Raw genomic sequence first — 99,196 nt, 5'->3', positions numbered from 1 at the left:
GTTTCTATCTCCTGGTTTTTTGAAAGTTTATAGTATAAGTCAAAAGACATAAATATCCTTTTATATATTATAATAAATTCGCGTGATTAGCAACGGTTAATTGGGGGTATAAAGGGGGAAAATTCACATGTTACGGGGATAGTTTTCCACTTTGTCCACATGTGTATAACCATGAAATGGTGGATAAAACTCCATAAGTTTACATAACATTGGAAATAGTGGAAAAAGAGCTATGGGGATTGTGTATAAGTGTATCCACACTGAAAAAGATGTAAAATAAAGGTCTTTTTGAGTATGTTGTGTAAAAAACAGTCGAAAAATGGGGATAAAAACACAGGAAAAATTAGAGTTATCCACAAGTTATCCACAAAAAGTGGATAACTTTACGTTAACCATAACTTTCCACATAGATGTGTGGGTTAATCCACAATTGGCTGAAATGCTGATATTTCTTGAGATTTTTAATATTTTGGCTTGACGAACAGGGTCATTATGAATATAATTGAAATGATGTTCTAGGAAAATATTACGAATACGCTATAATAGATAAAGGAGGTGCTTTACCTATGAAAATGACATTTCAGCCAAAGAAAAGATCCAGAGCTAAAGTTCATGGATTCAGAGCTCGTATGAGCACAAAAGGTGGCCGTAAAGTATTAGCTGCCAGAAGATTAAAAGGAAGAAAACAGTTATCAGCCTAAAGATATAAGACCGCAGTTGATGTGGTCTTTTCTTCTATAATGAAAAAAGGAGGATTCGATGAAATATTCAGAGTCCTTAAAGAAAAACAGAGATTTTCAACAGGTTTACAAGCGTGGAACATCAAAAGCAAATCGGTATCTGGTGATGTACGTGCTGCCTAATCAGCACATGATGAATCGTCTGGGAATATCAGTAAGTAAAAAAGTAGGGAATAGTGTGGTTCGCCACAGACTCACCAGGCTGATCAGAGAAAGCTATCGTTTAAATGAAGAAAAATTTGACAGAAATCTTGATATTGTAGTGATCGCCCGTAATTCTGCAAAGGACAGAAGCTATCAGGAGATTGAGAGTGCCTTTATGAATCTGGCACAGAAGCATGCAATTGCAGGAGGAACGGATGAAGAAACTTCTTATTAAAATGATACGACTCTATCAGATCTATATTTCACCGATGAAGAGAACAAAGTGTCCTTATATTCCCACATGTTCTCAATATGGTTTGGAAGCAATCGAAAAATATGGTGCGCTTAAGGGAGGATTACTTGCAGTATGGAGAATATTACGCTGTAATCCTTTTTCTCATGGAGGATATGATCCCGTACCATAAGTGTAAATGGAGCATGAGCCGTCCGTCGTGACGGTTTACTTCATAAGATTATCCAGGAGGAACTAGAAAATTGGAAAGTATGATTTTGGCTACTAAGAGTGGTACCCCGATCATTGGTCAGATTGCAGTTGTAATGGGATGGATCATGAATGCAATCTACAAGGTTCTGGAAGCCGTAGGAATTCAGAATCTTGGCCTTTGTATTATTATTTTCAGTATTCTGATCTACCTTTGTATGACTCCTCTGCAGATCAAACAGCAGAAATTCTCCAAGCTGAGTGCGATCATGCAGCCTGAGATCCAGAAGATCCAGAAAAAATACCAGGGTAAAAAAGATCAGGATTCCATGATGAAGATGCAGGAAGAAACACAGGCAGTTTACCAGAAATATGGTGTATCTGCGACAGGAAGCTGTGTTCAGCTGGCAATCCAGATGCCGATCCTGTTTACTCTGTATCAGGTAATCCAGAACATTCCGGCTTATGTTGGAAGTGTTTACAATGTATTTAACGGTGTCTGCACAAAAATCCTTGCAGTAGACGGATTTACAGATATCATCAACAACTTTATCACAGACAACAAGATGACACGAGTAAGACAGGTAACTGAGAATGCAGATTCTATCGTAGATTTCCTGTATGCGCTGTCTCCGTCTCAGTGGGAATCCTTACAGAATATCAGCCAGTTCTCCGGATTTTCAGATCAGATCAGCAAGACTGCTTCTGAAATCCAGAAAATGCAGACATTTGGTGTGCTGAACATTGCTGACCAGCCACTGAGTTATATCAAAACGGGATCCCTGATCCTTATCATTGCAGCTCTTGCAATTCCGCTTCTTTCCTGGGCTACACAGATGCTCAACCTGAAGCTTATGCCACAGGCAGCGACGCAGAATGGCAATAATGATAACAATGCCATGGCAAGTTCCATGAAGACGATGAACACAGTAATGCCGCTTATGTCAGCATTTTTCTGTTTCACCTTCCCGGTAGGTCTTGGTATTTACTGGATCGCAAGTTCCGTAGTAAGAAGTATCCAGCAGCTGCTGATCAACCGTCATCTGAACAAGATGAATATCGATGACCTTGTTAATGAAAATATGAAAAAGATGGAAGCCAAGAGAGCAAAAGAAGGACTTCCGCCGCAGAAGATTACAAATCAGGCTCATCAGAGTGCCCGAAACATCAATAAGATTGAAAAAGGCATGAGTGGTACTGATGAAGCAAATCGTGCAAAAAAAGTAGAAGAAGCTTACAAGAATGCATCTCATGCAAAAGCCGGAAGTATCACAGCCAAGGCAAATCTTGTAAGAGATTTCGAAGAACGTAATAAGAAGAAATAAGGAAAGGAAGGTCGGGTTTTTACTATGGATGAATATATGCAGTTTTCAGCCAAAACAAAGAACGAGGCAATTACAAAGGCATGTATTGAACTGGGTGTATCCAGTGATCAGCTTGATATTCAGGTAGTCAGCGAAGGAAGTTCCGGATTTTTTGGAATCGGAAGTAAACCGGCAATTATCAAAGCTCGTAAAGTATATGATAATTCTGAAGAAAAAGAAATCGAAAAAATCGTTGATTCTGTTAAAATTAATGCTTTTAAAGAAGATACCGTAAAAGAAACACAGAAATCTGCACCGAAATCCGTTTCCAGACAGAACGATGTGAAACCGGAGACTAAGACAGAAACCGCAAAAGCATCAAAAGAAGAAAAACAGCCGAGACCTGCAAAAGAAAAACCTGCAAAAGAGAAACCGGTAAAAGAACAGAAAGAAAGACCGGCGAAAGAAAAACAGGTAAAAGCATCAAAACCGATCGAAATCATTACAGATCCGGAAGAAATCAAAGATATTGAAGAGAGAGCACTTGTATTCCTTCGCGATGTATTTGGTTCCATGGATCTTGGAGAAGTTCAGATCACTTCAAAATACAATACAACAGACGGTTGTCTGGAAGTTGATTTTGAAGGAGAAGATATGGGCATCCTTATCGGTAAGAGAGGACAGACACTGGATTCTCTCCAGTATCTGACAAGCCTTGTTGTAAATAAAGGCAAATCCGATTATATCCGTGTCAAACTTGATACAGAGGATTACAGAAGACGTCGTAAAGAGACTCTGGAAAACCTTGCAAGAGGAATTGCCTACAAGGTGAAAAAGACCAGAAAACCTGTTGTACTTGAGCCGATGAATCCATATGAAAGAAGAATCATCCACTCTGCACTGCAGGGAAATAAATTTGTTGAAACAGTCAGTGAAGGTGAGGAACCTTACCGTCATGTAGTTGTTAAATTAAAAAGATATTAATATATGAATCTAAAAAAGATGTTATTCTAGGTGAAAGCGTGAATAACACGTCTTGACGTGTGTGCTTACCTGGGGTAACATCTTTTTTTAGATAGAATACCAGGGTGAAAAGTTCTAAATCCACATGAGCTTGCGTAGCACGGAACAATCCGTAGGTATTCTAAATATTAGAATAATATCTGCGCCAGCAGATATATCCTTAGGAGGAAATATGGACGCAACAATTGCAGCAATTTCTACAGCAATGAGTGCTTCAGGTATTGGTATTGTCCGTATCAGTGGCGAAAATGCTATGGATGTGATCGCGAAGATCTATCGTTCCAAAAACGGAAAAAAAGATATTCGTACAGTCGTCAGCCATACCATTCATTATGGATTTATCTATGATGGAGAAGAAGTTGTAGATGAAGTACTGGTTATGATCATGAGAGGACCTCACACATATACGGGTGAGGACACCGTAGAAATAGATTGTCATGGCGGTGTATATGCCATGAAACGCGTTCTGGAAACTGTTCTAAAAAATGGTGCGGTGATCGCAGAACCGGGAGAGTTTACAAAAAGAGCATTTCTGAACGGAAGGCTGGACCTGTCTCAGGCAGAGGCAGTTATGGATGTCATTCAGGCAAAGAATTCCATGGCACTCAAAAGTTCTGTCGAACAGTTAAAGGGTTCTGTACAGCGGGCTGTTAAAGAAATTCGTGCAAGACTGCTTCACCAGATTGCATATATAGAAACGGCACTGGATGATCCGGAACATTTTGACCTCACAGACTATCCACAGGAACTGCAGAAAATTGTGGAAAAAGAGAGTGAAAATATTAGTGAACTGTTGAAAACAGCGGACGATGGAAGAATGATACAGGAAGGAATCAAGACGGTTATCCTTGGAAAACCAAATGCAGGAAAGTCATCTCTTCTGAATTTTCTGGTTGGAGAAGACCGGGCAATCGTTACAGAAATTGCCGGAACGACAAGAGATATTCTGGAGGAATATATTTCTCTGAACGGGATCACGCTTCGCGTGATCGATACCGCCGGAATCCGTGAAACGGAAGATGTTGTCGAAAAGATCGGAGTCGGTAAGGCAAAACAAATGGCGGAAAACGCAGATCTGATCCTTTATGTTGTGGATTCTTCACTGCCGCTGGATGATAATGACCGCGAGATCATGGAATTACTTTCCGGACGGAAGAGTATCGTAATTTACAATAAAACAGATCTTGAGGCGGCTGTTGATATTGAAGAATTAAAGGAAAAAACAGGAAGCCCGGTCATTCCGGTATCTGTTGTGGAAGAAACCGGAATCAGTCAGCTGGAGGATGAGATCAAGAGGATGTTTTTCCATGGAGAGCTTTCCTTTAACGATGAGGTATATATTACAAATGCCCGTCATAAGGCCGCACTTGAAGAATCAAAGGAAAGCCTGAAGCTTGTAATGGACAGTATTGCTATGGGAATGTCCGAGGACTTCTTTTCCATTGACCTGATGAATGCGTACGAGAGTCTTGGACGCATCGTGGGTGAATCTGTGGGAGAAGACCTTGTAAACGAGATTTTCAGCAAATTCTGCGTTGGTAAATAAGAAGGGAAGATAAATAATGGAGACAAAAACACTGGAAAAAACCTGTGATATTGTTGTAGTAGGAGCGGGACATGCAGGCTGTGAAGCATCACTTGCCTGTGCACGTCTGGGGCTGGATACAGTAATGTTTACGGTAAGCGTAGACAGTATTGCCTTAATGCCATGTAACCCGAATGTCGGCGGCAGCTCCAAGGGACATCTGGTAAAAGAACTGGATGCGCTTGGCGGAGAGATGGGAAAAAATATCGACAAAACTTTTATTCAGTCAAAGATGCTGAACAGTTCCAAGGGACCGGCAGTTCATTCACTGAGAGCACAGGCAGACAAACAGGCCTACAGCACAGAGATGAGAAAGACTTTGGAAAATCAGGAGAATCTGACCATTAAACAGGGAGAAGTCACAAAGCTTCTCGTGGAAGAAGGCAAAATTACAGGAGTGCAGCTTTATTCAGGTGCAGTTTATCACTGCCAGGCAGTTGTACTCTGTACAGGAACGTACCTGAAAGCAAGATGTATCTACGGTGATGTCAGCAATTATACCGGACCAAATGGACTGCAGGCGGCCAATTATCTGACAGATTCACTCAAAGAGCTTGGAATCGAGATGTTCCGCTTCAAGACAGGAACACCGGCACGAATTGCCGGAAATACGATCAATTATTCCAAAATGGAAGAGCAGTTTGGCGATGAAAGAGTAGTTCCATTCTCATTTTCAACGGATCCGGAGTCTGTACAGATCCAGCAGAAGTCCTGCTGGCTGACTTATACAAACGAAAAAACGCATGAGATCATCCGTAATAATCTGGACCGTTCGCCATTGTATTCCGGTATGATTGAAGGTACCGGACCGAGATACTGTCCATCTATCGAGGACAAGGTCGTTCGTTTTGCGGATAAAAAACGTCATCAGGTATTTATTGAACCAGAAGGACTTTATACGAACGAAATGTATATTGGAGGCATGTCCAGTTCTCTTCCGGAAGATGTACAGGATGAAATGTACCATTCTGTTCCGGGACTGGAACATGCAAAGATTGTTAAGAACGCCTATGCAATTGAGTATGACTGCATCAATCCACGGCAGCTGTATCCGACGCTGGAATTCAAAAAGATCAAAGGCCTGTTCAGTGGCGGACAGTTTAACGGAAGCTCCGGATATGAAGAAGCAGCAGCACAGGGGCTGATTGCCGGAATCAATGCAGCTATGGAGGTAAAAGGCCGGGAACAGCTGGTTCTGGACCGTTCCGAAGCTTATATTGGAGTACTGATCGATGACCTGGTTACAAAAGAAAACCATGAACCGTATCGAATGATGACAAGCCGTGCAGAATATCGTCTTCTGCTGAGACAGGATAATGCAGATCTTCGTCTCCGTAAAAAAGGATATCAGGTTGGTCTGATCGATGAAGAAACATATCAGGCAGTTCTTCGAAAAGAAGAGGCAATTCAGAAAGAAATCGAGCGTACCGAACATGCAACGATCGGCGGAACACCGGAGGTCCAGAAATTGCTGGAAGAAAAAGGAAGTACACTTCTGAAATCCGGAACAACGATTGCAGAACTGATCCGTAGACCGGAACTGAACTATGAAGATCTGGCACCAATTGACAAAGAAAGACCGGAGCTTCCATGGGATGTGAAGCAGCAGGTAGAGATCAATCTGAAATATGAGGGATATATCAAGAGACAGCTGAAGCAGGTAGAGCAGTTCAAAAAACTGGAAGCAAAGAAAATTCCGGAAGACCTGGATTATGAAAAGGTTGGCAGTCTTCGTATCGAAGCAAGGCAGAAACTGGAAGAATACCGTCCAATCTCTATCGGACAGGCATCTCGTATTTCAGGCGTATCTCCTGCGGATATCTCTGTACTGCTGGTTTATCTTGAACAATACAGAAGAAATTCAAATTCCTGAGAATAGGAGGATATAATATTGTCTTATGATCTGAAAGTACTGGAGCAAGGGTGTGAAGAACTCGGAATTGCTCTGAATGATACACAGAAACAGCAGTTTATTGCTTTTTATGAATATCTGGCAGAAAAAAACAAGGTCATGAACCTGACTGGTATTACCGAGTTTCAGGAAGTGCTGGTAAAGCATTTCCTGGACAGTCTTGCCTGTGTGAAGGCAGTAGATATGACAAAAGTCAGCAAAATTATGGATATCGGAACAGGAGCCGGATTTCCGGGAGTACCACTTAAGATTGCGTTTCCGCATCTGGAAGCCTGTCTTCTTGACTCATTGAAGAAGAGAGTTAATTTTCTCGAAGAAACCTTTGCTCTTCTGAAACTGGAAAATATTACTGCAATTCATGGCAGGGCAGAAGAATTTGCCAAAAATAAAGCATACCGTGAGCAGTATGATCTGTGCGTATCCCGCGCGGTTTCCAATCTGGCTACGTTGTCTGAGTACTGTCTTCCATATGTAAAAGTGGGCGGAAATTTTATTTCTTACAAGTCTGGCACGGTTCAGGAAGAACTGCAGCAGGCAGAAAAAGCAGTTAAGATCCTCGGCGGCAAGATTCAGGATGTGGTTTATTTTAATCTTCCGGATTCTGAAATCCAGCGTTCTCTCGTTGTAATCGAGAAAATGAAACCAACACCGGGCCGCTATCCGCGTAAGGCAGGAACACCTCTGAAAGAGCCTCTTTCATAAACAGAAACTGTTTTTAGAAAAACTATTTCAAAAATACGTTTTATTTTCACAAAATCATCACAGATTTATCCAATTTTTATCACAACTTCCTCATAGAATATTTTCAGAGCAGACGTTAAAGTCGGCTCATTATGGAAGATGCTTCCAGGTACCCCCTATCTCTGTTTCACCTGGAGGCATCTTTTATTTTGTAAATATTTGCAGAATACAATATTCTGTTTAAAGAAAAAGGAGGAGAGACTTGTGATTGAAGTAAACAATCTGGTCAAACGCTATGGAGACCATACGGCAGTTGACCACCTTTCTTTTAAAATCGAGAAAGGCAAAATCTACGGCTTTCTGGGGCCAAACGGAGCTGGTAAATCTACGACTATGAATATGATTACTGGTTATATAGCATCTACGGAGGGAACGGTAACCATTGATGGTCATGACATACTGGATGAACCGGAGCAGGCAAAAAAATGCATCGGCTATCTGCCGGAGATGCCGCCTCTTTATTTCGACATGACAGTAGGCGAATATATGAATTTCGTTGCTGATCTCAAAAAAATCCCAAAAGATCAAAAAAAATCCATGGTAGAAGAAGTCATGGAAATGGTAAAGATTACCGATATGAAAAACCGTCTGATCAAGAATCTGTCCAAAGGTTACAGACAGAGAGTTGGACTTGCACAGGCAATTCTTGGTTATCCGGAAGTAATCATCCTGGATGAGCCAACCGTAGGTCTTGACCCGAAACAGATCATTGAGATCCGTGATCTGATCAAGAGCCTTAAGAAGAAACATACGGTTATTTTAAGTTCGCATATTCTGTCAGAAGTCAGTGCTGTCTGCGATTATGTATTGATCATTTCTCATGGAAAACTGGTTGCCAGTGATACACCGGAAAACCTTGGAAAACTTGCAGAAGGTTCCAATACCTTAAATCTGCTTGTGAAAGGTGATAAAGATCATATTCGCATTGCACTTGGACAGATTGATGGTGTGAAAGATATCACTGTCGCATCTGCGAAGGAAGAACATGCATGGAATGTAACACTTTCTACGAAAGAGGATATGGATATCCGCGAAGAAGTGTTCTTCAGGATGGCAGATGCACACTGCCCGATTCTGGAAATGAAGTCTAAGAAAGTATCTCTGGAGGAAATCTTCCTTGAACTGACTGAAGATGATAAGAAGAAAAAGAACGAAAAAGAGACAGACAAAAAGGAGGGGGAAAATAAATGATCGCAGTATATAAAAGGGAGCTGAGAAGTTACCTTACTTCTATGATCGGTTACCTGTTCATATTTTTTATCCTGTTTCTGACAGGTATTTATTTTTCGGCATATCAGCTTGGTGCAGCATATCCTCGTTTTGAGTACACATTAAGTGCACTGACCTTTGTATTTCTGATCAGTGTGCCGATTCTTACAATGCGAGTTCTTGCAGAAGAACGTAAACAGAAAACAGATCAGCTGCTTCTTACAGCACCGGTGTCTATTGAAAAAATTGTTTTTGGTAAATATTTTGCACTGGTTACGATCTTTGCGATTCCGATGCTGATTATGTGTCTGTATCCACTGCTCATGACAAAATTCGGAACAGTATCTCTGGGAGCAGCATACACTGCGATCCTTGGATTTTTCCTTCTGGGATGTGCAAATCTTGCAATTGGTGTGTTTATTTCCTCATTGACAGAAAGTCAGGTAATTGCGGCAGTACTGACATTTGTTATTCTGTTTGCTTTTTATATGATGAATGGAATTTCCTCTTTCTTCTCAGAAGGAGCACTTTCTACCTGTGTTACATTTGGACTTCTGATTCTGGCAGCAGCGATCATAATCTATACAATGATCAAAAACTTCCTGATCTCAGCAGTCATCTGTGTAGTTGGGGAGATCGCACTTGTCATTGTTTATGTTGTAAATTCCAGCTTTTTCTCAGGTGGAATCCAGAAAATTCTGGATATCTTCAACCTGAGCAGCCATTTTGACAATTTTGCAAATGCAATCTTTGATGTCAAAGGCATTTTGTATTTCCTGTCTGTGATTGCAGTCTGCCTGTTTCTGACTGTACAGTCGATTGCCAAGAGACGTTGGAATTAAGGAGGTGGGAGACAATGAAATTTACGGAAAAACTGAAAGCAAAGAAAGCAGATAAGATTGAAAATCCGGCAAAAGAGACAGCCAAAAAAGAAAAGAAACCTTTAAAACAGAAAATAAAGGATTCCATGAATAAAAAATACATCAAGAACGGTTCTTACAGCGTTGTGATCAGTGCAGTATTTATCGTAATCGTTCTTGTAGTCAATATGATCGTTGGTTCCCTTCCATCCAAATATACAGAAGTGGATGTCAGTGCTCAGAAACTTTACAGTATCACTGATGATACAAAGAACTTCCTGAAAAAACTGGATAAAGATGTAACGATTTATCAGGTCGTACAGAGCGGCTCTGAAGATGAAACGATTAAAAAGTTACTTGAGAAATATGAAGAAGGATCAGATCATATTAAAGTAGAACAGAAAGATCCTGTTGTAAATCCGAAATTTACGTCAGAATATACCAGTGATGATGTTGCTGCAAACAGTCTGATCGTGGTATGTGGTGACAGAAGCAAAGTTGTAAATTACAGCAGTATTTATGAATCTTCGATTGATTATAATACGTATCAGTCCACAACGACAGGATTCGATGGAGAAGGACAGATCGACAGTGCTATTTCCTATGTAACTTCCGAAGACCTTCCGGTTCTTTATACACTGGATGGACATGGTGAAAAAGACCTGGATTCTACTCTTCAGGAAGATATCCAGAAAGCAAATATTGATATTAAATCTCTGAACCTGATCACAGAAGAAAGTGTCCCGGATGATGCTGCGTGCCTGCTAATCAACGCACCAACTTCCGATATTTCCGAATCTGAGAAAGATGCGATCATTGATTATCTTGAAAATGGCGGAAAAGCTATGATCTTCTCTGATTATACAGAAGAATCCATGGATAATTTTGATGCGGTTCTCAAGAACTATGGAGTAGAGAGAACAGAGGGTGTTGTAATTGAAGGCGATTCACAGCATTATGCGCAGATGCCTTATTATCTGGTACCGACAGTCAACAGCACCGATGCAGTCTCTGATTTTGCATCCAAAGGTTATTATGTTCTGATGCCTTATGCACAGGGAATCAAGAAGACAGATGATGTCAGAGATACCGTTACGATCAACAGTCTTCTGACAACTTCTGACAGTGCTTATTCCAAAGTGGATGTCAATAGTGGAACGATTGAAAAAACCGATGATGATATTGATGGTCCGTTTGATCTTGGTGTAAGTATTACAGAAACATTGGATGATGACAAAGAGACACAGATCGTTTATTATACTTCTTCAAATCTGATGGACAGCCAGATCAACCAGATGGTATCCGGTGGAAATGAACAGATGATCATGAGTTCTCTGAGCTGGATGTGCAGCTCGGATGAGACATCAACAATTTCTGTTCCATCTAAAAACCTGCAGATTTCCTATCTGACACTGACTGCTTATGATGTAAGCTTCTGGAAGATCATGGTAATGGGAATCATCCCGGTAGTCTTCCTGGTAATGGGATTTATGGTATGGCTGAAAAGGAGAAAGGCATAAATGAAGAAAAAAACAGTCAAACTGGTTTCGGCAGTAGTCGTATTGGGAGTGCTGTGTGCAGCGTATGAAGGCGTAAACTTTTATGTTACCTCACAGGAAGAGAAAGAAACTGAAGAGAATGACACAAGCGTAGATTTGGTAAGTCTGGAGGCAGATGATATAACAGCAGTTTCATTTACCGCAGACCAGAATGAAGTAGAATTTGATAAAAAAGATGATAGCTGGACAGAAAAATCTGATGCGAATTTTCCGGTGAATCAGGACACGGTTGACAGTGCAGTCAAGGGAGTTGCATCCCTGACTGCTGACCAGGAGATTTCCGATGTGGAAGATATGAGTCAGTATGATCTGGATTCTCCACAGAATACGATTACGCTGACAACTGCAGATGGTGATACGACTCTTGAAGTCGGTATGGAATCTTCAAATAATCAGTATTATGTGAAGAAAGCAGATGACGATAATAATGTTTATCTGGTATCCAGTACATCAATAGAGCCATTTATGGGAACTTTATATGATTTCGCAGAGAGTGGAACATTCCCGTCCGTAACATCAGCTACGATCACAGATGTTAAAGTAGATAAAGAGAATAGTTATGAGCTTACACAGGATGCAGACAATCTGTTCTGGAATGTGTCTGATGGTAAAACTACAGAGAAGGCAGATACTACAAAAGCAGGAACTGTAACATCTGCAGTCGGATCTCTGGCATACGATAAATTTGTAGATTATAACTGCACCGACGATTCCAAGTATGGATTTGACGATCCGTATGCAGTTATCACTGTGAAGTATACCGAGGATGAACAGGAAACACAGAAGGTAGAGAAGACGCTTACCATTTATGTGGGAGATGAGACCGGCGATGACCGTTATGTGAAAGTAGATGACAGCAAAGAAGTTTACACGATCACGAAAGATTCTCTGACAGATATCCTCGACAGTACAATGTCTGATTTCTACAACCTGACAGTAAGCTATGTATCGGTTAATGATCTGGATTCCCTGGAAGTACAGAGCGCAGACGGAGATCATACAATAAACATTGTAACGGAAACCGTAAAGGCAGAAGATGAAGATACCACAGATACAGACTCCTCTGATGAAAGTTCTTCTGATGATGAGGAAGAGACTACTACAACAACTTACAAGTTAGATGGCGAAGACCTCGATGAATCCACATTCACGACTTTCTACAATAAACTCATCAACATGACCGCACAGGAACGTCTTACTGAGGAGTATACTCCAGAAGGAGATCCGGCATATATCTTTATCTTTAAAGATAAAGACGGAAAGGAAACTACGGTGAAGTATTATGAATATGATACAAACTTCTATGCGGCGGTAGTTGAGGATAAAGTTTATCTGGTGAACAAGATGAATGTAAAAGATCTGGATGAAGCTTATCAGAAGATGGTGAATCCGGATACGGAAGATGCCGAAGAAAGTACATCCGATACAGTTACAGAAGAAAATTAAATTTATACGAACCTGCCCCGCGAGTTGCTCGCGGGGTATTTTTTTGTTTGTTAGTGGTAAAAAAATCTTCCTGGTGATAAAATAGAGTCGATTTTATAATAAGCGAGGAATCAGAGATGTTATATTTTGTAAATGATTATTCAGAAGGGGCACACGAAAAAGTCCTTCAGCACCTGATCGATACCAATATGGAGCAGCTTCCTGGATATGGAACCGACCATTACTGTGAAGAAGCAAAAGAAAAGATCAAGAAGGCATGTGGCTGTGAGGACGCAGAAGTCTTTTTACTGACAGGCGGCACGCAGACCAATCAGATTGTCATTGATACGATGTTACAGCCGTATGAGGGCGTTGTAGCGGCTCAGACGGGACATGTCAGTACACATGAAGCCGGTGCGATTGAATTTACCGGTCATAAAGTCCTGACACTTCCGGAAAAGAATGGCAAGATCCGTGTGGCGGATCTTAAGAATCTGGTTGAGACTTTTTACGGAGATGAGAATCATGAGCATATGGTATTTCCGGGATTGGTTTATATTTCCCATCCAACAGAGTATGGAACCCTGTATACAAAGAAAGAACTGACAGAAATTTCAGCAGTGTGCAGAGAATATAAGCTTCCGCTTTTTATGGATGGGGCCAGACTGATCTATGGACTGGTCAGCAAAGAAACAGATGTGACTTTACAGGACATTGCGAAACTCTGTGATGTATTTTATATCGGAGGAACCAAGGCGGGTGCTTTATGCGGAGAAGCTGTTGTGTTTACCGGAGACAGTATGCCAAAGCATTTTCTTACAAGAGTCAAACAGCATGGAGCCCTGCTTGCAAAAGGCAGACTTACGGGGGTGCAGTTTGATGCGCTTTTTACAGATGATCTTTATCTTGAAATTGGTAAAAATGCTATCGAAACAGCCGCCGTTCTTAAAGAGGGCCTGAAAGAAAAAGGATATACATTTTACATAGATTCACCTACTAATCAGCAGTTTGTAGTTCTGGAGAACCGTAAGATGGAAGAATTAAAAAAAGATGTCCAGTTCAGCTTCTGGGAGAAGAAGGATGATACACATACGGTAGTCCGATTTGCAACCAGCTGGGCAACCAGAATGGAAGATGTAGAGAAACTTCTTTCTCTGTTATAGATTGTAAAAAGACCTTTTTTATCGTATAATATAGATATTCAGGTGATGGAAAAAGGGAGGTAGAACATGAAGAAACACAGCAAACGTCTGCTGACTGCAGCAGCACTGGTTATGACAACAACTGCCACTATTCATATTATAAATAAAGTGATCGCAGCATCCGCCTGTCTGAAGGAAATGCTGGACACTGATGTAAGAAACTATTATCATTGGCGCTTTGGTGATATTTATTATACAAAAAAGGGCAAAGGAAGCCCGATCCTTTTGATCCATGATATGCTTCCGGGTGGTTCCGGATATGAGTGGGGTAAGATCGAGGATGATCTTGCACTGGAACATACGGTCTATAACCTGGATCTTCCGGGATGCGGACGTTCTGAGAAGTCAGGAATAACTTATACAAACTTTGTTTATGTACAGGCTATCTGCGATTTTATTAAAAATGTGATCGGAAAGAAGACAGATGTTATCGTGAACGGATATGCAGTATCTTTTGTTGTGATGGCATGTCACAATGAAAAAGATCTGTTCAACAAGATTATGATGGTAAATCCGGTCAGTCTTTCAAGTCTGAAACAGATGCCTGGAAAGAAAGAAAAACTTCTCCGCAGATGTCTGGAAATTCCGGTGTTTGGAACATTGGTTTATCACATGGTCGTATCAAGAGATGCTGTTAATAACGAATTCATTGAGAATTATGCATTTGATCCGTTCCATCCGGACAGAGACCTGCAGGATGCATATTATGAGGCAGCGCACAGAGGCGGCTGTTATGCAAAGAATGTTTATGCAAATAAAGCATCTAAATATATGAATATTGATATTACCCGTGGACTGAAAGAAATCGATAACAGTCTTTATATTGTTGAAGGTGAAGCTGAGAACAATGGAGAAGCGATCGTAGAAGCATATAAGAACGTCAATCCGTCTGTTGAAGCTGTAACACTTAAAGAAACTAAGCATTTTCCACATGTGGAAGTGCCGGAACAGTTTCTGGAGCAGGTTGGAATCTTCTTCTGACAGAGTTGACTGTTCGACTTGAAAAAAAGATAAAAGAAAGAACTCATGCTTATGTTGATTTTCACAGTAAAATGTGATGAATAACACAAGAGCAGGAGTTCTTTTTTTCTGGAGAAGTGAGGGTACATTTCCCTACTTCTGTCGTTTATATTTCGAAAGAGCCAGAATGACAGAAACAAATGCCAGAGCAAACATAACTTCGATTCCCAGAGATTTCCAGATATCTGTGGCAATATTGCCGGAAACGCTATGATATCTGGCGAGCGTTTCATTGATGTCCTCATACCAGTAGACTGGAAGAAACTGTGCTATTTTAAGTACTTTTTTATCCATAACACTCATTGGTACAAAAACACCGGACAAAAAGCACATGCCAAGAGAAATAATATTGGAAAGTCCATTGAGCATGTTGCTGTTTTTTACAAAAAGTCCGAGCAGATAAGACAGAGACAGCGAGACCATCATCATCACAAAGGTATTCAGGAGATAATAGGTCAGAACACCGGAAGCCAGGAGATCTTTTTGATACATGACAATTGCACCTGTGACGGCGATCAGCCATAAACCGACTCCGATCGTAAACATGGCAAGCAGTCCTTCAAGGTTCTGCCGGCGAATGGAAACGGATGAAGCCTGCATACGTTTCTGGATATCTTCTTTCTGAAAAGCAAGAAGAATATAGCCCATGGAATAGCACAGAACAGCCAGAAACAGATAGGGAACATAACGGAAATAATAGGTATATGCCGGTGTTTCGGAAGTGGTTTCGGTGTCCTGATACATGGAAACCCTGGAGGAAGGCTGTTCCAGAGCGGCTTTTGCAGCTTCTTTCTGAGAAAAACCAGAAGCAATGTATGTGCGCACATTATTCAGCCATGCATTGATCTGCTGGTCTACATAAAATGAAGTATAGGATCCGGGAATCTTTGTGACGGAAATCGGGCTATCCTGTACAATGCAAGTTTTATAGAAATCTTTTGGAATCTGTACAATATATTCTGCATTTCTGTAAAAAAGCTCTTCCTGCATAACAGAAGGATCACTGGAAATCTCAGAAACATTATGGATTGTTTTGAGATAGTCTGTTAAAGCATGAGAAAGAGTACTCTGATCATTATCTGCAACGGCAATATCCACTCGCGCTTTTTCAAAATCTTCCAGATGCTCTTTGCTGGCAGCTGCCTGAAGAGCCATGGCAACGGAGAAAAAAATAACCAGATATATGATCACCAGACCGATATTCTTTTTTAATATTTTCATATAGCCTTTAAATACTGTCATAGCGATTCCTCCTGATCAGTAAAAATGAAGCCATAACAAAAGCAGCGCTCATAACTGCAAGTGTGACAAGATTGCGGTAATAGCGAGCTGTATCATTGTAAACATTGATACAGTAAAATGCATCTGAAATCAGGGCAGCAGGATTGATGCGGTTGATGATCGGAGCATGTTTTTCTACGAGATCTTTCATGTTACTGTTCATGAGTCCTGCAAGAAAACTGCAGACCATGGAAATCGCAAGGATAACAGCAACTTTTATACCTTCACTCAGTTTGCCGAGACTTCCGACAAACAGCCCCACAGAAACACCGATCAGGCTTCCGAACAGTGAAATGATAAGCATTTTTCCTATTTGTCCCTGAAAATCCAGTTTCAGCATGATACTGAGATAAATGAGTAAAATAATTACATCGGTATATCCGAGCAGAAAGGAAGTAATCTGCTCGGATAAAATCAGTTTGAGTTTATGGGTGGGAGTAACACAACGTCTTGTCGCCAGAGCTGTTAAATTGGCCTGTAACGTGATCGCGGCGCCAAAGCCGATAAAACATCCATACAGGCACGCCATGGCGATCAGAGCGTAAAAAAACTGCGAATTACCATCGATCGTTTTTCCACCCAGGGAAAGTTCCTGTACAAGATCGCGGGTATCTGTCATCTGTGAAAGTCCTTCCAGAATTCCGGAAGGATGTTTTTTCAGGATATTCTGTATCGTGTGCAGGTTGTTATTGTAACTTTCCAGAACAGACTGAAGGATACTTTCCGGAATGCCATGTGTATTAACTGTCAGAGACGGAGTCATTTCATTGTAATAGATACCAGAGATTTCCTTGTTTTTTAAAGCAGTAAGCGCTGCAGATTCATCCATCTCCTGAATGTTCAGAAGATCTGAATTACTTTTTTTAACCTGGTCTATGTAAAAGCTGAACAGTGGATTAGGGCTGGTTTCCTGCACCATAGCTACCTGAACGGTCTCAAAATCTGCATCATTCAGGTTTCCAAATGCAAAAAAGAAGAAGGTACCAAGAATCAGAGGAAAAACAAGCGGCCAGAAGGTCATATTAAAGTTACGTAATTTAACCAGAAGATTATACTTTATTAAATGCAGCATAAAAAATCCTTTCTGTGAATTTATGCATATTTATGTATAAATATACACAAATATTAATCACGAAGTTGTTTTCCTGTAATCTCCAGAAAGACATCATTCAGAGTTGGAAGTTCGGAAAAGACTCTTCCAAAAGTAATGTCCTGACTCTGAAGGTAGTTCAGAAGACGAATCAGATTATGCTGAGCACCTGTGCAGCGGAGAGAGAGAATCTGATTTTCATAATGCACATCAAAAACATGAGAAAGATTCCTGATATCCTGAAGGTGTTTTTCTTCGAGAAGAATTGCTTCCACTGTGATCGTTTCGCCTGTTTTGATCATTTTCTTCAGTTCCTCAGTGGTTCCGGATGCAATTACCCGTCCGTGGTCCATAATTGCGATGCGGGTACAGATCTGTTCTACTTCCTCCATGTAGTGGGAAGTATAAATGATAGTGGAACCCTGTTCGTTCAGTTTCTGGATACCTTCGAGAATTTTATTACGGCTTTGCGGATCAACTGCAACGGTAGGCTCATCCATAATGATCAGACGAGGCTTGTGAGCGATACCGCAAGCAATATTCAGCCGTCGCAGCAGACCGCCAGAAAGTTTCCCGGGGCGGGTTTTACAGTAATCTTCGAGCCCGACAAACTGAATTGCCTCATTGACCAGTTCTTTGCGACGTTTTTTATCAGAAACATATAAACCGCAGAAATAATCGATATTTTCATATACTGTCAATTCGTCAAAAACAGCGACATTCTGCAAAACAATGCCAATCTGCTGTTTGACCTGATAACTCTCAGGGGTCATAGGCTGGCCAAAGACTTCGATCGTTCCTTTGTCATATTTTAAAAGAGAGAGGAGACAGTTGATCGCGGTTGTTTTTCCGGAACCGTTAGGGCCAAGCAGACCAAAAATCTCTCCTTCATGAATATCGAGATTCAGATGATTCAGAGCAACCAGATCACCATATCTTTTTACCAGATTTTCTATATGAATCATAATAACTCCTTCCATACAAAAAGTTTAAATCATGAGTATCTGACAGGGGCAGATATGCATAAATACCGGAAGCAGACAAGTGTTTCTTCCTGACTATACTATAAGATAAATTGTGTGAAATACCAAGTGCAGGATGTCACAGAAAAAGGATGACATTTGTCACTGAACGGAGTGAACAGTAACCATTTGTCACGGAATGGAGACAAAAATGGAGAGGTGACATTTGTCACTTTGAATATACTGGAATGTGTTATATTATAAATATGTAAAAGAAAAACATAATAAAAGACAGGCAATGAAAGAGAATAAATTCTTTACAGAAACCTTTAGAATGGAGGAATATGGGATATTTTCAGGATATGGGACTACTGTTTATATATAGTCTGATAGTCCTTTTGTGGAAAGAACCTGACAGGACGCTGATTTTTGCGATTCTCTGGGCGGTAATCCTGATTTGCGGAATCTATTTCATACATGGAAAAAGTACAAAAGTTTTGGTTTGTACAGTATTTGCTTTAATGGCACTTGTAGTGCCAGAAATAGAAATGTTTTATCCGATTCTGATATATGCACTGATAAAAGAAATAAACTGGCAGATGGGACTGGCCATAAGTATGGCAGGGGTAATTCTGCTGGGGAAATATGGGGATATGCACATAGAAATAATGGCAAAATATGTGGTTGGATGTCTGCTTGCGGCTATATTGGAAAAGAAAACTTATAAGTACGATAAAATGGACATTGAATTACGAAAAACTGTGGATTCAGGAGAAGAAAAAGCACTTCTTTTGTCAGAAAAAAATAAGGCGCTGGCAGAAAAACAGAATTCCGAAATTTATGCAGCAACGCTTCGTGAAAGAAATCGAATTGCAAGAGAAATCCATGATAATGTGGGACATGTGCTGTCTAGAACGATTCTGCTAACCGGGGCCGCCAGAGCCATAAATAAGGATCAGAATCTGGATAGTCTTTTAAAAGGGCTGGATAATTCACTTAATTCTGCCATGGATAGTATCCGCTCAAGTGTGCATGATCTTCATGATGATGCAGTGAATCTTCAAGAAACAATAAAGGGGATTATAACGGACATAAAGATAGAAAATGTAGAATTTGAATACGATATGTCCGAAATAATACCCAGAGAAATAAAATATTGTTTTATCAGCATTGTAAAAGAAGCTATATCGAATGCTATGAAATATAGTTCTGCGACACAGATTAAAATTATTATGAGAGAGCATCCGGCAATATATCAGCTATGCATTGAAGATAATGGAAAAGGCTGCGCAGATTATGACAAAAATACAACAGGAATCGGATTGAAAAATATGCAGGAACGTGTAAATACATTGAATGGAAATCTCCAGATCAATGGCGAAAAAGGATTCCGTATTTTTGTTGTGATTCCGAAACAAAATAGAGCAGAATAGCAGAAAAAATGAGGATTTACAGGAAATGAAAATAGTGATAGTAGATGATGACTGCCTGGTTACAGCGGCTTTGAAAACAATCCTTGAAGTGAATGAAGACGTACAGGTGCTGGCAACAGGGTCCGATGGCAGAGATGCGGTATGCCTGTATGCAGAATATAAGCCAGATGTCTTGTTAATGGATATTCGAATGAAGAATATGAATGGACTCGAGGCTTCAGCTGAAATATTAAAAGCAGACGCAAAGGCTAATATATTGCTTCTTACAACGTTCCTTGATGATGAATATATTGTGAAAGCGTTACGCCTGGGAGCAAAAGGGTATCTGCTGAAACAGGATTATGCAAGCATTTTGCCGGCATTGAGAGCAGTGTATTCCGGGCAAACTGTATTTGGACAGGAAATTGTGTCTAAAATACCGGATTTGATTCAAAAGAAGGAAAATTTTGATTATAGTGTCTGTGAAATTAATGAAAAAGAAAAGGAAATCATCCGTCTGGTTGCAAATGGATACAGCAATAAGGAAATTGCTGCGGAAATGTACCTGGGAGAAGGGACAGTGAGAAATTATCTGAGCGCAATTCTGGATAAATTGCAGCTCCGTGACCGTACACAAGTAGCTGTTTTTTACTATAAGCATCGTTGAAAAAATAAAAATGTAGAAATATACTATGCATAATTATAAGCAAAATATACATATTGGAGATGTGAAAAGTATAAAAAGTAAAAGAAGAGCCGTGGACGGGGAGGATGAAGTGCAGGAGATATGTGAAGTAGTAGAGGAAAATGGGATTCCTATGAAAATTGTTTTGTGAAGATGTGGATAAGTGTTGTGAAATCGGCGAATGTAAAAGACATATGTACGCGTGATGAAAACATTACTACGTGCGAGACAAAACCATTGCTGAAATAATAGAAAACAGATGAAATTTATAAAAAATGTCAGATAATGATACAACCATTCGCCGCTGTAACCATTGACATCTGTATAAACAGCAATAAAAAGATATCCTGCCATCAACTTCCGGCAGGAGTTCGCAGAAGTACTTGGTGATGTTCTGACTGCGTAATCCATAATAATCACATTGTTTGAACGAAGTGAGTTTGTGATTATTATGGATGCATCTAGCAGGCAGGTTATCACCTAGAACGTCCGAACGACGAAGCCCGTTGATGGCAGGATATCTTTAATATTGCGTAAAATACACGAGTTTCTGCTTGCTTTACGCGCATTCAGATAGCAGTGCAGCTACGAGAACACGCCCAGATTCCTACTCGCCCCGCGCGTTTGTTAGCAGCCATTCGCGCAAACTCGCTAACGCTCAGACAGAGCGCTCGGTGGCAGCAACTAGCGCAGTTCTCGTGACGGAATCAGAGCTGAGTTCTACGTATCAGCACTGCTACTGGATGCGCTGAGAATCACTATATCGGAAAAATGATTTCACAACATTATATCGTGTGCGACGATGATACCTGATTATCCAACTATTATCATACTATCTATATGTGGCTTGTACATTTATGCAAGGATACTTGATGACGGATATGGCTATACTTATGCTACATAAGAATGTTTCACGTGAAACATCAGTAAAACAATTGTACTACATAATATTGCGTTTCCTATACGGAAATGTTGAAGGAATGCTTCTTTCACGCAGCTCAATAGCAACAACAGATTCCAGAACACGCCCAGATTCCTACTCGCCCCGTGCGTTTGTTAGCAGCCATTCGCGCAAACTCGCTAACGCTCAGACAGAGCGCTCGGTGGCAGCAACTAGCACAGTCCTCGTAACGGAATCTAAGCTAGGTTCTGGATATCTGTTCTGCTATGTGACTGCTGAGAATTGGAACATTACAATTCGCCTTAACTTTATTGCCATATGTGGAATAATCCTTCTGATATCCATAGTATTCTTATGAAAGTATTTCAAACAATAATATGAATTTGTGAATTGTATGATCTATAACTTAATGTTTCACGTGAAACATCGGACAGCGACGGCTCGATTCCTTTAACGAATCAGTTGCCATCCAGCCGTCGTGAACTGCCATAGATACCTGTATAAACAGCAATAAAAAGATATCCTGCCATCAACTTCCTGCAGGAGTTCGTAGAAGTACTTGGTGATGTTCTGACTGCGCAATCCATAATAATCACACTGCTTGAGCGAAGTGAGTTTGCGATTATTATGGATGCATCTAGCAGGCAGGTTATCACCTAGAACTTCCGAACGACGAAGCCCGTTGATGGCAGGATATCTTTAATATTGTGTAAAATACATGAGTCCTTCTATTATCTCTGCCTATTTCACTCGCATCCAGATAGCAGTGCAGCTATGAGAACACGCATAGATTTCTACTCGTCCCGTGCGTTTGTTAGCAGCCATTTGCGCAAACTCGCTAACGCTCAGACAGAGCGCTCGGTGGCAGCAACTAGCACAGTCCTTGTAACGGAATCTAAGCTGGGTTCTGGATATCTGTTCTGCTATGTGACTGCTGAGAATTGGAACATTACAATTCGCCTTAACTTTATTGCCATATGTGGAATAATCCTTCTGATATCCATAGTATTTTTAAAAAGTATCCCCAACAATAATATGAATTTGTGAATTGTATGATCTATAACTTAATGTTTCACGTGAAACATTGAACAGCGACGGCTCGATTCCTTTGGCGAATCAGTTGCCATCCATACGTCATGAACTACCTTAGAAACCTGTATAAACAGCAATAAAAAGATATCCTGCCATCAACTTCTTGCAGGAGTTCACAGAAGTACTTGGTGATGTTCTGACTGCGTAATCATAATAATCACACTGCTTGAGCGAAGCGAGTTTGTGATTATTATGGATGTATCTAGCAGACAGGTTATCACCTAGAACTTCCGAACGACGAAGCCTGTTGATGACAGGATATCTTTAATATTGCGTAAAATACACGAGTCCTTCTATTATCTCTGCTTATTTCACTCGCATCCGGATAGCAGTGCAGCTACGAGAACACGCCCAGATTCCTACTCGTCCCGTGCGTTTGTTAGCAGCCATTCGCGCAAACTTGCTAACGCTCAGACAGAGCACTCGGTGGCAGCAACTAGCGCAGTCCGCGTGACGGAATCAGAGCTGAGTTCTACGTATCAGCACTGCTACTGGATGCGCTGAGAATCACTATATCAGGTGCAATGATTCCACAAGATTACCGTGTGCAACCATTGCACCTGATGATCTAACTATTATCATACTATTTATATCCAGCTTACGCATTTATGCAAGGAACTTGATGATGGAAAGAACTATACTTGTACTACTACATGAGAATGTTTCACGTGAAACATCTGTAAAAGCAATACGAGTTATTATAAATATAACTATATAATTCCTGCGAATCTGGGAGTATAAAACCGTTTCCGTTTGGTGAATAATGAAAACATATGAATTATACTGCATTTCCTGGACAGCGGCGGTCATTATATATATTCTATAATTATCCTGATCACCGCCGCTATCTACCTTAGATACCTGTATAAACAGCAATAAAAAGATATTCTGCCATCAACTTCCTGCAGGAGTTCGCAGAAGTACTTGGTGATGTTCTGACTGCGTAATCCATAATAATCACACTGCTTGAGCGAAGCGAGTTTGTGATTATTATGGATGCATCTAGCAGGCAGGTTATCACCTAGAACTTCCGAACGACGAAGCCCGTTGATGGCAGGATATCTTTATTGTTGCATGAAATACACGAGTCCTCTAATTCCCTTGTAAAATATAAACAATAATTTTTCGAAAACTTTCTTGAATTTTAATGTTTCACGTGAAACATTTTGTGGAACAATACTATTAAAAGTGCTATAATAACAACAGTATGCTATACTTTCAAATAAACATGTATAGTCTTGATATTTGATATCCCGAAGGGAGGATGAATCTTGGGAAGAGTAATAGCAGTAGCAAACCAGAAGGGCGGCGTTGGTAAATCAACCACCGCAATTAATCTTTCTGCTTGTCTTGCTGAAAAAGGGAAGAAAGTACTTGCGATAGATATTGATCCACAGGGGAATACGACAAGTGGACTTGGAGTAGATAAAAATAATGTTGAGAATACATTATATGAATTACTTCTTGGCGAAGCAGAAGCAAAAGATACTATTGTTAAAGATGTAGTTGAGAACGTAGACCTGATTCCATCTAACGTGAATTTATCTGGCGCTGAGATTGAATTAATTGGTGTCGATGAAAAAGAATACATCATGAAGAAAATCATAGATAAGGTACGCAGAAAATATGATTATATTATTATGGACTGCCCGCCATCTTTAAATATGCTTACGATTAATGCTTTAACAGCGGCCAATTCCGTATTGGTGCCAATTCAGTGTGAGTATTATGCTTTGGAAGGATTATCTCAGTTAATACATACAATTGAACTTGTAAAGGAACGTCTGAATAAGAAACTCGTAATGGAAGGTGTCGTATTTACTATGTATGATGCAAGAACGAATCTTTCTTTACAGGTAGTTGAAAATGTTAAAGACAACCTTCAACAGAATATTTATAAAACGATTATTCCGAGAAATGTAAGACTGGCAGAGGCACCAAGCTACGGTCAGCCAATTACATTGTATGATACGAGATCGGCAGGTGCAGAGGCATATCGACTTCTTGCTGAAGAAGTAATTAACAGGGAGGGTGAATGATGGCTGGAAAGAAGTCAGGACTTGGAAGAGGTCTGGACGCATTGTTCCCGGAAAAAACAGTGCAGAGTAAACCTAAGACAGTGAAAACTGTAAAAGAAGAAAAAAAGGTTGCAGTAGATACTAAGAAATCCAGTCAGCAGGAAACCAGTAACGGCGAGAGAATGATGAAAATTTCCATGATCGAGCCAAACAGGGAACAGCCTCGTAAGAAATTTGATGAGGATGCTTTACAGGAATTATCAGAGTCCATTAAACAGTATGGAATTTTGCAACCATTGCTTGTGTCCGATAAGAAGGACTACTATGAAATCGTTGCAGGAGAAAGACGCTGGAGAGCTGCCAAGATGGCAGGACTTAAGGAAGTTCCGGTTGTTGTCAAAGAATTTTCAACACAGGAGATCGTAGAAATTTCTCTTATTGAAAATATACAGAGAGAAGATCTGAATCCGGTTGAAGAAGCAATGGCATATAAACGTCTGATTGATGAATTTCATTTAAAACAGGATGAGATAGCTGAACGTGTTTCAAAGAGCCGTACTGCAGTAACAAACTCGATGAGACTTTTGAAACTCGATTCCCGTGTACAGCAGATGATGGTAGATGAAATGATATCCGCCGGACATGCCAGAGCAATTCTTGCTATTTCCGATCCCGAGCAGCAATACAATGCAGCAATGAAAGTTTTTGATGAAAAGCTTAGCGTTCGTGAAACGGAAAAACTGGTAAAAAGTATTTTAACACCAACAAAGAAGAAGCCGGTTGTTTCAAATCCAACAGAAGATGCGATTTATGAGAGCCTTGAAGAAAAAATGAAAGGTATTACAGGAACCCGCGTATTTATTCACAGAAAGAAAAATAACAAAGGCAAAATAGAAATAGAGTATTATTCCAGAGATGATTTAGACAGAATTATTGATCTGTTTGAATCTATTGGTTAAAAGGGGTATGATATGAGTACGATTTTTGATAGTATAGGTATCGATCCTGGGATTATCATTATTGCTTTGCTGGCTATAGTTGTGATATTAATTGGAGTAATGATCAGTAATGGCATGCGTCTGACTCGTTTGGAACGAAAGTATAAGATGTTTATGAAGGGGAGCGATGCACAGTCCCTGGAAAAAACTTTTGTACGCAAATTTGCACAGATTGACAGACTGTATGAAGCAAAAGAAGATCATGAACATGCAATTAAAACACTGGAACAGCATTTTAAAGTTATTTTCAGCAAATATGGCGTAGAAAAATACGATGCATTTGATGATGTGGGTGGCAAACTCAGTTTTGCGCTGGCGTTGCTGGATAAAGATAATTCAGGTATCATTTTAAATGCAGTACACAGCAGAGACAATTGTTTCCTGTATCTGAAAGAAATTGTAAAAGGTGAATCTTATGTAATGCTCAGCCAGGAGGAAGTAGAAGCACTTCGAAAAGCTGTGAATTTTGAACTGGGTGAGATGAGTGAAGATGAAAAGAATTTAGAAAAATAAAGAAGACAGAAAAATAACTGTCAGGAGGAGAAAACATGTTAGACATCAAATTTGTGAGAGAAAATCCGGAAATCGTTAAACAGAATATCAGAAACAAATTCCAGGACAATAAACTGGAACTGGTTGATAAGGTTATTGAACTGGACAAAGAAAACAGAGAGATCAAACAGGAAGTTGAAGCTCTGAGAGCAGAAAGAAATAAAACTTCCAAACAGATCGGTGCGCTGATGGCACAGGGAAAACGTGATGAAGCAGAAGAAGTTAAGAAACAGGTTGCTGCATCCGGTGCACGTATTGATGAACTTTCTGCAAGAGAAAAAGAAGTAGAAGAAGAACTTCTTAAAAATATGATGGTTATCCCGAACATCATTGATCCGTCTGTACCGATTGGTAAAGACGACAGTGAAAATGTTGAAATTGAAAAATTCGGTGAACCAGTAGTTCCGGATTTTGAAGTTCCATATCATACAGATATTATGGAAAGCTTTGACGGAATTGATCTGGACAGTGCAAGACGTGTTGCAGGTAATGGTTTTTACTATCTGATGGGAGATATTGCAAGACTTCATTCTGCAGTTATTGCATATGCCCGTGACTTCATGATCAATAGAGGCTTTACTTATTGTGTACCGCCTTTCATGATCCGCAGCAATGTTGTAACAGGTGTTATGAGCTTCGCAGAAATGGATGCTATGATGTACAAGATCGAAGGCGAAGATCTGTATCTGATCGGTACCAGTGAGCATTCTATGATCGGTAAATTCATCGACCAGATCGTTCCGGAAGAAGAACTTCCAAAAACTCTGACAAGCTATTCTCCATGCTTCCGTAAAGAAAAAGGAGCTCATGGTCTGGAGGAGAGAGGTGTTTACCGTATCCATCAGTTCGAAAAGCAGGAAATGATCGTTGTCTGCAAACCAGAAGAGAGCCCGATGTGGTTTGATAAACTGTGGCAGAACACTGTAGATCTGTTCCGCTCCCTGGATATTCCGGTACGTACTCTGGAATGCTGCTCCGGTGACCTGGCAGACCTTAAAGTTAAATCTCTGGACGTAGAAGCATGGTCCCCAAGACAGAAGAAATACTTTGAAGTAGGAAGCTGCTCCAACCTGGGAGATGCGCAGGCACGTCGTCTGAGAATTCGTGTAAATGGTAAGGATGGTAAGAAATATCTTGCGCATACATTAAATAACACTGTAGTAGCACCTCCGAGAATGCTGATCGCGTTCCTGGAAAATAACCTGAATGCTGATGGATCTGTTAGTATTCCGGAAGCTCTGCAGCCATACATGGGCGGCATGAAGAGAATTGAGAAAAAGACCCGCGCATAAGGGCATGGAGGTGTACTTTTGCACAGCTTTTTAAAAGCAGTCGGTTTTTCTAAAGTGACCAAACGGGAAGAAATGAAAGAAATCATTCTGGATGTTATCAAAAATTACGATGAAAAAAACGTAGTGGAAGATCATCCAGATGGTGTCTTTGCTCAGTTTTCCCGGTTTTATGGAAATGACTGCGGTATTACTGTATGTGGTCAGTATGATGATGACAACAGATTTCATGTGGAATATTATTATCCTTTTTTTAGAGGAACTGGAATTACAACTCAGGAACAGGTAACAGTAGAAAGGCATGCGGATAAGGATGCCTTTTCTGCAGCCTGTGATGATCTGAGAATAGGAATCACGCTGATTTTTTATCTTCAAAATGTAGCTGAATATATGAAAGAAAGCAAAAAGCAGTTAACAGGTAATCAGCCGTTGACATTATCCGGACTTGCGGGGGAGGGTAAAATCCTTTTTCCAGTACTGAAGGATAAGGAAGCAGTCAAAGTTGAACAGGAAAGCAGTAAAAACCGAAGTTCAATGATCGCAGCTGCAAGAAATGGTGATGAAGAGGCTATGGAAAATCTTACCATGGAAGAAATGGACACGTATTCTATGATTTCTAACAGAATCGTTCATGAAGACATTTTGTCTATTGTAGATTCATATTTTATGCCATATGGAATTCAGTGTGACCAGTATAGTATTTTAGGTGAGATTATAGAATATCGTACTGTACAGAATAATATTACAGATGAAGAACTTGTTCAGATGACAGTTGAATGTAATAATATTCAATTTGATATCTGTATCAATCGAGCGGATCTGCTGGGAGATCCGGCAGTTGGCCGAAGGTTTAAAGGTACGATCTGGCTTCAGGGTCAGTTGCATTTTTAGAATAGAGGAAAATATACGTGCTGAAGAATATAGACTTTAATAAAAACAGGCAGAGATGGAAAAATTATTTCTGCCTATTTATTTCGTTTCTGTTTCTGATCTTTTTTTATGTAAACCGAACAACTATATTGGAAAATGATCCGGAATTCAGTTCGAAATTTAAAATAGCCAGCATTGTGCTGGGCTGGATAGTTGGCGTTGTTCTTATTTTTGTCAGACTGGATTTTGGAAAGAAGTGGAACAGAGTAATAAATATTCTGTATATCCTGTTTGCACCGTGCTACATTTTTTTTAATATGGAAATTGCTGTATTTAATGAAACATACAGCTTTAGAGAACAACATTTATCACTGTTATTATTTAACTTCCTGTTGATTGGTATTCTGGAACTTATATTTATAGTTATTACAAATCGGGTGCGTCTTGGAACTGATATTTGGGCGTTTATCTGTGTAATGTTTAATATAGTAAATTATTTTGTTTATGAGTTTCGAGGAACACCGGTCATGGCATCGGATATTGCAACCGTAGGTACTGCACTGGAAGTTGCAGACGGTTATAAGATACAATTTAATTTCTATACAACAGTTGCACTGGTAATGCTGTTTGATTTTATAATGCTTGGCCGCGTGATAAAATGTGAACCTGTTTTCAAAAAAGTTTCTCATCGTTTGTGTGGAATCGCTGTAATGGCTATTGTGAGTGTAACTGGTTTTTCACAGCTTGTTATGACAGACATGGTAAGCAACAGAGGATTGTATCTGAGTCTTTTTAATCCAATGAGAAGTTATCAGCAATATGGCAGTATCGCCTGTTTCACAAGAAGCATCAAGCTTTCTGTACCAGAGAAACCAAATGGATACAGTCTGAAAAAAGTAGAAGAGATTACTTCAAAATATACTTCTGATACCGTAGATCCAAATAAGAAACGACCAAATGTAATTGCTGTTATTAATGAGGCCTTTTCGGATCCGCAGGTTCTTGGAGATATTGAGACAAATGAAGATTACATGCCATTTATTCATGATCTGATGAAAAATGGAAACTGTGTGAGTGGAACAACTTATGCATCAATCGTAGGCGGTCAGACTGCAAATACGGAATATGAATTTCTGACAGGAAATTCTATGGCATTTCTTCCAAAAGGAACGGTTGCATTTCAGTTATATCTGAGGCATGCAATGCCATCGTTGGTAACTGAACTGAAGAGTGAAGGATACACAGGAAATTCAGCAACCCATCTTCAGAAGGCGAGAAACTATAACCGAGACAAGGCATATCCGCTGCTTGGATTTGATAAGTTTTATGATTATACAAATATGATAGTCCCGTTTGTAAAAATGAGAAATAATGCGACGGACCAGTGTACCTACGATAATATCACACATGATTATGAACAGCAGAGAAAATTGACAGACGCACCGTATTTCGGTTATACAATGACGATTCAGAACCATAGTTCTTATGATGTACCATTTGATAATTTCGATGATAAACGAATTGTAGTAGAGAATGCAGATGCAACGGATCTGGGATATTACCTCAGTCTTATCAAATATTCAGATGAGATGTTTGAAAATCTGATCAATTATTATAAAAATACAGATGAACCGACAGTAATCTTTCTGACAGGAGATCACCAGCCGAGAATTCATGATGAATCGATGGATTCTATCACAAATGGAGAGTGGCGTAATTGGAATGATGAGGAAATGATGCGGCGATATGAGGTTCCATTCCTTATCTGGGCTAATTATGATATTGATAAGAAGACTGTAGAGAAGACAAGTATGAATTATCTTCAGACCATCCTTATGGAGACGATAGATGGAGAACTGACCGGCTTCCAGAAGTTCCAGCAGGATCTACAGAAAGAGATTCCGGTACTGACCAGTAATGGATATTGGGGAGCAGATGGAAAATTTTACAGTGTGGATGATAAGAACTCACCATATTATGATCTGATTCAGGAATATGCAATGCTGCAGTATAATGACATGACGGATTATAAAAACCGGGTAGAAGATTTCTTTGAATTGAAACAATAACAGAATAATGAGAGCAAAAAGCAATCAGGATGTTAAGTCCTGGTTGCTTTTTTCTTGATCTGCGCCAACGATAAGGTGGGTTTTGTTATATTTTGTGACACGATATTTGCATAGATAACTTTTTATATATGGTGTACTATAATACTATAAGTAATATCGAAACTATTAAGATGAGAAGTCAAGGGAGGAATTTTAACTATGGATCTTTCAACTTTAGTAAAAATGTCAAATACATACGGCAGCAATCCGGCTTACGTCCTGGCAGGTGGCGGCAATACTTCTGTCAAAGACGATACAACCCTGTATGTTAAAGGTTCCGGTACACAGCTTGCTACGATCAAAGCAGAAGAATTTGTCAAAATGGACAGAGCCCGTCTGAATGAGATTATGAAAACAGAATACCCTGCAGACGATGTGAAACGTGAATCTGCATATCTTGCGGATGTTATGGCAGCAGTAACCGATGATGACAAGACGAAACGCCCAAGTGTAGAGGCTTTGCTTCATAATTTATTTGCTTATACTTATGTACTGCATGTTCATCCGACTCTTGTTAATGGTCTGACCTGCGGAAAGGGTGCGCAGACACTTTGTGAACAGCTTCTTGGCAAAGATGTACTCTGGATCGATATCTGCAAACCGGGATATACGCTGGCACGTATCTGCTATGAAAAAATGAATGCGTATAAAGCAGAATTTGGAAAAGATGTGCAGGTACTTCTACTTCAGAATCATGGAATTTTTGTTGCAGCAAATACTGTAGAAGAGATAGGTGTTTTATTTGATGGAGTTATCAGCAAATTAGAGAAACAGGTAAAAAGAACGGCTGACGTAAGTGATGCAGTTACACCTGAAAAAGAACAGACTGCAAAGAGACTTTCCGAGTTACTGGGACATGCTGTAGAAGTTGTTCCGGCTGCAGAAATGAATAATTTTGTGAAAGATAAAACAACTGCAGCACCGCTTTTGAAACCATTTACTCCGGATCACATTGTATACTGCGGACCATACCCATTATTTGTAGAAAATGTTGAACAGGCAAAAGATGTACTGGATGCATTTATGAAAGAGCATGACAAAGAACCAAGACTGATCCTGGTACAGGGCGTGGGCGCATTTATCATGGAAGATGACAAGGCAAAAGCTGCAAAAGCACAGCTTCTGGTAAAGGATGCGATCAAACTTGCTGTATATGCCGAAAGTTTTGGCGGTGCATTACAGATGACAGATGATATTACATACTTTATTACTCATTGGGAAGCGGAAGCATATCGTAGTAAGAAATAAAGATACAGGTGTATCCTTCATTCTTGAATTGTGGTAATATATTGTCTATAAAACAGCAGGAGGTAATATTTCATGGTAAAAATAATTTCAGACAGTACCTGCGACCTTTCGCCAGAGCTGGTGAACAGATATGATATTGATATTTTGCCGCTTCATATTCTTCTTGGCGAGAAGGAATATAAGGATGGCAAAAATATAACTCCGGATGAAATCTTTGCATGGTCAGATGCACATAAGACAACACCCAAAACTTCGGCACCATCTCTGGTGGATGCGATAAAAATATTGAAACCTTATGTTGAAGAAAAAAGGGAAGTTATCTGTTTTTCAATATCATCAAGTATGTCAACTTCCGGAAATGTTATGCGTCTTGCTGCTGATGAGCTGGAAGCCTCCGATCTTGTGACGGTTATTGATTCTGCAAATCTTTCAACAGGTATTGGGCTTCAAGTCGTGGAGGCAGCAGTAATGGCACAGGCAGGAAAAAGTGCTGCAGAAATTACGGCTGCGCTAGAGGAAGTGAGGCCAAAAGTGCGTGCAAGCTTTGTGGTAGACACTTTGGTGTATTTGTATCGTGGAGGTCGCTGTAATGCGGTTGCGGCTATGGCAGGAAGTGTATTGAAGCTGCATCCAAAGATCGTAGTAGAAAACGGTGCAATGGATGCAGCTAAGAAGTATCGCGGCAAATTACATTCTGTAGTCATGTCTTATGTCAGAGATATGGAGGCAGACCTTAAAAATGCACGACCGGAGCGAGTGTTTATTACACATTCCGGCTGTGACCGTAAGATTGTGGAAGATGTGCAGGCTTATCTGCAGAGTCTTGGAATTTTTCAGGAAATTCTTGAGACGCGCGCCGGTGGTGTGGTTTCAAGCCATTGTGGGCCGGGAACTCTGGGAGTACTGTTTATTGCGAAATAAGAAAAGCGGATAAACTTTACGAATAAAACAGAAAACTTAAAGCTATTTAAGACTTTTTAAGTAAGAAAGTCGCAGCAAAAACTCTGTCGTGGAATCATTCAGAAAATTTATAAATTATACTAAATAGACCCCGACGGTCTGGAAAAACCAGATCATCGAGGTCTTTTCAGTAATTTCCAGTGTTTCAGTTTATAGCCGTAATCCTTTAATATCTTTAATACGTGATAAGATTGTATTGCAGCTGCAGCTGATGACACCAGGCAGGGCGTCAATGACATTGTGCAGGAAGTGTTCCATTTCATCACTCGATGAGGCAACGGCATGTACATGCAGTTTGTCTCTTCCTGTGACGCGGTAAATCTGCGTAACTGTATCATTTTTATATAATATATCTGTCACCTGTGACAGGGAGTCTGGTTTTGTTTCAATTTCAAAATAGCATGATACAGCACCACTGATTTTTTGAGGGTTAATTATAGTTGTATATTCTTCAATTACCCCCTTTTTCTCCAATGCCTGAATCCGGACTTTTACTGCCACCCTGGAAATACCGGTTTCTTTACCGATATCAGAGTAAGAGATACGTGCATTTTCTATAAGCAACTGGATAATCTTCTGATCCAGTTCATCTAAACCGTCCAGGTACATAAATACCCCTCCTGTAAAATAATATCCTGTGGATAGTAGTTTTCCTGGATATCATATCATTCATATTACCCAAAGTAAACGATGACTTGACTTATTAATTGTAACCACATATAATTGCTTCGTAACGTAACTTTATACTTACACTTCGTATATATAAGGTCTGATGAAGGGAAGGATAAGTGAAATTATGAAACTCGTGGAGGAATATAAGAATGTCAAAAGATGAATACCTGATTACAGATGCGCCTCTTAAAGCTTTGACGGTTTTTGCAATGCCAATGATTTTAGGCAGCTTTTTTCAGCAAATATATAATATGGCCGACTCCATCATCGTCGGTCAGTTTGTGGGTTCTTCCGCGCTTGCAGCTGTCGGTGCATGTGCAGCGTTGACTAATGTTTTCATTTGTGTGGCGCTGGGGGCCGGTGTCGGTGCAGGTGTACTCGTGAGCCGCTATTTTGGTGCCAGGGAGTATGGAAAAATGAAAACCATCGTGTCAACGTCTCTGCTTAGCTTTTTAGTTCTAAGCATAGTCCTTGGCGTTTTTGGCTTTTGTTTTTCTCGCTCGATGATGAGTACGCTACAAACTCCTGCCGATATACTGGATGACGCAGTGCTGTATTTGCGGGTCTATTTTGTGGGCTTTCCGTTTTTGTTTATGTATAACATTCTTTCAACGATGTTTAATTCTATAGGAGAATCCAAAATTCCACTGGGACTTCTGATTTTTTCATCAATCTTAAATATCTTCATGGATCTTTGGATGGTAGCCGGACTTGATCTCGGTGTGTTTGGTGCAGCGCTTGCGACCTTGATCGCACAGGGAATTTCTGCGGTGTTCTCACTTTTGCTTTTCCTTAGTCGGATGCGGCGATATAAAAGTTACTTTGACTGGTTTGACAGGCAGGAGTTACATTCCATGTTTCAGATTGCTGTGCCTTCAGTTCTTCAGCAGTCTACAGTATCTATCGGTATGATGATCGTACAGGCAGTTGTAAATCCTTTCGGTACACAGGCACTCGCGGGGTATGCGGCGACAATGCGGGTAGAGAATGTTTTTTCTCTGATTTTTGTATCTATCGGCAATGCGGTTTCGCCATATGTATCCCAGAATCTTGGCGCAAACAAACCCCAGCGTATCAAAAAAGGCTACCGCGCTGCATTAGTGCTGGATGTGTGTTTTGCAGCCATTGCCTTCATTGTGATTGAAACACTCCACACGCAAATTTCCTCGCTGTTTCTTGGTAAAGACGGAACAGACCTGGCCTACCAGGTATCTGGGGATTATATGAGATGGCTTGGCTACTTCTTCATCTTTATGGGAATCAAAATGGCAACTGATGGAGTCCTTCGTGGTCTTGGAATCATGCGCCCGTTCCTCATTGCAAATATGGTGAACCTGGCGATTCGTCTTTCCGTTGCTTTGATTTTTGCACCGCGTTTTGGCATTGCATTTGTCTGGCTTGCTGTACCAGCTGGCTGGTTTGCGAACTTTTTAATATCCTATGTGGCGCTCAGAAGGTCATGGCCAACTGAGGAATAGATGTGCAAGAGATAAAAAAGATTTTCTAAAGCAGATGCAGAAGGCCAAAAACGCCGGAATGAATGGACATATTGTCAAATCGCGGGATATAAATAAGCTGAGTGAGATTTTGAGGAAGATTTTTATATAATTCACATATGGGACAGTAAATAGCGCTTGCTATTTATTGTCTCTTTTATTATAATTTAATGTGCGTGACAAGGCTGTTATGTGTTATTATGTACAAAAATGGGAGAGAAAAAATGTGGCAGTTCATTCTAGGGAGTGCAGGGTTTCTCCTGTATTTTATTTATGATATAAACAGCATTAAAAAGAAAAATACATTTTTCCAAAAATTTTTCGCATGGGGGACGGTTCTGGTGGCTTTATCGCTCGTCATGGAGCTCTGGCTCTCGTGGGGGCAGTGCCAGCACAGAATCGGAAGAATAATTGGATTTGGAACAGGAGCCTTGTGTTTCCTTGCACTTCTTATATATACCTTGTTTTTTGCCCTTCCCTTTGAAGAAACTTACTGTGAAGAAAACAAATTACGTGCGGCATATACAGAGGGTGTGTACGGTCTGTGCCGTCATCCCGGAGTTTTATGGTTCGCAGGAGCATATCTTTGCATGTGGGGAATGTTTGGCGGATGGAGACAGGGAATCTATTTTCTGCTTATGATTTTTTGGAACTATCTGTATATCATTTTTCAGGATCTGTGGACTTTTCCACAGACATTTTTTAATTACAGGGAATATCAGAAAACAACCCCGTTTTTAATGCCGAATAGAGATAGCATAAAGAAATGCTTATATAGTATCAGAAAACAATGATCGATCTGGAGCGGACAGACTATGAATTTAGAAGAAAAATTAAAAAAACAACAGTATAAAGAAATATGGCAGCAGTACTGTGGATTCCTGGATCTGTCGATGAATGGATACATGAAGATTCAGCGTCGGTTGATGGAGGAACAGGTTAAGCTGTGGAGCAACTGTGGTCTGGGACAGTCTATTTTGAAGGGAAAACATCCTCAAAATCTGGATGAATTCAGAAAAATGGTACCGCTGACAACCTACGATGATTACGCGGATATTCTGCTTGCCAAGCAGCCGGATATGCTTCCGGGAAATCCGGTCATCTGGATCCAGACAACCTGGGAAGGTGGAAAGCACCCGATCAAGGTGGCACCGTATACTCGAAGCATGCTGGACACCTATCGGAATAATGTTACAGCATGTCTGATCTTATCGACCAGCAAAGAAAAAGGATCTTTTGATGTAGCAGCTACAGACAAATTCCTGTATGCGCTGGCACCACTTCCTTTTGCAACAGGACTCTTTCCGTTGGCTCTGGGCGAGGAGATTGGAATCGAATTCCTGCCCGCAGTAAAAGAAGCCGTAAATATGAGTTTCAGCGAAAGAAACAAATTAGGATTTAAGATGGCGATGAAGAAAGATCTTGGCTTTTTCTTTGGACTTGGAAGCGTAGCTTATGCAGTAAGCTTGAGTCTTTCTTCGCTAACAAACGGCGGTGGAGGCGGCGGAGTAAAACTGTCAAGCCTTATGCAATGCAAGCCACATATGATATTACGTCTGCTGCAGGCAAAGCGTCGCTGCAAAAAAGAAAACCGCGCAATGCTTCCAAAAGATCTTTTCCATCTAAAAGGATTCATGGTAGCCGGTACAGATAACCTCTGCTACAAAGACGACCTCGAAGAACTCTGGGGAATCCGTCCGATGGAATTATTTGCCGGTACAGAACCGTCCATTATGGGAACAGAGACCTGGACAAGAAAAGGAATGTATTTCTTTCCGGATACAGCGTTTTATGAATTTATCACCGAGAAGGATATGATGCGAAATTACGAAGATCCTTCTTACATCCCGCCGACTTATCTGATGGATGAAGTTCGGCCGGGAGAAAAATACGAACTCGTATTTACTATTCTCAAAGGTGGCGCGTTTGCCCGCTACCGCTGTGGTGATATGTATCGCTGCGTCGGTCTGGAGAACCGTGAAGATGAGACAAGGATCCCGCGCTTTGAATATGTGGACCGAGTGCCGTGGATTATCGATATTGCAGGATTTACAAGGATTTCGGAAAACGGAATCCGCAGCGTGATCGCTCTTTCAAAGCTGCCGATCATAAATTGGGTTGCAACAAAAGAATATAATGAACAGAATCGTCCATATCTGCATATGTATGTGGAACTGGAACGTGATGCACTGCTCAACACTGCGATGAGCACAAATATTTTGAAAGATCTTTTGAGTACATATTTCAAATATATTGATCAGGATTACAGGGATTTGAAAAAGATTCTTGGAATGGATCCTCTGCAGGTGACGATCTTTACTTGTGGGACATTTGAAGCCTATGAGAAAAAGACCGGTAAGAAGATACATCAGATGAGCCCTTCACATTATGAATTGAAGGAACTGCTTGATATACAGGAAAGTCTGAACAGAGTGAGATAAGCTTTAAATAAGAATGAAAACGAGAGTGGAGTAAGGGGATTTTATGGGAACCTACGGATATATATCAATCATAGCCATGCTGTGTTATGGATTTATGCTGTTGATGTTTTTGACAGCAAAGAGAAATAAAATAATAAACAGTTTCCTGGTGGTGCTGACGGGCCTGCTATTCTGGACTGGAGGTTCTGCTTTTATGCGAGCACAGCTTTGGCCTGGATGTGAATTCTGGTATCAGGTTTCCCTGTTGGGAATTTTGCTGCTGCCATATGCGTACTACCGTTTTATACTCGCCTTTGGCGGTGAAAAGAGCGGTATTGCGGGAAGAATATACTTTGTGGTCATGCTGACCTGCTTCTGGCTGAATGCACAATTTGGAGTTTTCCTTGAAGCTCCCAAAATGGTAGAAAAAAACGGAGCTGCAGCTTTTGTATATGAGATCAAGCCTGCAATCATCGTATTTTTTATACCATCGGCAATTTTCTTGATCCATCTTCTTACAGTCATTGTACGGATCTGTAAAAACAATCCGACTATGAAAGTCCAGTATGAACCGGTTATGCTGGGAGTCCTTGCATTGTTCTTAGGAAATGCATTTCTTGGAATTCCGTTCTTCAGCGGATTTCCGATTGATATCTTAAGTGGTGTAGTAAATGTATTTTTACTGTTCTACGCACTGATCCGAAGACGCTTGTTCCGCCTGCAGATGCTGGCATCCCCTTCCCTGTGTTATGGTGTTGGATTCCTGTTTTCCATTCTTGTTTTCTTAAATATTGTTCCATCCCTGCAAAATCTATTTCATATGCGGCCGGATAAGAACACCCAGATTTACACTCTTGTTTTTTCAATCGTCTTTCTGATCATCTATGCACTCTTTACTTATCTGTGGAAGCTTTTGATCCGCTGCGTGTTTGTCAGAGAAGAAAACCATCAGGCTGAGAAGATCAGAGAATTTAATTCAGCAATCTCCAAAACTCTGGATCTTCAGGAAATCCTGGATAAAACGATCCATGTTATGAAAGATTTGATGGATGTTGGAAATATCTATATCTGTATGCAGGACGCACCTGGCGAGCCATATCGTGGGGTTGCAAGTGACCAGCCTTTAAGTGATCTGGCGTTTGCCTTTGAAGAAGAAAATCCAATGGTCCAGTGGCTGAAAGACCACGAAGAACCGATTATTTACCGTGATTTCCGCTACTCTGTAGAGTACAAGTCCATGTGGGAAGAGGAAAAACATCAGCTGGATAAAAACCATACACGTTACTGTGCCGGATTAAAAGATGGTGATAATCTGGCGGGAGTGATTCTGATCACATCATCTTCTTCAAAAAAGAGACTGGCATACGATGAAGTAGAGATAATCTCAAACATCACATCAGTGGCATCTATTGCTATCAAAAATGCAAAGCTGTATGAGAACGCCCGTCTTGAGGCAAGAACCGATGAGCTGACAGGTTTATTAAATCGAAAATATTTTTATGAAGTTCTCAATGAAGAATTCGAGAAAAACAGAGATGCTTCGCTGGCACTGTCCATTATCAATGTAGATGATTTTAAATTATACAATCAGCTGTATGGTATAAAAGAAGGCGACATATGCTTGCAGCGCATTGCAGACATCATCAATAGCAGCGTAGGAGAAAGTGGATATACTGCCCGCTATGGCGCAAAAGAATTTGCTGTTCTGCTTCCAGGCTACGACCTTTTCTCTGCCAGAAATCTGGTGGAATCCATTGCAAAACAGATATATGTTATGAATAACCGCAGAACCGACATGAAGCTCAAGCCGATCACAGTCAGTGCGGGAATCAGTGCAGCACCGTATGCGGCAAAGAATGTCAAAGAACTGCTGGAAAATGTTGATCTTGCGGTGTACCACGTAAAACACAGCGGGAAGAATGGAATTCAGGTCTTTGATACCATGTTCCGCAACAATAATAAAGATGCTCACGCAAAAACACATGCACATATTTACAAAGAATATGAATCAACCATCTACGCATTGACCGCAGCTATTGATGCAAAAGATCATTATACCTTCAGCCATTCCACAAATGTTGCCTATTATGCAACAGCACTTGCAAGAACACTTGGAATGAACGAAGATATGATAGAGATCATCCATCAGGCAGCACTTTTGCATGACATCGGTAAAATTGGTATTCCAGAAAGTGTATTAAATAAGGCCGGATCATTGACAGATGAAGAATACGAGATGATCAAAGGCCATGTAGAAGCTTCCATCGACATTATCCGACATCTTCCGTCACTGGATTATGTTATCCCGGCGGTCATCGGTCATCATGAACGCTATGACGGGAAAGGATATCCGCGCCGTATTGCAGGCGAAGATATACCGCTGACGGCACGTATCCTGTGTGTGGCAGATTCATTCGATGCCATGACATCCATACGATGCTATAAGAAAGCCTTCCCTGTAAAAGTAGCTCGGGAGAAGCTGATTCAGGATGCAGGCAAACAATTTGATCCAGAGCTTGTTCGCAAGTTTGTAGAATGCCTGGATAACGGAACGATCAATCTTGTAAAAGAAGAAGAGGCATGACAACAGGGAGAAACCGACTGATGCAGATCATCGCAGGACAGATCAAAGATTTCTTCAGATAAGCTTTTTAAGGAAAATAGATATTCAATTTTATTGAACTGAAGAATAGTTCAGGGCCCATTGCATTCTTCAGTCGACGGTGTGAAGTACAACACTGTAATTCACAGACAACAATAGCATCAATTGATTCGTTTTGTGTGGCGCTCAGAAGGTCATGGCCGACTGAGAAATAGATGTGTAAGAGATAAAAAAATAACTCTCTTACTTTCTTAGCTGCATATGTTTTAAAACTGCCGCCGATCTGGGTATACTTTGTAATGACTCTGGACGAATTTGAAAAAATGCCTGTGGTATTAATTCACTATGTCAGAGGCAAATGGCTCACAAACATTACCAGAGATTTTGATTAATAAAAACACCTTCAGGCTATAATAGCTTGAAGGTGTCATGACAGACAAGTTTTATTTAACTACTGCAACTCCCGCAATATTGATTTTCCAATCGTGTCTTGTGGCATCTGTACACTAAAATTTTCTGCAACAGATGCACCGATCACCGCAAATGTATCCTGGTTCTCAATAGCTCCTGTTTCTTTCATTTTCTTTGAATATGCAATAAATGGTACATATTCTCTTGTATGATCCGTTCCGGTATAAGTTGGGTCATTTCCATGATCCGCAGTCAGGATCAGAAGATCATCTTCTCGCAACTCATTCATCAGAGTTCCAAGTCCTCTGTCGAACTTCTCAATTTCACGTCCGTATCCTTCCGGATTTCTTCTATGCCCCCACAAAGCGTCAAAATCCACCAGATTCACAAAGCAGAGACCATGAAAATCTTTTTTACAGATATCAATCGTCTGTTGCATGCCATGCACAGAACTGTCTGAATGGTAAGTCTGTGTAATTCCCTCACCACAGAAAATATCATTGATCTTTCCAACACCAATCACATCAAGACCTGCATCCTTCAATGCATTTAAGGCTGTTCTTCCAGTCGGTTTCAACGCATAGTCATGGCGGTTGCTGGTTCTCTTAAACGTACCCTTTTTCTTTCCGACATACGGTCTCGCAATGACTCTGCCAACTCGCCACTCATCTTTCATGGTCAGTTCCCTGGCAATCTCACAGCAGCGATACAGGTTTGCAAGATCAAATGTCTCTTCATTTCCACAGATCTGCATTACTGAATCCGCAGAGGTATAGACAATCATCGCTCCTGTATTGATTTCTTCCTCGCCAAGTTCCTCGATGATTTCTGTTCCACTGGCACTCTTATTGCCAATCACACGCTTGCTTTATAATTTATTTCATTTATTTTTGGTCATTATGTATGATTTATGTGTCTTGCTTTATTATTTATTTATTCGCAATCCTTTCGTTTGTCTAATTTTCACAAATTAAGTTTTGCAATTACCACATAACGCTGATATAATATACAAAAAACAATGTGCGTTTAACTTACTCATGGAGGACTTATCATGAACAAACACAAACGATACAACGTTGGAATCCTTATTGGGGGCGTATATACTTATTTTCCCAAAGAACATATCAGTGGTATTGCTACTGCAGCAAAAGAACTCGATATAAATGTCTGTTTTTTCCTTGGTACGCAGACCCAAGATTTCTTCGAAGATATGCTCGGCGGAACTCACAAAGATTCTTTTGATTATCAGTTCAATACCATCCACGATTACAGTCTTATGGGAGGTCTTGATGGACTGATCATCAATTATGGAACTCTGGGACTGCAGTTAAAAAATGAGACTGCTGAGAAATTTGCCCGCAAATTCAATTCCATTCCTACCGTGTTCCTTACGGAGATCGTCCATGCGCATAACTGCCATTCTCTGATCTGTGACAACAGACAGGGCATCCAGCTGGTCATGGAGCATCTGACCCAGGAACACAATTGTCAGAAAATACTTTTTGTAGCCGGTCCTGCACAGAATACAGATGCTAATGAACGTAAAAATACTTATCTTGAAATGATGGCGAAATATCATCTTCCGGTCAATCCCAAGATGATCGCACAGGGTGATTATTCAGAATTTGTAGATAAACAGATTGAAAAACTCCTCGATGATAATCCAGATGCCCAGGCTATTGTCTTCGCCAACGACGAAATGGCATTTGCCGGTTATCGTGTTTGTGAAAAACGTGGTCTCAAAGTAGGAAAAGATATCCTGATCACCGGTTTTGATGACTGTGAGCGTGCATCTGGTATGGAACCACCTCTTACAACCATTCAGCAGGATGGAGTCCTCATGGGCCGAATGGCTGTATACGACCTTGTTGATAAATTGGACGGCAAAAATGTCCTGTCCCGAAGAGTTCCTGTTTCTCTGTGTGTCAGAGAATCCTGCGGCTGTCAGGAACAGCTTCCGGAAATTCAAAATACTCCAGTGAGTCTTACCGAACAGATACACAAGCTGAACCGTACGATTACCAATATGAAGCTTGAGCTGATCAGTTTTCAACGTAGATCCTGGTTTATTTCGTCACTTGCCCGAAGTCTGAATGACTGCATGGAGGATGAATACGCTTTTCTTCTGGAAGCAATGGAAAACATGCGGGAATTGCGCACAAAATGCACCTACCTCTTTCTCCTGGATGAACCAATCGTATATCATCAGAATGAGAAATGGATTTGTCCGCAAAATCTGCGACTTGCTGCCTATTACCGGAATGAAGAAGTGGATGCATTTCATTTCTATGACCGCCAGCCTGTAACAGACCAAAAAGGTATCTGTCAGTTGATGAGCGATGATGAACGACATCAGTTTATGATATTTCTGCTCTTCTCAGGAGAAAAACAATATGGTCTGCTCGCATGCGATATACAACAGGAAGAATTTCCATTTTTCTATGTGATCAGCCTGCAGATCGGTCTTTCTTTGCATTATCTGGAAATCAGTAAAGCAGAAGCCCGGCGCCGACAGGAAATGTCCAGAGATCTGGAGCTCGTACGTGAGCGAAACCGGGTACTTGGATTTATTTCCAAATATGATGAACTGACTGGTCTTCTGAATCTGAGAGGTTTCACAGAACAGACAAAAAAATTCTGCAGCAGCGAAATAAATCAACGGGCCTACATTATCTGTGGAGATTTGGACCATCTGAAAGAGATCAATGACACCTGGGGACATCCGGCCGGCAACTTTGCACTGCAAAGCGTTGCAAGAATCCTCGGAGGCTGTCTGCGCAGTCAGGACACACTTGCACGTGTCGGTGGTGATGAATTCCTGATTCTTTTAAATTGTGAAGAAGAAAATTTCCAGGATATTTTCCGTAAACGAATTAAAGATGCCTGCACGGTTTTTAATGCTGAATCCGATAAACCATTCCTTGTGGAAATCTCTCTTGGAATTGCAGAATTCCGTCCTAAACCGGATACCGACACACAGGAAATCATCGCTCTTGCCGATAAGGAGCTTTATGAAGCCAAGAAGCATCGACGAAAATCCGTTCGCAGACCTGAATCTTAATTTATTACAAAGAGAAGTCCACGACCTTCATTTGTCATGGACTTCTCTCCAGTTATCCAGGACTTTTTTCTCGTTACCCAGGAATTAAGGTCTTGTTTTTTAAAGAAATATATAGTACAATTTCTGGTATGTCCTGTTAGTTTAATGGATAGAACAAGTGCCTCCTAAGAGAAAGCCGAGGCATTCCCCAAAGGGAAAAAATGAAAAACAACTTTCAGTTCGAATCTATTCTGAAAAATGCTAAGGGTGACAACAAAGCATTCCCCAAATTGGGGAGCGTTCTAATGTTACCAAATCGAAAAAATCTGTAGATTGACAACTCAAAAAAGAGTTGATAATCTTATATATGGCCGAAGGGAAAAATCCCAGAAACCCAGTAAAATCAAGGGTTTGCGGCATGTGTCGTCATAGCTCAGCTGGATAGAGCACTCGCCTCCTAAGCGAGGGGTCGGAGGTTCAAATCCTCTTGGCGACGGGCTTCAAAGCGTTCGAAAATGTTAGCTGGATTAGCTGACAACGAACGCTTTATTTATTTTCTAATCACGTTCGTGACACTAAATTCCATTCAAAATGATCAATTTCCAGCTAACGCAATCCGATTTTTGTTAGCTGACAGCTAATCAAAATCACCGGTTTGCAAACATGGGTTTTAGGAAGTCCAGCTAACATTTGGGTTTCGCTCTGTTGTCACCCCTTATTTGGGGATGTAAATCAGAGAAAAGGCGGGAAAAGAAACAATCTCTCCCAAACCTGCAAACATAAATTAGCTGAAACAGTATTCAATTCTATTAGCTACAGCTAATGGTCAAACAGCAATGTCTGTTTGGAACTTTACTATCTATAAAAGTTCCAGGCAGGCATTTTTTAGTTCCTGAATCCTGGAGGAAAGGAGTCAAGATGGCTGAGCCAAACAGACAATCAGGAGAAAACGAAGAAAGAATCATAGAAATTGAGATTGAGCGTCTTCGACCGTTCAAAGAGCATCCGTTTCAGGTGAAAGATGATAAGGAAATGTTTCTTCTGCAGGAAAGCATTGAGAAGTATGGAATCTTAAATCCGCTGATCGTCAGACCGGTACCGGATGGCTACTATGAGATCATATCCGGTCACAGAAGAAAACATGCTGCGGAGAAACTGGGATACCGTAAAGTACCAGTGATTATCCGGGTATTAAGTGAAGATGATTCCATTTTAAGCATGGTGGATTCCAATCTTCACAGAGAACGGATCAGCTACAGTGAAAAAGCTTTTGCTTACAAATTAAAGAATGACGTATTGAAAAGAAAAAGTGGTCGAAAAAAGAGCCAAGTTGACCACAAAACACCAAGAAAAAGAGCAATAGAGATCATCAGCGAGGATTGTGGTGATAGCCCAAAACAAGTGCAGCGTTATATCTCACTGACAAAACTGATACCGGAAATGCTGCAGAAACTGGATGATGAGATTATTTCTTTTTGTCCGGCTGTAGAGATAGCTGCATTAAATGAAACAGAACAAAAGGAACTGCTTGTAGCAATGGAATATGCACAGGCGATTCCATCACTCTCACAGGCCCAGAGGATCCGGCAACTGAGTAAAGAAAAGCAGTTGTCACTGGAAAAGATGGAAGAAATTATGTGCGAAGTGAAAAAAGGTGAGATCACAAGAGTGGCATTCACAAACGAGCAGTTACACAAGTATTTTCCAAATTCCTATACACCGGCAATGATGAAACGGGAAATACTGGCACTGCTGAAATTATGGAAAAAAGAATCATGGGAAAGTTAAAGGAGGAAGAAATTATGTGTAAAATTATATCCGTAGTAAACCAGAAAGGCGGAGTCGGAAAGACCACCACAACCGTAAATGTAGGCATAGGACTGGCAAGAGAAGGTAAGAAAGTGTTGCTAATCGACGCGGATCCACAGGGAAGTTTAACTGCAAGTCTTGGATATGAGGAACCGGATGATCTTCGCATCACACTGGCAACGATCATGATGGATGTCATCAATGAAGAAGAAATCTCTCTGGAAGATGGTATCTTACATCACCAGGAAAATGTAGATCTTCTTCCGGCAAATATTGAGCTTTCTGCCCTGGAAGTAACGATGGGAAATGTTATGAGCAGGGAAATGATCATGAAGGAATATATCGATGCGATAAGATCCCGATACGATTATATCCTGATTGACTGTATGCCAAGTCTTGGTATGATGACAATCAATGCACTGGTCTCTTCCGATTCTGTGCTGATACCTGTACAGGCTGCATATCTGCCTGTTAAAGGACTTCAACAGCTGATTAAGACAATTCTTACAGTAAAGAAGAGACTGAACCGGAAACTGGCGATTGAGGGCATTCTCTTGACTATGGTAGATTTCAGAACCAATTACGCAAGGGACATTGCATCGAGAGTACATACAACCTACGGAAGCCAGATTGAAGTATTTGAAAATGTGATCCCGATGTCCGTAAAAGCTGCTGAGACAAGTGCAGAGGGAAAAAGTATTTACATGCACTGTCCGAAAGGAAAAGTTGCCGAGGCATATATGAAATTGACACAGGAGGTTTTGAAGAATGAAAAATAGAAGTGGCGAAAAGATTAAACTGGCAAGTATTGATGAACTGCTTGGTGTGGTAAATGAAGAGTCAGCAATGGAAATTGAAATTAGTAAGATCCATCCGTTTAAGAATCATCCGTTCAAGGTGCTGGATGATGAGAAGATGCAGGACCTGGTTGAAAGCGTAAAGATCAATGGAGTACTGACACCGGTACTACTTCGCATGGATGAAAATGAAGAATATGAAATGGTATCCGGTCACAGAAGAATGCATGCAGCACAGCTGGCAGGACTTACGACTATTCCGGCAATCGTAAGAGAATTATCGGATGATGATGCCATTGTGGCGATGGTGGACGCTAACATTCAGCGAGAGGAACTGTTGCCGAGTGAGAAAGCTTTTGCTTATAAGATGAAACTTGAGGCAATGAAAAGACAGGGTGTCAGAACAGATTTAACTTGTGTACAAAATGAACACAAGTTAGGTAAAAAGTCACGAGAATTATTGGGTGAGCAAGTTGGAATAAGCAGTGTGCAGGTGACTCGTTACATTAGACTGACAGAGTTGATACCAGAACTTCTTGATCTGGTAGATAACAAAAAGCTTCAGTTCACGGTTGCTGTCGATATCTCCTACATCGATAAGGAAGTACAGGAATGGATTTACGAATATATCAGCGACACTGGATTTATCAAGCCCAAACAGATTGCAGCACTTAGAAATCAACTGAATAATGGACCAATTAATCAGATTCAGATGTTATCGATTTTCAATAACTGTGTGATGGCAAAGAAAGTATCCCGGTCTCTCACTTTCTCAGAAAAGAAACTAACAAAGTACTTTCCGGATGATTATACAGCCAAAGATATGGAGCAGGTGATTGAATCATTATTAGAAAAATGGATGCAGGAACAGTCCTGTTAAGGATAGAAAAAGCTAAGAAAACAAAGTCAAAGAAGTTTAAAAAGAGGACTTCTTAGCAGAAAATGAAAGGAGGAAATTATGGAGAAAAAAATGACATTTAATTATTTTTACGGTACCGAAGCTGATCAGTTCAGCTTCTACCGCATACCAAAAGTATTATTTACAGACAGTTATTTTAAAGATTTATCGAGCGATGCTAAAATTTTATATGGACTGATGTTGGATCGAATGTCTCTTTCCATCAAGAATCAGTGGTTTGACGACAAAAACAGAGCATATATCTACTTTTCCATCGAAGATATCATGGAATTACTGAACTGTGGCAGAAATAAAGCCATTAAATCCATGAGAGAACTGGATGACGAAACAGGAATTGGTCTGATTGAGAAACGCAGACAGGGATTTGGAAAGGTGAACGTTATCTACGTGAAAACCTTTATGCCTGAGAAAACAGATGAGAAAAAATTTGGAGAGGAATTAAAGAAGTTTAAAAAACAAACTTCTGTGGAAAATGAGGAATCTACAGAAGTTTACAATTCAAACTTCATGAAGTCCCAAAATCAAACTTCTAGAAGTCCCGAAAACAAACTTCAAGAAGTTTACATTTCAAACCCTAATAATACTAATCTTAGTGATACTGAAATGAATGATAATAAATCTAATCATATCATATCTGTGGATGAGAAAAGATTTGATAGCGATAATCACTCTGAGGATTATCAGGCTTATGAAAACCTTGTCAAAGAGACCATTGATTATGAATCACTGGAAGTAACCCATCATGACGATATGCGACAGGTAGATGAAATCGTGAATCTGATCGTAGAGACTGTGATGTGTAAAAATGACAAAATCCTGATTGCCAGCAACTGGTATCCGGCATCACTGGTGAAGAAAAAATTTCTGATGCTGACCTATTCACATATCGAGTATGTCTTACACTGTATGAGTGGTAACACCACAAAGGTGAAGAACATCAAGAAATATTTATTAGCAGCCCTGTTTAATGCACCGTCAACGATGAACGGGTATTATCAGGCAGAGGTGAACCATGATATGCCAGGACTGGTAAGATAGGAGGTGCACATGTTTATTTTAAAACTTGCTGGAAAGATATTATTACTGCCGGTATGGCTGATCCTTTTTGTGATCGGTCTGGCAGTGAAGATGGCAGTACAGACTTATGCGGTTGTAAGGGGAATCCTTGGTTTTATATTCACCTTGTTGATTATAGCAACTGCATACTGTTACCATGACTGGGTACAGGTTGCATTCCTGTTTGCGCTGAGTGTTATTCTGTATCTGATCCTGTTTGCAGGAGTGTTCGTAGATACTGTACTGGACATGACAAGAGAACATATTATTGATTTTATTATATCGTGAGGAGGATATGAAAATGAGCGAAAACAATGATTATATTCAGTTACCACCACTTAAAAAAGACACACCGTCCGACGTGGTAGCATTTATGTGGGAGTACATGAAAGTACCGGAGGATTCAAGAGAAAAAGTTAAGAATCTGCTTAAAGATGCAAATGAACATAGCGTAAAATTAAGTCATCAGGCACCAACACTGTATGATGTTGTCCCAAAAGAAGAAATTACTGAATTTGAAGAGCTTATGCGCAAAACCATAGCTGACATTGTATCAGAAGCCAGTAGCGTTGCCTGTTGGGTGTATGTGCAGAAATATGTGAAACAGAAAACTCTTGATGAAATGCTGCAAGAATTGCCAGGAGCAGGCCAGTTTATCATTGTCATGGATACCTGGTTCGAAAAACTGATGGCGGAATAATGGATGCTATGATAGAATAAAGAAAACGATTTGAAGTGCAAATCGGAAGTTGCAAAAGAGAATAATGAGAATTACTTAACTGATGAGGAACAGCACAAAATCATAATTAAGGATTATGATATGTTGTTTGAATACAGAGAATAGCAAAAAACGGAGGAAAAATCATGAAAAAACGCACTCTTACTGTACTAGTTGTTGTGTTAGTATGCACATTCTTGACGGCGTGTAGTAAAGAAATAGACACTGTGACGGAATCTGTAAACGAAAAGGAAAGTAATGTAATAAAGAACCCTACAGTTTTAGAAGATACAATAGAAATTGTTTTTCCAGAACAGTTTGAAGGATTGTCTGGGTATGATGAAGAAGCACTAGTTGACTATCTTAAAGAAAACAGTGACGGAAATTATCAGAAAATCGAATGTATTGACGGACAAGTTAATATGGTTGCTACTCAGGAAGAAATTGAGTATTGGAAAGGATATGTTGAAAAACATATAGATGATCAAAAGGCAGTATTAACAGGTATCAATCAGAAGTATGATATGTGTTGTAATGATTCATATAACACTATTAATATGTACTATGATCAAGAGCTTTCATTTAAAAAAGCTTTTTCATGCGTTGGAAAAACAGCTATATATTGTGCCATGTATCAGATATTAGATGGCAATCCTGATTATTCAATTTATCTAAATATTTATAATGTCGATACAGGGAAATTAGTAGTTGGCGGAAATCTAATGAATGAAGAAGTTTCATATACAGATGAGGACTGGGAAAAAACTTTCTAGAGAAAAGAAAAATTTTATGCTTTGCAATAAGATGGATTTCTATTAGAATGACAATCTGGTATGATATATTACTCTGACAGGCTATAACTTCCAGTTTACAGAATCAAGAAAATTGAAATTTGAGGAGGAGATTGTTGTAACAAGATAATTTTTATAGGCAGAAAAAATTAGGAGAAGTGAGGAATATGCAGAAAAGAGACTTAATCCAAGCGAATGCTTCATTAGAAAATCTACGACAGAACTTGGACATGAAGGATTTTGCAAAAGAAATATTACTTGAGGAGAATTATAATAAATTTATAAGATCATACAAATTTACATTTTGGTTTCAATTAATCGGTGTATTAGCTGGATTTATAGTGCCATCAGTTGTTCTTCTTGTTATTTTTAAAGAATTTATTTACTGTGCTTTTGGTGCAACTATAGGAATTTTTTGGATGTGTGTATGGATGCTGCTAAGTATGGTAATTCCCCCGACAAGGATATATCGAAAATTTGCAAAGTGGTATAGGAAAAGCGATGTGTCTATACGCGACTTGGATGAGATATTTTATTGAAGGGGACAGAAAAATAGATGGAGATGAAAAAGGAATCTAATATATTGACTGAGGAAGAACCCAAATACATAATATCGCTAAAGAAGAGATATAGAATTCTTGTCGAATTAAGAAAACCGGTATTTGTGGAGGAGGAATTCTGTAATGAGATTTTTTGAAAATACCCGTAAGCCACAAGGCTTCGGCGGAAAATTGATGACGAAGATGATGAACAGCGGTCACGCCAAATTATCGCAATGGGGATTCTCAAATATCTCCGCAAAGTCTGATGCTGAAGTTCTGGACGTTGGCTGTGGCGGCGGAGCAAATATTGCGGTCTGGCTTGATAGATGTAGAAATGGCCACGTGACAGGAATGGATTATTCTGAGGTTAGTGTGGCAGAATCTCAAAAATTGAACGCCCTCGCCATTAAACAAGGGAAATGTAATGTAGTTCAAGGAGATGTATCTGCTGTACCCTTTTCTGACGCGACTTTTGATTATGTTTCTGCCTTCGAAACAGTTTACTTTTGGCCAGGATTAGTAAAATGCTTTTCCGAGGTCAACCGTGTGCTGAAAAGCGAAGGCATATTCCTGATTTGTAACGAGAGTGACGGAACGAATGCCGCAGATGAAAAATGGACAAAGATGATCAATGGTATGAAGATTTACACATCTAAACAACTTGTTGCCGCTTTGAAAGAAGCGGGTTTTACAGAGATCAAAACGTATTCAAATGCAAAAAATCATTGGATAAGTATTGTTGCAACGAAATAGCCAAATTCCAGTTTGGAGAATTGAGAAAACCGGGATTTGTGTGTGGAGGTGATGGTTGTGAAGAAAAAAGTAACAATAGCGTTTGTCATCATTGGCATTCTTGCTATAAGTACAATGATTATATTTTCAACATATAAGTCTTCGGAAGCCTATCGAAAAGCAAAAGCAAAGACACAGTGGGAGTGTTCTGTGGTCTGTGCGGAAAAGTCAACGCCTGATTCCTATGTAATTACATATTCTGACGCAAAAATTTTGTCTAATACAGGCGTGTTGACAGTCCAGAACAGAAACGATTTTGACATTACTGTACATCTGCTCTGTGAAGGAAAACAGGAACTTGTATCTGACAGTATTCCTGCTGGCGGTTGCTATTCTTTTCAGAATGTTACAGATAAAGAATACACGGTAGGTATTCATGCTGAGGTTGATGAAAATACGGATATAAAAGCATTTGTATATGATGGAAAAGACACTGAACCATATACAAGATAAATGGTTTCTAATTGCAAGATAAATTCAAGTTTGCAGAGCTGACAGTTTATGATTATATCAAAGTAAGATAATTACAATCAATAACGCCGGTGCGGGATTTTGATATCCAGTACCGGCGTTATTGATTCCACAGGGGCTTGGGGGTGTAGCCACCAAATATACTATTCGTTTTCTGCTTCGGCAAGTTTGTTAAGGATCCACTCCCTATTGATAACTATTTCATCATCATCGCGGAGATCCTTGAAATCATTGCAGTGTGAAGAAGCAAATTCATACATATTGTCAATGTCAACTGCACCAGTAATCTCACCCTTATTAATGATTACAAGAATATTTGTTCCGTCGTCGTCGACAGCAAAGCGCAGTTCATCAAATTCTATATCGGGATCATTTTTGAGAATAGAATCTGTCGCAAGTAATTTAACAAGTTCCATTACCCTGTCATCTTTACCTGCATCAAAGATCTGGATCTTTTCAACGAGCTGATTTGCTGATGTCACAATCCGGTATAAGTACTTTTCGGTACGATAATCAGCCAAAGTATTTTTTTCATAAAATATTTCATATGTCTTCTTTACTTCTGATTCAGGAACCAGATAAATCATGACAAGATCTTCCATCTGGTGATAGAGTGTGGAGTAGTTTAAACGAAAGGTCTCTCCACAGCTCGGGCAGGTATAAAGGAAAATAGATTGATTAAGTACCTTCTCTTTCATTTCAGGATCCAGTGCAGTATTAATACTGTCCCAGAGTTCAAAATCCCCCTCATGATGGCAGGAAGGACAAGTTACCTTTTCTATATGATGTCTTGACATAAATGTTCCTCCTTTCAGTGAGATAAATCTATAGTTTTCTTATTGTAGAATGCGCTTATCCTTTATTATTTTGCCAGGAAATTACTCTGAATCTCCATCGGCATATGATAAGCCTGGCCTCGTTTTGTCAGGCTGTATAGTTTAAAGCTCATGAGTTCCGGAGTTGCATTCAGAGAACTGCAGAGTCCGAAATAATCCAGGTCTTCGTTCTGAACCATATCTTCGATCTCCTCATCATCAATCAGAAGATCGGCAGCAAACAGATTGGCCTGGTATTCTGTATTATCCGTCATATTATAGAGTGTATCATCTTGCATTGGAGCCATTTTCAGCTGGGAACGATGCAGGATGATATGTCCTAATTCATGAGCGGCAACAATCATCTTTTCTTCTTCTGAAAGGAAACTACTGATCATGACATAGATCGTCTTGCAGCTCATAAAACAATATCCTTTCAGTGTCTTATATCTGGAAGTTTCCCCGACAACAATGTTCATCTGATCCATGATCTCAAATGGATCTCGGGTTCCATATTTCTTGATTAATTTCTTTGTTTCTGTATATATGTAAGTGTTTCTCAAATAAATCACCTCAAAAGTAAAAAATAAAAGGGCAGAAATATCCTTGTAACTATAAGGTAACAGATTAGGTGTACAATAATCCCGCCTTCTATTATTTTTCCTCTTGGTTTTTCAGATATTTTTTCGGTGTAAATTTCTTTGCACGTCTTTTGGAATCCAGATAAAGGCTCTGGATCTCATCCATAAAAGCTATTTTATCTTCGTCTGTCAGTGATCCACCGGCAAACATAGCTGCAGCCTGTTCCAGAATCTGCTGAGCCTGTCTGGCACCACGGTTACCAAACTGTTCGGATGCTTCTGTGATAAAAGCTTCATTCTCACTCATGAGATAAGAAACGTCACACTGTAATGCATCTGCCAGTTTCTGATACAGAACATTTTGTTTTGGAAAACGTCCTTCTACTTCCCAGGATCGAATGGTCCTATATGAAACACCAACCATACTGGCCAGTTCCTGCTGACTCATCTTTTTTTCTTTTCTTAATGATCTTACTTTTTCACCGAATGTCATAAACATACCTCTTTCTAAGCCTTGTCTTATAAGTTTCATTAGCCGCTTCAAGGCAAAACGGGAAATGTGTCTCCTAAAAAATAAAAATTAATCTTGACAAAGGGAAATATCTCTCCTATAATGTGAATCACAGATAAGGGAAACATCTTTCCTATAAGATACACAATATTTCCTCTTTTGTCAATGGATATGTGAAATGAATTTCCTGTAATTCAATGAAAACAGGAAGAATAGACAATCATTGATAGTCAAAATGGGATACATGTTACAAAAAGAGGAAAGACGTATGGGAGGTGACAATGTGAGTCAGGATCAGACTTCTATTATCTGTATTGATCTAAAGTCCTTTTATGCTTCTGTGGAATGCGTAGAACGTGGGCTGGATCCATTTAAAGCAAACCTGGTGGTTGCAGATCCGACCAGATCAAAGTCAACAATCTGCCTGGCAATCACACCGGCTATGAAATCTCTTGGCATCAAGAACCGGTGCCGGATCCATGAGATACCGGATTGTGTGAAGTACATCACAGCCATGCCAAGGATGCAGCTGTATATGGATTATTCCGCAAAGATCTATGGAATCTATCTGCGGTACGTCTCAAAAGAAGATATCCATGTGTACAGTGTCGATGAGTGTTTTATTGATGTGACAAACTATCTGCAGCTTTATCATCTCACTGCAAAAGAAATGGCGGTAAAGCTTATGCAGGAGGTTATGGAGGAAACAGGTATCACTGCAACCGCTGGTGTGGGAACCAATCTGTATCTTGCTAAGATCGCAATGGATATTGTAGCAAAGCATGTGGATGACCATATTGGAATCCTGGATGAATTCTCTTACAGAGAGCAGCTATGGGATCATAAACCATTAAGTGACTTCTGGAGGATTGGATCCCGGACTGAAAAAAAACTAGCCGGTTATGGAATCCATACAATGGGCGATATTGCAATGGCTTCTTTAAGATCCGAAGACTGGCTGTATAAGATGTTTGGGATTGATGCAGAGCTGTTGATCGATCATGCATGGGGATATGAAACATGCCGGATGAGTGACATCAAGAACTATCATTCGGAAGAGCACAGCCTATCGAATGGCCAGGTGCTGATGCGAAATTATTCTTTTGACGAAGCACTTGTGATCGTAAGGGAAATGACAGACAATCTGGTCCTGGATCTGTTTGAAAAAGGACTGGTAACAAATTCTCTCACCTTATGGATCGCCTATGACCACAGGTATGAGCATGAGGCATCCAAAGGAACCGTAAAACTCGAAAGAGAAAGTAACAGTTCCAAAAAGATCATAGATGCAGTGGAAGATTTATATCGCAGGATTGCAGACAGATATACCGGAATCCGAAGAATCGAGGTGTGTGCGAACAGGGTTGCTCCTGAAAGTTATGTGCAGTACAGCCTGTTTGATGATCCCAAACAGACCGATAAGGAACGGCATTTACAGGAAGCAGTATTGAATGTAAAGCAGCGTTATGGAAAGAATGCGATCATGCGGGGCTCCAACCTGCTGGAGTGTTCTACTTATAGAGAACGCAACGAGCAAATAGGTGGTCACCGTGCTTAGAGGAGGTGCAAAAAGTGCTGGCAAGTGCATATCAACCGTATTTATATTTACCAAGACCGGTTTCCAGGAGACATCCCATGGATGTAGGACGCAGAGCAAAACAGTTTGCTCCATTTGCGGCACTTCGTGGATTGGATGAAACAATCCGGCAACAGGAAATCATTTATGAACCAAAAAGAGATTTATCTGAGGAAAAGAAAAATGAGCTGGATATGAAATTAAGAATCCTGGCATATGGAATGAAGATACAGGCAACTTATTTTCAAAAGTCATGGAAGAATCCATTAATTGGTCAGTACCATACATTATCTGGAACCGTAGAATTTTTTGATCCATCAGTCCACTTACGGATTGATGATACCGAGATCCAGATCCAGGACATCTGTGATCTGACTGGTGATGTATTTGAAACTATTGAAATATCATGTTAATTAATCACAGCGGAATTTTTTATACCGGAAAGAGTGAGTGGTAGCTGGTGAAAGGATAAAAAAGGATGCACAGATCGACAAAGCAGATCTGATCAGAATAGAAATCGTGCTGTTCGTGTAGCTTTGGCACTTACGGAATGGATGGCATGATGCTCATAAGGCGGATTTGATTTCCCTTTGGTCCGTTGAGTAATAAATGGAGAATATCTTATTGCTTAAAGGAGGAAGCCTATATGGGATCAGGTGCTATTAAATGGCATGTACACTGCTCTGTATGTGGAGCATTTATTGAAAAGAGCGCACAAAGCGATTCAGAAGTGGAGTGCAAAAAATGTCGCAGTACATTGGAGATATTTGTAAAGGATGATATGGTGTCGGTTCGTCCGATCCACATCCGAGATGAACAATTAAAGTCCAGGATGCGGACGTATTCCCGAAAAATGATGAATCAGGGATCATAACAGAATAGAATGAGCTGTCTGTAGTAAGCGTTGGATTTGGCAGGAACCATCAAGAACGCACCAGACAGCAAGAGTTTGTCAAGGAGCTGAACCTGACTGGAATCACTAAGAGCCCGGCAAAACATTTACGGATACACTGCAAGATCAGAAGTATTTTCTGGTTTTGGAGATTGTTGAAGTATTTGTTTTGTCGGGCTTTTTTGACGTATTTCGAAAAATTTTTAAATTTTTTGACGTACCCCACTGTAAAACAGGCTCTCAGCGTTTCGTTATATAGAGGTTGAATTCTTTTTTGCAAAAATAATTGTAAATAGAGATTTTGATAATATGACACAAAGGAGGAAGCAAAGATGACTGAAATCGAATACCAGGAATTTGTAAGGCATTGTCCTTACGATGCTATGGGCGATTATTCCACGTTTCGCAAAGAGCAAACAGAGAATAAATCAGAAGATGCACATAGCAACTGAATAAGCCAGGCAATCTGGCAAACTTAATCTAAACGCAGATACATGCGTTACAAAGGAGTCACGGACTCCCGTTCAAAAAAAACGGGTGAGTTCGTGATCTCTTGTGCTGCAGTTCTTTATGTCTGTGCAGGAATTTTATAAAAGATGGAATGGACCACCCGGAGCCGAAAGGCAGAAAGGTGGTCTTTATGTTGACATTAAAAGAACTGAAAAAAATCGTGAAAGTTGCTGATGTGGAGAAGAGAATCCCAAGCGCGAAATCCTTGAAGGAACACAAAGTTGTAGTAAAGGAAATGATCAATGCAGATACAACAATCTCTGTTTATGATCACGGATATGTACTTTATACAGCAGGAAATCAATCAACCGTATTTCCACTTCATAGTTGTGATGACTATGAATATGTGAGTGTAACTGGTGATAACAAGGAATTCAATAAAGAGTTCTTTGATAATGAAAACTGGTATATCCGTCTGCTGATGGAGGCTGAAGACCGTATGGCATACAGCCAGAGCAAAATCAGCACCAATCATGGTGTATTTTCTAACAGCGATGTTACAGATGATGCGGAGATTATGAGAGGATCTTCAAAAGATTTTGTTGACGATGTTATCGACAGAGAAATTCTGCATGCGCTGATCAAGGAATTGACAGAGAGACAAAAGATGGTACTCAATCTGGTTTATTTCGAAGAAATGCGTCAGCAGGATGTCGCAGATTATCTGGGAATCAAACAGCAGAGTGTAAATGACCTCCTGAACAGGGCATTAAAAACGATGAAAAAAAAGGCTGAAAACGAAGAATTTTAAAAAAATTTCAAAAAATTGAATTAGACCACTGTAAAACAGGCTCTGAGCGTTTCGTTATATGAAGGGTTTGCATAGAACACCTTCATGTACCTTGAAAAATGAATAGCCTGCCCGGAGTGATATTCGGTTTGAACATGCATAGAGCGAAAAGCTGCGTGTCTGCCAGAAGAAAACGTATCAGAGATGGAAACTGATATAGGAACGGATCCGGGAAAGAAAACAGGAAAACGCTTAAATCTTAAATCAAAATAAAATGTCTGAATCTAAAAAGAGGATGACAGTAGAAATCATGTGGCGGTATTTGTGACAAACAGGTACCGCCATATATTTGTGCTGTTATCTCAGCTTGTGCTGACTGTCCCAAATAGCGCAAATTTCAGGAAAGGAGGCGATCATCTTCGTATAAAAGATAATATGCAGACACGAACAGATAACCATACACAAAAGAATCAGAAAGGAAGGATTTAAGAGAATGAACGTGAAAAAGAACGCACGCAGGGTGATGTCCGGTTTACTGACTGCAGTAACGGTCCTATCAACGGTACTCTCTCCCGCAGTTGCCTATGCTTCTGAGGATGCCAGATCTGTAAAAAAGATTCCGTATTATGAGGAGATCAAGGATCAGTTGGATGAAGATGAAGTGGTAACTGCAAAGGATTATGAGATCAAGGTTGGAGACAATTTCGATGTAAAGAGTGATTATACCGGTCTTACGATCCAGGATGACAGCAAAGTAAAAGTTACATTTCAGGAAGCAAAAGATACAGACGGGAATGATTTTTCTACCGATTATGCCAATTCCTATAAGGCAGTCTATTATGTAGAACCACAGACAACGGATCACCCAACCTACCAGATCAATCGAAAGATCGTGGTAAAAGAAGCGGATCAACAGAAAGATTCGCAGTCAGAAAGTTCTTCTGATCAGGATGCTGGTTCTTCCGATAAGACAGAAACAGAGGATTCTGAGGCTGACTCGTCTACAGAGGAAACTGATGCTGCTGACACGGAGAGCAAAACAGAACTGACAGAAAAAGAATTTGATGCAGAGATCGAAGCAACGGAGAATCAGGAGAACGTTGATCCGGAAACAGGGATCACACTCTCAGAGGTTATGCAGGAAGCTGTTGACCAGGAAGTTGCTCTTGCAGATCTTGAAGCAGGCGAAAGTATTACTTTCGATATGCCAATGATGCTTGCTTCTGGTGAGACAGGAACAAAATCAGTCACCGTCACAGCCGGTTCCTGGTACTATTACGCAGACTATGGATTAGGTTCTTATCTGACTTGTCCATATTATGTGAAATGGGGAAGCATCAATGCGACAGCATACTGTGTTGAACCATCGAAAAAAGGACCGGGAAATGGAACTTATACGATCCAGAAACTTGCCGATGGAAAGACACTTGCAAAGGTCTGCTATTACGGAACAAAAGCAAGTGATGAGAATGGTTTCTTCGATGAGAAACATCCGGATTTTCCGGCAGGAAAGAGATTCATCATTACCCATCTTGCAGCAGCTTATGCAAATGGATCCAGTGACTGGGCATCCGGAACTAATGCAACAGGAAAGAACCTGGCAATGGAGCTTTACAATTATTGTGTAAATATGCCGGACATTCCGTCTGTAGATATGAGCTTTTCCGAATCTAATGTAAAGGCTTATGTGGAAGGAAACAGCCAGCGAACAAGCGTGATCACATTCAAAGCAGATAAACTGCAGACAATCACATTTAAGTTGCCAAGCGGTGTAAAGCTTGTAAATGTGACAATCGGTAAAACCAGTGCTGCAGGAGCAAGTGTAGAAATCAGTGGAGGTACACAGTTTTATCTGACAGCACCACTTGATCAGGCAGAGAGCGTCAGTGCTACATTTTCTTCTCGGATGAAGGGAAGCATTGATAAAGAATACTCTGCTTACAAGATTGTAACAGGATCTGGAACACAGGATCTGGCTCTTGTTTTCGGTGAAGGTGTCGGAAATGAGAAATATGTGGATTTTAAAGTAACCTGGACAAAAGAATGCAAAGTATCCATTGTAAAGAAAGACCAGGATACAGGCAATGCACTGGCCGGTGCAGTGTACGGGATCTATTCCGATGCTGCATATACAAAGCTGATCGCAGAGATGCCTGCAACTGATCAGAATGGTGCTTCACAGCTCACAATGGAGAAAACACAGGAAGTTGTTTATCTGAAAGAAATCTCTGTTCCAACAGGGTATCAGATCGATACAAAGTCTTATAATGTGACTCTTGCTATCGGAAAGACAACGACCAAAAATGTAACAGACAAACGTGTAAATGCAAAGATCAACATTGCAAAACAGGATGCTGAGACAGGGAATGCAGCACAGGGTGATGCAACACTGGAAGGTGCGGTATATGGTCTTTATGCAAGGGAAGATATTGTTCATCCGGATGGAAGAACCGGAACGATCCATAAGAAAGACAGCCTGATTACATCCCTGACAACGGATAAGAATGGCGAAGCCTCTGTATCGGATCTGTATCTTGGAAAGTATTATCTGAAAGAGCTTAGTGCTCCAGTGGGATATGTACTGGATCCGACAGAACATGATGTGGACTGTACTTACGAAGGTGCTACTGTTCCGACAGTAGAAAGAACTTCTGTATGTAAAGAAACTGTCATCAAACAGCCATTTCAGATCATCAAGGCAGCAAACAACGGAAAGACCGATGCAGATCTTCTGCAGGGAGTTGGTTTTTCAGCATGGCTTGTCAGTGATCTGAAAGTAAAAGCAGATGGAAGTTATGATTTTGATTCGGCCAGACCAGTTGTACTGACTGCAGATGGCCAGACAGAAATGTTTACCGATGAAAAAGGATATGCAAGATCGATTCCGCTTCCATATGGAACTTATGTGGTAAGAGAAACCACAAGCAAACACAACTATGCACCGGTTGATGATTTTGTAGTGAAGATCACAGAGAATTATCCGGATACACCGCAGACATGGCGAGTGCTTCTGGATAAAGAATTCAAAGCAAAATTAAAGATTATCAAAAAGGATGCAGAAACACAGAAATCTGTACTCCTGGCAAATACTGAGTTCAAGGTATACGACCTGGATAACCAGAAATATGTGGAACAGACAACATCCTATCCGAAGCCAACAGTACACAAATCTTATTTCACAAACGAGGAAGGATACCTGGTACTGCCGAGAAATCTGAAACCTGGTAACTACCGGATTGAGGAAGTGACGGCACCCGATGGGTACACAATATCCAAAAACTATGTGACAGTTGCAGTTGATACAGATACTGCTTATCTGACCGATCCTGTCACAGGAGATGCAGTCATTGATGTGGAATATACCAATGCCCCGGTCAAAGGTCAGTTAAAGATCTATAAACAGGGTGAAGTGTTAAAGGGATTTGATAAGGACTTCCAGTATGAAATGGCTGGACTTGCAGGTGCTGAATTTGAAGTCTATGCGGCAGAGGATATTTATACTGCCGATCATCAGGTAGATGCAGATGGACAGAGAACTCTGTATTTTGCAAAGGATGCACTGGTAGCAACCGTCATAACGGATGCAGATGGTTATGCAACCGTAAAGAATCTTCCACTTGGCAGGTACTATGTCAAAGAGAAGAATGCACCGGACACTTATGTGTTAAATACCGTGCCGGAAAATGTCGAATTTGCTTATGCGGATCAGGATACTGCAGTGATCGAGAAAGAAATCTCTGTCACAGATGAACGACAGAAAGTGTCGATTACTGTCGAAAAACAGGATGCTGAGACAGGCAATACAGTAGCCGGAGCAGTGTTCGGTATTTACAATGCAAAAGACATTCAGACGAAAGATGGAAAAGTGATCGTCAAAGCAGATACTCTTTTACAGGAAATGACTTCTGATGAAAAAGGTCAGGCAGCATGTACACTGGATCTTCCACTTGGAAGCTATTATGTAAAAGAACTGAAAGCACCAGATGGATTCGTATCTTCGGATGAAGTACTGAGATTTGATGCTTCTTATCAGGGCCAGGATGTACAGACAGTAACATTAAAATCCGTAAAGAAGAACCAGCCGACAACTGTTGAGATCACAAAATCAGATGCAACAACCGGTGTAGAACTGGATGGAGCTTATCTGAAAGTAACGGATAAAGATGGAAATGTAGTAGATAGCTGGACATCTTCCAAAGATGCACCGCATGTGATCAAATATCTGAAAGTGGGTGAGACTTATACCCTACATGAAGAGTTTGCACCGCATGGTTATCTGGTAGCCAATGATGTGACATTCACAGTCAAAGATACCGAAGAAGTTCAGAAAGTGGAAATGAAGGACGAGGTACCGGTTGGTGAACTCATCATCAACAAAAAGGGAGAATTCCTGGATTCTGTTACACTGGCCGATAAGGTCAAAGGTGTGGTGGAACACATTTTCAACTATGTAACCGGAAAGCTGACAGATGTTACGTTTGAAGTCTATGCTGAGGAAGACATTAAGGCTGCCGATGGCGTCAGTGACGATTACTATAAAAAGGATGAACTGATTGCAACGATCAAGACAGATGAAACCGGTATTGCAAAACTGGAAAATCTTCCACTTGGGAAATACTACGTGAAGGAAACAGGAACTGCTTACGGTCATGTGCTGGATGGTGAGATCCGTCATGTAGATCTGACTTACGTGGATCAGAATACACCGGTTGTAGTCTATGACAAAGACTGGCAGAACAACCGTCAGAGAGTAGAAGTCAGTGTACTTAAGAAAGAAAAAGATTCTGACCGTACACTGGAAGGCGCTATCTTTGGATTATTTGCCAAAGAAGACATTAAGTCTGAGACAACAGGTAAAGTCCTGATCGAAGCCGATGAGATCATTGAGCTGAAATCTACAGATGAAGAAGGAAAGATCACATTTGTTGCAGATCTTCCAATAGGAGCAACTTATTATGTAAAAGAGCTCTATGCACCAGACGGATTCGTAACCAACGATGAAGGAAAAGAATTTACGTTTGAGTATGCAGGTGAGGATCAGCCGACTGTAACCTATGATTTTACCTTTGAGAATCAGCCAACCATTGTAGAATTTACCAAATCCAGTCTGACAACCGGAAAAGAACTTCCAGGATGTAAGCTGAAAGTGGTAGATGCTGATGGAAATATCGTGGATGAATGGACTTCCGGTAAAGAAGCACATGTGATCCGTGAGCTGACTGTCGGAAAAGAATACACACTGGTTGAAACAAAACCTGCTGATGGTTACGTGACAGCTGAAAGCGTGAAGTTCACGATCAAAGATACTGCCGATGTGCAGAAAGTTGAGATGAAGGATGATGTAACGAAGGTGAAAATCTCCAAACAGGATATCGCCGGAAAAGAACTTCCGGGAGCGAAACTCACAATCCTTGATCAGGATGGAAAAGTTGTGGAAAGCTGGACCAGTACAGAGAAAGCACATTACATCGAAATGCTTCCGATCGGAAAATACACTCTCCGTGAAGAAACAGCACCGGATGGCTATCTGGTTGCAAAAGATGTGGAATTCGAAGTAAAGGATACCAGTGTAGTACAGCATGTAACCATGGTGGATGAGGAAAAACCGGCAGAAAAGACACCGGAAGGTGGAAAACCTGTCAGTGATTCACCAAAGACTGGGGATAACACCAATCTGTGGCTGTGGTTTATGCTTCTCGGCATTGGTGCGACTGGTACAGGAGCCCTTGCATTTATGAGAAAAAAGAAACACTAATTAAATAAGAATGAGCGTTCATGGAAACCGAAAGGAATCTGTGGACGCTTTTTTAGATGGGAGAAACCATGAGAAATATCATTATTTTTGTTGCTCTTCTGGGAGCAGCGGCAATATTTACAGTTTTGTATTGTCTCATTGCTGCCGGAAGTCAGGCAGAGAAAAAACTGACAGAAATCATGAGAAAAGAGGAAGAACAGAATGAAGACTAATAAAGATCTGATCATAGAACCAAATGCAGCTATTGAGGGAAGAAAGTACAGCGAAGAAAAGCCATGGTCCTGCAAGTACTGTTACTGGTGGGGAGGCAAAAAGAAAGGCTGTAGCTTGAAACAGTGCCACTATCTGCTTCCGGAAAAGAAAAAAGCAGTAAAAACAACACCATGTGGTGGCTGTCCGTATGGAAAACATGTTCCATGCATCGGATATTGTATTGCCCGTCTTTATTCTGAGATGAAAGGAAAGAAAGGACGTGGGTAATTGCAGGAAGAAGTAAATCAGAAAGTGATCAGCCTGAGTATCCAGGGAGTCAAGATCACTGCCAGTGTGCTAAAAGCAGCCCTTCGGAAGTTCCTGGAAATGGACAACCGCAGGAAACAGAAAGCAACGCAGGTGAAAATGGCTGAAAAGACCGGACGGGCTCAGGAGAAAGGAAGGGAAAAAGCCCGAAAAAAGATTGAAAAGAAAAAGCCGCATGGAAAGCAGACCATCAAGCAGCTGAATGCACAGGGAGTACAGCTTTCCAACTTAAAGATCACAGATGAAAATGTCAAATCCTTTGATCGTGTGGCAAGAAAATACGGCATTGATTACAGCCTGAAGAAAGAAGTCGGTGCTGATCCACCGAAATATCTGGTCTTCTTTAAGGCAAAAGACGTGGATGTGATGACAGCGGCTTTCCGGGAATATGCCGGAGTAGAACTGAAAAAGAAACAGGTGAAGAAACCATCTGTCAGAAAGAAACTGCAGAAATCTGTAGAAAGAAAAGCAAAGAACCGCCAGCGTGTGAAGCAGAGACAAAAATCCAGAGGTCAGGAACGATGATGCGGGAGAAATTACAGAAGGTCCAGATCAAACGGCTGGTGATCTTAAATCTCCCATATTTCTTTATCTTCTATGTAGCAGATAAAGGATCCTGGCTGTACCGGCATTGCCTGGGAGAAAGCATGGTCCAGAGACTTGGCGTGATGTTAGTCAATTTTCGACTGGCATTTTTAAGCTGGCTGCCAAGTATCGCTTTGCAGGATCTTACGGTAGGTGTTCTGGTTGCAGGTGCATTAAAACTGGTGGTCTACTATCGTTCTAAAAATGCAAAGAAGTTCCGGCAGGGTGTGGAGTATGGATCCGCAAGATGGGGAAATAGAAAAGATATCGAACCCTTCATGGATCCGGTCTTTGAAAACAATGTCATCCTCACAGAAACGGAACGTCTGACCATGAACAGCCGGCCAAAAGCCCCAAAGTATGCCAGAAATAAAAATGTGATCGTCATCGGTGGTTCCGGATCCGGTAAGACAAGATTCTATGTGAAGCCCAATCTTATGCAGATGACGGACCACGTATCCTATGTGGTCACTGATCCAAAGGGTACGATCATCGTTGAATGCGGGAAGATGCTGGTAAATGGAGGATACCGGATCAAGGTATTAAATACGATCAACTTTAAAAAGTCCATGCATTACAATCCGTTCCATTATATCCGGAGTGAAAAAGACATCTTAAAGCTGGTCAATACCATTATCGCAAATACCAAGGGTGAGGGCGAAAAATCAACGGAAGATTTCTGGGTCAAGGCCGAGCGTCTTTTGTATTCTGCACTGATCGGATACATCTGGTATGAGGCACCGGAGGAAGAACAGAACTTTTCTACTTTGCTGGAATTTATCAATGCCAGTGAGACCAGGGAGGATGATGAAGAATTTAAAAATGCAGTGGATGAATTGTTTGAAGAACTGGAAGCAGAAAATCCGGAACACTTTGCAGTAAGGCAATATCGCAAGTACAAGCTTGCTGCCGGCAAAACTGCAAAATCGATTTTGATTTCCTGTGGTGCCAGACTCGCACCATTTGATATTCAGGAGCTAAGAGAAATCATGTCGTATGACGAAATGGAACTGGATATGATTGGTGATCAGAGAACAGCTATGTTTGTCATCATCAGTGATACCGATGACACATTCAACTTTGTGGTAGCGATCATGTACACCCAGCTCTTTAACCTGCTTTGTGATAAAGCGGATGATGAGCATGGAGGCAGACTTCCCTATCATGTACGGCTGCTTCTTGATGAGTTCAGCAATATCGGACAGATTCCAAAATTCGACAAATTGATTGCTACGATCCGAAGCAGGGAAATCTCCGCTTCTATCATCCTGCAGTCACAATCTCAGCTGAAAACCATCTATAAGGATGCTGCTGAGACGATCACTGGTAACTGTGACACCGTTCTTTTCCTTGGTGGAAAGGAAAGTTCCACATTGAAAGAAATATCAGAAACCCTGGGAAAGGAAACCATTGATCTTTACAACACATCAGATACCAGAGGCAGCAACCGGTCCTATGGGCTGAACTATCAAAAGACTGGAAAAGAACTGATGAGTAGAGATGAGCTGGCGGTCATGGATGGAGAAAAATGTATCTTACAGCTTCGAGGAGTCCGGCCGTTTTTAAGCAACAAATATGACATCACAAAGCACAAACGGTACAAGGAACTTGCCGATTTCAATAAGAATAATGCTTTTGATGTCGAAAAATATCTGGCACACCGACTGGTGATGTCGAAAGATACAGAATTTGAAATGTATGAAGTAACTGTAACACAAGAAGACGTATCAGCGATTGAAGCTGAGGAAGGTGAGGACTGATATGAAAGAAAGAATTCGAGCCCCCTGCTACTACTGATAAGGGTACAAAAAGGTCTGAATAAAAGGGAAAGGAGTAGAGCCAAACGCTTACAGACCATAAGAAAAGCGTTTGTTCATACATTTGATTATGGCTTTTTTTAGCAGTGCAATCAATATCCTTCAGACACTGGTCGTTGCAATCGGTGCCGGTCTTGGTGTCTGGGGCGTAATCAACCTGATGGAAGGTTATGGAAACGACAACCCGGGTGCAAAATCCCAGGGAATTAAGCAGCTGATGAGCGGTGGTGGTGTTATCCTGATCGGAACACAGCTAATCCCGCTTCTGAGTGGATTATTTGGTTAAGAGAAAGGAGTAGAGATCCATGTTCAGTCAGATTTTTGATGCGATTGAGGAATGGATGAGGGAACTCTTAACCGGGATGATCACTTCCAACCTGGACACGATGTTTACTGATGTCAATCAAAAGACTGGTGAGATCGCTACCCAGGTTGGACAGACCCCGCAAGGGTGGAACGGCAGCATATTCAGTATGATCCGGAACTTATCGGATTCTGTGATCATGCCGATCGCAGGTATTATTATCACACTCGTACTCTGCTACGAATTGATTTCTATGCTGACCGAGCGCAACAACATGCATGATATTGATACCTGGATGTTTTTCAAGTACTTCGTAAAAATGTGGATCGCTGTATATCTGGTGAGTAACACATTTACGATCACAATGGCGGTATTCGATGTGGGCCAGCACGTAGTTAATTCTGCGGCCGGTGTTATCACAGGAAGTACCGCCATTGATATTTCTTCGGCATTGACGGATCTTTCCGCAACACTGGAAAGTATGGAAATCGGAGAACTTGTTGTATTGGCGCTGGAAACCCTTATCGCTGGCTTCTGTATGAAGATCCTGTCTGTACTGATCACAGTGATCATGTATGGACGTATGATAGAGATTTACCTATATACCTCAGTTGCGCCGATTCCATTCGCAACTATGAGTAACAGAGAATGGGGACAGATCGGCACGAATTATTTCAGAGGACTCTTTGCCCTGGCTTTCCAGGCATTTCTGATGATGGTATGCGTTGCAATCTATGCAGTGCTTGTTGCAGGTATCCAGTATTCAGATAATCTGAGTTCTTCATTATTTGGCGTTATGGCTTACACAGTGATCTTATGTTACAGCCTCTTTAAGACGGCATCCTTAAGTAAGTCGATATTTAACGCGCACTAAATTACAGGAAGGAGTGAAAATCATGGCATATGTCAGCGTACCGAAAGATTTAACAAAGGTAAAGAATAAAGTAGCATTTAACCTGACCAAAAGACAGCTGATCTGTATCGGGATAGGTGCTGCAATGGGAATTCCAAGCTATTTTCTCTTGCGTAATGTGATGGGGAACAGTAATGCAGCAACGGTCATGGTGCTTTTGATGTTACCGGCATTTTTATTTGCCATGTACGAAAAAGACGGGATGCACCTGGAAGATGTTCTGATGCATATGATCCGGGTGAAATTTCTTCGTCCACCCGTCAGAAAATATGAAACTGAAAACTATTATGAAACAGATCCGGAACAGATCAGACAGTCTCCGGATGCAGAAAAACCGAAAGGAGGAAAAACGGTTGCGAAAAAAGAAAAATAAGAAAACTGTCGCAGATACCGGATGCAAAAAAGTAGACAGAAAAGAGAAAAAGAAAAAGGAAAGGCAGGAAGAAAAACGCAGGCAGAAAAAACTGTCCGTCCAGCAGTCGATCGCTTATAAGGAAATGGGAAAAGATGGGATCTGCAGGGTACAGGGAAAAACGTATTCTAAGTGTATCCGCTTTTATGACATCAACTACCAGCTGGCTCAGAACGAAGATAAAAATGCAATCTTTGAAAACTGGTGTGATTTTCTCAATTACTTTGATGCCAGTATCCATTTTCAGCTGAGCTTTATCAATCATAAAAGCAGCATGAAAGAATTTGAACAGGTCGTCCGGATCCGTCCTCAGGATGATGCTTTTGATGATGTCCGTATGGAATACGCAAAGATGTTGAAACAGCAGCTGGCGAAAGGAAATAATGGACTGGTGAAATCAAAATATATCACCTTTTCCATCGAAGCAGATAATATCCGGGAAGCAAAGCCAAAGCTGGAACGTATTGAGTCGGATATCCTGAACAACTTCAAAATTCTTGGAGTTCCGGCCTATCCGCTGAATGGCGTGGAACGTCTGCAGATACTGTATGAGACTTTCAATCCGGATATCATGACAGACTTCCAGTTTGATTATGGTTCCATGATCCGGACAGGACTCAATACAAAGGATTATGTGGCGCCGACCAGTTTTGTATTCCGAGACAGAAATACGTTCCAGATGGGAAATACTATCGGGGCTGTCTCTTATCTGCAGATCCTGGCACCGGAGCTTACGGATAAGATGCTGGCAGAATTTCTGGATATCGATAAGAACCTGATCGTCAACCTGCATGTCCAGTCTGTGGATCAGATGAAGGCAATCAAGCTGGTAAAAAGCAAAGTGACGGATATCAACCGTATGAAAATCGAAGAACAGAAAAAAGCAGTCCGGGCCGGATACGATATGGATATCATTCCATCGGATCTGAACACGTATGGCGGAGAAGCTAAGCGTCTGTTAGAAGACCTGCAGTCACGAAATGAGCGTATGTTCCTTGTAACAGCGCTCTTTTTAAATACAGCAAAGACCAAACAGGCACTGGACAATGCCATCTTCCAGACTGCCGGAATTGCACAGAAATACAACTGTGTACTGAAACGTCTGGACTATCAGCAGGAAGAAGGATTGATGAGCAGTGTTCCGTTGGGAGTAAATCATATCCCGATCAAGCGGGCTCTTACGACTACCAGTACAGCGATCTTTGTTCCGTTTACGACACAGGAGCTTTTTATGGCAGGAGAATCCTTATATTACGGATTGAATGCACTCAGTAACAACATGATTATGGTGGATCGTAAGAAGCTGAAAAACCCGAATGGATTGATCCTTGGTACGCCTGGATCCGGTAAATCCTTTGCAGCAAAAAGAGAAATCACCAACGCTTTCTTTGTTACGAAGGATGACATTATCATCGGAGATCCGGAGGGCGAGTATTACCCACTGGTCCATGCACTTGGCGGACAGGTGGTACACATCTCACCAACCAGTAAGGATTATATCAATCCGATGGATATCAATATGGATTATTCCGATGATGACAATCCACTTGGTGTAAAATCCGATTTCGTCCTGTCCTTATGTGAGCTGATCATGGGAAGCAGGGATGGCATTGAAGCGGAAGAAAAATCCGTGATCGATCGTTGTCTTCCACTGGTGTATCAGAAGTACTTTGCAGATCCAAAACCGGAAAATATGCCGGTCCTCGGTGATCTGTATGACTGCCTTAGAAAACAGAAAGAACCACAGGCCCAGAGGATTGCAACAGCACTGGAAATCTATGTAAATGGATCACTGAAAGTGTTCAATCATAGAACCAACGTGGAACTGAATAACCGTATTGTCTGCTTTGACATTAAGGAACTTGGAAAGCAGCTGAAGAAAATCGGAATGCTCATCGTCCAGGATCAGGTATGGAACAGAGTTACGATCAACCGTGGCATCAAATCTACCAGGTACTATATCGATGAATTCCACCTTCTGCTCAAAGAAGAACAGACAGCAGCTTATTCTGTAGAAATCTGGAAGAGATTCAGAAAATGGGGTGGTATTCCAAGTGGTATCACCCAGAATATCAAAGATCTTCTTGCCAGCAGGGAAATTGAAAATATCTTTGAGAACAGTGATTTTATCCTGATGCTGAACCAGGCGGCAGGTGACAGACAGATCCTCGCAAAACAGCTGAATATTTCCCCATATCAGTTGTCCTATGTGACGAATTCCGGGGAAGGAGAAGGACTTCTTTTCTATGGAACAACAATTATTCCATTTAAGGACAAGTTCGATAAGAACTTGAAGCTGTACAGTTTGATGACTACAAAACCGGAAGAAGTTGAAAAACGAGAGAAAGAAATGGAGGCGGAAAAGCATGAAGGAAATCGATAAGATCCGAATCAGGCAGTGGAACCAGGATAATCCTTACATTCAGATGAAAAACCTGGAAAATGCGCAGCCTGGATACCGTGTTCATACAGTTAATGACGATCATCATCTGTATGAGCTTCCGCTGGAAACACAGAATATTATCCTTGACTGGGTATTCTGGAATTTCTATCCGGCACAAAAGATCTACCCACATCTTACCAGTGATGATCTGAAAGAAGTTTTGTATAAACGAACCCAGATCCATCTGTACAATAACCAGTTCAAGGAAGCCATGCTGATCAATAGATTCTGGCCAAGAGATCCGAGTGAGCTGAACTGGGTATTTCATATTCAGGCAAGCTCTCCGGCAATCAGGACACAGGCAGATGGTTATCCTGGTATCCCGATTATAGGACGCCAGGAACTGAATGAGTACAGAAAGAAAAGTTGTGCCAGGAGGTGATGACCTATAGCTGGAAAAGAATTTAAAGGCAAAGATAAAAAGGTCGCAAAGATGACCAGGGATGGTCTGACAGAAGAAAATCTTCGTGATGGTAGTGTAAAAGATATCAGTCACAGGAGTCGAGGACGACCGGAAAATAAGGAAGAATTTGTTCCTGAACGGGAACGGAAAAAGGCTGAGAATGAAGATTCAAAATCGGGAAAAGGAAAACGACTGCAGATGGAAAAGATCCGGAAATCTTCTGTCCGGCAGGAAGCTGTTGAGGATACAGTTGAAGTTACACCGGAAGAAAAAGTATCCGGATATCAAAAGAAACTGCATCGTTATGAAAAAATCCCGGATGATGATAATAATCTGAACAGCCAAAAGAAATCCATTCGGAAGAAGCAGCTGCAAAAACAGATGACCAAAGAACAGGCAAAAGCCGGAAGATTATCTTTTGATGATGAAGGAAATCAAATGGTGAAAGGTGCTGGCATGAAACCGGGAGGGACAGCCGGGAAAGACATTGCTACACAAGCTGTTATATCTGGCATGAAAGCAGTCACTTCCGAAGAGGAAGAAACAGATGAAAATGCAGGTGTGGAAAGTGCCAGACTTGCAGAGCGTGAAACAGAAGCTGCGTTACGTGGCCTACGTCATGCTCAGATCCGCAGCAAACGAACGGATGTGAAAACCCATCGCAGAGGTTATCGTGAGGCTACTGTAGAAAAGAAACTGAAATTTGGTTCTGCAGAAAGTATGGAAGGAGTCAAACATGCAGAATCGGTAAAGAACGCTGAGCAAAAGAGACATTTCTATAACCGCTTCTTTCAGAAAAAACGATATAAGGATGCATACCGGGCAGCCAGAGCCGGAAAATCCGCTGGCAGTCTAGGTGGAGCGACAACCATTACCGGTGTCGAGAACATGACGGTGAAAGCAAAGATTGCCTTGAAAGAGATTATAAAGCGTAATCGTGCCATGTTCGCAGGCATCGGTATTTTTGCGCTTCTTTTTCTTGTCATAGCAGTATCTCTGGGGAGCTGCAGTGCCTCTATTGAGGGTGCTGGATCTGTGATCGGTATTACAACGTATCCAAGTTCAGACGAGGATATCTATGCTGCCGAAAACAGATATGCCGCTTTGGAAAGTGCCTTGAATCAGCAGATCAATGAGATGGAACGAAGACATCCAAATTATGACGAGTATCAGTACAACATTGCTGAGATTGGTCATAATCCATACCATCTTATCTCGTATCTTACCGCAAAATACGGGGACTGGACGTACTCAGATGTTGAAAACGAGCTGCAATCTCTTTTTGAAGCACAATATCATCTGAATACAGAAGGTCGAACAGAAACGGTGACAGAAACCAGAAATGTTCGAGTCGGAGAATCATTGGGACAGGTAGTGACCAGCGGATATTGTAACTGTCGAATCTGTTGTGGTGTATGGTCCGGAGGTCCAACTGCTAGTGGTGCATATCCAACTGCAAACCATACCATTGCTGTAGATGCTTCCAATCCATTTGTGCCGATTGGCACTAAGGTAGTAATGAATGGTGTGGAATACACAGTTGAGGATACCGGAGCCTTTGCACGATATGGTGTCCAGTTTGACGTTTACTATGATAACCATGCTGCAGCCTCTGCTCATGGACACCAGACCTGGGAAGCTTATATCGCAGATGACAATGGCAGTCAGGAAGTAACCGTTACCAGTACAAGCACCAAGAAGATTCTGTATGTGACACTGACAAATGGAAGTTTTGATGCTGTTGCAAGAGCCAATCTGAATGCAGAACAGCTGATTATTTACAATGCGTTAAATACGACCTATGGAAACAGAAATTATCTGTGGGATGTAAACAATGTGACCAGTGGATCAGGCGGTAATGGAATGAGCTATGAGATTCCACCGGAAGCACTGCAGGATGAAGAATTTGCCCGGATGATCCGAGAAGCGGAAAAATATCTGGGAGTACCTTATGTATGGGGTGGTTACTCTCCGTCCGGATTTGACTGCTCAGGATTCGTATCTTATGTCATTAACCACTGTGGTAATGGCTGGAACTATGGACGATTGACCGCAGATGGATTAAGAGGCGTATGTACTTATGTATCACCGCAAGAAGCAAAACCAGGAGATCTGATCTTCTTCCAGGGAACGTATAACACATCCGGTGCAAGCCATGTGGGTATCTATGTCGGTAACAATATGATGATCCATTGCGGGGATCCGATCCATTACTCAAATATCAGCACATCCTACTGGCAGCAACATTTCATGTGCTTTGGAAGACTGCCATAAAGGGGTGAACGAAGGGAGGTGAAAGTTTGAATAAAAAGATAAAAAAATATCTGGATGAGATTGCCAAGACAGAGAAAAAGATCGCGGATCTGCAGCAATATCTTAGGGGTGTCCAGGCTGCATTAAAGCAGGAAGAGGACAATGAGATGATCAGGTGCATCCGTGGTATGAAGATGGAGAATGATCAGTTATATGATCTTTTGGATGGTATCCAGAGTGGAAAAGTTAAATTTCAGGTAAGCAGGGAGTCTGACGATGAAGGTTCAGGCTCCTTTGTATTCACAGAAGAAAATAAGGAGGAATATCAGAATGGTGAAATGGAAGAAAATGAATAAGAAAATGGCAGGACTGCTGTTGGGAGTCATGATGCTTTTTACAGCATCAACCACAGCATTTGCCTATGTGGATGAATCGGCAGAGGCATCCAAAGTAGAGACAACTCAGACGGAACAGTCAACAGACAAAGAAGAGAAAAAGGACGAGGCGACAAACACAAACGAGGTGCTGCCGGAAGATGGAACAGACAAGGGAACTGCATTTACGACACCTGGCAATGGTGAAGTCAAGGATGACATTACCGATGATTCCACAAAGGAATTTCTTACGGTTACAACGAAGAATAACAACACTTTCTATATCGTGATCGACCGTAGTGCCACATCACAGAATGTCTATATGTTATCCCAGATTGATGAGAATGATCTGTCCGAATTTCTGGATAAAGACAGCACTGCTACTGTCGTAACACCACAGCCAGATAAATCAAAGGTAGTGCTGGATGAAACAAATAATGAGGATGTAGACAAGGAAGCTACCATTGATCCGGAGAAAACAGCATCTGCAAAAACCAATATGGGTGCAATGGCAACAATCCTGATTTTGGCTCTCGGCGGTGTGGCAGCTTACTACTACTTCAAGATCTATAAACCTAAAAAAGAGGAAGATGAGGATGATCAGCCGGAAGGTTTGGAAACAGGTGGACTGGAAGAAGTTCCGGATGAGGAAGAGTCTGAAGACGAAGATTTTGAAGAAAATGAAAAATAAATAAACTTTTTTAGCGGAGGGGGCTGTAAAACATGCTCTCTCCGTTTCGTTATATGAAGGAGGTAATACATCATGTATTTAGTAATTGCAGAAAAACCAAGTGTATCAAGAGCAATCGCAGAAGTGATTGGAGCACAGGAACGAGAAGACGGATATTTACAAGGAACCGACTGTATGGTCAGCTGGTGCTTCGGACATCTGGCCGAATATGTTTCACCGGATGCTTACGATGAGAAATTTAACCAGTGGAGATATGAAGATCTCCCGATCATCCCGAAAGACTGGAAAGTTACAGTCTCAGAAGATAAGAAAGATCAGTTCTATATCTTAAAAAGACTGCTCAACAGTCCGGAAATTGAATACGTCGTAAATGCCTGTGATGCCGGACGTGAAGGAGAATTAATCTTCAAACATGTCTATGACTTATCCGGAAGTAAAAAGCCGGTGAAACGATTATGGATCAGTTCTCTGGAAGATTCAGCAATCCTTGATGGAATGCAGCATCTGAGATCCGCAGAGGAATACCGACATCTGGCCGAAGCTGCTGTATGCCGTTCTCAGGCTGACTGGCTGGTAGGAATGAATGCAACCAGAGCTTACACCACAAAGTACTTCAAAAAGCTGACCGTTGGAAGGGTTCAGACACCGACACTTGCCATGTTGGTGGAACGTGCCGGACAGATCAGCAATTTCCAGAAAGAAAAGTATTTCAATGTGGAACTCGATTGTGATGGAATTCCGGCTGTAAAGCCAAAAATCTTTGATCCGGATGAGGCGGAACAGTTAAGAAGTAGATGCCAGGGAAGTGAAGCTATTGTCACAGCAGTAAAAGAAACGGAAAAGAAAGTAAAAGCACCAAAGCTTTATGATCTGACCACACTGCAGAGAGAAGCAAACCGTATCTACGGAATGACAGCCAAACAGACACTGGATACCGCTCAGAGCCTGTATGAAAAGAAACTGATCACTTATCCAAGAACGGACAGCCAGTATCTGACCGAAGATATGGAGCAGACCGCAAGAAATGTGGTTCGTCAGATTTATGAGAAATATCAACTAACAGGTCCGTTTGATCAGCCGGAGCAGCCAGATGTGAAGAAAGTCATGAATAACAGCAAGGTGACAGATCACCATGCAATCATTCCAACGATGGAACTTGCATCCTGCCATCTGGATGAATTGAAATCCTGGGAAGAAAAGATTCTTTTCCTGATTGCAGTCCATACGGTCATGGCAATGAGTAAGGATCACATTTACCAGGAGACAGAGATTGAAGTGGAATGCCAGGAAGAAATCTTCAAAGCAAAAGGAAAGATTGTCCTGCAGGATGGATGGAAACTCTTTGAAAACTGCTTCAAAAATAAGGATCGCATGGCAATCGTAGATCCGGATCAGGAAATGAAAGAGAGGATGCCGAAAGTAACCCAGGGACAGACTTTCTATGCTGTGGATGCAGAAAAGACAGAGCATTTTACATCTCCACCGAAACCATACAGCGAAGATACTCTCCTTGCGGCAATGGAAACTGCTGGAAATAAGGAATTCGATGAAGACACAGAAAAGAAAGGATTAGGAACTCCGGCAACAAGAGCCGGTATCATCGAGAAACTGGTCTATTCCCAATATGCCACCCGAAAAGGAAAACAGATTATTCCAACAGATGATGGAAAAGTCCTTGTGGAGATCCTGCCAGACTTTCTGAAATCTGCAAGTATGACTGCAGAATGGGAAAATCAGCTGCTTTTGATGGAGCATGGAGAGATTGCACCGGAACAGTTTATGACCGGGATCAAAAACATGCTGACCATGATGCTGAATGGATGCGATGCGATTTCCGAAGAAGAAACAAGAAGATTTCAGACCAGAGAAAGCATTGGAACATGTCCGGTATGTGGAAGCCTGGTATATGAAAGCAAAACCAACTTCTATTGTAGCAACCATGATTGTCACTTTGCTCTCTGGAAAGATAACCGCTATCTGCAGAGCATGGAAAAAAACATGGATAAAAAGATGGCTGCAGAACTTCTGAAAAGTGGATGTGTGCATGTAAAAGATCTGTATTCCAGAAAGAAAAATATGTACTTTGAGGCAGATCTTCATATGGATGCAGATGAAACCGGAAGGGTGAAATTTTCTTTATCCTTTCCAAAAAAGAAACCAAAAAACAAAAGCAAAAAGAAATAAAAAAACAGATTAGAGGAGGAAACGAAGAATGAATTTTAATGAATTTGTAAATGAAGTAAAGGACAATATCAAACTCTTTTTACCAAAGGATTATGAGAATGCAGAAGTATCAACGATGGAGTGTCAGAAACTGAACCGTGCCTATACGGGATTGATGGTGAGAAAAGAAGGTGAGATGCTTACCCCGACGATCAATCTTAATCAGCTGTATGAAGCATATAAAGCACAGCCTGGCGTAACAATGGAAACTGTATGCAGAAAGATTGCAGATATAGTTATTGAGGCACCGATACAGGTTGATCTGAAAGCTATTTTAAATTATGAAGATGTGAAGGACAAGCTGTTTATCCGTGTATCATCAGCCGAAGCAAATAAGGAAGTCCTCGAAAATGCGCCACACCAGCTGAAGGAAGATCTCGCAATCACCTATCATGTGGCAGTAGGCAAGGATCAGGATGGATTAAGTTCCATGTTTATCAAGAATGATCTGCTTGAACAGTATGGAATCTCTGCAGAACAGCTTCATGAAGATGCGATGAAAAGTTCACCGCGTGTCATGGCTCCGGAGGTATCAAGTATAGGTGCATTGATAGATGAAATGTACCAGAAAAATATTCTCATGCTGACACCGGATGAACGTGAAATGCTGCAGGAAACATTGCAGGAATCAAGCGAGATGCCGACATTCTTTGTTGTTACGAATACAGACAGAATTGATGGAGCCGGTGTGATCTTTTATCCGGAATTCATGGATAGCATGGGGGAACTTCTTGGAAATGATTTCTTCATTTTGCCATCATCCATCCATGAAATGCTGGTCTTGCCAGATGACGGGCAAGTGGATGCAGAAATGTTAAGAGATATGGTAAAAGAAGTCAATGCGACTCAGGTAGCACCAGCAGAACGCCTTACCAATGATGTATATCACTTTGACACAAAGGAGCACGTCTTTGAAAAAGCCGACAGATTTACAGAACGTCAGAAAGAAAAAGAAGCGCAGGCTGCAAAAACAGAGAAAGCAGGAAAAGAACAGCCGGATCAGAAACCGAAAACAAAGAAGCACGATATGGAACTCTAATATCAAGCATGAAACCCGTTAAATGAGCAAACGCCCTGCGGCATAAGGAAATGTCGTGGGGCATTTTGAAAAGGAGAAGATTATGACGAAAGAGAACATTAAAACAAATACAAGCTTAAGATACAGCCAGTATCGAAAAAGATTATCACACACATTTTCGTTTAAAAAATTGAAGAAGCAAATTGAGACGTTACATGATCAGGAATTTATTATAAATGTGCCGATTGGAGGTGTTGCTGATGGCAGATAAATTAGAACAGGTAGCAATTCGTATGGTGGAACAGCCACCACTTTATAGTAATGAACCTATGAATAATCCAGATGTAGCAATTCGTGTTATGAATGAATTTCTTTCCCAGATGGATCGGGAACTCTTTTGTATTGTTAATTTACAGGCAGATTTAACACCGATCAATATGAATATCGTATCTGTAGGATCGCTGAATGAAGCATTAATTAATCCAAGAGAAATATTTAAGAGTGCAATTCTTTCGAATGCTCATTCAATGATGCTCATTCATAATCATCCGTCCGGAAATCTGACACCATCTACATCGGATATCCAGACTACAGCAAGAATGCAGGAATTAGGGGAATTGATGGGGATTTCATTGGTTGATCACATCATTACAGGACGGAATGGGAATTACTATTCCTTTCGAGATAAAGGAGAATTTCCAGATAGCAGGGTTCGTTTTTCTACTCGTGTTGAAGATATTGATCTGACTAAAGGAATGGTGACTGAAGCCACCGCACCCTATGAAGAAGTAACAGATACAAAAGAAAAGGGTGACGTAAGAGATATTCCAACAGTGCAGACAGCAACAATTCCATTACCGGTTCAGGGAAAAGATATGGACAGCATTATGCAGTCACTGGAATCCGGTGTGGAAGAACTTTTTACAAGTAACCGCTATCAGGAATTTCTTAAAACCATGGCAAAGTTTCACAATTATTCCTTTAATAATACAATGCTGATCGCCATGCAGCGACCGGATGCCACACTTGTTACCAGCTACAAAAACTGGCAGTCCATGGGTAGACAGGTCATGAAAGGCGAAAAAGGAATTACAATCATTGCACCGGCACCATATAAGAAAATGAAGGAAAAAGAGGTTCTGGATGAAAATCAGCGACCGATCATGGGAACCGATGGAAAACCTAAGACTGAACAGGTGGAAGTTACAGTTCCGCATTTTAAAGCAGTTACCGTCTTTGATATTGCTCAGACATCCGGGGAACCAATCCAGACACTGGCACCGGAATTACTGACTGCAGCTGTACAGGATTTTGATTCTTTCATGCAGGCTATTCAGAAAATATCCCCAGTGCCGATACGATTCGATGAGATCGATGGCAATGCCAATGGATATTATCACAATGCAGATAAGGAAATCGTGATCAAAAAAGGACTCAGTGAAAGCCAGACCTTAAAGACTGCTATTCATGAAACCGTCCATGCTAAACTGCATGACAAGGAAATCATGGAAAGCCTGGGTGTAGAAAAAGACCGTCTGACAAAAGAGGTTGAAGCGTTATACCCATGTTTTTATAATGTTGATCTTTTAAATTATTTTCCATAAATCCTCACTTTCTTGTAAAAAAGATGAGCATTATCAGATATGCTATTATCAGGTTTTCCCCTCGAATGGGAAGCCGGAAAGGAGCGCATTTGATATGCAAATAAACTATTTAGATGCTATTTCATCAGTTCTCAATATGATGAAACAGCCAGACAGTGCATGTAAAAATATAGACATGCACAGAACCTGTTATACTACACTCTTCAAGTACCTGATGGATAAGGGCATTCCTTTTTCAATGGATGCCGCACTGGACTGGCTTGAGATTAAAAAACGGGAAATTTCCTATGAGACGTGTTCTCAATATAGAAATGCCCTGTTCCGCCTCGAGCATTACCTGCTCTTTGGAGATATCAAAAGTTCTTTCTGCCGCTCAGAAGACAGTTTTTTCTGCCGGAGCGGAATATCGGAATCCTTTTTTCGCCTGACATATGAGCTGGAAGAATACTATGCGACCACACAGAATCCCTGCTATTACCATACGTATTCTGTTGCCATCAAGGAGTTCTTCAGGCTTGCTACTTCCCTGGGAGTTACAGAGCCGGAAGCAATAACCATAGATACTCTTATCGAATACTGGAATACTTACTGCAAATCCTGTAAATCTCTTGCCAGACGTCAGAACGCCGTATGTGCCATGACAGCACTTATGAAATATCTTCACCGCAGAGGTGATGTGCCAGAGTGTTACCAGCGGGTTCTTTTTGGTGAGAACGTTGAAATACTGCTTGAGATGAGACTTTCTAAAATAGGTACCGCATTTCATCCGAGTATACCTCTCGCTCTTAAAGCTGATGAATATCTTGACGCTTTGGACGATTGGAAATACATGGAATCATCAAAAGCTGTTTATCGCAATGATTTCACATGGTATTTCATGTTCCTGGAACTTAACCATCTGGAACACTCGGCAGAAACTGTGACATCATGGATAGATATACTCCCGGATTGCCCGAATCAGATCAAAGCCAGCAGTTCCGGATCAGCTCGTCGTTCACACACTATCAGAATGTTTGAAAAGTATCTCCAGGGCATAATGGAATCCAATATAATCGCTGAGCCGATGCGTGCATCTGATCATCTTCCATCATGGAGCAAAAGCATCCTTGATGGTTTCATAGAAAGCCGCAGGCGGGATGGAATGACCGATAAGACACTTACCATGTGTAGGGCAGCCGGATGCAGTTTCTTCAAATATCTTGAAGATAATGGAATAGATAATCCAGTCTCCATAACACCCGATGTGGTTAAAGCATTTCATAACCATGATGTCCACTCGACCCCGGAAAGTAAAAATGCATATGGAACCAAGCTTCGTCAGCTTCTACGGTACATGGCTGACCAGGATCTGATTTCACCAACACTTTCTTTTGCAGTATCTGCAAGCTGTGCGCCTCATCGCAGCATAGTTGATGTTCTGAGCGATGCTATGGTCGAGAATATATATGAATATCGTGAGAAAGCTTCTACTCCCATGGAGCTCAGGGACACAGCCATGGTCATGCTTGGACTTCGAATGGGTATCAGGGGAGCAGACATCCTAAAGCTTCAGGTAAATGATTTTGACTGGAAAAACAAAACTGTTTCCTTCATTCAGCAGAAAACAAGCAAAGCAATAACGCTTCCAGTCCCAACGGATGTAGGTAATTCAGTATATAAATACATCATGAATGGACGTCCGGAATCGGCTGTCACAGGCAACGGTTATATATTTATCAGCCATCAGGCACCATATATTCCGCTTAAAGTTACAACGGCGTGCCGTGGAGCTTTAAAAAGAATACTTGCTGAATATGGATTTGAATTATCTACTGGTCAGGGCTTTCATATGACACGAAAAACATTTGCCACAAGAATGCTTCGGGCAGACAACAAACTTGACGATATTTCCAATGCTCTCGGACATGCACGTCAGGAAACAGCAGAGGTATATCTTGAACGTGACGAAGATAAAATGAGGCTCTGCCCTCTGGAATTTGGAGGTGTTTTATCATGACATACATTTTTGAGAGCGGTCTGGCACATCATATCGAAGGACTTATACAGCAAAAACGAGCTGATGGATATGCCTATAATTCCGAAGAAAAGCTATTAAAACGCTTTGATACCTTTTGCGTACAGAATTATCCGGAACTGACAACAGTCACCTATGAAATGGCAGCCAAATGGTCAGAAGCCAGACCGGGCGAAGGAGATGCCTATCATAATCGCCGTATGTCGATGGTGAAGGTGCTGAGTGAATATATCCTTTCCCTTGGTCAGGAAGCATACATTCCTAATTTTTTCTGCAAGGCTTACCGTCCGGTTCTTTACATTCCATCAAAAGAGGAAGTTAAGGAACTGCTACAGAAAATGGATATCCGCACGTCTCATAATTCAGAGCAATTTAGACTCGATAGAGAATGCAAGATTCTTTTTCTCCTATATTTTTGCTGCGGTCTGCGTCTGTCAGAAGGGCGATTGCTAAAATGGGAGCACATAGACCTGGATAAAGGAATCCTTACTGTCCTTGGCTCAAAGGGTAACAAAGATCGCCTTGTATATCTTCCGCAGGATAGCCTTCCGGTACTTAAAAACTATAAAGAACGTCAGGAAATGCTTTTCCCCGGAATTGACTGGGCTTTTCCGGGAAAAGATCCACATAAGCCTGTTTCGTGCTCTGGAGTAGAATCGAGTTTTAACCGCCATTGGGCCATGCTTCCGGTTGCCAGGACAGTTGATAAACATCCGACACCCCACTGTTTACGCCATGCTTTTGTAGTAGAGAGATTTAATGAGTGGATGCATCAGGGAATTGATACAAACACTATGCTCCCATATTTAAGCAGATACCTTGGACACAAAAGTCCTGATGAAACGTATTATTACTATCATCTTGTAGAAAAGGCATTTGATACTATCCGAGAGAAAGATTCAGTGTCTGGAAAGGTCATTCCGGAGGTGATTCCCTATGAAGAATAAATCAGCAAAGATATCGACTGACCAGCTGTTCTTTTCTCACACATGGAACTTTCTAAATGTTTATTTGGTAAAGCAGGTCGGACGCAGTCAGGCTACAGCAGAATCCTACAGAGATTCCCTTACAATATTTAAAAACTACCTTGTAGGTGAATTAGGTAAATCCATAAGCACCTTTCAGTTTTCTGATTGTACCAAAGAATGTATTTATAATTTCAGAGAATATCTGCTTGCAAATGGCAGCCAGCCATCAACTGTAAATGTAAGAGTCGCGGCTATCCGTGCCTATCTGAACTATGCCTCGGATATGGACATATCAGTCCAGTCAGTTGCCCTGGCGATCAGTCAGATCTCACCATGCAAAACCATTAAAAAGGAAAAACCTATTTTGTCCGATGATGCACTTGCTGCAATACTGTCTGCACCGCCGAATACGAAATTCGGTGTACGAGACCGTGCTATTTTGATTCTTCTCTACGATACAGCTGTAAGAATCAGTGAGCTGCTTAATATTCGCCTATGTGATATCGCAATGGAATCAAAATATCCAAATATTTTCATAACCGGCAAAGGTAATAAAGAAAGAACCATACAATTAACAGCTAAAGCAGTCGAACACCTTAGGGAATATATACGTGTATATCACAGTAATTCTTCCAAAGAAGCATACTTATTTTCCACAACAATAAAAGGTGTAACAGACAGGATGTCCGTTGGAAATGTCCAGCGGATTATAAAAAAATATGCAGCTCTGGTCAGTGAAAAAGGGGTTAGTCTTCCGGATTCGGTTCACTGTCACATGTTCCGCCGAACCAGAGCCACAAATCTTTATCAGGATGGAATCGCCATTGAGCTGGTTTCTACAGTGTTAGGACATGCCAGAACTGATACAACCAAAAGCTACTATGCAAAGCCATCTGTTGAACAGCTTAGAGACGCAATGGAATCTGTTCCAACACCTGTATCTGATGAAGCACCAATGTGGGAGGGTAACGAAGATGAAATGGCAAGACTTTGTGGATTGCGCTAACGAATAATGCACATCTTTTAGTAGAAAAACGTCTTATTTCTCAGCATTCTTTAAAATGATTAACATTTTGGAATGCTGAGTATAATGCTTCAAATGTTAATGTTTCCATTTGAAGCAGAATCTGTTGCTTACTGTGTGTGTTCTTCCTTTGGTTTGGATACATCGGATTACAGTTTTCCTTATATTGCAGGGTGGAGCAGCAGCCGGGAAATGAAGGAAATGAAAGCATCTATGGATGTGATCCGCAAGACAGCCGGTGAAATGATCGATCAGCTTACAGAAGAACTGGAAATCATTCTTGAAGAAAAACAGAAAACAGAATTACATGAAAAATACGGCATTCTGGTAGATGCACTGGAAGCAGCCGGATACCGCTATGATTATCGGGAAAGCGAACCGGGACATATTGTACTGGCACCGGATGGGACACATGAAATTGCCGGGTATTTGCAGTTTGAATCATGGGGAGATATCAAAGATTGGCTGGAAGATACGATTGCAGAAGGAACGGATATTTCGGAAAGAGTTGATCGGGCTTTGTATCCATTTAAGTTTGATTATACCCTAGAGGAAGAAATGTTCAGAGGTAATGGTGACCGCTATGCGATTTACCATGTGGATGAAGGCACACCGGGAAAACAACATTTATTTATGAATATGGCAATGGTCAAAGAAGATGGCATTACAATCGATGCAGCAAATTATAAATGTGTCTATTCTGGCAGATTACATGAAAATGAAAAGATGGATGATTTGTATGCCGTATTCAACGATAATCCACCAGCAGATTATAAAGCACATTCTATGTCGGTCAGTGATGTTATCATTACAAACCGTGGTGGGGATATGCAGGCATATTACGTGGATCGATTTGGATTTGCAGAACTTCCAGAGTTTGCAGCACAAAGAGAAAAAATACTCGATATTGTCCCAGAAATAGAAAATGTGGATTATGAAAATGATCTTACATGTATCAGCTTTTATGCGGCTGAATGTGCTGAATTTCCTGTAATGGGTGAAGTACATTATGACCTGACATTACCAGAAGCCTTGGAAGCTTATGAGAAAATCCCATCAGAACGTATGCATGGACTGAAATGTGTTGGCTTTGATCTGAAAGACGGAAGTGATTATGAAGGAATGCAGAGTCTGATGATTGAAGGAAAAATACAGAAAGAATTTTTGAATTCGATTCCTGGATTTAGAGAAAATTCTTATGTGCAAAATGCAATCAGTCGTGTGGAAAAGTACTTGGAAGAAAGACATCCAAATGTGGAAAATCCTTTGGAATCTAATAAAAAGGTGGATAACGAAAAAAATATAAGCGAAGAAAAAAACGAGAAGGAGCTGAATATACAAATGAAACCAATACCGAAAAAGAAAAGGGGGGAAATGAGCCTATGAGAAACGTAAACCTGGAAGAAAACGAACTGACTATTACTGCTATCTTCCAGCAGCACACAAAGGAAGAAACAATCCAAACACTGAAGGAAGCTTTGGAAGTCCTGGAACAGGAAGAAAGTGATCCTGAGAATGATGAAATGATTGAGATTATCAATTCTACAGTTGGAAAATTACAGCAGATCGAAGACAAATACTACTATTCTCTGGATCTGAATTATTATCTGAATAACTTGGAGGACGATGCCTATGAAGCTTAATCAATTTGCAGTCTACCGAGTAGATCAGCAGACAGCAGGAAAAGCACTGTGGCATCTGCCATATCAAGAGGCAAGACAGCAGAATGTGTCGATTACTGTCGAAAATTACCGATTAGTCGCGATTCATGAAATGCAGGAAAATGAAAAAGTCGCTGACATCTGGAAACGGACGAAAAATCAATGCGAAGTCAGTGACGTGCTCGTATTGAACAAGGGTGGAGAAATCAGCTGCTACTATGTAGATGAGAACTATCCACAGTATCTGGCCGGATTTATTCGTATCAACACATCCGGTGCACTAATCACTATAGAAACTGAGAATTATCAGATTGATGGGAAAAAGGGGAACTGGATTGCAACAGACACCATCATTATTGATGGAAAACAGTTTTATTTGATGGAACATCAGGTATACCGAGATCAGGCCCAGGGTGTTATCCTGGATGCCTATGGAAAAATGGTTGTCGAAGAATGTAAGAAATTCGATGAAAAGACAAAACAAAAGATTCATGATTACATCCAACAGCAGGTACCGCTAAATCCGGTCGAACAGCTAAAACAAGATGGTAAAATCCGTCTGGAACATTACCAGAAATTCTACCAGAACGGCACTTATGAACGAAGCAGAGAATCTGGTACCGAAGCCAATTATGATATGGTGGACGGTCTGGTGAATAATCAGAAGAAGAATCAGGAAAAGACCTCTGATGCTAGCAGCAACAATCAGACCTCCCGAAATCAACAGGATGGAAAATCTAAGAAACGGAGATCTGTAATCAAACGACTGCATCAGAAACAGATTGCCATTGCTCGCCGGTCCGGAAAGCCGATACCAAAGTACCTGGATCAGGAAATGGAAAGAAAGCGTGGATAGAATATGCGAAGGTTAAAGTGTGAAAAAGAAACGATTATTCTGACTAATGAAGATGATGGATTCTATGATGTGTATACCTTCAATCAGAACTTGCCGAAACGGTTACGAGGCTTTGCAGCGAAGTATCCGGATGATTGCTGGTTGAAAGGATCTTCGGAGGATGGTAGTGAAACGTATATGATTAAAAAAGCGCGGTTATCATTGAATTTAAGACCACCCTATTCCAAGGATAGAATATCTGAAAAATCCCCAGAACTGTCTTATTTATATAAAAGCAATGATACTCGAAAGAACATCGGCCGGTCTTTGTAGTAGCCTGATTTTAAGCGAAAAGCTGTACCCGCACCTGTTGGAGATTGACCGGGCGGAGCAGGAACGGATGGACGCCATGCTGCCCCGGATGATGGAGGCAGCGGGCGTCACCGAGGAACTGAAAGCCCATGACCCCATACGCTGGGTGGGGCTGATGAACACGCTGAAAGCACAGGTGGAGGAAATGATTTGTCAAGAGTTTATTTATATTTAGAACTTTTTCTTTTTGTCAGAAAACCATTTGACACTGCCATTATTCGCGCCTATACTTAGAGTGATTAGTTATAACGAACCGAAAGGAGGAATGGGTAGTGCTGACCTATGAAAAACAAGCACTCTCTGGTACGATTGAAGTATTATTGCGGTCTGAATTGCCAGACGAATTTGAAGGGACAAAGTTATACGGCTCTCTCGAAGAAGATGAACTACGGCAGGACTGTAAAATTTTTCGGCTGTCAAATGAAACAGGGCATGGACGCATTACAGTCTATCAGGTTTTTTCTGGTATTGAGCTTTACTATAACGATATGCACATGGGATATTGCAATCAAAATCAAGCCACAGTTAAAAACATGATAGAGATTAACCATTGTCTGATAGGACGTTTTGAGTGTAGCTTTGGTGAAAATAGTTGCTGCTATATGGCGGAAGGCGATTTGTCGATCAGCTCCATGATGAAGAAAAAGTCAAATTCGTGTTTTCCGCTGAACCACTATCACGGTATTTCTATCGTCATCAATCTGGATGAATTGCTGCCGGAAATACGGCAAATCATGGAGCTATTGAATATTGATTTGCACTACATACAAAAATATATTTGCGAAGGAAACCGTTGCTGCATCATGCGGGCCAATCCGTCTATTGAACATATTTTTTCGGAACTCTATCATGTCCGGGAAAAAAGAAAACCAGGATACATGAAAGTCAAAATGCTGGAACTGCTTCTGTTCTTAAGTGATCTCAATACGGCAGAAGAAGTTTTACAGACGGATTATTTCAATCAAAATCAGGTCGCATTGATTAAAGCAGTAGCGTCCTATATTACGGAGGACTTGACAGCACATCATACGATTGAACAGCTTTCCCAGAAATTCGCGATTTCTACAACAGCATTGAAAAAGTGCTTTCGAGGCGTCTATGGAACCTCTGTCTATTCTTATCTTCGTACCTATCGGCTTCAAGTCGCCAAAAAATTGTTGCTGGAAACCGAGTCGTCAGTAACGGAGATTGCAAGTAAAATCGGATATGAAAATCCGAATAAATTCACTTCTGCCTTCAAAGAAACGTATGGCAGCTCTCCAACGGAATTCAGAAAGAGTGTCCGTTTGGATAGAAGCGGGTCCGTATGGAGTGGCGAAGAAATCTGAGCTGTATTAGAATATCCTTTGTCAGATAAAAGCAGAAAGACCGCTTGAAGCTGGCCTATTTTTTGAATAGTGGGTTAGACGTTGCTAACTTTCTGCAAGACAAAGGAGGATTTCCAAATGGAAAATGAAAAATCGACAGGTAACAAGTACACTGTCAAAGACGCGGCAATCATCGGTATCTTCTGTGCGGTCATGTTCGTTGTATTTATGGTCTATTCGATCCTGACCGGCGCTTCACTGTTCTATTCCATGATTTTTAACGCCGCTGGTGCGGCACTTATCCTCGCACCGTTCTATGTTTATATGTGCATGAAAGTCGGCAAGCATGGCCCCGCTCTTGTCTACAATATCATGTGGGCGATTATCGCCGGATTGATGATGGGGCCATTTATGATTCCGTGGTTTTTGGGCGGCGGTATCATCGCAGAGCTTTCCATGTGCGGAAAGGATGCCTACCATGACATTAAGCGTGTGTCTATTTCGTGGGTAATCACGGCACTGGTTCGCGCTGCACATGGTATGTCAGAAATTTGGTTTTTCAAAGACGCATTTCTTGCCACCGGCGTCAGCGAGCAGCAGGTTCAGGTTCAGACCCAGTATTACACCGATCCGAAGTACGTCCTTTTGAGTCTGGCTGTCACCGCTATCCTGGCCGTCCTTGGCTGCATGATTAGTAACAAACTGATTGTGAAGCACTTCAGAAAGAGTGGTGCGATTAAATAAACTATGAGCATGAAATTTGATTTTCGAACCAAATTGCTTGTCATAGTTCTCACTATGTCGCTTGTGGCGGTGCTCACAAGCGATATTTTGATATACACACTTTTTGGCGTTTTGAGCGTGTATCTGATTATTCAGGGCTTTGGCAGGCAGACAATAAAATATTTGATCGTCTGCGGTATTTTTATCGTGTTGAGGTTGCTTTCAGGAGGACAGGGCATTACCATTCTTATGCCGGAAATGTTCCTGTTCATGGTGCTGCGTATTTTGATGATGGTTATGGCTGCGCAGCCCGTGATTGGTATGCCGCCGGGAGAAGTTGTAGCAGTTTTTAAGAAAATCCACGCGCCTAATGGAATTGCCCTGCCCGTAACCTTCATGCTGCGTTTCTTCCCTACTGTGCGCAGTGAATTTTCTGATGTGTTTTCCTCCCTTCGACTGCGAAAGCTGTTGTCATGGAAACACCCTCTGGACGCAATGGAGTATATTGTTACGCCTGTTATTTTCCGTTCATCCAGAATAGCCGAAGAACTTGCCGCTTCTGCTGAAAGCAGGGGGATTTCCAATCCTGGGAAACATACCTGCCGCAGAAAAATAGAATTTCAAAAAAGAGATTGGATTATGTGCGTGATTGCTGTTTGTGTAACTGCATTCTATTTTGTGCTGGAAAGGATGGTAGCGTAATGGTAAATGATAAAGCAAGGCGATCCGTTATCCAGTTTGAAGATGTATCTTTTGAATATCCGGGAGCCGAAACAGATAGTATCCATCATATCAGCCTCGATGTAAAAGAGGGCGAGTTTCTTGTTCTGACTGGAGGGAGCGGCTGCGGAAAGACAACTTTAACACGATTGGTAAACGGGTTAGGCGAACAATTTTACGAAGGGACACTGAAAGGGCGCATCACACTGTTGGGACGCAACATATCGGAATATCCTCTGTATGAAATCGGGAAAAAAGTAGGTTCAATCTTTCAAGATCCAAAGAGCCAGTTTTTTGCCAGTATTACAGAGGATGAGATTTCGTTTGGGTGTGAAAATTATGGCGTTCCGTATGAAGAATTGGATAGGCGGGTTTCAAGTGCAATCAAGCGTATTAACGGAGATATGCTGCGAGGGAAAGAAATTTATCCGATGTCCAGCGGGGAAAAACAGAAAATAGCGGTGGCCTCCGTCAATGCTGTTGATCCGGAAATTTATGTGTTTGATGAACCTTCGGCCAATTTGGATATGTATTCCGTTGAGGCACTTAAAAATTTGATGGGTGGACTTAAAGCGGAAGGCCACACAATCATTGTTGCTGAACACCGGCTTTATTATCTTACTGACCTTGCAGACCGTTTTCTCTATATGGAAAACGGGAGCATAAAAGAAGAATGGACGGCGGGAGAACTGCGCTCTATTCCAGAAGAAAAAAGACGAGCCATAGGAATACGAGCGGCAGATTTGCACCATATTGAAGTAGATATTTCCCCTGTAAAAGAAAAAGATATGACGATGGAGGTAAAGGATTTGGCGTTTTCCTATCGCAAACATCCGGTTTTCCATGATGTATCTTTTCAGGCGTATGCTGGTGATCTGATTGCGATTGTAGGTCATAACGGAATAGGCAAAACTACTTTGTCGAATATTCTTTGTGGTATGCAAAAGGAAAAAGAGGGTCAGGTCATATATAACGGGACAAAGGTATCTAAAGGCAAACGGAAGAATTTTGCCTACTTTGTTATGCAAAATACAGATTGCCAGTTGTTTGGGGACAGCGTAGAAGAAGAACTGCTATTAAACGGAAAAGGCAGTACCCAGGAGCAACGCGATGATCTGCTAAAACTATATGGCTTGTTTGAATGGAAAGAACGGCATCCCGCTACTCTTTCCGGCGGGCAGAAACAACGACTCACTCTCGCAGTATCGGATTGGATAGATACCCCCGTTTTGATTTTGGATGAGCCTACCAGCGGTCTTGATTTCAAAAATATGATGAGAATATCGGAGCATTTGAAAGATCTGGCGCAAAAAGGAAAGACCATTTTAATCATTACCCACGATTATGAATTTGCCGCTATGACTTGCAATCGGGTTCTGCATTTCGTTGATGAAGGTCATGTAGAAACATTTCCGTTACAGGAAAATTTGTCCCGCTTATACTCCTGCCTTATGTGTCAATGAATTATGTGTCCGATTGGATAGATACGCTCTGTATGGAGTGGCAGAAACAACCGAATGATTTTATGATAATAGATGGGTTATAAAATGCTAACCCGTCTATTATTGCGAAAGGAGACTTGCTTATGGAGAAACAAAAAAATGGAGAACTGTCCAGAATGTTCGGATATGCAGGGAAATTCCATGTTTTGACTGTTTTGGGATGTGTTCTCTCCGGAATCAGTACCATTTTATCTATGCTGCCTTTTGTTTGCATTTGGCTCGTCATCCGCGATTTAATCCAGGCTTTTGCTGCCGGGGATATATCTCTTGCAACGGGGAGCGCCCATTATGCGTGGATGGCGGTTGTGTTTGCAGCGGCAAGCATTTTAATTTATTTTATCGCCCTGAACTGTACTCATCTGGCGGCGTTTCGTACAGCCACCAATATGAGAAAATCTGCAATTCATCATATCGTGACGCTGCCGTTGGGGTATTTCAGCCAAAATGCAAGCGGACGGCTCAGAAACATCATTGATGATAATGCAGGGCTTACAGAAGGATTTCTGGCCCATCAGCTTCCCGATCTGACCGGAGCCGCAGTTATGCCGGTTGCCGTTATTATTTTGATTTTCCTTTTTGACTGGCGGCTGGGAATTTGCTGCCTGATACCTATGGGAATCAGTGTCATCTTTCTCAAACAGATGATGGGCGGAGATAATGCGCAGTTTATGGGCAAGTATATGACTGCACTGGAAACAATGAATAAAGAAGCTGTGGAATATATTCGCGGTATTCCTGTTGTAAAAGTATTTCAGCAAACTATTTATTCCTTCAAAAATTTTCACGCTGCAATAGAAGAATACGAAAAATTTGCTTCCGGGTATGCCTTAAAATGCCGTATTCCTCTTACAGGATTTACAGTAACACTGAACGGCACATTTGTTTTACTTATTCCAGTCGCCATGTTTATTTTGTCCGGGGTCAGCGGCCAGGCGGCTTATGAAAATGTTGTGCTGGATTTTCTGTTTTACAGTTTGTTTACTCCGGTCTGTGCAACTATGATGAACCGTATCATGTTTGCCAGCGAGCAGCTTATGGCGGCTAAAAGTGCAGTCAGCCGGGTGGATGAAATTTTGCAGGAAAAGCCCTTGAAGGAGCCGGAACATCCCCTGATCCCGGCAGATGCTTCGATTGTGTTTTCGGATGTTTCCTTCGCCTATCCAGGGACCAAAGAGAAGGCCTTAGACCATATCAGCTTTGAGGTTCCGACAGGAAAAACAGTGGCGCTTGTTGGTGCCTCCGGCAGCGGTAAAAGTACAGCGGCAAGCCTCATTCCCCGATTTTATGATGTTCAGTCAGGCTCCGTTACGATTGGCGGCGTGGATGTACGCAATATTGAGAAGCAGGAACTGATGAAAAGAGTTGCTTTTGTGTTTCAGAATACCTGTCTGTTCAAGGACACCTTGCTGAATAATATTAAGGCGGCCCGCCCGGACGCTACCAGGGAAGAAGTCCTGAAAGCGGCTGATGAAGCACAATGCAAAGATATTATTGACCGCCTCCCGGATGGGCTTGATACGCTCGTTGGAACAGGAGGCACATATCTCTCAGGAGGTGAAAATCAAAGAATTGCTCTTGCAAGGGCAATTTTAAAAGACGCCCCTATTATTGTACTGGATGAAGCCACAGCATTTGCAGATGCCGAAAACGAACATCAGATACAGCTCGCTTTTGAGCGGCTGACCCAAAACAAAACGGTTATGATGATTGCCCACCGGCTCTCTACGATACAAGACGCAGACCTTATCCTGGTGTTCAAGGAGGGGCAGATTGCAGAAAGAGGTACGCATGAAGAATTGGTAGCCTTAAATGGTATTTATTCTTCTATGTGGAAGGATTACCAGACCTCGATTGCCTGGAAGGTCGGAAAGGAGGATGAGCAGCATGATTAAGGCGTTAAAAAAGAAGTATGCGTTAAGCAATCAGGGTGCAAAAGACCTGTTAAAAGGGATCGTTTATTCGGTGCTGGCCAATATCAGCCTTATGTTTCCTGTTATTCTTCTGGCTATCGTCCTCAATCAGCTTCTTGCGCCTGTTTTGGGAGCGAGTGCGCCAGAGATCAGTGCCGCCGTTTACACTGTGATTGGAATTGTGATTTTAGCTGTTGTTTTTATTTTTCATTATTGCCAGTACACCGCGACATATCTCGGAACGTATGATGAAAGCGCAAGGCGGCGTATCGGGCTTGCGGAAAAATTGCGTACCCTTCCGCTGACCTTTTTCCACCAGCGTGATCTTGCTGACCTGACAAGCACAATTATGGGCGACTGTGCAAACTTTGAACACGCATTTTCTCATACGGTTCCACAATTCTTTGGAGCAGTTATCTCTACGGGGATTGTTTGTATCGGCCTGCTGATTTTCAACTGGCAAATGGGTTTGGCTCTTCTTTGGGTAGCTCCGATTTCATTTGCAATCGTTATTCTGTCACGGAAATGGCAGGAAAAACTCAGCAAAAAGCACATGAACGCAAGACTGGAGCTTGCAGAAGGCATTCAGGAATGTTTGGAAACCGTACAGGATATAAAGGCTTGCAATCAGGAAGAAGATTATCTTCGCAAATTGGACGCAAAGATGGATGCTGCGGAAAAAGCACAGATTTCATCCGAAATGACAACGGCAAGTCTGCTGACAACCGGCCAGATGTTTTTACGGCTCGGTTTGGCAACGGTGATTGTAGTAGGTAATAGTCTTGTGGTAAGTGGAGATACCTCTCTGTTTACCTATATTCTGTTTTTGATTGCTGCCTCCCGCCTGTACGATCCGCTTTCCGGGGCGATGTCAAATATGGCAGAGCTGTTTTCTGTACAGCTTCAGGTGAACCGCTTGAAAGAAATAGAGGAATACCCGGAAGAAACCGGCGAGAAGAATATCCATACAAACGGGTACGATATTACATTCGATCATGTCCAGTTTTCTTACGAAAAGGGCAAACCGGTACTGAGGGATGTTTCGTTTACTGCAAAACAGGGACAGGTCACTGCATTGGTTGGCCCGTCCGGCGGCGGCAAAAGTACAGTCGCAAAACTGGCAGCCAAATTTTATCCTCTGGACGGAGGAAGAATACTGTTGGGCGGAACCGATATTGCTCCGCTAAATTCAACCATGTTGATGAAAAACTTCTCTATCGTTTTTCAAGATGTTGTGCTGTTTAATAACACCATCATGGAAAATATTCGTGTCGGTAAAAAGGACGCAACGGATGAAGAAGTGATTGCCGCAGCTAAAGCAGCGCAGTGTGATGAATTTATTTCAAAATTGTCGGACGGCTATCAGACGGTGATCGGAGAAAATGGTTCAACACTATCTGGCGGTGAGGCACAGCGCCTTTCTATCGCACGTGCTCTTTTGAAAGACGCTCCTGTTATTCTTCTGGATGAAGCTACTGCTTCTCTTGATGTAGATAACGAAACTGAAATTCAAAACGCAATATCCAGGCTGGTAAAAGGCAAGACAGTTCTTATAATCGCTCACAGAATGAGGACGGTGGAAGCTGCCGATAACATCGTTGTATTGTCAGATGGTATTGTAGCCGAAAACGGAACTCACGAAGAACTTATGAAAGAAAATGGCCTCTATCATAGGCTGGTCGATTTGCAGACAGCTTCTGCAAATTGGAAGTTAAGCGTTTAATTCATAAAAGGTACTGATGAAACTTCATGCGTCCGGGGAGGACTATCTGGAAACCATTCTTGTTCTTCAAAAGAAACTCGGTATGGTACGCTCCGTAGATGTGGCCCGGCACATGGAGGTGTCAAAGCCCAGTGTGTGCCATGCAGTAGCAACCCTGCGGGACGGTGGCTTTCTCACGATGGACAGCGACTATTTCCTGCACCTGACCGATGTAGGCCGGGCAGTTGCCGAAAAAATCTACGAGCGCCATTGCTTTTTCACTGAGCAGCTTATCGCAGCGGGCGTTGACCCTGAAACTGCGGAGGCCGACGCCTGCCGGATTGAACACATTATCAGCGATGAGAGCTTTTCACGGCTGAAAGAGGCAGCCGTCATGAAAGAACTTGTCCGCCGACAAATTCAGACTGTATTTGCACTGCTGTCAAAAAAAGCCCAGCCACCGAACAGCCCCCGTCTGGCAGCCGGTGCGAAAATTGTCACAATGTAACTGAATACCGTATTTTTTGCGCTCGAGTAGCTTTCTGCTGTCTGGGCGCTTTTTTATATTTACCCATTCGGACAAGAGGGAGACTGGTCGGCATTAACCTATACTGGAAAAGGGAGGTTTTCAATGGTTCAAGCTGTTACATACCAAAGCGACAAGCAATCTGTTTATTTTCAAGGCAAGCTCATTGTGCTGGAAAACCTGACGCCGGTACTCTCCCCGGAGGAAAAGAAGAAACGAAAAAGAGAAATCGAAAATAACCCGTACGATATATTCAGCAAATACGGGGACAGGTTTCGCTAATCAATCGCAACATTGTTGTCCGGGGCTGCTAATGGTATAATATAGTTGTAAGGTTGGTAGCTCAATTCCATACGGAAAGGAGCCCAATATGGACATTATCAGAGAAGATTGTATTTACGCAAGGCAGTCAGTAGACCGAAAGGACAGTATCAGCATTGAAAGCCAGATTGACTTTTGCAAGTACGAACTGAAAGGCGGGAGCTGTAAGGTATTCAAGGATAAAGAGGATTGCTCAACACAGGAGGATATTTTTAATTACCCTCAAAATGATAAAAGCGAGGCAGCGGAAAATCCGTTGCCTCATTTCAGTATTATGACAATTAATCTAGTTCCGCCCCTAACTCATACCTCCAATACTCCGCCGCCTCATATTCCCTAGGTTCTGAGAGTACCGGTACAGTAAAGAGTTCAACCGGAACACCGAGTGTTGATGCGAAGAGTTTCATAAGATCCTCTTTTGGCGTTCGGACATCGCTTTCATACTGAGCAATCCGGACATCAGCACAGCTGTCGGGAAATCCAACAGCCATCCCAAGTTCTTTCTGGGTGAGATGATTTTTTTGTCTTAAGTGTTTTAATTTTCTTCCAAATGTAATCATATTATTATTCTCCTGTGCTTCCAAATGCCCCGGTTCCTCGTTCTTCACCGAGGTTCAGGACAAAGTCTGCGATCACGACCGGTGTGATCACCAGCTGACCGACACGTGTGTCTTTGTGAATGGTCTGAGAAGATGTGCTTACGTTGCTGATAATGGCATGGATCTCACCACGGTAACCGGAGTCGATCGGTGGAAGTTCGCATACCAGTCCTTTTGCTGCCATGCTGCTTCGTGGAAAGACATATCCGGCAAATCCATCCGGTATGATGAGACCGAATCCAAGTGGAATTCTTGCAACCTCACCTGGTTTTAATACGCAATTATAAGGCATGAATACATCAGCACCGGCATCATTTTCATGTGGCCGGAAGGGATGATGATTTGCTTTCAGACCAAAGTCAATCAGTTTAATCTTTATGGCTGCTCACCTCCTTCCTGATGAGCAATGGATAATCTTCTTTTAAGATATCAGCAGGAGTCCAAAGTTTTGAAATAGGATTCTGGCAGGACATCTGTTTTTCCATGCAGCTTCCTCTCTGACAGAATGGACCGGTCAGATCCGGTGCAAAAAGGATCGGGCTTAATTTGTACAATCTTTGCCAGATCTGTAGCATCACAATCCTTGTTTCATCCGTATTTCTTCGGCAGGTTCTCTGGCCGATCATATGCTTCCACTGGTAAGGTGTCGCGCTGATGATCAATACGTTTCGAAGTCCCTGAGGTGTAGCATATCCGGCTGAATCATGATCAATACCTAATTCACAAAGCTCTGCATAATGATCCAGATCTGACTGACAGCTTTTCTTGTAAATATCCTGGATTTCTTTATCTGCTTTCATGATTCCATATGGAATAGCAAATGCAGCATGACCGGAATAATTGCTGTACTGCAGAGATGCACTCATGTACTTTACTTCGTTTTGATGTCTTGTGATCTGTGTCAGGAAGCGTCTGCTTGCACCAACAACAGCTACGGTAATGACCATGAATTTCTGCACGGTTGGATGCGGAAGCCCTGCAATGTTTTCTACAGTCTTCTGACTGTAGGATTGACGGTAAAGATCCATCAGATCTGCCATGTTCTGGATCGTATGACCGTGTTGTGTGAGCCTGGCAGCAAAGACCATATTCTGTTCTGCTTCCCGGATCCCATAGCAGTTTAAGATAGCTGTTTCAATGTGATCCATAGGCCTGTTCCTCCTTTACCAGAGCTTTTAAAAGGATCAGATAATTGATGCAGTCTGTGAGTTTTTCATCCCACTGTTCCATGTCAAAATGTAACAGAGTGGAATAACACATATCGTAAAGGGATACGACATGTTTCGACATCATGCCGGCCAGTGCTGCTTTTGGATCACAGTTCTGTAAAGCGGCAGCAATCTTGAATGCACTGAGGCGGTCAATATTATCACCGGTATATTCTTTCTTTTTATGTGCCAGAATATCGGCACACTTTCTCATCTGAAGTTCAAATACAACATTAAATTCTTCTTGTGTCATGTGATAGTTCCTCCTTTGTTTTGTAATAGTTATCGTTCGAGATCTTTGGTTTTTGATTTCACTGGTTCTGGAATCTGCATCTGAAGAATGGCATCAACATTCTGATCGGCAGTGTCCAGATCTTTTAATTTTTCTGTCAAGCTGCTTATTGCTTCTTCTTCGGAAGATATCTGCTGTTGCAGTTTTTCTTTTTGTAAAGTCAGGTTTTTTAGGCTTGTCATCTTTCCATCCTGATAAAAGGATCTCAGCCAATCTCTGGCTTCTTCATATTTCTGAATTTCCTTCGCATGTTCTTTCCGGTACTTTCCTTTGTACTTTGCTTTTGAAAACTGGGAATAAACTTCCTTATTTGCATAGTACTGTCCGGTATAACGAATTTGCTCGTTGAGGATTCTTAGATTGGACCGATGCTGAGTAAACTGTGTCTGCAGTTCAGCCAGTTCCTGTTTTGATGCAAGCAATGTGTTTTTCAGATCTGACTGTGTATCAAATCTATGTTCCTGCACATAGATAATGGTATTTGCCATTTGCTGCAGGTTAGAAAGTTTTACCCGATGAGCATAAGCCGGGCTCTGCATTGCTTTCACATTTGTCTGAAGATTTACAACCAGGCGCAGGTGAGATCTGACGTAGAGAATGGCCAATGGATCCTTGCATAAGAAGGTCTGTTCTAGGTGTTCTTTTCCATATCGTGTTCCCAGTGCACGTTCAGTAATCCGCTTCTGTCGATCAGGATGAAGATAGCTGTATCTGCCCCGATGCTCAATCACAGAGATCTGAAATTGTTCCAGAAGTTTAGATTGGAATTCATCAAAACTATTGGATGTGGCAACACATTCATCAATCGCATTTCGCAAATATTCTTTCTGTGTAAGGAACACGGTGGATGTTGGTTTGAGACCATCTTCAATAATTTTTTGATTGATCTCATCCAGTTTTTGCTGGCCGTGTTTCTGTGCCATATACTCTTTCTGAGTGATTTTTCTTTCAGCCGGAGCAAGAAGATCTATCTGGTGAAGTCCTTCCTGTTGGCATCGATCCATGACAGTTTTCTTAAAAGTGCTCATGAATTTATCAGTGGAACGATGCTTGTAACCGGCGGCTTCCTCATGTGGTTTATCCATATAAGGCTGCCTTTCCACTGCAGTCTTTCGCACACTGTTGATAACGATGTGAGTATGGATATTTCCGGATTCATTGTGGCCATCGGTATGAGTAACCACCAGAGCCTGATATCCGGGAAACATCTGCTTTGCAAGATCCAAACTAATTGCCTGTGCTCTTTCACCGGTAAGTCTGTTTTCTGTAACATCGGCTGGATCGTAGCTGATAATGTAGTGGTGACTTTTGATATCTTCACGTTTCTTATTTTTGTGAAAATGAGCATTTGTCAGTTCGCATTCTTTGTCAAAAGACATCGGATCACAGTTCAGTCCATCCATATAAAACTCTTTTCGCAGGATGCATCGTCCGGATTCATCTACAATCTTTTTCCCGGTTTTTTCATCATGTTCAAACAGAAGATAATTGATAGCAGCCGAGTAATTTGCATTTCTGCTTTTAATGTGTTTTACGATTGCCATTCATACCACCTGCCAGTTTCAGTACTTCTTTTCTCAATAGGAATAAGTCCGTGATGCACTGATGGATTTCATTTTCTATAGCACGAGACTGACTGCCACCGCTGTTAAAATGCTTAGCGATCTGATTGAGATTCGATCCGATCTTTCCATATTCACTGACCAGTTTTCTGAGATCATTCATGTCTGCAACAACTTCAATCTGGTGATTGATTTGCTTTTCAAGCAGGAGTTTTCTCAGATATTCAGAACGGGAAAGCCCTGTAACGTCAGCGGCTTCATTTAATACTGCCAATTCAATATCTGTTAGTTTTAATGTGATGATGTTACTTCTCTTGAGATTCTTTTCTTTCTTCTTTGGTGCCATAGTCCTCCTTCCTTTTTGATAAGACATCTTGGATGTGCGATTACACTTTTTAACCGGCTGTCCCTTCCGGTTATATAAAGTGCTGCGACTATCTTTGATAGAGAGCCTACAGATATCTTTGATGTCTGTACGAGGGTATGGGGAATCGGAATCCCCATCAAGAGACTTACCCGGAGGTATGCCGTAGCCATAAAATGACGATACGGTAATACCTGGGTGGATCTTGCTCTTATTTGTATCCCTCTATATAACGAAACGCTCAGAGGCTGTTTTACAGTGGGGGGAACAGAAAAAATATCAAAAAAGAGTGTATAGAGAATCGAAATTATGGAGGAATTATAGAGAAAAGAACGCAGCATCTTGTTATATAAATTTTCAAGTGATATACTGAACACATGAAAAAGAACCGTGCGATATTACAGTCTTGCATTGCGCACGGTTTTTTAGAAATATGCGGTTAGATACAGCTAACATATATGCGATATACAGAACATTCTAAAAAAGGACTGATTTCTATGAGAATATTGATTTATGGTGCAGGCGTGATTGGCTCCTTGTATGCGGCTTTATTAGCAGATGCAGGTTACGATACAAGTATTTATGCCAGAGGTAAAAGACTTGAGATCCTAAAAAATAATGGATTACTTTATAAGAAAAATCAGGACTTAATAAAGGCAAAAATTAAGATTATCGAAGAAGTGCCAAATGATGATATTTATGATTTTATTTTACTGACTGTTCGGGAAAATCAGCTGTATGAAGCACTTTCGGAATTGAAAAATAATAAAAGCAATACGATTGTTACAATGGTAAATTCACTGGACAGTTATAAAAAATGGGAAGACATTGTTGGAACAGGAAGAATATTACCGGCTTTTCCGGGAGCCGGCGGAAGTATAAATGATGATGGCATCCTTGATGCGTCCCTTACTCCGAGGATTATCCAACCAACAACATTTGCAGAAATATCAGGAAATAAATCTGAAAGAACAAAGCATTTTTCAAAGATATTAAAGCATGCTCGTATCCCACATCAGGAAGTAAAGAATATGCATATGTGGCAGCTGTGTCATCTTGCCATGGTGGTGCCGATTGCAGATGCATATTATGAAGCTGATTGTTCGGAGAGAGCTGGAAGAGACTGGAAGATCATGAAGAAAACAGCCAAAAGATTGAAAAGAAATTTTAACTTTTTGCGGAAACAGTCAGGTAGGTTGTCGCCTGGCAAAATGAATATTTTTTGTTTTCTACCATTGTCAATTCTTGCGATTATGCTTGCTATTACATTCGAAAGCAGCTTTGGAGATAAATTTATGTATCAACATGCTATGAAAGCACCAGATGAGATGAGAGAACTACATAAACAATTTTATGCATATGTTAAAAGAATGAAGGCATGTGGATGTAAGGTCAAAAATGCAGTGTGATTGGAGGGAAAAGCATGAAAAACGAAGAATACAAAAAGTTGTCGATTGCTGAATTTACAAAAGCAGCAGGAAGATATGAA

General features: G+C 41.2%; 88 protein-coding genes, 1 tRNA gene and 3 pseudogenes (1 of these 92 running past the window's edge). 78 read left to right on the top strand and 14 right to left on the bottom strand.

Features of this window, described 5'->3' with window-relative positions:
- Nucleotides 1-566: 566 nt before the first annotated feature.
- The 14 genes from rpmH (at nucleotide 567) to NQ503_RS17455 (ending at nucleotide 15,127) form a co-directional block, all read left to right on the top strand.
- Nucleotides 567-701 carry a 50S ribosomal protein L34 gene (rpmH, locus tag NQ503_RS17520; RefSeq protein WP_005423866.1) on the top strand — a complete coding sequence of 45 codons (135 nt, stop codon included), beginning with the start codon at nucleotides 567-569 and terminating at the stop codon, nucleotides 699-701.
- A 58-nt stretch (nucleotides 702-759) separates the two neighbouring features.
- Nucleotides 760-1,119 carry a ribonuclease P protein component gene (gene rnpA, locus NQ503_RS17515; protein WP_005423864.1) on the top strand — a complete coding sequence of 120 codons (360 nt, stop codon included), beginning with the start codon at nucleotides 760-762 and terminating at the stop codon, nucleotides 1,117-1,119.
- Nucleotides 1,100-1,309 carry a membrane protein insertion efficiency factor YidD gene (gene yidD, locus NQ503_RS17510; protein ID WP_005423862.1) on the top strand — a complete coding sequence of 70 codons (210 nt, stop codon included), beginning with the start codon at nucleotides 1,100-1,102 and terminating at the stop codon, nucleotides 1,307-1,309. Before rnpA ends, yidD begins: the two co-directional genes overlap by 20 nt.
- Nucleotides 1,310-1,388: 79 nt before the next feature.
- On the top strand, nucleotides 1,389-2,651 hold the full coding sequence (locus tag NQ503_RS17505) for a YidC/Oxa1 family membrane protein insertase (RefSeq protein WP_259893526.1): 1,263 nt from the start codon (nucleotides 1,389-1,391) through the stop codon (nucleotides 2,649-2,651).
- Between the two features lie 24 nt (nucleotides 2,652-2,675).
- On the top strand, nucleotides 2,676-3,614 hold the full coding sequence (gene jag / locus NQ503_RS17500) for an RNA-binding cell elongation regulator Jag/EloR (RefSeq protein ID WP_005423854.1): 939 nt from the start codon (nucleotides 2,676-2,678) through the stop codon (nucleotides 3,612-3,614).
- A 211-nt stretch (nucleotides 3,615-3,825) separates the two neighbouring features.
- A complete protein-coding gene (mnmE, locus tag NQ503_RS17495; protein WP_044925332.1) occupies nucleotides 3,826-5,199 on the top strand; it encodes a tRNA uridine-5-carboxymethylaminomethyl(34) synthesis GTPase MnmE in 1,374 nt (457 codons plus the stop codon).
- Nucleotides 5,200-5,215: 16 nt separating this feature from the next.
- Nucleotides 5,216-7,111, top strand: coding sequence for a tRNA uridine-5-carboxymethylaminomethyl(34) synthesis enzyme MnmG (gene mnmG / locus NQ503_RS17490; protein WP_005423851.1), 1,896 nt, complete (start codon nucleotides 5,216-5,218; stop codon nucleotides 7,109-7,111).
- 18 nt (nucleotides 7,112-7,129) lie between these two features.
- A complete protein-coding gene (rsmG, locus tag NQ503_RS17485) occupies nucleotides 7,130-7,852 on the top strand; it encodes a 16S rRNA (guanine(527)-N(7))-methyltransferase RsmG (protein ID WP_022388841.1) in 723 nt (240 codons plus the stop codon).
- Nucleotides 7,853-8,095: 243 nt separating this feature from the next.
- On the top strand, nucleotides 8,096-9,082 hold the full coding sequence (locus NQ503_RS17480; protein ID WP_044925329.1) for an ABC transporter ATP-binding protein: 987 nt from the start codon (nucleotides 8,096-8,098) through the stop codon (nucleotides 9,080-9,082).
- Nucleotides 9,079-9,942 carry an ABC transporter permease gene (locus NQ503_RS17475; protein ID WP_005423846.1) on the top strand — a complete coding sequence of 288 codons (864 nt, stop codon included), beginning with the start codon at nucleotides 9,079-9,081 and terminating at the stop codon, nucleotides 9,940-9,942. The genes NQ503_RS17480 and NQ503_RS17475 overlap by 4 nt, the downstream gene beginning before the upstream one ends.
- A 14-nt stretch (nucleotides 9,943-9,956) precedes the next feature.
- Nucleotides 9,957-11,480 (top strand): GldG family protein, encoded by a 1,524-nt coding sequence (locus NQ503_RS17470; protein ID WP_005423844.1) that lies wholly within the window; start codon nucleotides 9,957-9,959, stop codon nucleotides 11,478-11,480.
- The gene (locus tag NQ503_RS17465; RefSeq protein ID WP_005423835.1) at nucleotides 11,481-12,965 is read left to right on the top strand and encodes a DUF4340 domain-containing protein; all 1,485 of its coding nucleotides are present in this window, start codon (nucleotides 11,481-11,483) and stop codon (nucleotides 12,963-12,965) included.
- 116 nt (nucleotides 12,966-13,081) lie between these two features.
- The gene (locus tag NQ503_RS17460; RefSeq protein WP_005423834.1) at nucleotides 13,082-14,107 is read left to right on the top strand and encodes a threonine aldolase family protein; all 1,026 of its coding nucleotides are present in this window, start codon (nucleotides 13,082-13,084) and stop codon (nucleotides 14,105-14,107) included.
- A gap of 66 nt (nucleotides 14,108-14,173) precedes the next feature.
- On the top strand, nucleotides 14,174-15,127 hold the full coding sequence (locus tag NQ503_RS17455; RefSeq protein WP_005423833.1) for an alpha/beta fold hydrolase: 954 nt from the start codon (nucleotides 14,174-14,176) through the stop codon (nucleotides 15,125-15,127).
- Between the two features lie 132 nt (nucleotides 15,128-15,259).
- Here the strand turns inward: NQ503_RS17455 and NQ503_RS17450 are convergent, their stop codons facing one another.
- Genes NQ503_RS17450 through NQ503_RS17440 form a run of 3 tightly spaced genes read right to left on the bottom strand, consistent with a single transcriptional unit; the run spans nucleotide 15,260 to nucleotide 18,502 of the window.
- A complete protein-coding gene (locus NQ503_RS17450) occupies nucleotides 15,260-16,408 on the bottom strand; it encodes an ABC transporter permease (protein ID WP_005423824.1) in 1,149 nt (382 codons plus the stop codon).
- Nucleotides 16,395-17,519, bottom strand: coding sequence for an ABC transporter permease (locus NQ503_RS17445; protein WP_119200673.1), 1,125 nt, complete (start codon nucleotides 17,517-17,519; stop codon nucleotides 16,395-16,397). Before NQ503_RS17445 ends, NQ503_RS17450 begins: the two co-directional genes overlap by 14 nt.
- A 53-nt stretch (nucleotides 17,520-17,572) precedes the next feature.
- The gene (locus NQ503_RS17440) at nucleotides 17,573-18,502 is read right to left on the bottom strand and encodes an ABC transporter ATP-binding protein (protein WP_022388832.1); all 930 of its coding nucleotides are present in this window, start codon (nucleotides 18,500-18,502) and stop codon (nucleotides 17,573-17,575) included.
- Between the two features lie 341 nt (nucleotides 18,503-18,843).
- On the opposite strand from NQ503_RS17440, the gene NQ503_RS17435 reads away from it, so the two are divergent.
- The 10 genes from NQ503_RS17435 to NQ503_RS17390 all read left to right on the top strand — a co-directional run bounded on the left by NQ503_RS17435 (nucleotide 18,844) and on the right by NQ503_RS17390 (nucleotide 32,593).
- The gene (locus NQ503_RS17435) at nucleotides 18,844-19,932 is read left to right on the top strand and encodes a sensor histidine kinase (protein ID WP_005423813.1); all 1,089 of its coding nucleotides are present in this window, start codon (nucleotides 18,844-18,846) and stop codon (nucleotides 19,930-19,932) included.
- 25 nt (nucleotides 19,933-19,957) lie between these two features.
- A complete protein-coding gene (locus NQ503_RS17430) occupies nucleotides 19,958-20,578 on the top strand; it encodes a response regulator (protein WP_005423811.1) in 621 nt (206 codons plus the stop codon).
- Nucleotides 20,579-23,860: 3,282 nt separating this feature from the next.
- On the top strand, nucleotides 23,861-24,628 hold the full coding sequence (locus NQ503_RS17425; protein WP_022388916.1) for a ParA family protein: 768 nt from the start codon (nucleotides 23,861-23,863) through the stop codon (nucleotides 24,626-24,628).
- On the top strand, nucleotides 24,628-25,566 hold the full coding sequence (locus tag NQ503_RS17420; protein ID WP_044925326.1) for a ParB/RepB/Spo0J family partition protein: 939 nt from the start codon (nucleotides 24,628-24,630) through the stop codon (nucleotides 25,564-25,566). Before NQ503_RS17425 ends, NQ503_RS17420 begins: the two co-directional genes overlap by 1 nt.
- A 12-nt stretch (nucleotides 25,567-25,578) precedes the next feature.
- Nucleotides 25,579-26,118: a DUF4446 family protein gene (locus NQ503_RS17415; RefSeq protein WP_005423802.1), complete on the top strand. Its 540-nt coding sequence runs from the start codon at nucleotides 25,579-25,581 to the stop codon at nucleotides 26,116-26,118.
- Between the two features lie 35 nt (nucleotides 26,119-26,153).
- Nucleotides 26,154-27,449, top strand: coding sequence for a serine--tRNA ligase (serS, locus tag NQ503_RS17410; RefSeq protein WP_005423801.1), 1,296 nt, complete (start codon nucleotides 26,154-26,156; stop codon nucleotides 27,447-27,449).
- An 18-nt stretch (nucleotides 27,450-27,467) separates the two neighbouring features.
- Complete coding sequence (locus NQ503_RS17405) at nucleotides 27,468-28,337, top strand: DUF3881 family protein (protein ID WP_044925323.1); 870 nt, start codon at nucleotides 27,468-27,470, stop codon at nucleotides 28,335-28,337.
- A gap of 17 nt (nucleotides 28,338-28,354) precedes the next feature.
- Nucleotides 28,355-30,385 (top strand): LTA synthase family protein, encoded by a 2,031-nt coding sequence (locus NQ503_RS17400; protein ID WP_242650141.1) that lies wholly within the window; start codon nucleotides 28,355-28,357, stop codon nucleotides 30,383-30,385.
- A gap of 198 nt (nucleotides 30,386-30,583) precedes the next feature.
- Complete coding sequence (locus NQ503_RS17395) at nucleotides 30,584-31,672, top strand: class II aldolase/adducin family protein (RefSeq protein ID WP_005423798.1); 1,089 nt, start codon at nucleotides 30,584-30,586, stop codon at nucleotides 31,670-31,672.
- A gap of 72 nt (nucleotides 31,673-31,744) precedes the next feature.
- Nucleotides 31,745-32,593 (top strand): DegV family protein, encoded by an 849-nt coding sequence (locus tag NQ503_RS17390; protein WP_005423796.1) that lies wholly within the window; start codon nucleotides 31,745-31,747, stop codon nucleotides 32,591-32,593.
- 189 nt (nucleotides 32,594-32,782) lie between these two features.
- Here NQ503_RS17390 and NQ503_RS17385 read toward each other — a convergent pair whose 3' ends face one another.
- The gene (locus NQ503_RS17385) at nucleotides 32,783-33,241 is read right to left on the bottom strand and encodes an Lrp/AsnC family transcriptional regulator (protein ID WP_005423794.1); all 459 of its coding nucleotides are present in this window, start codon (nucleotides 33,239-33,241) and stop codon (nucleotides 32,783-32,785) included.
- Nucleotides 33,242-33,453: 212 nt separating this feature from the next.
- On the opposite strand from NQ503_RS17385, the gene NQ503_RS17380 reads away from it, so the two are divergent.
- The 4 genes and pseudogenes from NQ503_RS17380 to NQ503_RS17850 all read left to right on the top strand — a co-directional run.
- The gene (locus NQ503_RS17380; RefSeq protein ID WP_259893005.1) at nucleotides 33,454-34,782 is read left to right on the top strand and encodes an MATE family efflux transporter; all 1,329 of its coding nucleotides are present in this window, start codon (nucleotides 33,454-33,456) and stop codon (nucleotides 34,780-34,782) included.
- An 833-nt stretch (nucleotides 34,783-35,615) separates the two neighbouring features.
- Entirely contained in the window at nucleotides 35,616-37,241 is a 1,626-nt protein-coding gene (locus NQ503_RS17375; protein WP_005423517.1) for a GH3 domain-containing protein, read from the top strand.
- A 43-nt stretch (nucleotides 37,242-37,284) separates the two neighbouring features.
- On the top strand, nucleotides 37,285-39,804 hold the full coding sequence (locus NQ503_RS17370; protein WP_005423520.1) for an HD domain-containing phosphohydrolase: 2,520 nt from the start codon (nucleotides 37,285-37,287) through the stop codon (nucleotides 39,802-39,804).
- A 260-nt stretch (nucleotides 39,805-40,064) separates the two neighbouring features.
- A pseudogene (locus tag NQ503_RS17850) lies at nucleotides 40,065-40,214 on the top strand (MATE family efflux transporter); the annotation flags it as partial.
- 59 nt (nucleotides 40,215-40,273) lie between these two features.
- Here NQ503_RS17850 and NQ503_RS17360 read toward each other — a convergent pair.
- A pseudogene (locus tag NQ503_RS17360) lies at nucleotides 40,274-41,098 on the bottom strand (phosphopentomutase); the annotation flags it as partial.
- 186 nt (nucleotides 41,099-41,284) lie between these two features.
- Here NQ503_RS17360 and NQ503_RS17355 point away from each other — a divergent pair.
- The 12 genes from NQ503_RS17355 to NQ503_RS17300 all read left to right on the top strand — a co-directional run bounded on the left by NQ503_RS17355 (nucleotide 41,285) and on the right by NQ503_RS17300 (nucleotide 51,150).
- A complete protein-coding gene (locus tag NQ503_RS17355; RefSeq protein ID WP_005423525.1) occupies nucleotides 41,285-43,294 on the top strand; it encodes a diguanylate cyclase domain-containing protein in 2,010 nt (669 codons plus the stop codon).
- A gap of 401 nt (nucleotides 43,295-43,695) precedes the next feature.
- A tRNA-Arg gene (locus NQ503_RS17350) sits at nucleotides 43,696-43,769 on the top strand.
- A gap of 326 nt (nucleotides 43,770-44,095) precedes the next feature.
- A complete protein-coding gene (locus tag NQ503_RS17345; protein ID WP_005423529.1) occupies nucleotides 44,096-45,061 on the top strand; it encodes a ParB/RepB/Spo0J family partition protein in 966 nt (321 codons plus the stop codon).
- 14 nt (nucleotides 45,062-45,075) lie between these two features.
- Complete coding sequence (locus tag NQ503_RS17340) at nucleotides 45,076-45,861, top strand: ParA family protein (RefSeq protein WP_044925279.1); 786 nt, start codon at nucleotides 45,076-45,078, stop codon at nucleotides 45,859-45,861.
- Complete coding sequence (locus NQ503_RS17335; RefSeq protein WP_005423533.1) at nucleotides 45,851-46,759, top strand: ParB/RepB/Spo0J family partition protein; 909 nt, start codon at nucleotides 45,851-45,853, stop codon at nucleotides 46,757-46,759. Before NQ503_RS17340 ends, NQ503_RS17335 begins: the two co-directional genes overlap by 11 nt.
- A 78-nt stretch (nucleotides 46,760-46,837) precedes the next feature.
- Nucleotides 46,838-47,836: a DUF6017 domain-containing protein gene (locus tag NQ503_RS17330; protein ID WP_005423535.1), complete on the top strand. Its 999-nt coding sequence runs from the start codon at nucleotides 46,838-46,840 to the stop codon at nucleotides 47,834-47,836.
- Between the two features lie 9 nt (nucleotides 47,837-47,845).
- Nucleotides 47,846-48,142, top strand: a complete 297-nt coding sequence (locus tag NQ503_RS17325) for a hypothetical protein (protein WP_005423537.1) — start codon at nucleotides 47,846-47,848, stop codon at nucleotides 48,140-48,142.
- Nucleotides 48,143-48,149: 7 nt separating this feature from the next.
- On the top strand, nucleotides 48,150-48,554 hold the full coding sequence (locus tag NQ503_RS17320; protein ID WP_005423538.1) for a hypothetical protein: 405 nt from the start codon (nucleotides 48,150-48,152) through the stop codon (nucleotides 48,552-48,554).
- A 164-nt stretch (nucleotides 48,555-48,718) separates the two neighbouring features.
- Entirely contained in the window at nucleotides 48,719-49,345 is a 627-nt protein-coding gene (locus NQ503_RS17315) for a hypothetical protein (RefSeq protein WP_005423542.1), read from the top strand.
- A gap of 185 nt (nucleotides 49,346-49,530) precedes the next feature.
- Entirely contained in the window at nucleotides 49,531-49,902 is a 372-nt protein-coding gene (locus NQ503_RS17310) for a hypothetical protein (RefSeq protein ID WP_005335762.1), read from the top strand.
- A gap of 144 nt (nucleotides 49,903-50,046) precedes the next feature.
- Nucleotides 50,047-50,658 (top strand): class I SAM-dependent methyltransferase, encoded by a 612-nt coding sequence (locus NQ503_RS17305; protein ID WP_005423548.1) that lies wholly within the window; start codon nucleotides 50,047-50,049, stop codon nucleotides 50,656-50,658.
- Nucleotides 50,659-50,709: 51 nt separating this feature from the next.
- Entirely contained in the window at nucleotides 50,710-51,150 is a 441-nt protein-coding gene (locus NQ503_RS17300; RefSeq protein WP_005423550.1) for a hypothetical protein, read from the top strand.
- Nucleotides 51,151-51,311: 161 nt separating this feature from the next.
- On the opposite strand, the gene NQ503_RS17295 is transcribed toward NQ503_RS17300, so the two are convergent.
- The 3 genes from NQ503_RS17295 to NQ503_RS17285 form a co-directional block, all read right to left on the bottom strand.
- Nucleotides 51,312-51,965 carry a CpXC domain-containing protein gene (locus tag NQ503_RS17295; protein ID WP_195478691.1) on the bottom strand — a complete coding sequence of 218 codons (654 nt, stop codon included), beginning with the start codon at nucleotides 51,963-51,965 and terminating at the stop codon, nucleotides 51,312-51,314.
- Between the two features lie 65 nt (nucleotides 51,966-52,030).
- Nucleotides 52,031-52,546 (bottom strand): ImmA/IrrE family metallo-endopeptidase, encoded by a 516-nt coding sequence (locus NQ503_RS17290; RefSeq protein ID WP_225876977.1) that lies wholly within the window; start codon nucleotides 52,544-52,546, stop codon nucleotides 52,031-52,033.
- 91 nt (nucleotides 52,547-52,637) lie between these two features.
- The gene (locus NQ503_RS17285; protein WP_005423558.1) at nucleotides 52,638-53,096 is read right to left on the bottom strand and encodes a helix-turn-helix domain-containing protein; all 459 of its coding nucleotides are present in this window, start codon (nucleotides 53,094-53,096) and stop codon (nucleotides 52,638-52,640) included.
- A gap of 247 nt (nucleotides 53,097-53,343) precedes the next feature.
- On the opposite strand from NQ503_RS17285, the gene NQ503_RS17280 reads away from it, so the two are divergent.
- From NQ503_RS17280 to NQ503_RS17100, 36 genes and pseudogenes are all read left to right on the top strand, one after another.
- A complete protein-coding gene (locus NQ503_RS17280) occupies nucleotides 53,344-54,633 on the top strand; it encodes a Y-family DNA polymerase (protein ID WP_330671186.1) in 1,290 nt (429 codons plus the stop codon).
- 77 nt (nucleotides 54,634-54,710) lie between these two features.
- Nucleotides 54,711-55,064 carry a hypothetical protein gene (locus tag NQ503_RS17275; protein ID WP_003864619.1) on the top strand — a complete coding sequence of 118 codons (354 nt, stop codon included), beginning with the start codon at nucleotides 54,711-54,713 and terminating at the stop codon, nucleotides 55,062-55,064.
- 233 nt (nucleotides 55,065-55,297) lie between these two features.
- Nucleotides 55,298-55,525, top strand: a complete 228-nt coding sequence (locus NQ503_RS17270; protein ID WP_005334838.1) for a hypothetical protein — start codon at nucleotides 55,298-55,300, stop codon at nucleotides 55,523-55,525.
- 619 nt (nucleotides 55,526-56,144) lie between these two features.
- Nucleotides 56,145-56,804 carry a sigma-70 family RNA polymerase sigma factor gene (locus NQ503_RS17265; RefSeq protein ID WP_005423566.1) on the top strand — a complete coding sequence of 220 codons (660 nt, stop codon included), beginning with the start codon at nucleotides 56,145-56,147 and terminating at the stop codon, nucleotides 56,802-56,804.
- Nucleotides 56,805-57,276: 472 nt separating this feature from the next.
- The gene (locus tag NQ503_RS17260) at nucleotides 57,277-62,538 is read left to right on the top strand and encodes a SpaA isopeptide-forming pilin-related protein (protein ID WP_005423567.1); all 5,262 of its coding nucleotides are present in this window, start codon (nucleotides 57,277-57,279) and stop codon (nucleotides 62,536-62,538) included.
- Between the two features lie 68 nt (nucleotides 62,539-62,606).
- Complete coding sequence (locus NQ503_RS17255; protein ID WP_164492145.1) at nucleotides 62,607-62,750, top strand: hypothetical protein; 144 nt, start codon at nucleotides 62,607-62,609, stop codon at nucleotides 62,748-62,750.
- Nucleotides 62,740-63,018, top strand: coding sequence for a hypothetical protein (locus tag NQ503_RS17250; RefSeq protein ID WP_005423569.1), 279 nt, complete (start codon nucleotides 62,740-62,742; stop codon nucleotides 63,016-63,018). Before NQ503_RS17255 ends, NQ503_RS17250 begins: the two co-directional genes overlap by 11 nt.
- Complete coding sequence (locus tag NQ503_RS17245) at nucleotides 63,019-63,582, top strand: PcfB family protein (RefSeq protein ID WP_044925240.1); 564 nt, start codon at nucleotides 63,019-63,021, stop codon at nucleotides 63,580-63,582. It abuts the gene before it with no gap.
- Nucleotides 63,579-65,402 carry a VirD4-like conjugal transfer protein, CD1115 family gene (locus NQ503_RS17240; protein ID WP_005423571.1) on the top strand — a complete coding sequence of 608 codons (1,824 nt, stop codon included), beginning with the start codon at nucleotides 63,579-63,581 and terminating at the stop codon, nucleotides 65,400-65,402. Before NQ503_RS17245 ends, NQ503_RS17240 begins: the two co-directional genes overlap by 4 nt.
- Nucleotides 65,403-65,529: 127 nt before the next feature.
- Complete coding sequence (locus tag NQ503_RS17235; RefSeq protein ID WP_005334815.1) at nucleotides 65,530-65,745, top strand: Maff2 family mobile element protein; 216 nt, start codon at nucleotides 65,530-65,532, stop codon at nucleotides 65,743-65,745.
- Between the two features lie 19 nt (nucleotides 65,746-65,764).
- A complete protein-coding gene (locus tag NQ503_RS17230; RefSeq protein WP_005423572.1) occupies nucleotides 65,765-66,637 on the top strand; it encodes a VirB6/TrbL-like conjugal transfer protein, CD1112 family in 873 nt (290 codons plus the stop codon).
- A 22-nt stretch (nucleotides 66,638-66,659) separates the two neighbouring features.
- Nucleotides 66,660-67,049 carry a PrgI family protein gene (locus tag NQ503_RS17225; protein WP_005423573.1) on the top strand — a complete coding sequence of 130 codons (390 nt, stop codon included), beginning with the start codon at nucleotides 66,660-66,662 and terminating at the stop codon, nucleotides 67,047-67,049.
- Nucleotides 67,000-69,471 (top strand): VirB4-like conjugal transfer ATPase, CD1110 family, encoded by a 2,472-nt coding sequence (locus NQ503_RS17220; protein ID WP_005423574.1) that lies wholly within the window; start codon nucleotides 67,000-67,002, stop codon nucleotides 69,469-69,471. Before NQ503_RS17225 ends, NQ503_RS17220 begins: the two co-directional genes overlap by 50 nt.
- Complete coding sequence (locus NQ503_RS17215) at nucleotides 69,455-69,913, top strand: hypothetical protein (protein ID WP_005423581.1); 459 nt, start codon at nucleotides 69,455-69,457, stop codon at nucleotides 69,911-69,913. The genes NQ503_RS17220 and NQ503_RS17215 overlap by 17 nt, the downstream gene beginning before the upstream one ends.
- Nucleotides 69,914-69,964: 51 nt before the next feature.
- On the top strand, nucleotides 69,965-72,208 hold the full coding sequence (locus NQ503_RS17210; protein ID WP_005423582.1) for a C40 family peptidase: 2,244 nt from the start codon (nucleotides 69,965-69,967) through the stop codon (nucleotides 72,206-72,208).
- Nucleotides 72,209-72,234: 26 nt separating this feature from the next.
- Complete coding sequence (locus tag NQ503_RS17205) at nucleotides 72,235-72,543, top strand: DUF4315 family protein (RefSeq protein WP_044925244.1); 309 nt, start codon at nucleotides 72,235-72,237, stop codon at nucleotides 72,541-72,543.
- On the top strand, nucleotides 72,518-73,252 hold the full coding sequence (locus tag NQ503_RS17200; protein ID WP_005334804.1) for a CD1107 family mobile element protein: 735 nt from the start codon (nucleotides 72,518-72,520) through the stop codon (nucleotides 73,250-73,252). The genes NQ503_RS17205 and NQ503_RS17200 overlap by 26 nt, the downstream gene beginning before the upstream one ends.
- 72 nt (nucleotides 73,253-73,324) lie before the next feature.
- Entirely contained in the window at nucleotides 73,325-75,436 is a 2,112-nt protein-coding gene (locus NQ503_RS17195; RefSeq protein ID WP_005423585.1) for a DNA topoisomerase 3, read from the top strand.
- 28 nt (nucleotides 75,437-75,464) lie between these two features.
- Entirely contained in the window at nucleotides 75,465-76,514 is a 1,050-nt protein-coding gene (locus tag NQ503_RS17190) for a DUF5688 family protein (protein WP_005423586.1), read from the top strand.
- An 82-nt stretch (nucleotides 76,515-76,596) separates the two neighbouring features.
- On the top strand, nucleotides 76,597-76,764 hold the full coding sequence (locus tag NQ503_RS17185) for a hypothetical protein (protein ID WP_005423587.1): 168 nt from the start codon (nucleotides 76,597-76,599) through the stop codon (nucleotides 76,762-76,764).
- Entirely contained in the window at nucleotides 76,754-78,097 is a 1,344-nt protein-coding gene (locus tag NQ503_RS17180; protein WP_005423590.1) for a JAB domain-containing protein, read from the top strand. The genes NQ503_RS17185 and NQ503_RS17180 overlap by 11 nt, the downstream gene beginning before the upstream one ends.
- Nucleotides 78,098-78,191: 94 nt before the next feature.
- Nucleotides 78,192-80,093: a tyrosine-type recombinase/integrase gene (locus NQ503_RS17175; protein WP_005421650.1), complete on the top strand. Its 1,902-nt coding sequence runs from the start codon at nucleotides 78,192-78,194 to the stop codon at nucleotides 80,091-80,093.
- Nucleotides 80,090-81,058, top strand: coding sequence for a tyrosine-type recombinase/integrase (locus NQ503_RS17170; protein WP_005421651.1), 969 nt, complete (start codon nucleotides 80,090-80,092; stop codon nucleotides 81,056-81,058). Before NQ503_RS17175 ends, NQ503_RS17170 begins: the two co-directional genes overlap by 4 nt.
- Nucleotides 81,048-82,085, top strand: coding sequence for a tyrosine-type recombinase/integrase (locus NQ503_RS17165; RefSeq protein WP_005421652.1), 1,038 nt, complete (start codon nucleotides 81,048-81,050; stop codon nucleotides 82,083-82,085). The genes NQ503_RS17170 and NQ503_RS17165 overlap by 11 nt, the downstream gene beginning before the upstream one ends.
- Nucleotides 82,086-82,160: 75 nt before the next feature.
- Entirely contained in the window at nucleotides 82,161-83,489 is a 1,329-nt protein-coding gene (locus NQ503_RS17160; RefSeq protein ID WP_422677821.1) for a YodL domain-containing protein, read from the top strand.
- Nucleotides 83,486-83,746: a transposon-transfer assisting family protein gene (locus NQ503_RS17155; protein ID WP_005423594.1), complete on the top strand. Its 261-nt coding sequence runs from the start codon at nucleotides 83,486-83,488 to the stop codon at nucleotides 83,744-83,746. The genes NQ503_RS17160 and NQ503_RS17155 overlap by 4 nt, the downstream gene beginning before the upstream one ends.
- On the top strand, nucleotides 83,736-84,620 hold the full coding sequence (locus tag NQ503_RS17150; RefSeq protein ID WP_005423595.1) for a DUF4316 domain-containing protein: 885 nt from the start codon (nucleotides 83,736-83,738) through the stop codon (nucleotides 84,618-84,620). Before NQ503_RS17155 ends, NQ503_RS17150 begins: the two co-directional genes overlap by 11 nt.
- Before the next feature lie 281 nt (nucleotides 84,621-84,901).
- A pseudogene (locus tag NQ503_RS17140) lies at nucleotides 84,902-85,146 on the top strand (TnpV protein); the annotation flags it as partial.
- 97 nt (nucleotides 85,147-85,243) lie between these two features.
- Nucleotides 85,244-86,299, top strand: a complete 1,056-nt coding sequence (locus NQ503_RS17135) for a helix-turn-helix domain-containing protein (RefSeq protein ID WP_154648317.1) — start codon at nucleotides 85,244-85,246, stop codon at nucleotides 86,297-86,299.
- Nucleotides 86,300-86,416: 117 nt separating this feature from the next.
- On the top strand, nucleotides 86,417-87,022 hold the full coding sequence (locus NQ503_RS17130) for an MptD family putative ECF transporter S component (RefSeq protein WP_005423602.1): 606 nt from the start codon (nucleotides 86,417-86,419) through the stop codon (nucleotides 87,020-87,022).
- Between the two features lie 3 nt (nucleotides 87,023-87,025).
- Nucleotides 87,026-87,703 carry an energy-coupling factor transporter transmembrane component T family protein gene (locus tag NQ503_RS17125; protein ID WP_005423603.1) on the top strand — a complete coding sequence of 226 codons (678 nt, stop codon included), beginning with the start codon at nucleotides 87,026-87,028 and terminating at the stop codon, nucleotides 87,701-87,703.
- Nucleotides 87,703-89,184 carry an ABC transporter ATP-binding protein gene (locus NQ503_RS17120; protein WP_005423605.1) on the top strand — a complete coding sequence of 494 codons (1,482 nt, stop codon included), beginning with the start codon at nucleotides 87,703-87,705 and terminating at the stop codon, nucleotides 89,182-89,184. The genes NQ503_RS17125 and NQ503_RS17120 overlap by 1 nt, the downstream gene beginning before the upstream one ends.
- 122 nt (nucleotides 89,185-89,306) lie before the next feature.
- Nucleotides 89,307-91,115, top strand: a complete 1,809-nt coding sequence (locus NQ503_RS17115) for an ABC transporter ATP-binding protein (RefSeq protein ID WP_005423609.1) — start codon at nucleotides 89,307-89,309, stop codon at nucleotides 91,113-91,115.
- Nucleotides 91,108-92,856, top strand: a complete 1,749-nt coding sequence (locus NQ503_RS17110) for an ABC transporter ATP-binding protein (RefSeq protein ID WP_005423610.1) — start codon at nucleotides 91,108-91,110, stop codon at nucleotides 92,854-92,856. Before NQ503_RS17115 ends, NQ503_RS17110 begins: the two co-directional genes overlap by 8 nt.
- 16 nt (nucleotides 92,857-92,872) lie before the next feature.
- On the top strand, nucleotides 92,873-93,343 hold the full coding sequence (locus NQ503_RS17105; RefSeq protein WP_005423612.1) for a metal-dependent transcriptional regulator: 471 nt from the start codon (nucleotides 92,873-92,875) through the stop codon (nucleotides 93,341-93,343).
- A 123-nt stretch (nucleotides 93,344-93,466) separates the two neighbouring features.
- Entirely contained in the window at nucleotides 93,467-93,643 is a 177-nt protein-coding gene (locus NQ503_RS17100; RefSeq protein ID WP_005423614.1) for a hypothetical protein, read from the top strand.
- Between the two features lie 320 nt (nucleotides 93,644-93,963).
- Here the strand turns inward: NQ503_RS17100 and NQ503_RS17090 are convergent, their stop codons facing one another.
- Genes NQ503_RS17090 through NQ503_RS17065 form a run of 6 tightly spaced genes read right to left on the bottom strand, consistent with a single transcriptional unit; the run spans nucleotide 93,964 to nucleotide 97,689 of the window.
- Nucleotides 93,964-94,242 (bottom strand): helix-turn-helix domain-containing protein, encoded by a 279-nt coding sequence (locus NQ503_RS17090; protein ID WP_003864548.1) that lies wholly within the window; start codon nucleotides 94,240-94,242, stop codon nucleotides 93,964-93,966.
- A 4-nt stretch (nucleotides 94,243-94,246) separates the two neighbouring features.
- Nucleotides 94,247-94,633 (bottom strand): dUTP diphosphatase, encoded by a 387-nt coding sequence (locus NQ503_RS17085; protein ID WP_259893525.1) that lies wholly within the window; start codon nucleotides 94,631-94,633, stop codon nucleotides 94,247-94,249.
- A 16-nt stretch (nucleotides 94,634-94,649) separates the two neighbouring features.
- Complete coding sequence (locus NQ503_RS17080; RefSeq protein ID WP_005423619.1) at nucleotides 94,650-95,429, bottom strand: FAD-dependent thymidylate synthase; 780 nt, start codon at nucleotides 95,427-95,429, stop codon at nucleotides 94,650-94,652.
- Nucleotides 95,416-95,742, bottom strand: a complete 327-nt coding sequence (locus tag NQ503_RS17075; protein ID WP_005423620.1) for a hypothetical protein — start codon at nucleotides 95,740-95,742, stop codon at nucleotides 95,416-95,418. The genes NQ503_RS17080 and NQ503_RS17075 overlap by 14 nt, the downstream gene beginning before the upstream one ends.
- A 29-nt stretch (nucleotides 95,743-95,771) precedes the next feature.
- The gene (locus NQ503_RS17070) at nucleotides 95,772-97,325 is read right to left on the bottom strand and encodes a relaxase/mobilization nuclease domain-containing protein (protein ID WP_005423621.1); all 1,554 of its coding nucleotides are present in this window, start codon (nucleotides 97,323-97,325) and stop codon (nucleotides 95,772-95,774) included.
- Entirely contained in the window at nucleotides 97,303-97,689 is a 387-nt protein-coding gene (locus NQ503_RS17065; RefSeq protein ID WP_044925254.1) for a plasmid mobilization protein, read from the bottom strand. Before NQ503_RS17065 ends, NQ503_RS17070 begins: the two co-directional genes overlap by 23 nt.
- A gap of 515 nt (nucleotides 97,690-98,204) precedes the next feature.
- On the opposite strand from NQ503_RS17065, the gene NQ503_RS17060 reads away from it, so the two are divergent.
- Both NQ503_RS17060 and NQ503_RS17055 read left to right on the top strand, forming a co-directional pair.
- Nucleotides 98,205-99,116 carry a ketopantoate reductase family protein gene (locus NQ503_RS17060; RefSeq protein WP_044925289.1) on the top strand — a complete coding sequence of 304 codons (912 nt, stop codon included), beginning with the start codon at nucleotides 98,205-98,207 and terminating at the stop codon, nucleotides 99,114-99,116.
- Nucleotides 99,117-99,130: 14 nt separating this feature from the next.
- Nucleotides 99,131-99,196 carry the 5' portion of a class I SAM-dependent methyltransferase gene (locus tag NQ503_RS17055; RefSeq protein WP_005423625.1) on the top strand. 576 nt of this gene lie beyond the right edge of the window, so only the first 66 of its 642 coding nucleotides appear in the window; it begins with the start codon at nucleotides 99,131-99,133; its stop codon lies off the right edge, out of view.

It is taken from the genome of Blautia obeum ATCC 29174, assembly GCF_025147765.1.
Classification (GTDB): domain Bacteria; phylum Bacillota; class Clostridia; order Lachnospirales; family Lachnospiraceae; genus Blautia_A; species Blautia_A obeum.
The sequence above is the reverse complement of the archived record's forward strand: the minus strand, read 5'-3'. Positions and strand labels throughout refer to the sequence as shown.

What these genes read in the sequence shown, in the direction of transcription:
- rpmH (WP_005423866.1), top strand. Translation starts at nt 567, where the DNA reads ATGAAAATGACATTTCAGCCAAAGAAAAGATCCAGAGCTAAAGTTCAT.
- rnpA (WP_005423864.1), top strand. Translation starts at nt 760, where the DNA reads ATGAAATATTCAGAGTCCTTAAAGAAAAACAGAGATTTTCAACAGGTT.
- yidD (WP_005423862.1), top strand. Translation starts at nt 1,100, where the DNA reads ATGAAGAAACTTCTTATTAAAATGATACGACTCTATCAGATCTATATT.
- NQ503_RS17505 (WP_259893526.1), top strand. Translation starts at nt 1,389, where the DNA reads ATGATTTTGGCTACTAAGAGTGGTACCCCGATCATTGGTCAGATTGCA.
- jag (WP_005423854.1), top strand. Translation starts at nt 2,676, where the DNA reads ATGGATGAATATATGCAGTTTTCAGCCAAAACAAAGAACGAGGCAATT.
- mnmE (WP_044925332.1), top strand. Translation starts at nt 3,826, where the DNA reads ATGGACGCAACAATTGCAGCAATTTCTACAGCAATGAGTGCTTCAGGT.
- mnmG (WP_005423851.1), top strand. Translation starts at nt 5,216, where the DNA reads ATGGAGACAAAAACACTGGAAAAAACCTGTGATATTGTTGTAGTAGGA.
- NQ503_RS17475 (WP_005423846.1), top strand. Translation starts at nt 9,079, where the DNA reads ATGATCGCAGTATATAAAAGGGAGCTGAGAAGTTACCTTACTTCTATG.
- NQ503_RS17470 (WP_005423844.1), top strand. Translation starts at nt 9,957, where the DNA reads ATGAAATTTACGGAAAAACTGAAAGCAAAGAAAGCAGATAAGATTGAA.
- NQ503_RS17465 (WP_005423835.1), top strand. Translation starts at nt 11,481, where the DNA reads ATGAAGAAAAAAACAGTCAAACTGGTTTCGGCAGTAGTCGTATTGGGA.
- NQ503_RS17460 (WP_005423834.1), top strand. Translation starts at nt 13,082, where the DNA reads ATGTTATATTTTGTAAATGATTATTCAGAAGGGGCACACGAAAAAGTC.
- NQ503_RS17455 (WP_005423833.1), top strand. Translation starts at nt 14,174, where the DNA reads ATGAAGAAACACAGCAAACGTCTGCTGACTGCAGCAGCACTGGTTATG.
- NQ503_RS17450 (WP_005423824.1), bottom strand. Translation starts at nt 16,408, where the DNA reads ATGACAGTATTTAAAGGCTATATGAAAATATTAAAAAAGAATATCGGT.
- NQ503_RS17445 (WP_119200673.1), bottom strand. Translation starts at nt 17,519, where the DNA reads ATGCTGCATTTAATAAAGTATAATCTTCTGGTTAAATTACGTAACTTT.
- NQ503_RS17440 (WP_022388832.1), bottom strand. Translation starts at nt 18,502, where the DNA reads ATGATTCATATAGAAAATCTGGTAAAAAGATATGGTGATCTGGTTGCT.
- NQ503_RS17435 (WP_005423813.1), top strand. Translation starts at nt 18,844, where the DNA reads ATGGGATATTTTCAGGATATGGGACTACTGTTTATATATAGTCTGATA.
- NQ503_RS17430 (WP_005423811.1), top strand. Translation starts at nt 19,958, where the DNA reads ATGAAAATAGTGATAGTAGATGATGACTGCCTGGTTACAGCGGCTTTG.
- NQ503_RS17420 (WP_044925326.1), top strand. Translation starts at nt 24,628, where the DNA reads ATGGCTGGAAAGAAGTCAGGACTTGGAAGAGGTCTGGACGCATTGTTC.
- NQ503_RS17415 (WP_005423802.1), top strand. Translation starts at nt 25,579, where the DNA reads ATGAGTACGATTTTTGATAGTATAGGTATCGATCCTGGGATTATCATT.
- serS (WP_005423801.1), top strand. Translation starts at nt 26,154, where the DNA reads ATGTTAGACATCAAATTTGTGAGAGAAAATCCGGAAATCGTTAAACAG.
- NQ503_RS17395 (WP_005423798.1), top strand. Translation starts at nt 30,584, where the DNA reads ATGGATCTTTCAACTTTAGTAAAAATGTCAAATACATACGGCAGCAAT.
- NQ503_RS17390 (WP_005423796.1), top strand. Translation starts at nt 31,745, where the DNA reads ATGGTAAAAATAATTTCAGACAGTACCTGCGACCTTTCGCCAGAGCTG.
- NQ503_RS17385 (WP_005423794.1), bottom strand. Translation starts at nt 33,241, where the DNA reads ATGTACCTGGACGGTTTAGATGAACTGGATCAGAAGATTATCCAGTTG.
- NQ503_RS17380 (WP_259893005.1), top strand. Translation starts at nt 33,454, where the DNA reads ATGTCAAAAGATGAATACCTGATTACAGATGCGCCTCTTAAAGCTTTG.
- NQ503_RS17375 (WP_005423517.1), top strand. Translation starts at nt 35,616, where the DNA reads ATGAATTTAGAAGAAAAATTAAAAAAACAACAGTATAAAGAAATATGG.
- NQ503_RS17370 (WP_005423520.1), top strand. Translation starts at nt 37,285, where the DNA reads ATGGGAACCTACGGATATATATCAATCATAGCCATGCTGTGTTATGGA.
- NQ503_RS17355 (WP_005423525.1), top strand. Translation starts at nt 41,285, where the DNA reads ATGAACAAACACAAACGATACAACGTTGGAATCCTTATTGGGGGCGTA.
- NQ503_RS17345 (WP_005423529.1), top strand. Translation starts at nt 44,096, where the DNA reads ATGGTCAAACAGCAATGTCTGTTTGGAACTTTACTATCTATAAAAGTT.
- NQ503_RS17340 (WP_044925279.1), top strand. Translation starts at nt 45,076, where the DNA reads ATGTGTAAAATTATATCCGTAGTAAACCAGAAAGGCGGAGTCGGAAAG.
- NQ503_RS17335 (WP_005423533.1), top strand. Translation starts at nt 45,851, where the DNA reads ATGAAAAATAGAAGTGGCGAAAAGATTAAACTGGCAAGTATTGATGAA.
- NQ503_RS17330 (WP_005423535.1), top strand. Translation starts at nt 46,838, where the DNA reads ATGGAGAAAAAAATGACATTTAATTATTTTTACGGTACCGAAGCTGAT.
- NQ503_RS17325 (WP_005423537.1), top strand. Translation starts at nt 47,846, where the DNA reads ATGTTTATTTTAAAACTTGCTGGAAAGATATTATTACTGCCGGTATGG.
- NQ503_RS17320 (WP_005423538.1), top strand. Translation starts at nt 48,150, where the DNA reads ATGAAAATGAGCGAAAACAATGATTATATTCAGTTACCACCACTTAAA.
- NQ503_RS17315 (WP_005423542.1), top strand. Translation starts at nt 48,719, where the DNA reads ATGAAAAAACGCACTCTTACTGTACTAGTTGTTGTGTTAGTATGCACA.
- NQ503_RS17310 (WP_005335762.1), top strand. Translation starts at nt 49,531, where the DNA reads ATGCAGAAAAGAGACTTAATCCAAGCGAATGCTTCATTAGAAAATCTA.
- NQ503_RS17305 (WP_005423548.1), top strand. Translation starts at nt 50,047, where the DNA reads ATGAGATTTTTTGAAAATACCCGTAAGCCACAAGGCTTCGGCGGAAAA.
- NQ503_RS17300 (WP_005423550.1), top strand. Translation starts at nt 50,710, where the DNA reads ATGGTTGTGAAGAAAAAAGTAACAATAGCGTTTGTCATCATTGGCATT.
- NQ503_RS17295 (WP_195478691.1), bottom strand. Translation starts at nt 51,965, where the DNA reads ATGTCAAGACATCATATAGAAAAGGTAACTTGTCCTTCCTGCCATCAT.
- NQ503_RS17285 (WP_005423558.1), bottom strand. Translation starts at nt 53,096, where the DNA reads ATGAAACTTATAAGACAAGGCTTAGAAAGAGGTATGTTTATGACATTC.
- NQ503_RS17280 (WP_330671186.1), top strand. Translation starts at nt 53,344, where the DNA reads ATGGGAGGTGACAATGTGAGTCAGGATCAGACTTCTATTATCTGTATT.
- NQ503_RS17275 (WP_003864619.1), top strand. Translation starts at nt 54,711, where the DNA reads ATGGATGTAGGACGCAGAGCAAAACAGTTTGCTCCATTTGCGGCACTT.
- NQ503_RS17270 (WP_005334838.1), top strand. Translation starts at nt 55,298, where the DNA reads ATGGGATCAGGTGCTATTAAATGGCATGTACACTGCTCTGTATGTGGA.
- NQ503_RS17265 (WP_005423566.1), top strand. Translation starts at nt 56,145, where the DNA reads ATGGACCACCCGGAGCCGAAAGGCAGAAAGGTGGTCTTTATGTTGACA.
- NQ503_RS17260 (WP_005423567.1), top strand. Translation starts at nt 57,277, where the DNA reads ATGAACGTGAAAAAGAACGCACGCAGGGTGATGTCCGGTTTACTGACT.
- NQ503_RS17255 (WP_164492145.1), top strand. Translation starts at nt 62,607, where the DNA reads ATGAGAAATATCATTATTTTTGTTGCTCTTCTGGGAGCAGCGGCAATA.
- NQ503_RS17250 (WP_005423569.1), top strand. Translation starts at nt 62,740, where the DNA reads ATGAAGACTAATAAAGATCTGATCATAGAACCAAATGCAGCTATTGAG.
- NQ503_RS17240 (WP_005423571.1), top strand. Translation starts at nt 63,579, where the DNA reads ATGATGCGGGAGAAATTACAGAAGGTCCAGATCAAACGGCTGGTGATC.
- NQ503_RS17235 (WP_005334815.1), top strand. Translation starts at nt 65,530, where the DNA reads ATGGCTTTTTTTAGCAGTGCAATCAATATCCTTCAGACACTGGTCGTT.
- NQ503_RS17230 (WP_005423572.1), top strand. Translation starts at nt 65,765, where the DNA reads ATGTTCAGTCAGATTTTTGATGCGATTGAGGAATGGATGAGGGAACTC.
- NQ503_RS17225 (WP_005423573.1), top strand. Translation starts at nt 66,660, where the DNA reads ATGGCATATGTCAGCGTACCGAAAGATTTAACAAAGGTAAAGAATAAA.
- NQ503_RS17220 (WP_005423574.1), top strand. Translation starts at nt 67,000, where the DNA reads ATGCAGAAAAACCGAAAGGAGGAAAAACGGTTGCGAAAAAAGAAAAAT.
- NQ503_RS17215 (WP_005423581.1), top strand. Translation starts at nt 69,455, where the DNA reads ATGAAGGAAATCGATAAGATCCGAATCAGGCAGTGGAACCAGGATAAT.
- NQ503_RS17210 (WP_005423582.1), top strand. Translation starts at nt 69,965, where the DNA reads ATGACCAGGGATGGTCTGACAGAAGAAAATCTTCGTGATGGTAGTGTA.
- NQ503_RS17200 (WP_005334804.1), top strand. Translation starts at nt 72,518, where the DNA reads ATGGTGAAATGGAAGAAAATGAATAAGAAAATGGCAGGACTGCTGTTG.
- NQ503_RS17195 (WP_005423585.1), top strand. Translation starts at nt 73,325, where the DNA reads ATGTATTTAGTAATTGCAGAAAAACCAAGTGTATCAAGAGCAATCGCA.
- NQ503_RS17190 (WP_005423586.1), top strand. Translation starts at nt 75,465, where the DNA reads ATGAATTTTAATGAATTTGTAAATGAAGTAAAGGACAATATCAAACTC.
- NQ503_RS17185 (WP_005423587.1), top strand. Translation starts at nt 76,597, where the DNA reads ATGACGAAAGAGAACATTAAAACAAATACAAGCTTAAGATACAGCCAG.
- NQ503_RS17180 (WP_005423590.1), top strand. Translation starts at nt 76,754, where the DNA reads ATGGCAGATAAATTAGAACAGGTAGCAATTCGTATGGTGGAACAGCCA.
- NQ503_RS17175 (WP_005421650.1), top strand. Translation starts at nt 78,192, where the DNA reads ATGCAAATAAACTATTTAGATGCTATTTCATCAGTTCTCAATATGATG.
- NQ503_RS17170 (WP_005421651.1), top strand. Translation starts at nt 80,090, where the DNA reads ATGACATACATTTTTGAGAGCGGTCTGGCACATCATATCGAAGGACTT.
- NQ503_RS17165 (WP_005421652.1), top strand. Translation starts at nt 81,048, where the DNA reads ATGAAGAATAAATCAGCAAAGATATCGACTGACCAGCTGTTCTTTTCT.
- NQ503_RS17155 (WP_005423594.1), top strand. Translation starts at nt 83,486, where the DNA reads ATGAGAAACGTAAACCTGGAAGAAAACGAACTGACTATTACTGCTATC.
- NQ503_RS17150 (WP_005423595.1), top strand. Translation starts at nt 83,736, where the DNA reads ATGAAGCTTAATCAATTTGCAGTCTACCGAGTAGATCAGCAGACAGCA.
- NQ503_RS17130 (WP_005423602.1), top strand. Translation starts at nt 86,417, where the DNA reads ATGGAAAATGAAAAATCGACAGGTAACAAGTACACTGTCAAAGACGCG.
- NQ503_RS17125 (WP_005423603.1), top strand. Translation starts at nt 87,026, where the DNA reads ATGAGCATGAAATTTGATTTTCGAACCAAATTGCTTGTCATAGTTCTC.
- NQ503_RS17120 (WP_005423605.1), top strand. Translation starts at nt 87,703, where the DNA reads ATGGTAAATGATAAAGCAAGGCGATCCGTTATCCAGTTTGAAGATGTA.
- NQ503_RS17115 (WP_005423609.1), top strand. Translation starts at nt 89,307, where the DNA reads ATGGAGAAACAAAAAAATGGAGAACTGTCCAGAATGTTCGGATATGCA.
- NQ503_RS17110 (WP_005423610.1), top strand. Translation starts at nt 91,108, where the DNA reads ATGATTAAGGCGTTAAAAAAGAAGTATGCGTTAAGCAATCAGGGTGCA.
- NQ503_RS17105 (WP_005423612.1), top strand. Translation starts at nt 92,873, where the DNA reads ATGAAACTTCATGCGTCCGGGGAGGACTATCTGGAAACCATTCTTGTT.
- NQ503_RS17100 (WP_005423614.1), top strand. Translation starts at nt 93,467, where the DNA reads ATGGTTCAAGCTGTTACATACCAAAGCGACAAGCAATCTGTTTATTTT.
- NQ503_RS17090 (WP_003864548.1), bottom strand. Translation starts at nt 94,242, where the DNA reads ATGATTACATTTGGAAGAAAATTAAAACACTTAAGACAAAAAAATCAT.
- NQ503_RS17080 (WP_005423619.1), bottom strand. Translation starts at nt 95,429, where the DNA reads ATGGATCACATTGAAACAGCTATCTTAAACTGCTATGGGATCCGGGAA.
- NQ503_RS17075 (WP_005423620.1), bottom strand. Translation starts at nt 95,742, where the DNA reads ATGACACAAGAAGAATTTAATGTTGTATTTGAACTTCAGATGAGAAAG.
- NQ503_RS17070 (WP_005423621.1), bottom strand. Translation starts at nt 97,325, where the DNA reads ATGGCAATCGTAAAACACATTAAAAGCAGAAATGCAAATTACTCGGCT.
- NQ503_RS17065 (WP_044925254.1), bottom strand. Translation starts at nt 97,689, where the DNA reads ATGGCACCAAAGAAGAAAGAAAAGAATCTCAAGAGAAGTAACATCATC.
- NQ503_RS17060 (WP_044925289.1), top strand. Translation starts at nt 98,205, where the DNA reads ATGAGAATATTGATTTATGGTGCAGGCGTGATTGGCTCCTTGTATGCG.